The sequence below is a fragment of the Virgibacillus sp. LDC1 genome, from assembly GCF_025792345.1.
Lineage (GTDB): Bacteria > Bacillota > Bacilli > Paenibacillales > Paenibacillaceae > Paenibacillus_AQ > Paenibacillus_AQ lautus.
This window is the reverse complement of record NZ_JAOXLZ010000001.1, coordinates 3,690,974-3,806,316: the sequence shown is the minus strand read 5'-3', so window position 1 is coordinate 3,806,316 and position 115,343 is coordinate 3,690,974. Positions and strand designations below refer to the sequence as shown.

Annotated in this window: 102 protein-coding genes, 2 pseudogenes, 1 riboswitch and 1 other annotated feature (2 of these 106 running past the window's edge); of the genes and pseudogenes, 71 read left to right on the top strand and 33 right to left on the bottom strand. The window is 48.9% G+C overall.

Annotation, left to right across the window (positions count from 1 at the left end):
• A protein-coding gene (locus tag OHJ21_RS17105) for a carbohydrate ABC transporter permease (protein WP_100538770.1) crosses the window boundary here: on the top strand, positions 1-369 show its 3' portion. 522 nt of this gene lie to the left of the window's left edge; 369 of the gene's 891 nt are visible here — the last part of the coding sequence; the start codon falls outside the window, past its left edge; its stop codon occupies positions 367-369.
• Between the two features lie 47 nt (positions 370-416).
• Complete coding sequence (locus OHJ21_RS17100; RefSeq protein WP_207797512.1) at positions 417-1,931, top strand: glycoside hydrolase family 43 protein; 1,515 nt, start codon at positions 417-419, stop codon at positions 1,929-1,931.
• 355 nt (positions 1,932-2,286) lie between these two features.
• Here the strand turns inward: OHJ21_RS17100 and OHJ21_RS17095 are convergent, their stop codons facing one another.
• Both OHJ21_RS17095 and OHJ21_RS17090 read right to left on the bottom strand, forming a co-directional pair.
• Complete coding sequence (locus tag OHJ21_RS17095; protein WP_394054285.1) at positions 2,287-3,366, bottom strand: substrate-binding domain-containing protein; 1,080 nt, start codon at positions 3,364-3,366, stop codon at positions 2,287-2,289.
• Positions 3,367-3,710: 344 nt separating this feature from the next.
• The gene (locus OHJ21_RS17090) at positions 3,711-4,652 is read right to left on the bottom strand and encodes an MTP-1 family protein (RefSeq protein ID WP_486020647.1); all 942 of its coding nucleotides are present in this window, start codon (positions 4,650-4,652) and stop codon (positions 3,711-3,713) included.
• 145 nt (positions 4,653-4,797) lie between these two features.
• Here OHJ21_RS17090 and OHJ21_RS17085 point away from each other — a divergent pair, with 145 nt between their 5' ends.
• The 7 genes from OHJ21_RS17085 to OHJ21_RS17055 all read left to right on the top strand — a co-directional run bounded on the left by OHJ21_RS17085 (position 4,798) and on the right by OHJ21_RS17055 (position 15,570).
• Positions 4,798-5,646 carry a helix-turn-helix domain-containing protein gene (locus tag OHJ21_RS17085; protein ID WP_486020645.1) on the top strand — a complete coding sequence of 283 codons (849 nt, stop codon included), beginning with the start codon at positions 4,798-4,800 and terminating at the stop codon, positions 5,644-5,646.
• Between the two features lie 477 nt (positions 5,647-6,123).
• Positions 6,124-7,038, top strand: coding sequence for an ABC transporter permease (locus OHJ21_RS17080; protein ID WP_326114508.1), 915 nt, complete (start codon positions 6,124-6,126; stop codon positions 7,036-7,038).
• Between the two features lie 11 nt (positions 7,039-7,049).
• Positions 7,050-7,946 carry a carbohydrate ABC transporter permease gene (locus OHJ21_RS17075; protein WP_100539501.1) on the top strand — a complete coding sequence of 299 codons (897 nt, stop codon included), beginning with the start codon at positions 7,050-7,052 and terminating at the stop codon, positions 7,944-7,946.
• A 104-nt stretch (positions 7,947-8,050) separates the two neighbouring features.
• Positions 8,051-9,676: an ABC transporter substrate-binding protein gene (locus OHJ21_RS17070; protein WP_326114510.1), complete on the top strand. Its 1,626-nt coding sequence runs from the start codon at positions 8,051-8,053 to the stop codon at positions 9,674-9,676.
• 95 nt (positions 9,677-9,771) lie between these two features.
• Positions 9,772-12,819 carry an alpha-mannosidase gene (locus OHJ21_RS17065; RefSeq protein ID WP_486020643.1) on the top strand — a complete coding sequence of 1,016 codons (3,048 nt, stop codon included), beginning with the start codon at positions 9,772-9,774 and terminating at the stop codon, positions 12,817-12,819.
• The gene (locus tag OHJ21_RS17060) at positions 12,816-13,484 is read left to right on the top strand and encodes an SGNH/GDSL hydrolase family protein (protein WP_326119293.1); all 669 of its coding nucleotides are present in this window, start codon (positions 12,816-12,818) and stop codon (positions 13,482-13,484) included. The genes OHJ21_RS17065 and OHJ21_RS17060 overlap by 4 nt, the downstream gene beginning before the upstream one ends.
• Before the next feature lie 460 nt (positions 13,485-13,944).
• Positions 13,945-15,570, top strand: a complete 1,626-nt coding sequence (locus OHJ21_RS17055; protein ID WP_326119292.1) for a hypothetical protein — start codon at positions 13,945-13,947, stop codon at positions 15,568-15,570.
• Between the two features lie 109 nt (positions 15,571-15,679).
• Here the strand turns inward: OHJ21_RS17055 and OHJ21_RS17050 are convergent, their stop codons facing one another.
• A complete protein-coding gene (locus tag OHJ21_RS17050; protein ID WP_394054292.1) occupies positions 15,680-17,971 on the bottom strand; it encodes an AraC family transcriptional regulator in 2,292 nt (763 codons plus the stop codon).
• A 306-nt stretch (positions 17,972-18,277) separates the two neighbouring features.
• Here OHJ21_RS17050 and OHJ21_RS17045 point away from each other — a divergent pair, with 306 nt between their 5' ends.
• The 5 genes from OHJ21_RS17045 to OHJ21_RS17025 all read left to right on the top strand — a co-directional run bounded on the left by OHJ21_RS17045 (position 18,278) and on the right by OHJ21_RS17025 (position 22,829).
• A complete protein-coding gene (locus tag OHJ21_RS17045) occupies positions 18,278-19,183 on the top strand; it encodes an ABC transporter permease (RefSeq protein WP_165789682.1) in 906 nt (301 codons plus the stop codon).
• 31 nt (positions 19,184-19,214) lie between these two features.
• Positions 19,215-20,126: a carbohydrate ABC transporter permease gene (locus OHJ21_RS17040; protein WP_100538757.1), complete on the top strand. Its 912-nt coding sequence runs from the start codon at positions 19,215-19,217 to the stop codon at positions 20,124-20,126.
• Positions 20,127-20,217: 91 nt separating this feature from the next.
• Positions 20,218-21,756, top strand: coding sequence for an extracellular solute-binding protein (locus tag OHJ21_RS17035; RefSeq protein WP_326114519.1), 1,539 nt, complete (start codon positions 20,218-20,220; stop codon positions 21,754-21,756).
• A gap of 49 nt (positions 21,757-21,805) precedes the next feature.
• Positions 21,806-22,648 (top strand): GDSL-type esterase/lipase family protein, encoded by an 843-nt coding sequence (locus tag OHJ21_RS17030; protein WP_486020640.1) that lies wholly within the window; start codon positions 21,806-21,808, stop codon positions 22,646-22,648.
• A gap of 13 nt (positions 22,649-22,661) precedes the next feature.
• The gene (locus OHJ21_RS17025) at positions 22,662-22,829 is read left to right on the top strand and encodes a hypothetical protein (RefSeq protein ID WP_486020639.1); all 168 of its coding nucleotides are present in this window, start codon (positions 22,662-22,664) and stop codon (positions 22,827-22,829) included.
• Between the two features lie 165 nt (positions 22,830-22,994).
• Here OHJ21_RS17025 and OHJ21_RS17020 read toward each other — a convergent pair.
• Positions 22,995-23,132, bottom strand: a pseudogene (locus OHJ21_RS17020) (hydroxylamine reductase); the annotation flags it as partial.
• Between the two features lie 294 nt (positions 23,133-23,426).
• Here OHJ21_RS17020 and OHJ21_RS17015 point away from each other — a divergent pair.
• The 3 genes from OHJ21_RS17015 to OHJ21_RS17005 are packed head-to-tail and all read left to right on the top strand — an operon-like array spanning position 23,427 to position 25,990.
• Positions 23,427-24,689 carry a M20/M25/M40 family metallo-hydrolase gene (locus OHJ21_RS17015; RefSeq protein WP_486020637.1) on the top strand — a complete coding sequence of 421 codons (1,263 nt, stop codon included), beginning with the start codon at positions 23,427-23,429 and terminating at the stop codon, positions 24,687-24,689.
• 24 nt (positions 24,690-24,713) lie between these two features.
• Positions 24,714-25,511 (top strand): DUF3100 domain-containing protein, encoded by a 798-nt coding sequence (locus OHJ21_RS17010; protein ID WP_100538754.1) that lies wholly within the window; start codon positions 24,714-24,716, stop codon positions 25,509-25,511.
• Positions 25,508-25,990 (top strand): hypothetical protein, encoded by a 483-nt coding sequence (locus OHJ21_RS17005; protein WP_394054295.1) that lies wholly within the window; start codon positions 25,508-25,510, stop codon positions 25,988-25,990. The genes OHJ21_RS17010 and OHJ21_RS17005 overlap by 4 nt, the downstream gene beginning before the upstream one ends.
• Positions 25,991-26,169: 179 nt before the next feature.
• Here OHJ21_RS17005 and OHJ21_RS17000 read toward each other — a convergent pair whose 3' ends face one another.
• Positions 26,170-26,601 (bottom strand): N-acetyltransferase, encoded by a 432-nt coding sequence (locus OHJ21_RS17000; RefSeq protein ID WP_100538752.1) that lies wholly within the window; start codon positions 26,599-26,601, stop codon positions 26,170-26,172.
• Positions 26,602-26,770: 169 nt separating this feature from the next.
• Between OHJ21_RS17000 and OHJ21_RS16995 the strand changes: the two genes are divergently transcribed.
• The 8 genes from OHJ21_RS16995 (at position 26,771) to OHJ21_RS16960 (ending at position 33,228) form a co-directional block, all read left to right on the top strand.
• On the top strand, positions 26,771-26,929 hold the full coding sequence (locus tag OHJ21_RS16995) for a hypothetical protein (RefSeq protein WP_165789681.1): 159 nt from the start codon (positions 26,771-26,773) through the stop codon (positions 26,927-26,929).
• Positions 26,892-27,641 carry an ATP-binding cassette domain-containing protein gene (locus OHJ21_RS16990; RefSeq protein ID WP_486020636.1) on the top strand — a complete coding sequence of 250 codons (750 nt, stop codon included), beginning with the start codon at positions 26,892-26,894 and terminating at the stop codon, positions 27,639-27,641. Before OHJ21_RS16995 ends, OHJ21_RS16990 begins: the two co-directional genes overlap by 38 nt.
• Positions 27,638-28,861, top strand: coding sequence for a hypothetical protein (locus OHJ21_RS16985; protein ID WP_486020635.1), 1,224 nt, complete (start codon positions 27,638-27,640; stop codon positions 28,859-28,861). The genes OHJ21_RS16990 and OHJ21_RS16985 overlap by 4 nt, the downstream gene beginning before the upstream one ends.
• Positions 28,854-29,234 (top strand): DUF2178 domain-containing protein, encoded by a 381-nt coding sequence (locus tag OHJ21_RS16980; protein ID WP_486020634.1) that lies wholly within the window; start codon positions 28,854-28,856, stop codon positions 29,232-29,234. Before OHJ21_RS16985 ends, OHJ21_RS16980 begins: the two co-directional genes overlap by 8 nt.
• A 10-nt stretch (positions 29,235-29,244) precedes the next feature.
• A complete protein-coding gene (locus OHJ21_RS16975) occupies positions 29,245-29,445 on the top strand; it encodes a helix-turn-helix transcriptional regulator (RefSeq protein WP_326119285.1) in 201 nt (66 codons plus the stop codon).
• 187 nt (positions 29,446-29,632) lie between these two features.
• On the top strand, positions 29,633-30,841 hold the full coding sequence (locus OHJ21_RS16970; protein WP_486020633.1) for an outer membrane protein assembly factor BamB family protein: 1,209 nt from the start codon (positions 29,633-29,635) through the stop codon (positions 30,839-30,841).
• A 348-nt stretch (positions 30,842-31,189) separates the two neighbouring features.
• Positions 31,190-31,864 (top strand): response regulator transcription factor, encoded by a 675-nt coding sequence (locus OHJ21_RS16965; RefSeq protein WP_326119283.1) that lies wholly within the window; start codon positions 31,190-31,192, stop codon positions 31,862-31,864.
• On the top strand, positions 31,861-33,228 hold the full coding sequence (locus OHJ21_RS16960) for a sensor histidine kinase (protein ID WP_100538745.1): 1,368 nt from the start codon (positions 31,861-31,863) through the stop codon (positions 33,226-33,228). The genes OHJ21_RS16965 and OHJ21_RS16960 overlap by 4 nt, the downstream gene beginning before the upstream one ends.
• A 226-nt stretch (positions 33,229-33,454) precedes the next feature.
• On the opposite strand, the gene OHJ21_RS16955 is transcribed toward OHJ21_RS16960, so the two are convergent.
• From OHJ21_RS16955 to OHJ21_RS16945, 3 genes are all read right to left on the bottom strand, one after another.
• On the bottom strand, positions 33,455-34,276 hold the full coding sequence (locus OHJ21_RS16955; RefSeq protein WP_394054299.1) for an NmrA family NAD(P)-binding protein: 822 nt from the start codon (positions 34,274-34,276) through the stop codon (positions 33,455-33,457).
• A gap of 59 nt (positions 34,277-34,335) precedes the next feature.
• The gene (locus OHJ21_RS16950; RefSeq protein WP_326114534.1) at positions 34,336-34,791 is read right to left on the bottom strand and encodes a MarR family winged helix-turn-helix transcriptional regulator; all 456 of its coding nucleotides are present in this window, start codon (positions 34,789-34,791) and stop codon (positions 34,336-34,338) included.
• Between the two features lie 140 nt (positions 34,792-34,931).
• Entirely contained in the window at positions 34,932-35,807 is an 876-nt protein-coding gene (locus tag OHJ21_RS16945) for a helix-turn-helix domain-containing protein (protein WP_486020632.1), read from the bottom strand.
• 139 nt (positions 35,808-35,946) lie between these two features.
• Between OHJ21_RS16945 and OHJ21_RS16940 the strand changes: the two genes are divergently transcribed.
• From OHJ21_RS16940 to OHJ21_RS16880, 13 genes and pseudogenes are all read left to right on the top strand, one after another.
• The gene (locus OHJ21_RS16940) at positions 35,947-36,807 is read left to right on the top strand and encodes an amidohydrolase family protein (protein WP_486020631.1); all 861 of its coding nucleotides are present in this window, start codon (positions 35,947-35,949) and stop codon (positions 36,805-36,807) included.
• Positions 36,794-37,738 (top strand): aldo/keto reductase, encoded by a 945-nt coding sequence (locus OHJ21_RS16935; protein WP_486020630.1) that lies wholly within the window; start codon positions 36,794-36,796, stop codon positions 37,736-37,738. The genes OHJ21_RS16940 and OHJ21_RS16935 overlap by 14 nt, the downstream gene beginning before the upstream one ends.
• Before the next feature lie 16 nt (positions 37,739-37,754).
• Positions 37,755-38,768, top strand: coding sequence for a zinc-binding alcohol dehydrogenase family protein (locus tag OHJ21_RS16930; RefSeq protein ID WP_486020629.1), 1,014 nt, complete (start codon positions 37,755-37,757; stop codon positions 38,766-38,768).
• Between the two features lie 240 nt (positions 38,769-39,008).
• Complete coding sequence (locus OHJ21_RS16925; RefSeq protein WP_486020627.1) at positions 39,009-40,580, top strand: response regulator; 1,572 nt, start codon at positions 39,009-39,011, stop codon at positions 40,578-40,580.
• Positions 40,577-42,367 (top strand): cache domain-containing sensor histidine kinase, encoded by a 1,791-nt coding sequence (locus tag OHJ21_RS16920; protein WP_486020626.1) that lies wholly within the window; start codon positions 40,577-40,579, stop codon positions 42,365-42,367. The genes OHJ21_RS16925 and OHJ21_RS16920 overlap by 4 nt, the downstream gene beginning before the upstream one ends.
• Positions 42,368-42,552: 185 nt before the next feature.
• Positions 42,553-43,863 carry an ABC transporter substrate-binding protein gene (locus tag OHJ21_RS16915; protein ID WP_486020625.1) on the top strand — a complete coding sequence of 437 codons (1,311 nt, stop codon included), beginning with the start codon at positions 42,553-42,555 and terminating at the stop codon, positions 43,861-43,863.
• A gap of 203 nt (positions 43,864-44,066) precedes the next feature.
• On the top strand, positions 44,067-44,924 hold the full coding sequence (locus OHJ21_RS16910) for a carbohydrate ABC transporter permease (protein WP_100538735.1): 858 nt from the start codon (positions 44,067-44,069) through the stop codon (positions 44,922-44,924).
• Positions 44,921-45,742 carry a carbohydrate ABC transporter permease gene (locus OHJ21_RS16905; RefSeq protein ID WP_100538734.1) on the top strand — a complete coding sequence of 274 codons (822 nt, stop codon included), beginning with the start codon at positions 44,921-44,923 and terminating at the stop codon, positions 45,740-45,742. The genes OHJ21_RS16910 and OHJ21_RS16905 overlap by 4 nt, the downstream gene beginning before the upstream one ends.
• A gap of 23 nt (positions 45,743-45,765) precedes the next feature.
• Positions 45,766-48,879 (top strand): beta-galactosidase, LacZ type, encoded by a 3,114-nt coding sequence (gene lacZ / locus OHJ21_RS16900; protein ID WP_486020623.1) that lies wholly within the window; start codon positions 45,766-45,768, stop codon positions 48,877-48,879.
• A 207-nt stretch (positions 48,880-49,086) separates the two neighbouring features.
• Positions 49,087-49,470, top strand: coding sequence for a GntR family transcriptional regulator (locus OHJ21_RS16895; protein ID WP_486021051.1), 384 nt, complete (start codon positions 49,087-49,089; stop codon positions 49,468-49,470).
• The gene (locus OHJ21_RS16890; RefSeq protein ID WP_394054308.1) at positions 49,467-50,333 is read left to right on the top strand and encodes an ABC transporter ATP-binding protein; all 867 of its coding nucleotides are present in this window, start codon (positions 49,467-49,469) and stop codon (positions 50,331-50,333) included. Before OHJ21_RS16895 ends, OHJ21_RS16890 begins: the two co-directional genes overlap by 4 nt.
• Positions 50,326-50,952, top strand: a complete 627-nt coding sequence (locus OHJ21_RS16885) for an ABC-2 transporter permease (RefSeq protein WP_486020622.1) — start codon at positions 50,326-50,328, stop codon at positions 50,950-50,952. Before OHJ21_RS16890 ends, OHJ21_RS16885 begins: the two co-directional genes overlap by 8 nt.
• Positions 50,953-51,031: 79 nt before the next feature.
• Positions 51,032-51,163 (top strand): annotated as a pseudogene (locus OHJ21_RS16880) (YfzA family protein); the annotation flags it as partial.
• Between the two features lie 134 nt (positions 51,164-51,297).
• On the opposite strand, the gene OHJ21_RS16875 reads toward OHJ21_RS16880, so the two are convergent.
• Genes OHJ21_RS16875 through OHJ21_RS16860 form a run of 4 tightly spaced genes read right to left on the bottom strand, consistent with a single transcriptional unit; the run spans position 51,298 to position 55,223 of the window.
• Entirely contained in the window at positions 51,298-52,113 is an 816-nt protein-coding gene (locus tag OHJ21_RS16875) for an ABC transporter ATP-binding protein (protein ID WP_486020620.1), read from the bottom strand.
• Positions 52,113-53,144, bottom strand: a complete 1,032-nt coding sequence (locus tag OHJ21_RS16870; RefSeq protein WP_486020618.1) for a FecCD family ABC transporter permease — start codon at positions 53,142-53,144, stop codon at positions 52,113-52,115. The genes OHJ21_RS16875 and OHJ21_RS16870 overlap by 1 nt, the downstream gene beginning before the upstream one ends.
• Positions 53,141-54,181 (bottom strand): FecCD family ABC transporter permease, encoded by a 1,041-nt coding sequence (locus OHJ21_RS16865; protein WP_100538728.1) that lies wholly within the window; start codon positions 54,179-54,181, stop codon positions 53,141-53,143. Before OHJ21_RS16865 ends, OHJ21_RS16870 begins: the two co-directional genes overlap by 4 nt.
• Positions 54,174-55,223, bottom strand: coding sequence for an iron-siderophore ABC transporter substrate-binding protein (locus OHJ21_RS16860; RefSeq protein ID WP_100539499.1), 1,050 nt, complete (start codon positions 55,221-55,223; stop codon positions 54,174-54,176). Before OHJ21_RS16860 ends, OHJ21_RS16865 begins: the two co-directional genes overlap by 8 nt.
• 265 nt (positions 55,224-55,488) lie before the next feature.
• Between OHJ21_RS16860 and OHJ21_RS16855 the strand changes: the two genes are divergently transcribed.
• Entirely contained in the window at positions 55,489-55,920 is a 432-nt protein-coding gene (locus OHJ21_RS16855) for a DnaJ family domain-containing protein (RefSeq protein WP_486020617.1), read from the top strand.
• A gap of 165 nt (positions 55,921-56,085) precedes the next feature.
• Here the strand turns inward: OHJ21_RS16855 and OHJ21_RS16850 are convergent, their stop codons facing one another.
• From OHJ21_RS16850 to OHJ21_RS16805, 10 genes are all read right to left on the bottom strand, one after another.
• Positions 56,086-57,606 carry an ABC transporter substrate-binding protein gene (locus tag OHJ21_RS16850; protein WP_486020615.1) on the bottom strand — a complete coding sequence of 507 codons (1,521 nt, stop codon included), beginning with the start codon at positions 57,604-57,606 and terminating at the stop codon, positions 56,086-56,088.
• A 32-nt stretch (positions 57,607-57,638) separates the two neighbouring features.
• The gene (locus OHJ21_RS16845) at positions 57,639-58,400 is read right to left on the bottom strand and encodes a response regulator transcription factor (protein ID WP_486020614.1); all 762 of its coding nucleotides are present in this window, start codon (positions 58,398-58,400) and stop codon (positions 57,639-57,641) included.
• Positions 58,375-60,138 (bottom strand): sensor histidine kinase, encoded by a 1,764-nt coding sequence (locus OHJ21_RS16840; RefSeq protein WP_100538724.1) that lies wholly within the window; start codon positions 60,136-60,138, stop codon positions 58,375-58,377. Before OHJ21_RS16840 ends, OHJ21_RS16845 begins: the two co-directional genes overlap by 26 nt.
• A gap of 140 nt (positions 60,139-60,278) precedes the next feature.
• Positions 60,279-61,775 (bottom strand): ABC transporter substrate-binding protein, encoded by a 1,497-nt coding sequence (locus OHJ21_RS16835; RefSeq protein WP_486020613.1) that lies wholly within the window; start codon positions 61,773-61,775, stop codon positions 60,279-60,281.
• 89 nt (positions 61,776-61,864) lie between these two features.
• Positions 61,865-62,794, bottom strand: a complete 930-nt coding sequence (locus tag OHJ21_RS16830; protein WP_100538722.1) for a carbohydrate ABC transporter permease — start codon at positions 62,792-62,794, stop codon at positions 61,865-61,867.
• 12 nt (positions 62,795-62,806) lie between these two features.
• Positions 62,807-63,763: an ABC transporter permease gene (locus OHJ21_RS16825; protein WP_100538721.1), complete on the bottom strand. Its 957-nt coding sequence runs from the start codon at positions 63,761-63,763 to the stop codon at positions 62,807-62,809.
• A 190-nt stretch (positions 63,764-63,953) separates the two neighbouring features.
• Positions 63,954-64,295, bottom strand: coding sequence for a YolD-like family protein (locus OHJ21_RS16820; protein WP_100538720.1), 342 nt, complete (start codon positions 64,293-64,295; stop codon positions 63,954-63,956).
• Entirely contained in the window at positions 64,292-65,560 is a 1,269-nt protein-coding gene (locus tag OHJ21_RS16815; protein WP_243390813.1) for a DNA polymerase IV, read from the bottom strand. The genes OHJ21_RS16820 and OHJ21_RS16815 overlap by 4 nt, the downstream gene beginning before the upstream one ends.
• Positions 65,557-65,940 carry a YhjD family protein gene (locus OHJ21_RS16810; RefSeq protein WP_127593361.1) on the bottom strand — a complete coding sequence of 128 codons (384 nt, stop codon included), beginning with the start codon at positions 65,938-65,940 and terminating at the stop codon, positions 65,557-65,559. Before OHJ21_RS16810 ends, OHJ21_RS16815 begins: the two co-directional genes overlap by 4 nt.
• Before the next feature lie 121 nt (positions 65,941-66,061).
• Positions 66,062-66,772, bottom strand: coding sequence for a 2-phosphosulfolactate phosphatase (locus tag OHJ21_RS16805; RefSeq protein WP_100538718.1), 711 nt, complete (start codon positions 66,770-66,772; stop codon positions 66,062-66,064).
• 199 nt (positions 66,773-66,971) lie between these two features.
• Here OHJ21_RS16805 and OHJ21_RS16800 point away from each other — a divergent pair, with 199 nt between their 5' ends.
• The 5 genes from OHJ21_RS16800 (at position 66,972) to OHJ21_RS16780 (ending at position 71,708) form a co-directional block, all read left to right on the top strand.
• A complete protein-coding gene (locus tag OHJ21_RS16800; protein WP_100538717.1) occupies positions 66,972-68,282 on the top strand; it encodes an MFS transporter in 1,311 nt (436 codons plus the stop codon).
• A gap of 112 nt (positions 68,283-68,394) precedes the next feature.
• On the top strand, positions 68,395-69,261 hold the full coding sequence (gene comA / locus OHJ21_RS16795; RefSeq protein ID WP_100538716.1) for a phosphosulfolactate synthase: 867 nt from the start codon (positions 68,395-68,397) through the stop codon (positions 69,259-69,261).
• 178 nt (positions 69,262-69,439) lie between these two features.
• On the top strand, positions 69,440-70,096 hold the full coding sequence (locus OHJ21_RS16790) for a YitT family protein (protein WP_394054310.1): 657 nt from the start codon (positions 69,440-69,442) through the stop codon (positions 70,094-70,096).
• A 148-nt stretch (positions 70,097-70,244) separates the two neighbouring features.
• Positions 70,245-70,339: riboswitch (cyclic di-GMP riboswitch) on the top strand.
• Positions 70,340-70,493: 154 nt separating this feature from the next.
• The gene (locus tag OHJ21_RS16785) at positions 70,494-71,222 is read left to right on the top strand and encodes a helix-turn-helix transcriptional regulator (protein WP_326114557.1); all 729 of its coding nucleotides are present in this window, start codon (positions 70,494-70,496) and stop codon (positions 71,220-71,222) included.
• Positions 71,223-71,402: 180 nt separating this feature from the next.
• Positions 71,403-71,708 carry a Spo0E family sporulation regulatory protein-aspartic acid phosphatase gene (locus OHJ21_RS16780; protein ID WP_486020609.1) on the top strand — a complete coding sequence of 102 codons (306 nt, stop codon included), beginning with the start codon at positions 71,403-71,405 and terminating at the stop codon, positions 71,706-71,708.
• Positions 71,709-71,790: 82 nt separating this feature from the next.
• Here the strand turns inward: OHJ21_RS16780 and OHJ21_RS16775 are convergent, their stop codons facing one another.
• Genes OHJ21_RS16775 through nikA form a run of 5 tightly spaced genes read right to left on the bottom strand, consistent with a single transcriptional unit; the run spans position 71,791 to position 76,668 of the window.
• On the bottom strand, positions 71,791-72,552 hold the full coding sequence (locus OHJ21_RS16775; protein ID WP_326114559.1) for an ABC transporter ATP-binding protein: 762 nt from the start codon (positions 72,550-72,552) through the stop codon (positions 71,791-71,793).
• Positions 72,549-73,349: an ABC transporter ATP-binding protein gene (locus OHJ21_RS16770; protein ID WP_100538712.1), complete on the bottom strand. Its 801-nt coding sequence runs from the start codon at positions 73,347-73,349 to the stop codon at positions 72,549-72,551. Before OHJ21_RS16770 ends, OHJ21_RS16775 begins: the two co-directional genes overlap by 4 nt.
• Complete coding sequence (gene nikC, locus OHJ21_RS16765) at positions 73,346-74,194, bottom strand: nickel transporter permease (protein WP_486020608.1); 849 nt, start codon at positions 74,192-74,194, stop codon at positions 73,346-73,348. Before nikC ends, OHJ21_RS16770 begins: the two co-directional genes overlap by 4 nt.
• Positions 74,191-75,138: a nickel ABC transporter permease gene (gene nikB / locus OHJ21_RS16760; protein ID WP_486020606.1), complete on the bottom strand. Its 948-nt coding sequence runs from the start codon at positions 75,136-75,138 to the stop codon at positions 74,191-74,193. The genes nikC and nikB overlap by 4 nt, the downstream gene beginning before the upstream one ends.
• Entirely contained in the window at positions 75,139-76,668 is a 1,530-nt protein-coding gene (gene nikA / locus OHJ21_RS16755; protein WP_486020605.1) for a nickel ABC transporter substrate-binding protein, read from the bottom strand. It lies immediately after the preceding gene.
• Between the two features lie 237 nt (positions 76,669-76,905).
• Here nikA and OHJ21_RS16750 point away from each other — a divergent pair, with 237 nt between their 5' ends.
• Positions 76,906-77,352, top strand: a complete 447-nt coding sequence (locus OHJ21_RS16750) for a DUF5946 family protein (RefSeq protein WP_326119257.1) — start codon at positions 76,906-76,908, stop codon at positions 77,350-77,352.
• 76 nt (positions 77,353-77,428) lie between these two features.
• On the opposite strand, the gene OHJ21_RS16745 is transcribed toward OHJ21_RS16750, so the two are convergent.
• The 4 genes from OHJ21_RS16745 to OHJ21_RS16730 all read right to left on the bottom strand — a co-directional run bounded on the left by OHJ21_RS16745 (position 77,429) and on the right by OHJ21_RS16730 (position 82,842).
• Entirely contained in the window at positions 77,429-79,810 is a 2,382-nt protein-coding gene (locus OHJ21_RS16745) for an ABC transporter permease (protein WP_486020604.1), read from the bottom strand.
• A gap of 6 nt (positions 79,811-79,816) precedes the next feature.
• Positions 79,817-80,581 (bottom strand): ABC transporter ATP-binding protein, encoded by a 765-nt coding sequence (locus OHJ21_RS16740; protein WP_486020603.1) that lies wholly within the window; start codon positions 80,579-80,581, stop codon positions 79,817-79,819.
• 96 nt (positions 80,582-80,677) lie between these two features.
• Positions 80,678-82,129, bottom strand: coding sequence for a HAMP domain-containing sensor histidine kinase (locus OHJ21_RS16735; RefSeq protein ID WP_486020602.1), 1,452 nt, complete (start codon positions 82,127-82,129; stop codon positions 80,678-80,680).
• A gap of 5 nt (positions 82,130-82,134) precedes the next feature.
• Positions 82,135-82,842, bottom strand: a complete 708-nt coding sequence (locus tag OHJ21_RS16730; protein WP_486020601.1) for a response regulator transcription factor — start codon at positions 82,840-82,842, stop codon at positions 82,135-82,137.
• 257 nt (positions 82,843-83,099) lie between these two features.
• Between OHJ21_RS16730 and OHJ21_RS16725 the strand changes: the two genes are divergently transcribed.
• Genes OHJ21_RS16725 through rpsN form a run of 4 tightly spaced genes read left to right on the top strand, consistent with a single transcriptional unit; the run spans position 83,100 to position 84,874 of the window.
• The gene (locus tag OHJ21_RS16725) at positions 83,100-83,348 is read left to right on the top strand and encodes a type B 50S ribosomal protein L31 (RefSeq protein WP_100538703.1); all 249 of its coding nucleotides are present in this window, start codon (positions 83,100-83,102) and stop codon (positions 83,346-83,348) included.
• Between the two features lie 35 nt (positions 83,349-83,383).
• The gene (locus tag OHJ21_RS16720) at positions 83,384-83,716 is read left to right on the top strand and encodes a DUF3024 domain-containing protein (RefSeq protein ID WP_486020599.1); all 333 of its coding nucleotides are present in this window, start codon (positions 83,384-83,386) and stop codon (positions 83,714-83,716) included.
• Positions 83,717-83,764: 48 nt separating this feature from the next.
• Positions 83,765-84,577 (top strand): AAA family ATPase, encoded by an 813-nt coding sequence (locus OHJ21_RS16715; RefSeq protein ID WP_486021050.1) that lies wholly within the window; start codon positions 83,765-83,767, stop codon positions 84,575-84,577.
• Between the two features lie 27 nt (positions 84,578-84,604).
• Positions 84,605-84,874 carry a 30S ribosomal protein S14 gene (gene rpsN, locus OHJ21_RS16710; protein ID WP_486020598.1) on the top strand — a complete coding sequence of 90 codons (270 nt, stop codon included), beginning with the start codon at positions 84,605-84,607 and terminating at the stop codon, positions 84,872-84,874.
• Between the two features lie 139 nt (positions 84,875-85,013).
• On the opposite strand, the gene OHJ21_RS16705 is transcribed toward rpsN, so the two are convergent.
• Entirely contained in the window at positions 85,014-86,996 is a 1,983-nt protein-coding gene (locus OHJ21_RS16705) for a DUF4832 domain-containing protein (RefSeq protein WP_486020597.1), read from the bottom strand.
• A 211-nt stretch (positions 86,997-87,207) separates the two neighbouring features.
• The gene (locus tag OHJ21_RS16700) at positions 87,208-88,230 is read right to left on the bottom strand and encodes a LacI family DNA-binding transcriptional regulator (RefSeq protein ID WP_100538699.1); all 1,023 of its coding nucleotides are present in this window, start codon (positions 88,228-88,230) and stop codon (positions 87,208-87,210) included.
• A 356-nt stretch (positions 88,231-88,586) separates the two neighbouring features.
• Here OHJ21_RS16700 and OHJ21_RS16695 point away from each other — a divergent pair, with 356 nt between their 5' ends.
• The 22 genes from OHJ21_RS16695 to tyrS all read left to right on the top strand — a co-directional run.
• Positions 88,587-89,951, top strand: a complete 1,365-nt coding sequence (locus OHJ21_RS16695) for a DUF4832 domain-containing protein (RefSeq protein WP_486020596.1) — start codon at positions 88,587-88,589, stop codon at positions 89,949-89,951.
• On the top strand, positions 89,929-91,272 hold the full coding sequence (locus OHJ21_RS16690) for an acyltransferase domain-containing protein (RefSeq protein WP_486020594.1): 1,344 nt from the start codon (positions 89,929-89,931) through the stop codon (positions 91,270-91,272). The genes OHJ21_RS16695 and OHJ21_RS16690 overlap by 23 nt, the downstream gene beginning before the upstream one ends.
• Positions 91,235-92,326 carry a DUF4832 domain-containing protein gene (locus OHJ21_RS16685; RefSeq protein ID WP_486020593.1) on the top strand — a complete coding sequence of 364 codons (1,092 nt, stop codon included), beginning with the start codon at positions 91,235-91,237 and terminating at the stop codon, positions 92,324-92,326. Before OHJ21_RS16690 ends, OHJ21_RS16685 begins: the two co-directional genes overlap by 38 nt.
• 47 nt (positions 92,327-92,373) lie before the next feature.
• Positions 92,374-93,639, top strand: coding sequence for a Gfo/Idh/MocA family protein (locus OHJ21_RS16680; protein ID WP_326114571.1), 1,266 nt, complete (start codon positions 92,374-92,376; stop codon positions 93,637-93,639).
• A gap of 32 nt (positions 93,640-93,671) precedes the next feature.
• Positions 93,672-94,598 carry an ABC transporter permease gene (locus OHJ21_RS16675; RefSeq protein WP_100538694.1) on the top strand — a complete coding sequence of 309 codons (927 nt, stop codon included), beginning with the start codon at positions 93,672-93,674 and terminating at the stop codon, positions 94,596-94,598.
• Entirely contained in the window at positions 94,598-95,494 is an 897-nt protein-coding gene (locus OHJ21_RS16670) for a carbohydrate ABC transporter permease (protein WP_100538693.1), read from the top strand. The genes OHJ21_RS16675 and OHJ21_RS16670 overlap by 1 nt, the downstream gene beginning before the upstream one ends.
• Positions 95,495-95,564: 70 nt before the next feature.
• Complete coding sequence (locus OHJ21_RS16665; RefSeq protein WP_486020592.1) at positions 95,565-97,022, top strand: ABC transporter substrate-binding protein; 1,458 nt, start codon at positions 95,565-95,567, stop codon at positions 97,020-97,022.
• 285 nt (positions 97,023-97,307) lie between these two features.
• Positions 97,308-97,967, top strand: coding sequence for a TetR/AcrR family transcriptional regulator (locus OHJ21_RS16660; RefSeq protein ID WP_486020591.1), 660 nt, complete (start codon positions 97,308-97,310; stop codon positions 97,965-97,967).
• A gap of 2 nt (positions 97,968-97,969) precedes the next feature.
• On the top strand, positions 97,970-98,338 hold the full coding sequence (locus OHJ21_RS16655; RefSeq protein WP_486020590.1) for a DUF4180 domain-containing protein: 369 nt from the start codon (positions 97,970-97,972) through the stop codon (positions 98,336-98,338).
• A 61-nt stretch (positions 98,339-98,399) separates the two neighbouring features.
• Entirely contained in the window at positions 98,400-99,050 is a 651-nt protein-coding gene (locus OHJ21_RS16650; protein WP_207797511.1) for a formylglycine-generating enzyme family protein, read from the top strand.
• A 310-nt stretch (positions 99,051-99,360) separates the two neighbouring features.
• Positions 99,361-100,314: a glycoside hydrolase family 43 protein gene (locus OHJ21_RS16645; protein WP_486020589.1), complete on the top strand. Its 954-nt coding sequence runs from the start codon at positions 99,361-99,363 to the stop codon at positions 100,312-100,314.
• A gap of 626 nt (positions 100,315-100,940) precedes the next feature.
• Complete coding sequence (locus OHJ21_RS16640; RefSeq protein ID WP_326114574.1) at positions 100,941-102,674, top strand: extracellular solute-binding protein; 1,734 nt, start codon at positions 100,941-100,943, stop codon at positions 102,672-102,674.
• A gap of 29 nt (positions 102,675-102,703) precedes the next feature.
• Positions 102,704-103,675 carry an ABC transporter permease gene (locus tag OHJ21_RS16635; protein WP_326114575.1) on the top strand — a complete coding sequence of 324 codons (972 nt, stop codon included), beginning with the start codon at positions 102,704-102,706 and terminating at the stop codon, positions 103,673-103,675.
• A gap of 15 nt (positions 103,676-103,690) precedes the next feature.
• Positions 103,691-104,626 (top strand): carbohydrate ABC transporter permease, encoded by a 936-nt coding sequence (locus OHJ21_RS16630; protein WP_100538685.1) that lies wholly within the window; start codon positions 103,691-103,693, stop codon positions 104,624-104,626.
• Between the two features lie 51 nt (positions 104,627-104,677).
• Positions 104,678-106,456 (top strand): glycoside hydrolase family 2 protein, encoded by a 1,779-nt coding sequence (locus tag OHJ21_RS16625; protein ID WP_486020588.1) that lies wholly within the window; start codon positions 104,678-104,680, stop codon positions 106,454-106,456.
• A 12-nt stretch (positions 106,457-106,468) separates the two neighbouring features.
• Complete coding sequence (locus OHJ21_RS16620; protein WP_486020587.1) at positions 106,469-107,473, top strand: aldose epimerase family protein; 1,005 nt, start codon at positions 106,469-106,471, stop codon at positions 107,471-107,473.
• 66 nt (positions 107,474-107,539) lie between these two features.
• A complete protein-coding gene (locus OHJ21_RS16615) occupies positions 107,540-109,282 on the top strand; it encodes a glycoside hydrolase family 2 protein (RefSeq protein WP_486020586.1) in 1,743 nt (580 codons plus the stop codon).
• An 89-nt stretch (positions 109,283-109,371) separates the two neighbouring features.
• On the top strand, positions 109,372-110,769 hold the full coding sequence (locus OHJ21_RS16610; RefSeq protein ID WP_486020585.1) for a family 43 glycosylhydrolase: 1,398 nt from the start codon (positions 109,372-109,374) through the stop codon (positions 110,767-110,769).
• Between the two features lie 247 nt (positions 110,770-111,016).
• Positions 111,017-111,964: an ArsR/SmtB family transcription factor gene (locus OHJ21_RS16605; RefSeq protein ID WP_100538681.1), complete on the top strand. Its 948-nt coding sequence runs from the start codon at positions 111,017-111,019 to the stop codon at positions 111,962-111,964.
• A 307-nt stretch (positions 111,965-112,271) separates the two neighbouring features.
• Entirely contained in the window at positions 112,272-113,303 is a 1,032-nt protein-coding gene (gene tetA(58) / locus OHJ21_RS16600; protein ID WP_326114582.1) for a tetracycline efflux ABC transporter Tet(58) subunit A, read from the top strand.
• Positions 113,300-114,115, top strand: a complete 816-nt coding sequence (tetB(58), locus tag OHJ21_RS16595) for a tetracycline efflux ABC transporter Tet(58) subunit B (RefSeq protein WP_100538679.1) — start codon at positions 113,300-113,302, stop codon at positions 114,113-114,115. The genes tetA(58) and tetB(58) overlap by 4 nt, the downstream gene beginning before the upstream one ends.
• Before the next feature lie 118 nt (positions 114,116-114,233).
• Positions 114,234-114,464: a binding site (T-box leader), on the top strand.
• A gap of 90 nt (positions 114,465-114,554) precedes the next feature.
• Positions 114,555-115,343, top strand: the 5' portion of a protein-coding gene (gene tyrS, locus OHJ21_RS16590) for a tyrosine--tRNA ligase (RefSeq protein ID WP_100538678.1). 471 nt of this gene lie beyond the right edge of the window; the window shows 789 of its 1,260 coding nt (coding positions 1-789); it begins with the start codon at positions 114,555-114,557; its stop codon lies off the right edge, out of view.

The window sequence follows — 115,343 nt, the reverse complement described above, 5'->3', positions numbered from 1 at the left end:
ATCGACGGGGCAAGTGAAATTAAAACATTTTACCGGATCGTTCTTCCGCTGTCGCTTCCTATCATGGCAACCATCGGCCTGTTTCAAGCCATCGCATACTGGAACGACTGGTTTAATGGACTGATCTATTTAACGGACACGAGATTGTTTGGCATCCAAACGATTCTGAATAAAATGATGACGGATATCCAGTTTCTGACGAGCAACAGTAACCTTGCCAGCACGGGTGCAGGGCAAGCCATCATGGAATTACCAAGCACGACCGTACGTATGGCGATTGCCGCTATAGGGGTATTGCCGATTCTGATCGCGTATCCGTTCTTTCAGAAGTACTTCGTTAAAGGGATTACGATCGGAGCGGTGAAGTAAACCATTGCGACGATTCAATGAACGAATAAGGAGAAACCATTGTGGAAATGACATACCAAAATCCTGTGATTAGCGGCTTTCACCCCGATCCCAGTATCTGCAGGGTCGGCGGCGATTATTATCTTGTAACGAGTTCCTTTGGATATTTTCCGGGAGTTCCTCTTTTTCACAGCAAGGATCTTGTGCATTGGACACAGATCGGCCATTGCTTGACAAGGAAGGAGCAATTGGATCTTCGAAATGCAGGCACCTCGACGGGGATATACGCTCCAACCATCCGTTTTCATCAAGGCATGTTCTACATGTCCACGACCAATGTTTCTGTGGGAGGGAATTTCTATGTGTCCTCGGAGGATCCTTGCGGGGCTTGGTCCGATCCGGTATTCGTTGACCATCCCGGGATTGACCCCGATTTGTTTTTTGACGAGGATGGAACGGTTTATTATACAACATCGTGGAACCAGGGGATCTATCAAAGCCGGATTGATATAGAAACTGGACAGAAGCTCTCCGAGGTCCGTTTATTATGGAACGGAACAGGCGGGCAATATCCGGAGGCCCCGCACTTGTATCGGGTCGGGGCGTGGTATTACCTGCTTATTTCCGAAGGAGGAACAGAATACGGACACATGGTGACCGTGGCCAGAGGCAAGCGGCCCGACGGTCCGTTCGAGAGCTGTCCGCACAACCCGATCCTGACTCATCGGAGTCTGTTAAAGCCGATTCAAGCTACAGGCCATGCGGATCTGGTTCAAGCCCCCGACGGCAGCTGGTGGGCGGTCTTCCTCGGCATACGGCCCGTCGGTTATCCTCAGCGCCATCATCTTGGCAGAGAAACGTTTCTCGCCCCTGTATCCTGGACAGGGGATGGATGGCCTGTTATTGGAGAGAACGGCGTCGTTCATGAGACGATGCCATCAGGGAACCTCCGATTGAAACCCGTATCGAGCCCTCCTGTAAGAGATGATTTTATAGACTCGGAGCTCGCGCCATATTGGAATTTTCTTCGGTCACCACATCCGGATCATGGGTCCCTGACCGAGAAGGAGAGCTGCCTGACATTGAACGGTTCAGCAGCAACATTAAACGACGACGCACCGGCCTTCCTCGGAAGAAGACAGCAGCATTTTAACATGAAGGCTTCAGCGCATTTGACTTTCGTGCCGCAGCGGGACGGCGAGGAAGCTGGATTAACCGTGTTCATGAACGAGCGGTTCCATTACGAGATGGCTGTGACGCGAATCGATGGTCGCCGAAAGATGATCTTTCGCAGAAGGATCGGAAGCTTATGGAAAGTCGAAAACGAGGCGCCTTGGTCTTCGGATTCGGTTGTGCTCACCATTCAAGCCGACAAAGAGAAGTATGCGTTCGGATTTGCCGACTGTGGCCAGGAGCCTTGTTGGTTCGGTGAAGGCGAATGTGCCATGTTGGCTACGGAAGTTGCCGGCGGGTTTACGGGCGTGCTCATCGCCATGTATGCCACAGGCAACGGCGTTCGTTCCGTTTCGCCGGCACATTTTGATTGGTTTGATTACCAAGTCCTTGAGGATGGGGCATCATAAGAAGACGTATTTAAGGGGCATCAAAACATCATATTGTCGAACAGATCTGCTGGCTTATTCGAAGAGAAAAACCAACCCACATGAAGAAATCCCAGAAGTTGGACATTATATGAAGCTTGTTCATTCAGAATCTTATCTGCTAAATTTTGTTTTATTAAGAGCATCTGGCATATAGGCGGGGCGACATTCTCCCAGTGCTCATCCTCTGTGGCTTCCATATGCGTCAATAAACTTTTATGAGTATCCTGTACGAAATGATACCCGCGTACACACGGACAGATCGAATATCCGGTTAGACATGAAAGGCAATGGACTCCAGCACATCCTGGAATCCATTGCCTTTTTTGGCGTTACCTTAACCTTGGACGGGCTTGATCGTCTCACGTATGACCAAGCTTGTAGGCAGCATGACTTTCTTATTGCCGTAAGACGAGCCTTCGGTAATTTCGAACAGCAGCTTGGCACTCTCATAGCCAAGGACATCGAAATATTGCTTCACGGTGCTCAAGGCGACCTTGGCGAATTTGGAGCTCTCGAAATCGTCAAAGCCCATGAGGGATACTTGTTCGGGGATACGAATGTCAAGTGCGGTGAGCTGTTCGATTACCTCAAGGGCCCGCTTGTCGTTCGCGCAGAACAGCGCGGTCAGTTCTCCGTTATGGATAAGGCTCGCCAGTGCAGCATAGTCCAGTTCCTTATCCAGGAACAAGAGCGAATCGGGAATCGGAATGGACGCATTCGACATGGCGTTGCAATAACCGTTATATCGGTCAACCTCCGGGCTCAGATGATAGTCGTAAGCCGCAAATCCGATTCGTCGATGTCCTTGCTGTATCAAGTATTCTACCGCTTCATAAGCACCGTCATGGTTGTTACAGGTGACAACGTTGACCGGATAGCCGGAAGGGGAACGATCAAGCATAACGAACGGAATCGATTTTTTGCGAATCTCTCCCAGATAGCCCTTCGCAGCTTCGGGATCGGAGGAATAGATGAGTAATCCTCTTAGCTCCGTTTGAATCAGCCCCAGAATGAGCTCACGTTCCTGTTCGAAGTCGTTCTCCACGAATTCGATGATCAGCTTGCAGCCATGCTGTCCTAGAAATGACTGAATGCCTCTCATGATCTGCATATACGAACTGTCGTACAGGTCGACGCCGGAGATGACGAAGGCCACCAGATTGGAGGTCTTCTCTGAGACGGCTGCTTGGCTGGCGACAAAGCTCCCCTTACCTCGGACGCGGTAGATCACGCCCTCGTTCACCAGCTCAGACAACGCTTTACGCACAGTGATGGAGCTGACATCCAGCAGCTTGGAAAATTCCGACTCGCTAGGTATCCGATCGTCCTTCGTAAATTCCTGATTCTCGATCTGAGATAAGACATAGTCTTTTACCATCTGGTACTTTGGCAGAGCCAAGTCCTTCTTGCTCAAGTAGGTTCACCTCGTATCAACATTTCCTCAATTATAGCGCATATTACTTTAAAAAGTATACGTACTTGGAGCGTAACCCGGAAAAAGATTTTGTCGAATAGGCCGGAATTTTCAGGAATTAACCAAGAAAGGAGCGAAATGATATAAAATCTTTGAATTTTATGAAGGTTTGTATTACTATGGGGTCAAATAAGGTATGTGTTTTGATTTACTTATGATAATAACTTTTAACCTTGACACCTGGCAGAAAAAAGAATGGCGCTATACCAAGCCGCAATCGGACATAAAAACGAGCCGCTGGGGAATCCAGCAGCTCGATCTTGGAATTGATCTTGGAATTTCTTCTATAAGGTTACAATGGCGCCTTCCTTCTCGAACGGGTAGTCGATGACGATGCGCGCCGCTTCGGTATCGCCGATGCCGCTGTACAGATTGACTTTGCCGTCGGGACGCATTTCGATGCCGGCGGTGAACGCGCAGTCGGTCAGATGCTGCTTCTTGGCGGGGCCATCCGGATAACAAGGACGGGTGCCGATGATGTTCAAATCCGAAAATTGATTCGTCTGCGGGTCCAAAACGAAGGCCATGTTCATATAAGTCGATGTATCTCCTTGCGCGTAGCAGATATGGCCGATGACGCCGATCTTCCCGCTATCGAGCAAGTAGGCCTGGTTGCAGCCGCCCCACTCATCCTTACTGAATAATCCGCGGATATAAGGGGCGTTCTCGATGACTTCGGGAGACAGGTCGTCCAGGCTGTCAATGACGGTGAATCCTACCAAGGATTCGCTTCCGAATTCCTTGCGAATCCCTTCGCCGCGCGGCCTGGAGAAGACGCCGATCCTCCCGTCCTGGAGCTCTACGAGCCGAATATCCTTCATATAATCCGGACCGGTCGTGAAGTAGAAGAGATCGTGAAGATCGCTGCCTTTGTAGAAATAACCGTAGAACGTATCGAGCCGTCCCTGCTTGTAACGGACATGCGTGCCGCCCAATACGAGCTGTTTGTGGATCACGCTAATATAAGGGTCCTCAAGCTGGTAAATCATCGTATCCGGCACGGCCATCCACTCGTCCGGACCGCTCTGCTCGAACAAGCGAACCCACGACCTCGCCCACTCATGTCGCTTCTCCACGCGTCCGTAAATGTAGCGCTTGCCGTTCCATTGAAATGGAATCGTAGGGTTGTAGACATCGAAGCCTTCGACTCCGTGGAAGACAAGCTTGGCGCTTTCATAAATGCGTTGGTTTGCTTCGAATTGGTGACGCAGTTCCAGTAAGTTCATTCGTGTCAAATCTCCTTTCAGGCTTCAATAACCACTCTATCTTAATCGAAAGAGCTGCTCCCGATCTTGCTCTATTTTGGAACGCTTTATGGTGCTTTGACATCGGAGGAAGTTATCGGTATACAAACAAGGAGGGATATCGCCTATGTTGAAGCTTTATGCGGCGGACGGCATTGATTCTGAAATTCAGGCCCACTATCGGCTGATCGCTTCGGTGCGCGATACGATTGGCATGCATACGCACGACTTCTTTGAATTGTTTCTTATCCTGAAAGGAAGCGTTGTGCATGTCATTAATGGGAAAAGGCAGCTGCTGCAGGAAAATACACTCGTGTTCATACGGGACCGAGACGTTCATTATTATGAGCAGGCGATGGACAGCGATTGCCAGTTCATCAATTTGTCGTTCCATCGCGAGGTCCTGGACGACCTCATGGCTTTCTTGGGAGGAGGGTTCCCGAGCGAAAGACTGCTTGGGCCGGCCATGCCGCCGTCGACCTTGCTGTCCAAAACGGAGAAGGAATATGTGCGGTACCGGCTGGACCAGCTCAGTCTGATCCCGCAGGAGAAGAAGCTGGTCGTCAAAGCGGAGGTAAGAGCCATCTTGACCGACCTGTTCTCCAGGTATATGAAGGCTGACGCGGATCCGATTGAGCTTACCGGACAGCCGGAGTGGTTTAAGTCACTATGCCGAGAGGCGAGGAAGAAAGAGCACTTCACGCGGGGAACGGCTGTGCTTGTCCAGCTGTCGGGCAAATCGCATGCCTATGTATGCAGGATGTTCAGGAAGCATCTGGGAATGTCCCCGACCCAGTACATTAATGAATTGAGAGTGTCTTATGCCGAGAATTTGCTGCTAAATACGGATATGGACATCGTGGACATCAGCCTTGAGATTGGACTTGACAACGTCAGCTACTTTTACGACTTGTTCAAGCGGAGGCATAACCTAACGCCTCATCGATATCGTCAGTTCGGGACAAACCGAAGATAGTATGCTAATTAAAGGTGAATATATAAACATTTTTATGTATTGACGATGAAAATAGTATGTGTTATTTTCTACTTAGCATAACAAGTTATAAGGCATCATGATAATCACATCAATAGGGGACGGTAGCCGGAAGCAAATGCGTTTTCGACGAACGTTAGGATACGGTCTGGGGGTGAAAATGAATGCGCTTACATATAAAACGAACCAAATGGCCGGGCTCATGCGGCCTCGAGCAATAGCACCAGCTGTATCCGATCACAACGTGTTAAGTGAATAGTGCGTGTTCAAAAAGCCAGACTTTCAGCACCGAGAAGGTTGGATGAAGCTAGGGGCTGAGGAGCGGAGCGTACGTTTTGGGTACGTGAGCACCGGAAGGCCCGGCTGAATTCAAGATTCGATGTCGAATAAACTTTCAGTGCTACTTCGTGATCAAAGCGGGACTTTTTGAACAACCTCTAACAGTCAGGAGGTGTTCCTTTGAAGACAACCACTAACAGGCTGGTGGCCAGGATCGTCAAGCACCGCTATCTCTACCTTATGGTGCTTCCCGGCTTTCTGACGCTGTTAATCTTTCACTATTTTCCGATGTACGGAATATTAATCGCTTTCAAAGATTTTAATGCTTCCAAGGGGATTTGGGGGAGCGAGTGGGTGGGGATAAAATACTTCACTTCTTTTTTTAACGATCCAATGGCGTTCAGGGTTTTAAAGAATACTTTGCTTCTCGGTTTGTATACTTTATTTTGGTCATTTCCCGCACCGATCATACTGGCTCTGTTGTTTAATGAACTGAAAAACAAGGGCTTTAAGAAGCTTGTGCAGACGGTTTCTTATTTCCCGCATTTTATTTCGGTCGTCATTGTTGCGGGGATGCTTAAGGAATTTACGGCGAGAGACGGTTTGTTCAACCATATTCTCGGCTTCTTCGGCGGAGACCCGATCATGTTTCTTCTCGAGCCTGACTATTTCCGGACCATCTTCATCTCTTCCGGCATATGGCAGGGCGTCGGGTTCGGCACGATCATCTACCTTGCTGCATTAAGCGGAATTGATCCTACCCTGTATGACGTGGCCGAGGTAGACGGCGCAGGCCGGTGGAAGAAGGTTTTGCACATCACATGGCCGTCGCTTAAGCCGACCACCATTATTTTGCTGATTTTCGCCGTCGGAGGAGTCCTCGGGAGCGATTTCCAGAAGATCATCCTGCTCTATTCGCCTGAGACTTACGAAGTAGCAGATGTCATCGGATCCTATGTTTATCGTCAAGGTATACTAGGCGCTCAATACGAGTACACGACGGCCATCGGATTATTCATGTCGGTTATTTCCTTTACGATCCTTTACTTGACCAATTGGTTAAGCCGGAAAGTATCAGAGACGAGTTTGTTCTAGGTGGTGGGATGTTGAAAAAGGCTAGTTTGGGCTCCAGAGCTTTCGATGTATTCAATATTGTTATCATGCTATTCATCCTGATTGTTGTGCTGTATCCGATTCTGAACATTATCGCCACATCGCTTAGCGGCACGCGTTACATCTCCTCGGGGAGCGTAACGATTTGGCCCAAGGGATTTAATCTGGAGGCGTACACGACGGTATTTCAGGATCCGTACATCTTTAAAGGATATCTGAACTCGATCCTTTATGCGGCCGGCTCTACGGGCATCATGCTGCTGTTTACGGCACTGATGGCGTATCCGCTCACGATCCCGGGATTTGCGGGCAAGAAATTTCTGACCATTTTTCTCATGATTACGATGTTTTTCGGCGGCGGCTTAATACCGACCTATCTGCTTATGCGCGGTTTGAATCTGTTGGATACGGTCTGGGTCATGATTCTCCCCGGTGCGATCAGTGCTTACAATGTGTTTCTGTTTCGGACCTTCTTTCTGAATATTCCTTCTGAACTGAAGGACTCCGCCTATATCGATGGGGCGAGTGACTTGGTGGTTCTCTTCAGGATCATACTGCCGTTGTCGAAAGCGCTGTTTGCAACCTTTGCTCTATTCGGGCTGGTCGGAAGCTGGAACAGTTGGTTCGAGGCTTTGATTTATTTGCGAGATCAGGATAAGTATCCCTTGCAGATGGTGCTCCGAAACTACCTGTTTACCTTGGATACGACAGCGATTCAAGGACGGGTAGGAGGCGGCGCGGTCGCCATCAATGCCCCGGGGGAAACGCTTGATCCCAAGGCGGTACGAATGAGCGTCATCATTATTACCATGTTTCCGATCATGTGTATTTATCCGATCTTCCAGAAGCATTTCACCAAAGGGATATTCGTCGGCTCCATCAAAGGCTAAAAATGCGGATGCGGCGGTGTAAGCAAGCTGCGTGCGCAGTCGTGACCTGTAATGAATAGCAGATTTGAAGAAGCGGTTCATTGTGCAAATTAGGGGGAAATGGAATGAACAAATTGGCAAAAATGCTTGTCCTCGGCTTGGCCCTACTGATGGTTTTTTCCGGATGTTCGAATAATTCCAAAACATCCGATACCCATGAAGAGAATCAAGAAGTCATGCGCTTTTCGGTCACGCTGCCGGCAAACGGCGTGGATAATCCGAATAGTCTGGTGGGCAAGGAATGGCACAAACGCATGGAAGCTTATATGGGCAAGAAGGTAGAAATTGAATATAACTATATTCCTTCTTCCGAATATGACGAGAAGGTCAAGCTTATGATCGCGAGCGACGATCTGACAGACTTCTTCGTGACGCCGTTATTCTATGATACGACCGAAATGGCCGAACAAGGCCAACTGCTCGAGTTGGGCCAGTATCAAGATTTAATGCCGAATTATATGAACTACATTAGCAAGGTAAAGAACGGGATGAAGCGGGTGACGGATGCCGACGGCAACATGTTCACCTTTAAAGAAACCTCCACGCCCAGATTCCCGGAGGATCGCGGCATGCTCATCCAGAATACGTCTGCTTACCGCTATGACGTGTTCGAGGCCAATAACATCAAAATTCCGGAAACGCTCGATGAATTTTATGATGCTGCCAAAAAACTTAAAGAGCTCTACCCCGATAAATATCCCGTTGCGACCAAATGGAATAGCTTGAGATCGCTGTTCTCCGCGAACCATATCCGGGATGAAATTTTCTGGGACGGCGAGAAATACGTATACGGAGTTCTGGATGAAGGATATAAAGATGCGCTCCAATTTGCGAATAAGCTGTATGCGGAGAAGCTGTTAGATCCGGAGTATACCATTGATACAGACGATACGCTGAAAAGAAAAGCGCTGAACGGCGACAACCTCATGTGGCTGACGCAGTGGTTTACGACGCCGGCTGAATACACGAGAACGGCCAACGACGGGAAGATTTTCGCGGTTTCGCTGTATCCCGACAATCCGAAGTACGGAAAAGCCTGGCAGGAGGTTGTGAACGGCAATACCCCTGACCTGGGCTGGGGGGTCTACGGCGTGAGCTCGAAAGTTAAAAACCCTGAAGAATTGATCAAATTCATCGATTATCAATATTCGGATGAAATGATCCGACTGATCACTTGGGGAATCGAGGGCACGACCTATACGATCGGGGAAGACGGCGTTCCGACCTTTGTCGACTCGCTGAAAACGGCCAAGGATCCCTGGTTGGAGGGCGATAAATACGGCATGCGCGCAAGCCGAAACCATAACCCGGGCTTGCAGATGGTGAGCGATGCAAGAGCGTTCGTGGATTTTGCCGCGACCGATTATACGGTATTTAACGGCAAATATGAAGAGGTGCCGATTGAGAAGGCGGAATTCCTGACAAGTCTGCCCATGCCCGAGAACGACTATGTTCCTTCCTGGTTGAGCGAGCCGTCGATTCAACTCACGGGCAGTGAAAGCCAGCGAATCTCGGAAATTATGAACCCGATCAAGACGTTCGTTACGGAAGAACAGGCCAAATTTGTAGCAGGCAAGAACAGCTTCGACAATTGGCAGGCATTCATCGATAAGGTCAATAAAATGGGCAGCATTGATGAAGCGCTGAAAATCTATAATGATGCTGCACAAAGAGCTCTAGGAAACGAATAGAAAACGTCCCTCCGCTGCAAGTCCTCCGCTGTGGAGGGGGGGATGTCGTAAGGCGATAGGAACATAGATAACGAAACCATAGGATGTGAGAAACCTTGAGTGAAAAAAAAGAGATATTATTCCATGTGGAAAAGCTGCTAAACAAAAGAGATCCATTTATGATGACGAAGCTCTCTTCTATCGATTTTTCCGGTTTTACGAGCATGGAACAACTGTTCATTCATGAAATGGAAGGACAACCGTTTGAGAGTTTCGCTCCGGGCCAACGGTGGGGAGAAAATTGGGGATACGGCTGGTTCCGTGGGGCCGTCGTCGTTCCCGAGGAGGCTGAAGGCAAGCGGCTTGTGGCCATGCTTGATTTTGGATCTGAAGCGACCGTATACATAAACGGTATCGTGAGCGGCGCAAAGGACCTTAACCATCATTACGTCACTTTAACCCGTTCGGCGAAAGCCGGCGAGGCATTTGAAATCGTCGCGGAGGCGTACGCCGGCCATGCGGATTCTCAGCCGACGTTCGGAGAGTCGCAGCTCTGCGTTTTGGAAGAGGAAGTCTACCAGTTTTTCATCGATTTGGAATGCTTGTACGATCTTCGCAATCATCTGGATGCCAAATCCCTCCGGGTTGCGGAGATTGATCGTTGTCTGACTCAGGTGTTCGCGACGATTGATCTGACCCTGCGTCAGGAATTGCTCTGTGAGAACGCAAAGCAGTGCCGGAAGTTGATGGAGCCGCTCCTCTCCTGCGTGAACGGTTCAACGGCGCCGACTCTGTACCTGATGGGACAGTCCCACCTGGATGTCGCCTGGCTGTGGCCGATCGCGGAGACGAAGCGGAAGATTGCGCGGACCCTGTCCAATCAGCTGGCGCTCATGGACGAATATCCGGAATATACTTACACCCAGAGCCAGCCGTATTTGTTCCAGCTGGTCAAGACGTTGTATCCGGAGCTGTATGCGCGAATCAAACAGGCGGTGAAGGAAGGAAGGATCATTCCCGAAGGCTCCCTGTGGGTGGAGCCTGATACGAATCTGCCCAGCGGCGAGAGCCTGATCCGCCAGGCGCTGCACGGCAAGCGGTTCTTCAAGGATGAATTCGGCGTGGACAACGAGATGCTGTGGCTGCCTGACGTATTCGGCTATTCCGGAAACCTGCCGCAAATCATGAAGGGCTGCGGGATCCATTATTTCGCGTCTACAAAATTGTTCGGTACTTATGATAATGTAGCGGACCCGTTCCCGCATAATACGTTCATGTGGGAAGGAATCGACGGCTCGCAAATTTTGACGCATCTGATGAACTACGGCGACTACTACCCGATTCGGATCAACCCGTCGTTCTTAATTCATCAGTGGAGCGATCGAGTCCAGCTTGAAGGAATTTCCACGCGCCTCACCCAGTTCGGGCACGGCGACGGGGGTGGCGGCTCCAATCGGGATGATCTCGAATTTATGCGCAGGCTCGGCAATTTGGAGGGCGTTCCCAAGACGAAGCATGGCTCGCCGATCGAATTTTTTGAGGATCAGATCGAAAAAGGCATTCCCGATGCCAAATACGTAGGAGAGCTCTATTATCCCGCTCACCGCGGGACGTATACGACGCAAGCGATCATCAAAAAGCTGAACCGAAAGGCAGAAATCGGTTTCCGCGAGGCTGAGCTTTGGGGGGCTGCCGCGGAGCTGCTGTATAACCGGAATTACCCTTACGAGGATCTGGATCAACTATGGAAGGTGCTGCTGCTGCACCAATTCCACGATATTCTGCCGGGCTCATCCATTCATCGTGTCCATGAGGAAGCCCAACTTGAGCTGAAGGAATTGAATCAGAACGTATATGACATGGCTTCAGACGCAAGAGATGCGCTCACGGACGACGATGTCTCCCGGGTTACCGTCTTTAATTCCCTGTCCTGGCCGAGAAGAGAACTGGTCGCGCTGCCTGCCGGCGTCCACGGAATTGCGGACGGGAATGGAGCGGTTATGCCGGTGCAACTACATGAAGGCGTTCGCTATGCCGAGGTAGAAGCTCCTTCCATGGGCTGGTCGACATACAAGGCGGGACCGGAAACGGCGGATGTTTCTGCCGTGTCTGCAGTCCTTGCAACGGAATCGCATATGGAGAACGAATGGATCGTGCTCGAAATGAACGAACAGGGCGAGTTTACGCGTATTTTTGACAAGGAGACCGGCACGGAATGGGCGGCGGATCGCTGCAACGTCATGCGGATGTACCGGGATCAAAATTCGGATTTCGATGCTTGGGAGATCGATCGGCGCTACCGTTTGGCACCCATCGAGCTGAAAACAAGCGCCAAGGTATCCGTTACCGCGAACGGCCCGCTCTTCGCGATTATTCGGGTTGAGCGCGAACTGAACCAATCGACCCTGATCCAGGATATCCGGCTTTGTGCCGGCAGCCGCCGGGTGGAATTCCATACAACGATTCACTGGCGTGAGAAGAACAAGCTGCTAAAAGTCGATTTCCCTGTTCGCGTTCATGCGAACGAGTCGCTGCAGGAAATTCAGTTCGGCTACGTCAAGAGGCCGAATCATGCTTCGCGTCCGCATGATGCGGATCGTTACGAAGTGGTTCAGCATAAGTGGTCGGCGCTTGCTGAAGCGAATCGCGGCTTCGCGCTGCTGAACGATTGCAAATACGGGATTTCCGTCAACGACAACACGATGAGCCTAACGCTGCTTCGGGCTCCAACGTGGCCGGATGAGACGTCCGATCAAGGGACGCATCATTTTACATATGGATTTACGTTCTGGAACGGCGCGTTCCTGGGCAGTCCTGTCGTGCGGGAAGCCTACGAGCTGAACTATCCTGTCAGCCTCGTGTCTGGAGGAAGCCGGGAGGAGCAATCGCTGCTCTGCATCGATCAAGCCAATGTGATCGCGGAGACGGTCAAGCTTGCCGAAGACGGATCGGGCGATTGGATCGTCCGTCTGTACGAGAGCAAGGGAGCCTCCGTAGCGTGCGAGCTTCACGTTGGGCTGTCCGTTAAGGTCGTTTATGAAGCAAATATGCTGGAGGAAAAGAATGCGGAATTGCCGCATGAGGACGGAAACGTACAACTTCAGTTCCGTCCGTTCGAGGTGAAGACGATTCGACTCCAATTGAATGGGAGGAACAAGGGATGAAGCTGAAAGAAGGACAACGCCTGGTCATGATTGGCGACTCGATCACCGATTGCGAGCGTAAATATCCATACGGGGAAGGGCTGTTCCAGGGCGTCGGTAAAGGGTATGCCGCACTCGTAGACGGGATGCTGCAGGCGGCATATCCCGAGCTCTTTATTCGCGTGACGAATATGGGAATCGGCGGCAATACGGTTCGGGATTTGCAGGCCAGATGGCAGACGGACGTGCTGGATCTGAAGCCGGATTGGTTAACGGTCATGATCGGCATCAACGATGTATGGCGGCAGTTCGACCAACCTGCGATTCCGGAGTCGCATGTGAGCCTTGAAGAATATGAGCAGACCCTGGAAGAATTAGTGCGTTCAGCGCTGCCCGGTCTGCAAGGACTCGTGATCATGACGCCGTTCTATCTGGAGCCGAACGACCAAGATCGTATGCGCTGCCGGATGGATGAATTCGGACGCGCAGCCAAGAGGGTTGCGGAGCGGGTAGGCGCATTGTTTGTGGATACGCAGGCCGCTTTCGCCAGCCATTTCGACTACGTGCATCCTACTGCGCTGGCGTCCGACCGGGTGCATCCGAGCTTGACGGGTCATCTGCTAATTGCGCGCGCACTGCTGGATGCGATCGGCTTCGATTGGTCTCGCATGCGAATCGGCTCCTGACGTCAACTGTCTTAGTTGTTGGAATAATTCCTCATCAGCAGATTTATGGGTTCGAAAGACATTTCTACACAGAGAACAGCCGTGCGAGCTTGAGCGGCTGTTACTCACAAAGAGTAATGTATTCGCTTACATTATAAGCTTCGAGACGGGGCTTCCTCATATCGCAAGAAAAACTTCCGCTAAATGTGGTCTGGCTTCATTGAAAATGCACGTTGATAGACGTTTTTTTATTGCTCGATCTCGAACATTGCCCTCCATGCTGCGAAAGGAGGTGGTTAGTGAGGAGTTCATCCACGGAGAAGCGATGCCGCTTTAGCTTCACTTCGATTGCTTGACCGCGATAGCAAACGCATCCAGAGTTATTTCGTACCCATGGCTGCAGATATGGTTTGAACAGACGGTATCGGTCAATGCAACGATTTCTTTTTATCAAAACGATAAAGGTCGGGAGGTAAGAGAAATGAAAATGAAACAATGGAAACGTGCGGGGATATGGACGTGCATCCTGCTGATGGCCATGACGGCACCGGGGGCCGCGATGGCAGCGCAGGCGGCCGGAAGCAGCGCCGAGCAGGATGTGAGCAGCGAGAAGATAAAGGTCCAGAAGCCATTCATGATCAAGGTCGTGGATGCCGAGACAGGCAGGGGCATTCCTCATGTCCAATTGAAGACGACGAACAGTGTGCTGTATTATACGGACAGTGCCGGTATTGTGGCATTCGACGAGCCAGGTCTGATGGATCAGACGGTCTTCTTCCATATGTCGAGTGACGGCTACGACATCCCCGCCGACATGTTCGGCAACCGGGGGCAGGCCATACAGATCACACCCGGGGGCATGATTACGCTCGAGATGAATCGGGTCAACATTGCAGAGCGGCTGTACCGGCTGACAGGCCAAGGCATTTATCGCGACAGCTTACTCGTTGGCCAGAAGCCACCCATTAAGGAGCCGCTGATCAACGGCTTGGTCATGGGACAGGATTCCGTGCAGACGATCGAGTACAACAATAAACTGTACTGGTTCTGGGGCGATACGGACAGACCGGCCTATCCGCTGGGGAACTTCCGCGTGACGGGTGCGACTTCCGAGCTTCCGAGTAAAGGGGGACTGGACCCGGATGTTGGCGTGAATCTGGACTATTTTACGAATCAAGACGGTTTCGTCAAAAGTTTGGTGCCGCCTCTGCCTGATGGTGCAGGCATAGCCTGGGTATTCGGTCTGATGACCGCCAAGGACAGCGCCGGACAGGAGCGTCTGCTCGCCGGCTACAGCACGCACAATCCTGAACCCACCGCCTTCGGCATTCTCGCCTTTAACGACAAGACGAAGGAATTTGAACAAGTTGTCCAGTTCCCTTCCAAAGACGACTGGCGTCATCCGGGCGGACAGGCGACCTACTACGAGGAGGGTGGTAAGGGATACTGGCTCTTTACCGAACACCGAATTCCGAATTTGCGCGTTGCGGCCAGCTATGACGCCATCATCGACTATACCCAATACGAATCGTTTACTTGCCTGACGCCGGGAACGACATACAACGGGGCTGAAACGTCGCTGGAACGCGATGCGGATGGCAAGCTTGTATGGGGCTGGAAAAAGGACACTCAGCCGCTCAACCAAGAACAAGAGAAAGAGCTGATCCAATTAGGCCTGATAAACGCTGATGACCCGCATTATTATCAATTGAAGGATATCGATACTGGTGAAGACGTTCAAATCGCCCAAAGCTCCATTGAATGGAATGAATATCGGCAGCGTTACGTGATGATCGCGCAGCAGGTACTAGGCAAGACATCGGTACTTGGGGAAGTCTGGTACGCGGAAGCACCATCGCCTCAAGGTCCTTGGACCAATGCCAAGCATATCGTTACGCATAACGACTATACTTTTTATAACGTAGCCCAGCATAAGCACTTCAACAAGGACGGCGGCCGGGTCATCTATTTCGAAGGAACCTATACGAATACATTCACGAATCATGTCCCAACGCCGCGGTATAACTACAATCAAATCATGTATAAGCTCGACTTGGCGAATCCGAAGCTAGGGCTTGAGCCGGTTCAAGGAACAACCGGTCAATAGAGCGCCAGACCACTTAAAATAACCGAATAAGGACCTTTCCATAAAGTGCTGTAGGGCTTTACAGGAGAGGTCCTTTTCGGCTTGAGTCTGCTCATGGGGAACAGCGTCCTTAGCTGCCGCTTCTCCATGATAAGCTGGGAGGAGCGATATTTTTACCAGTGGAGTCCGCGTGGATTTCCCGATACTGCTTCGGAGTGAGATTCGTGAACTTCTTGAATGCGGAGAAAAAATGCCCTTTGGATATGAAGCCGCATTGATCTGCGATCTCGAGCACCGAGAGCTGGCTGGAGATCAGTTTCTCTTTCACTCTCTCGATTCGTTCCTGAAGTATGTATTCCGACAATGACACGTTCATGACCTCTTTGAATAACTGCCGGATATAACTTACGGAGAAGGAAAAATTGTCGGCTACCTGCTCGATCGACAATTGCGCATCCTGCAAATGGTTGTCCACGTATTCTTTAATCTCCAAGACGATCTCTTCCTTGCGGCTTGAAGATTTCGGAACTTCCGTCTCGGACGCAAGCATCGTGACGATGCTCTCCAGCCATGCTTGAAACTCGGACAGCGTGCTGTACCGCTCAAGCAATTGGTGGATGCTGCTGATCTCGTGCAGGACGCTGGATTTGTTAAAGTTTTTGAGCAGATCGTAGGTAAAGTAGGTCAGGTTAAGCTTACAGTCGCGATAAGGCAGCTCATGGACGTGCTTCATCTGCTGATGCAGCAGAACGACGGCGGTCTCCGGGCGGCCGCGACGGATCGACTTGATGATCTCGGTTGTCTCCAGCGCCTCAGACGCAGAAGGATACCCTGCCATAAACTCTTCATAATCACTCTCCAGAAAAATTTGCTTCTCTCCGTTAAGAAATCGCAGCTTCGTCAATTCGTGGATATGGTCATAGATGTTTCGGATATTGGCGCCGAAGTCATAAGCATTGCTAACGGCGGTGGTTGTATCCACGTTCAGGATGCGTGCCACCTGAATCTGCGTCTCCTCCAGAAGACGTTGAAGTTGAAGCCCGCCCGATGCAGGGCCACCAACGACCAGAATGATGTGGTCGCCACCCATATCCAAGCCTTCGGCCGCATAAGAACCTGCGCCAATCACTTCTTCGCTAATATTGCGTATGGCGTACTTCATCAATTTCCGGGAAGGGAAATCGTAACGTTCGCAAAAGACCGTATAGGCTTCGATCCGAAGAACGGCCAAAAACAAAACTTCACAGGAGGCCAGTTTGGTCCGGGTCTGAATATATTCGTAGCTCTTGGTACCCGGCGTCCCGTGCAGCATCCACTGGGCGAGAAACTCCGTTCGAACGAGCTCGGATTGGTTTCTCATGGATGCATGAAGCTGCTCCACATTGTTCAGCAGCATATCGATGCCGTCGTGGATCCATTGAATATCCGGCTTGGCATCAGACGTGGAGTTGGCGAATGCAACCTTTCCCCTCAGCTTTTCCGACAAGAAGGTGATGGAACGCAAGGAACGGCGAGAACTCCAGAAGAACAACGCGGAGAGGATTGCCAATAGCAGCAATGTATACGTTATCAATTTTTGCTGGAATAAGGAGATATGGCGCGTCAAAATATGATACTCGGTCGAGTAGTATACGGACCAATTTTCAGTAGTCAGCTTGGCTGTATTGACGAACCATTTCTGATGCGGCAGCCGAACTTGAAAATGGCTGTTCTGCTGCTCCCGCCCTGCTTGATAAAGCTGTTCGTTCAGTACAGGATTGGACGCGCCTAACAGGACGAACCCATCCTTGTCGAGAATCCGAATGTCTTGCTCCGAGGAGACCGTTTGGCCGAACAGAAGCTTCGACAGCAGCGGTTTATCAATCAGGAGTACGAGATAGAAGTCAGACGGCTTCTCGGGGGTTGCAGGCAGAATAAGGGCCAGGGAGTCAGAGCCATCCAGCGAATGATGAAAGAAGCGCAAATATTGGCGGTGGAATGATTTTACACGCTCCAGCATGCTCTGGTCGGCAAAGGATTCAGTGCGGACGATTCCGACTTTGGAATCGACGATAAGATCGTTCTTCAAATTAATCAGATAGGATCGCTGGATGAGCGGTTCGGTGGACATGAAGTTGGATTGGGCGACGAGCGCAGCATGGTCGATGAGCGGATCTTTGCTTGCATCGAAGAACCAGTTCTGAATATTCTGATCGGCGTACATGCTGAGCCCGTAAGCTTTCAAATTGCCGAGAATCATTTCGGCCTTCGAAGCCAGGTTGTCGACTTCGTTCTGCGAATTGCTGCGCACCTCCAGCATGGTGTATTTTGCGAATTCCGCAGACAGTAAATAGACGAAAGGAATAATGGAACAGATCAGAACAGTGGTTAGTAATAGAAAGGTCCGAAAATAGGTCTTCTGTAATATAGGTTTGATCTTCATATAATGCCAGCACCCCTTGCTGATGGATTGACGGTTTAAGGGTAGATCTATACTGCCTCGATAGAAGATACGAACCGGGACCTCCTTACTCAATCATATCCTGTCCTTTGTGTGAAGTCCTCATTTTGACAAAGTAGAAATTAAGATGATCCCGGAAGCCGGATTATCGCCCAATCCTAAAGTTCAGTACCCCTTGTGACACAATGAGGACTATTCCGAAGTCCTCCTTCCGCACATAATAAACATGGTCAGGGTATGGCCACATCAGACAGACCAGATCGAATGGAGTGATACTATAAATTGAGAATGCTGAAGGATTTAGTAAAGAATCGGAACTTGTATTCGATGGCGATACCGGGAATCATCTTTCTCGTTGTCTTCTCCTACATTCCTCTGGCCGGACACCTGCTGGCGTTCAAGGACTTTCAGATCAGCAAGGGCATATGGGGCAGCGATTGGGTGGGGCTGGACAACTTTCGCTTCTTTTTCTCCAATCGGGATTGGATTCAAGTTACGGTCAATACCGTTTATTTAAATGCGATGTTCATTCTTTTCGAGTTGGCCTTTGCCCTTATCATTGCACTCTTCTTGAATGAGATCCGCCTGAAATGGTTTAAGCGTACGATCCAATCCGTCGTCTTCCTGCCTTATTTTATTTCATGGGTTGTCGTAGGGTATATGACGTTCATTCTTTTCAACAATACGGACGGCCTGATTAACCGTGTCCTGAATATGAGCGGACTTCACACCGTGGATTGGTACCAGACCCCATGGGTATGGCCGATTATTCTAACTTTGACACGAATCTGGAAGAGTGCCGGGTACTACTCTATCATTCTGCTTGCTGCCATTACCGGTTTCTCCGCCGATTATTATGAGAGCGCCCGCCTGGACGGAGCCACGAGGTTGCAGCAGATGAAATTCATTACGCTGCCATTGCTAAAGCCGCAAATGATTATCCTCGTGCTCTTGGGAGTCGGACGGATCTTCTACGGGGATTTCGGCATGATCTACGGAATTATCGGGGATAACGGGATTCTATTCCCGACGACCGATGTCATCGATACGTATTCGTACCGGGCGTTAAGGCAGCTTGGCAATTTTAGCATGTCATCGGCTATCGTGTTCTATCAGTCTATCATGGGGCTTATCGCCGTCGTTTCGTTTAATGCACTGGTTCGGAAAATCGATAAGGACTCCAGGTTATTTTAATTTCGTGAAATGAAAGGGAGGTGAATTTCATATGAATCGTCCGGTTGCTATGATTCCGTCTGCACGAATCCGACGGACAAGCGGTTTCTCCGATAAAATGGCGATATGGTTGTTCGGGCTGTTATTGATTCTATTTGCGCTGGTTTGTTTGTTCCCGTTCTGGCTCATGGTCATCAATTCGTTTGCCAGCACCCGAAGCCTGGCGCTCCACGGATACTCCGTCTGGCCAGATGAGTTCACGTTGGAGTCATATCGGTTCCTCCTTCAAGGCAAGCAAATGTTCACCAGCTATGGCGTCACCATTGCAGTAACAGCCATCGGAACCGTGATCGGCCTCGTTGTCACTGCGTTGTTTGCTTATGTGCTGGCCCATCCGAAGAACCGATACAGCGGCTTCCTCTCGTTCATGACCTATGTGCCGATGGTCTTCGGCTCGGGGCTCGTCGGCTTCTATCTTCTGGTCGTTCAGTGGCTGCATCTGAAAGACACGCTATGGGCGCTTGTGCTCCCTTACGTCATGAATCCGTTCTTTGCGTTTATCTTCGTCTCGTTCTATCGCTCGTTGCCTTATGAGCTGAACGAATCGGCTAACATGGACGGCGCCGGAGAGTGGACGATCTTCTTCAAAATTATTAGGCCGATCTCAACGCCGGTTATAGCAACGATCAGCTTGTTCTACGCACTGCAATATTGGAACGATTGGTGGCTGTCGCTTTTGTTTATTGATAACAGCGATATGTACCCGCTCCAGCTGCTTCTTCGGCAGCTCATGTCGCAGATGCAGCTCACGTCGCTCAATCATGGAAACGTACTGACGCTGCCGCCGGCGGAAGGGGTCAAGCTGGCTACAGTATGCCTGACGATCGGTCCGATTATATTTTTCTATCCGATGGTTCAGAAATATTTCGTCAAAGGTCTGACGCTCGGCTCGGTGAAAGGCTGAGGCTGGGGCTTTACGCGGATTGCCGAGCGTATCGATATAGACTGGCCCAGCCGCGGATATATAAGTTGATTATTTGAAGGGAGTCATGTACATGGCCAAATCAAAACGCAAGTTCATGGTGACGGCGCTGCTCGGACTGGCAATCGCTTTGTCCGGGTGCTCCGGATCCGGCGGGGACGCCTCCGCGCCCAAAGATTCCGGGGAAACCAGCGATCCGTCCCTCGAGCCGGTCACTTTGGAGGTTGTCATTCCGGGGGCGAAGGAGGCGAACTTCGAGCAGGTGCTGGAAGAGGTCAACAAGAGGTTAAAAGCCGAAATCAATACACAGGTTAAATTTACATTCATCGACTTTGCCGATCTTAATCAGAAGACCAACGTTATGCTGGCTTCGGGAGAGAGTGTGGATTTGATTTTCGACGCCCCATGGCTGCATCTGGAAACAATGGCTGCGCAGGGGTATTACGAGGAATTAAGCGGGCTTCTGGACCAATACGGCTCCAACGTGAAAAAGACGAGACCGCAACAAATGTGGGACGCGAACAAAATCAACGGCAGCATCTATGGCGTTCCCTTGGGAAGCGCCTATACCCAGGAAAGGTCGGTCTTCATCCGGAAGGACTTGAGAGAGCAGCTGAATCTGCCGCCCGTGAAGACGTATGAGGATCTAAAAGCTTATCTCTATGCCGTTCGCGACAGTAACTCTGGGATCACCCCGCTCCTTGCTGGCGCGGACGACGTCACCTACAGCTGGGTCAACTGGCTGATCCGGGACGATACCAGCGTCAACATTCGCCCGACAAATTTTGCGGGAGCCAGCTTGATGCTGTATTACAAGGGCAACGATGGGAAGGTCTACAATTTCTTTGAAACCAAGGAACCTAAGATCTGGTCCAATATCCAGGATGTCCGCCAGCTGTTTGTTGATAAAATCATGTCGCAGGACGTCTTGACGAATAAAAGCGGTCCGGGAGAAATGCAGCTCCAAAACAAAGTAGCGGCCACGCCCCAAATGACCTTTGGCATTCCCAAAGCGTACAATGACCAGTTAAAGCAGGTCGTGCCGGGCGGAGAACTGGAAGCGGTTCGTCTGTTTGATCTAACCCCCGGAAAGAACTTTTCCAATTTCAAGATGGATAATTTCATCTGCATTGTAAAGACGAGCAAGCATAAAGAACGTGCGATGATGTTCCTCGATTGGGCGAACCGGCAGGAAAATTACGATCTGTTGGAGCACGGCATTGAAGATGTGAACTGGAAAACAGTCGGCGAGCACCAATATGACACGCTGAACAACGATGGCGGCATCGTCTCGTTCCAGCTTATGCTGAATCCCACGTTAGAGCGGGAGTGGGTCGGTACTGACGAAGAGACTCAAGAGTACAGACAATTCATTACGCAAGCTGACAACTTCACGAAGGACATCATGACCGGCTTCACCTTCGATCCGACGCCAGTAAAGAACGAAGTGGCCCAGTTCGCGACCATCCAAGCCAAATATTATAGTGGATTATTTAACGGGGCACTTGATCCGGATGAATACTTCGCCAAGTTCAAAACGGAAGGCGAAGCGGTGCTCACGAAAATCCAGAATGAGCTGCAGCGTCAGGTCGACGCCTTCTTGGCAAAATAAAAGTGTTGAAATTCGACTTTTTGACTTCGAGTCTGAGGGGGGAATGATGTTGGAGTTTAGCTTTACCAAATTTGCCAGGCTCATGGGGAGATTCCATCTGACCGAGAAAGAGAATCCGAAATGCGGATGGGTCAACAGCGCTGTGTTTCTTGCCTTCCGAGGTACGGCCATCTCGATGACGGCTGAGGATTCCGACGGCCAGGATTACGTTGAAATCGTAGTGGACGGTGTCGCACGTAATTGGATCAATCTGAAGAAGGGGGTTCATGAATACATAATCGAACAGGGGCTGCCGGACGGTGAACACACTTTAGAGATCCACAAGCGAACGGGGATTCTGACCGGAAGTATTGCCTTTCATCATTTTTCGCTGCCTGACGGCGGAAGCTTCCTTGCCCCGCCCGCGGCAAAACCACTCCGGCTTGAATACTTTGGGGATTCCATTACGGATGGAGCAGGGATCGGCCATCCGCATGTGCTTGCTGAAGCTCCGCATCTTGACGACGGATACATGTCCTATGTCGGGATCAGCGCCAGAATGCTGAATGCGGAATATCATACGATGGCCATTTGCGGGATTGGCGTTTGGCAGGATGCGGTAGGGTTCAAACAAGGATTGCCGGAACATTTTTTCGGGACGCTCGGCAAAGGGACGGCGCCATGGGACTTTTCCCGGTATATTCCTGATGGAATTGTCATTAATTTGGGCCAAAACGATTATTCTACGCCAATTGATGATGAGGCATATATTGCCGCTTATATTGAATTCATCCGGGTTATCCTGGAAAAGTATAACGATCCCTATATCTTTTGCTGTGTTGGAACCATGAATAACAACTATCTTGCGAGTGTGAATAAGGTGGTGACCTTATTTCAATCAAAGTGGAAATAGCAAGGTGTTTGTAGTGGATTTAGGACTGATTCATCCAGAGGTGGAAGGATGGGGCGGCCGATATCATCCCGGTTATCAGACGCATTACCGAATGGGCTGGGAGCTTGCCTCTTTTATATCCGCCAATACCGGATGGGAATTGCTTAAGCGTCCGTTAATCGCCACGGAATGCGTGTTCTAAATCGTTCATTTATCGGGAAATGCTAGAGATCCGGCTACAACAAAACTACGCACGGACACGAATGCAAAATCTCGAATATCCTCCAAACTCAAAAAGGACCGTCAGGGCAAACTCCCCTGACGGTCTTTCTTGCACGAAAGCCCTTTTACGCGAACAGGAATCTCTTATATCCTCTTCCACATTTGTAATGCCGCCGATTCCGAACTTGTGGACGAGAATTTCGGCCACGTTCGGCGAGAGGAAGGCAGGGAGCGTCGGCCCTAGGTGAATGTCTTTTACGCCGAGATACAGCAGGGCCAGCAGCTTGTGCTAGAGTCATAACTCAGTTGAAAATTTTTAACGTGTTTTGTTCACTTTTCTTACATAGAAAATAAAGTCAGAGGTTTTTAACGCTTTACAGAAAAAAAGGTGTAATTTTTTTATAATGGTAGAAAATAGGCGTTAAGCTGTTGGCTGTTTTAATCATGGCTGTGGAAAGATCGAGTTATATCAAATTCTGATTACCTTTATAGAAAAATAATATAACGTGATTTTTATTGACATATTTAAGAGAATTAAAATAACATAAGAATTATTTTCATCAAGAAGGAGGCAGCTATGAGCTTTAAAGAACAGTACGAAGAAATTGCAGGCGTTGGACGGACCATATTCGATAACCCCGAACTTGGCTACAAGGAATTTAAGACCCATCAAACCGTGACCGATTTTTTGAAGAAGGTGAATCCGGGCATCGAGCTGCAATCATTCAGTACAACCGGGCTTCGGACAACCCTCGGCAGCGGCAAGCCGCTGAATATCGCTTTTATTGCGGAATTGGACGCCGTTTACGCTCCAACGCATTGGCAATCGGATAAGGAGACGGGAGCGGCACACAATTGCGGTCATTATACGCAGGTGGCGATCGCACTGGCTTTGTACAAACATTATGTTGAATCAAAGGCGTACGAAGCCCTTGATTATAGTCTAACGTTTATTTTCATTCCTGCTGAGGAGTATTTGGATCTCGCCTATAGGGACGAGCTGCTTGCCAGCGGTAAGATCTCCTATTACGGAGGGAAACCCGAAGCGATGAAACTCGGCGTGTTCGACGATATCGACATCGGACTATGCGTACACGCCATGGGTGGTGAGTTTGCAGAGCGCACGATCGAAATCAACTGCGACCTGGCTGGATTCCTATACAAGCATTATACGTTTACCGGAAAAGCAACCCATGCGGGTTTCGATCCTTTCTCCGCCAAAAATGCCTACAGCATGTCAACCCTGTTCAATGTGGCGTTAGGGCTCAGCAGGCAGCAAATGAAGGACAGTGAGAAGGTTCGCATGAATCCGATCGTCCTGGAATCCGACATGTCGACAAACGTCATTCCCAACCGGATTACGGTGGGCAGCGATTTGCGCACCCAGTCGGTCGACTACATGAAGGAAGCGGCCTGCAAAATGGACGATGCGGCCAAGGGCAGCGCGCTGGCACTTCAAGGCGAGGTCGAGATTAAGACGCAGATGGGATATTTGCCGTTCGTTCAGGACCGGTATTTGTCCGAATTCGTGCTAGAGGCGTTCCAGGATAACGAGGAGATCTCCCGTATTTGGAACAATAACGCCATCAGCGCGGCAGGAGACATTGGCGATCTGGCCTTCATGATGCCTTGCATTCAGATCGGCTACAGTGGTTTTACGGGAACGATCCACGGCGACGATTTCAAGGATATCGATCCCGAGTTTATCTATGAAGTGTTCCCGAGATTTTTAACCCAGGTGCTGGAGCGAATGAGCGGACGTATCGATCGATCGAAGCTCTACCGTCGTACATTTGCCGAATACGAGCAGCTCCTTGCGTCGATAGTTAGCTCCAACTAAGAACAGAAAAGAGGACATCATGGCATGAAGTTAAAACTACAGTATCTCTATTTGCTTGCATTCGTGCTCATTGTAATCGCGGTTGCCGAATTTATCGGCATTCAGTCGATCCAGGTGGGCTCCGTAAAAATCAGCCTGCTCCCACTCGTATTCGCCATTTTGATCACCATGGTGCTCGGCTTGTCGATATTCCGGAAAGGCTTTATGCGGAAAATTTACAGCAAGGAGAACGTCGGTTTCTCCAGCAAGTATCTAATCTTCATTATGCTGCCGCTTATGGCGAGATACGGCGCCGACGTTGCTCCCAGAATTGAAGATATATTAAAAGTTGGCTGGGTGTTCATCATTCAGGAAATCGGCAACCTGGGTACGATTCTGCTCGGACTTCCGATCGCCATTCTGCTCGGCCTGAGAAGGGAAGCCATCGGCGCTACGCTTGGACTTGGGAGGGAAGGGGAACTTGCCTACATATCCGAGAAATATACGCTCGACTCCGACGAAGGCCGCGGGGTGCTGTCCCTCTATATTATAGGCACCCTCTTCGGCACGTTGTTCTTCAGCATTCTTGCGCCGGTCATGCTTGCTGCCGGCTTCTCGATCGAAGCGTTAGCCATGTCCTCCGGCGTCGGCTCCGCCAGTATGATGACAGGCTCTTCTTCCGCGCTAGTCGCGCATTCTCCTGAGATGACGGAGACCATTAACGGATACGCTGCTGCGAGCCAGCTGCTTACCAGCTTCCTCGGAACGTATACGATGGTATTTCTCGCGGTGCCGCTGCAGCGGTTTATGTACAAATTAATGGTCAGAGGTGAGAAGAAATGAGCACCGGTTTGAATAAATACGCAAAATACGCCCTCGTCCTGCTGCTTAGCGTTGGTCTTATCTTATTTACGGAGCAAATGAAATTCATCAAAAACGGCGAAGGTCATATTACGTTAGGGACGATAGCGGGCTTGGCCGTGCTGTGGCTTTTTTCCTTCATCGGCGTTCTGATCTCGACGCTCATGAAAAAAGCTCCGCTGAAATTCTTGCAGGACTTCCCGGTTCTCGGCTGGGTATCGATCGTTTCGCTAATCTGCTGCCTGATCTCCGATGTGTTCGTGGATGCCATTGCCAACGTCAACTTCTTGTCCATTACGACCCCGATCTTGGCGTTTGCCGGCATTTCCGTTGCCGACAGGCTGGTTGATCTTCGCAAAACATCGTGGCGCGTCGCCATCGTTGCGGTTTTCGTGTTCACGGGCACGTACGTGGGAAGTGCATTGTTATCAGAATTCGGCCTCTATTTGTCCGGTAAGTAATTGAATCTATTTACAAGCATTAAGTCTGAACCTTGCAAGCTTGCTCCTCCTTTAATGTGACCTCACCTTTATATTCGCTCTGAGACACCAAAAGGTTCAGTAAAAAAATACAGGCAGAAGGTGACCGAACCATTCCGGTCACCTTCTGCCTGTTTGAATATGTAGGCGCATGTTGCCATTTATCGTTCTTCCCAGGCCATGACGAATTCCGTCTGACCGGTATCCTCGTCGATGGTTTCTTCAACGACGGCAAAGCCGTTCCGGGAATAAAAACGAAATGCGTTCCCGTTCTCTTTATATACCTTGAGCTCGAGTTTAGGGCTGCGTTCCTTCACGAATTGAAGAAGAGCCCGGCCATATCCCTTGCCCTGATCGCCAGGGTGAACAAACAAAGCGGCCAAGGCATGCTGAACGGTCGATATAAAGCCTACCGTGGCGCCCGCTTCCTCCAGCACATAGGTATCGGCCATTGGCAAATACACGTCGCGCATGTCCTTTTGCTTGGATTCCCAGTATTCGGGGGTGATGAAATGGTGGGCCTCCTTCGAGGCGGCCAGCCAAATGTCAATGACGCTGTCCATATCCTTATCGGTCATCAATCGAATCTGCATCGTATTATTCACTCCAGTTTATTTAACTTTTGTTACGGATATACGCCACGTATTGTAAAAGCTTTCCTGCTGCATGTCAATTCACGATCCCATTTGACCCTCAAATTATAAGGTGATATATTTATCACGTAAAGTTACAAATACATCACTTTTGGAAAGGGCGTTTGCGATGAAAATCATTCTTCGATTCGCGATGGGACTGCTCTGGATCGGTATTGGCATTCAGAGACTTACTCAACAGTCGTACCCGCTGGCTTTATTATTTTTGGCAGGAGGCGTTCTATTTGTTTATGCAGGCTGGAAAGGTTGGAAAGTCGGCAAGCAATGAGGGGGAGGAGCGGCGGCATTTATTAAGCATGAAGGGATTAGCTGCTTGGTACCGTGCGGAAACAGACGCCGTCATCTCGAATCTTAATTTGGAGATTGGCCCCCATCAGATCATAGGTTTGGTGGGATTGAACGGGGCGGGTAAAAGCACGCTGCTCCATGTCCTGAGCGGCATTCACCGGCATTATTCGCTGGAGCGGCTGTTGTGGAAGAACGAGGAAACTTCGCTGACAAGCCCTGCATTTAAACGAAGCCGGTATACCGTGTTCTCGGAGGACGAGTCGTTCGAGTATTTTACATTCGAGGAATATGTAAGGCATGTGTTTCAATCCTACGGACAAGAGGTTCGTAACGAAATCTTGGACGAGCTCGTTGCAGGATTCAAATTTCAGAATTACAGGAACTCATTCTTGGGCCAATTATCGATGGGCAGCAGGAGAAAGGCCTATCTGATCACAGGATTTGCGCTGCGTCCCGAGCTGCTGCTGCTGGATGAGCCGGTCAACGGACTGGATTTCGAAAGCACGGAATTTCTGTATCGAATAATGAACGAGTACAGGAGACATGGGGCGATCTTGTTTTCTTCCCACGTTCTGGAGAGTTTATGCCTTACGTCGGACAGCATCATCATTTTGGAAGCCGGATCGATCCGTCATACCTTTTTGCAGGGCGACATGGATCCCGAGTTTATTAGAGGGGTACTGAACAAGTGATCTCGGCATTTCATGGATTCGCCAAAAAGTTCCTGGGGTCAAGCTACGACCGTTTGTGGAAGCATGCCGCAGCCCTGCTTGTTTTATATGCGGCGATGAGCAGCCTCGATATCGATTACCATGTAGCCTTGAATGTATTCATGACGGCCATCTCCGTATTTACGTTCGGCATGGTGGTGAGAACCTTATCGTCGGACGATAACCGGAGGAAGCTGAAGGGGGCGTTCATGCTTCCATTTAGGCCAAGCATGTTCAACGCAGCTTATTTTTTTGCGGTAGCATTATATACTTTGGTCACCAAGACTTCGTACATCCTCGTTTTTTACATGTCGGTATCTCAATTTACGGGTATGCATGCGCTGGCATTTCTGCTTAGCTTCCTGAATGCGGGGTTGACCGCCTTCGTGGTATTCGCTCTGCTGAACAGGGGAAAAAGGATGCCGGCCTGTTTCTGGATGCTGCTGCAAGCGGCGCTTTGCCTGCTCCATGACCCGTCCCAGCGTTTGTTGGGAATGCTGATCAGCACGACCCTTCAATGGCTCATCCTGTATCGAACGGATCCGTACCGATATTACAAGGATTTGAAGATGACGGAGCTCCATGCAGCGCCGATTCGAAACGCTTCGTTCCTCCGGTATTTAGGGCGCTACCTATTCTCCCATAAAAGCTATCTATACAATACGATCGCATTATGTTTATTTGCAGGCTTCATGGCGTTTATGCTGGAGCAGATGCAACTTGCCTCGTTCCTGCCGCTCGGATTCGCGGTCCTATCTTTCAACACGCCGATCGGCATCCTGTTGTCCAGCAATCGCGGGCTTCACCGGAAAATCCAAATGCTGCCCGGCCAATTTCAACGTATCGGAGTTGCATACGGATTGTTTATACTGGCAGTAAACTTATTCATATACACGATCTACTTAGCATGCTGGCATATGTTTCATGGATCGGTAGAAATCATGTATTATGTACTTAGCGTATTATTTGCCGCCCAATGCGCCATTTCGACCGTTTGGCTCGAATGGAAATATCCCGTACGCCATTGGCGGGTAGAGAGCGACTTATGGCACCATCCCCGTAAATATGCCGTTCCGCTCATGATGAGCCTATTGGCGGTCACGGCTATAAGCATAGAGAGCGCCGTTTATATGGTCGCTCTGTTGGTGGGGATCGAGATGGCTCTGATTTTTAACCGCAGGAGAGGAATCAGGAATGTATAAGGGACAGCGAAAGCGTTACGTACGAATTGGTAAGCACGGATGGCTGCTTGGTTTGTTGGGGTTTAACGGACTGCAGTATTTTAAGACCCATGATCCTTCGTTTTTGTTCTACTTTAGTTTTTTTAGCTTTTTCAGTTTCTATTTCCATGGGAAGCTGGCAGAAGAGATGCCGGATGAACGGTACTACATGAATGCCCAGAAAGCGAGGTCCATCACCATGTGGGTGCCGGCCGCATGTCTGTTTATGATCGGAATCGGCAGCATGTTCTCCTACGGAACAAGAGAATTCATGATCATTGTGAGCGCAGCGGGTTGGGCAGCTACGTTTCTGACGTATTCCATAACTTTTTATTATCTGGATAAATATTGTTAGGTGGATGCCCATGGAACCATTCAAATGCAATTTAAAAAAGTACAGGCAGTTAGCGGGAATGACCCAAGATGAGTTGGCGGGCAAGGTTGGGGTTCGCAGGGAAACCATCATTCGTCTCGAGGCGGGCAAATATAATCCCTCCCTAAAGCTGGCGATCGATATTTCACGGGCGGTGGGAACAGCTATTGAGGAATTGTTCATATTCGATTAAACCACGGTGATGCATTTAATGGGTTCGAGTATCCCACGAATGCGTCATTTCTTATGTCCGCTTAAAAACCAATTAGTTCTTGAAAAAACTTATTAGTCATACTACAATCATACTAACGAATAGATTCGATACTCAATTCTTATCTCAACGTCAGATCTGTATATTTAGTCATAGGAGGAATACATCCATGTATACTATTCGAAATAAAACGGTCTCTCGTCTTGTTGTAACCAGTATGGCCGTGGCGCTCCTTGCATCGCCAATCTCTTCCATTCTGTCCGGGCCCGAGCATGTCGCAGCTGCTGCGTCCGCTGTGGACAAGTCTTCCCATAACCTAAAACCGATTTGGACGAAGACGTTGGGAGATCCCAGCCGGATCGACACCCAAGCTACATTAATTAAGAATAACTTATTCTATACCGTTGGTAAGAAATATATTGCTTTTGACGCTTTGGCAGGCAAAACCCGCTGGACGTATCCCGCCGCAGCCGTCTCACAGACCGTAACGGATGGCAAATCGGTATGGTTTACGGATGCGACAGGCCGACTGATTAAGCTCAATGCTGGAACCGGTAAGCTGCAATGGAAAGTTAAAACACAATCCCAGCCAGAAAAGAAGGAAAGCTACGTGAACCACAGCTTGCATGCAGCCGGCGGTGTGATCTATGTCGGGGATGCGTATGGGTTGACGGCTTACTACGCGTCAAGCGGTAAGGTGAAGTGGAAATTGAAGGGCAGCGACCAGGGGTATAAAGTACTCCAGACGGGAAAAATCCTTGTTGTCTCCAGCATCATCCATGGCGCTTTGACCACTAGCGGGTTACAGGGGATCGATGCCCAGAACGGCAAAGTAAAATGGACACAGACCGACGGAGACCATCAAGACATTCTCTTTTCGAATGACAAATCGCTCTATACGCGTGACGTAACCGAAGGCATCGATGCCGGATTTGCGGCCAATATCGATGAAATGAATCTGAACAGCGGAAAAATAATGGCTACCCGGTCCTACATACCCGTGGATTTCGTGGAAGATCAAAGTGCATCCGATGTCGTATCCGATGGGGAATATTTCTATGTCATTGAAAAGTATGATGAAACTCAAAAGAAAGCTGTAGTCTCCCGATTCCCGACGGATAGTCGTTCCAAAGCCGAGCCGGATAAAACCTATGCATTTGAAGCGGGAGTGGCCGAATGGTCCCTCGGAGATAAAGACATCGCCTATGTAAGACTGGAAAACGGCAAGCTGTTAACGATCGATACGAATAGCGGACGTACGCTGGCTTCCGCTCAATACAAAGGCACACCATTGCCGACGCTCATCGGACAAGACGTGCTAGTCGTTCAGCATGGTGGGCAGATCAGCGGCGTCAAGAAAGCTGCTGCCTCCCAGTAACGCATGTCGAATATTAAAAATGATTCACAATTCGCTAAACTTACAACATACTTAAAGTTACTTTAAGACTAAAAGTCGACCTAAATAGGTCGACTTTTTGGTCATTCACCATTTTGGTTCGTTCATATTCCGTTCATATTGACGTCACGAGCAGTTCATCTTCCTTGATTAAACTTACTTAAGCACCACGCGGAGAGAATGAAGTTACATTGCCTGAGAACGGCAGCTAGGTATTCGCTGGTGAGGCCGGTTCGAGGTTCAATTTGAAACCAAACTCCATACCCTTGTATATATAATAGTACAATAGTTATTACATTATAGGATTGAAATTAAGGAAAGAGGGAAGCAATGCCTACTATACTGGTTGCTGACGACGATGCGAACATTCGCGAACTCGTCTGTTTATTTCTTCGCAACGACGGATTCACAACAGTCGAAGCCGCTGACGGCAAGGAAGCGCTTAGCGTCTATGGCTCAACACCCGTTGATCTTGTCGTGCTTGATATTATGATGCCGATGATGGATGGTTGGACGTTATGCAAGGAGCTTCGAAAAGCCAATCCGGATTTGCCGCTGCTTATGCTAACGGCAAGAGGCGAAACATGGGAGAAAGTAAAGGGTTTCGAACTTGGGACGGACGATTATTTAACGAAACCGTTCGATCCGTTGGAGTTGACGGTTCGCGTTAAGGCATTGCTGAAACGATACCGGATGGGCTCCACGCAGACGATCCAGTTCGGTAACGTCATTCTTGACAGGCAGACCTATAAGGTGATTAGAGGGACGGAGTCGCTCACGCTGCCGCTCAAAGAGTTCGAATTGCTGTATAAGCTGGCTGGAACACCCGGACAAGTCTATACGCGCGAGCAGCTGATCGATCAGATTTGGGGAATCGATTACGCAGGAGATGATCGAACGGTTGATGTACATATTAAACGTCTTCGCGAAAGGTTTGCGACGACACCTGATTTTCGGATCGAAACGGTGCGCGGGCTAGGGTACAGGCTTGAGGTCTACGAATGATCAGATCCTTATATATTCGAGTAGTCCTGACATTTCTAGTGTCCGTTATTGGGGGCACGATCCTATCATTTTTTATGTCTACTTGGATGTTCAAAGAAGAGTTGAACGAGAACGCGCAAATCAACTTACGCAACTTCGGTCAAGACGTCGTCCGGATTTACAAAACTCTTCCGTTACGCGAAGCGGACCTGTTCGTCAGTGAAATGAAGCAGCTCGATTCCTATTATATTCGCATTTACGAAGCAACGGGTCAGTTCCAGTCTTACGGTAAACTTAACGGACATCAACCTGCTGCAGTAACGATGGAAAAACTAAAGAAAGTAATAGAAGGAGGCGTTGTGCAAGACACGCCGAATGGTATTGCTACGGTTCTTTTAGGGTTGCCGTTGAAAACGGAAATGGGAACGAAAGCGATGTTTTTGGAAATGCTCGCCCCCCCATCTACCTCTTTTGTTGTCAAGTGGGGATTGATCTTTGCAACCAGTTCATTGATTACAGGAAGCTTATTGATTCTCGTTGCCTCCATATACTTGGTAAGGCCAATCAAAAAGCTGACCCAAGCGACCAGGCGTATTGCAGCTGGAGATTTCAGCGTCAAGCTGAATATTAAGCAAACAAGTGAACTGGGTACGCTGGCTCGCAGCTTTGAAGACATGATGCACGATCTGCAGCAGCTGGAGCAGCTGCGCAGGGAATTCGTAACGAACGTGTCGCACGAGGTACAATCACCGCTCACCTCGATATCCGGTTATGCTCAAGCACTGAAGCAAGTAGACCTCTCAGAACACGAGCGAAGTCGTTATCTGGATATTATCATCGCTGAAGCGAAACGGATGTCCAAAATGAGCGATAGCCTGCTTAAGCTGAGTTTGCTTGAATCCCAGTCACAGCAGCTGGGGCTCATCACGCTCAGCCTGGATGAACAGATCAGGCGGGTCATTGTGGCGCTCCAGCCGCAATGGACCGCCCGCAGCATTCATTTTGAGCTTGATTTACAGACCGTTAAAGTAACGGCTGATCATGATCAATTAAACCAGGTATGGACGAACATCATTGGCAACAGCATCAAATTTTCTGAGGATGGCGGCGTGATCAACGTCAGCATCAAACAAGATACTAAAAACGTGACAGTCCGAATATCCGACACGGGCATAGGTATTTCTCTTGAGGATCAGAAGCGTATATTCGAGCGTTTCTTTAAAACTGATCGTTCTCACAGTCGTAAATATGAGGGCAGCGGCATGGGGCTTGCCATTGTGAAACAGATCGTGTCGCTTCATCAAGGCGATATCCGAGTGGAAAGCGAACTTGGTCAAGGAACGACGTTCATTGTCACCTTGCCAATCATGACGCCAATGGATTAGTCAGATTCATGGGGCAGCGATCCGCAAAAAAATACGATGATGACGGTAAGTGAACACAGATCGTACCGAATCAAAGGATGCGATTTTTTCAAAGGTACGATGAACAGGGGAATCGCGAAGTGAACCATATTTTGCACAGACCATAGAGCCTGTGCTTTTTTTGTCCCATGTACTAGAGTACATTTTGCACAAATCGGGCTCCATGAATTGAACATGTAAACGTTAGTTAGATCTGACTTGCCCCGATATAAGATCGGAGGCTTTCTATCAGGGGTGTTACCGGGCGGCCCAATAAATGCTCCAGATCGCCAGAAGTGGAAGCCGTATCGATTTTTCTTAAAAAGCTAAATATCCAATGCTGCACCTCGTTGGTGGGACATAGGGATATCGGTTTGCCCGTTAGCTCTGAAAGAGTGGAGACCACATTGTCGAAACTCCAAACGGCTGGCGCAACAAGCTCATAAGTCTTATTCGAATGGCCCTCAACGGATAGTACCCCCGCTATGGCGACCGCCAGATCGGAACGTGTAACCGCGTTGAACTGCCACGATCCGGGATGTACGCGAAGATTGCCTGTCGATATGGCCGCATGTAAATCCAGCGCTTCAATAAAGTCCATATACAAACCACTGCGAAGAAAAGTATAAGGAATTCCGGTTGTGCGAATGGCATGCTCGGTAGCCAAGTGCAAATGGGTCATTGAAATGTCGCTATGTTCAGGAAAGGCGAAGCCGGTGTATAAAATATGGCCGACGTTCGCTTTTTTTGCGGCTTCAATCACATGGGCATGCTGCCGCAAACGAACGGTGTCATCGGGGTGGGGGCTGGAAATGAACAACAGGCGCGAAGCGCCGGCGAATGCCTCCTTCAGGGAGGCGGGTTCATCGTAGTTGCAGAATCGGACCGCAATTCCCTGCTCCTCCAATGATGCCGCAGACTCCATCTGGCGAACGCAAGCAACAATTTGATCGGGCTGAACATGGTGAAGAAGCTCTTTGATAATGAAACGGCCGAGCCGTCCACTGGCTCCTGTAATGACGATAGACATCGAATGTCATCCTTTCCTTATCGGATTAAGTGCTTAACTAAATCGGCGTAAAAATATCGTTACGCTTCCTTTAATTTTTGGAGAAGGCCCAGGAGCTGATTTAATTCAGGTTCAGTGAGCACGTTCATTTTTTCGGATATCCGCTGCCTGTTCGCGGGCAGGTTGTGGATCAATAGACGCTGACCTTCGCTTGTAATGGTGATGACCGACTTTCGACCGTCCCGGGGATGGGGTTCCCGGCGAATCAAGCCTTCATGTTCCAAGGGGGTAAGCAGCAGACTGATATTGGGCTTGGTTACACCGATTTTTTGGGCCAACTTGGAAGGAAGCATCGTTCCTCCCTCTTTCATAAGCTCAACCAAAATCCGTATTCTGGCTCCGTTCAGCCCTTGCGATTTCCAATAGCTTTCGGATACGTCGACCAGCTTTGCCGTTGTCTCCACCAGGGTGAAAAAAGCAAGGGTGGGCAGCGGCAAATCCAGCACGTATTGCTGCAGGTCGTCCAAAGTGATCATGCCTCCCATATAGTTAAGTCCTTAACTATATTTAATGTAATTCTAGAGGAAGCTATTGTCAACGGACGAAATTCTTGAATCCGTTCGTTCCAGGTAAAGCAATAAGCACTTGCATGATCGCAAGTGCTTGTTGGCGTGCTTTAACGATGCGAGACAGCCTGCTTCCTGTACGCTCCGGGGGTCAAGCCCGTCAATTTTTTGAAATTGCGATGAAAGTGCGTTAGCGTGGCGTATCCGCAGATTTCAGCGATATGCCCGACAGACTCCTCATGATTTCGCAGGAGCTCTTTGGCCCGGGCGATCCGTTTTGCCTGGATGTAACCCGTCAGATGCAAACCGGTGTACTTCTTGAACATGCGGGAAAAATGGGCGGGGTCTACCGCTGCATTGGCCGACAGAGCAGCTAGTCCAATAGGCTGGTCCAGATGTTCGTGAATCCATTGGATGGAATCCATCAGCCAGGCGGGGCCAATCTGGGAGTGGGCCGTTTGTTCTGCGGACAGGGTACTGATATAGCGATTGATATGCAGCAGTAAGGAGCGCAGCTGAAGTACAAGCGCCTCACGGAATCCCAGCTGGGCAAGTCGGATCTCTTCCGAGATCCCTTTCAGGATGTCCTCGATATAGGTTTGGTTCGACTTGGGCAATTCATAACGATAGGACCCTGTTTTTTGAGCATATTCAAAGCAGCTGAGGATAGAGTATTGCAAATCGCTTCCATTCGCACCGAGGACAAGCGAAGGCGCAAAGAATAAAGCACTCGAAACAATCGGCTGGTCCGGGTCAGGGAAAGAGCTGTGAATCGTGTTTCCAGGTATGATGAAAAGGTCGCCTTCTTTCTTCTCCATCAGCTTGTTTTCAATAAGGAAAGTACCTTTTCCCTGGTACACATAAACCAATTCGTAAAGATCATGCAAATGATGGGGCAGCTCCAATTGGGGGCTTTTCTTAGTCCGATGAACCAATTCCATCGGAAACAGGGGATCCCCTTGAAATGGTTTACGCAGGGGAGTCATGACCACCACTCCTTATCCTCTAATAAGAACAACCATATCAAAATAAGTTATAAAAATGCAATCCTGAGCTATTTTTGTACACAGATTTTGAACGTACAATAAAGATAGCGAACATGACACCTGAAAGGCAGGGATGTTTATGAGATTGGATGCCCACCAGCATTATTGGCTGATTGAGCGAGGGGATTATGAATGGATCACGCCGGAGGTTCCGGAGCTTTATCGAAACTTCCTGCCCTCCGATCTTAAGCCGCATTTGGATTCGCACCAATTGGACGGCAGTATAACGGTTCAGGCGGCACCGACTGTGGAAGAGACGGACTATCTGTTATCGTTGGCGGATCGCGATTCTTCCATTGTCGGAGTGGTAGGATGGATCGATCTGTTCGATCCGGAGCACCGCCGGCATTATGAGCGATTTCGGCAACACCCGAAATTTATCGGCTTTCGCATCATGATTCAGGATATGCCGGATGCCAATGTGATCCTGGAGCCTTCATTCGTCCAAGCATTGAACGAATATGTCAAGGATGATGTTCCGATCGATCTTCTTGTTCGGAGTCATCAGCTTGAGCCGCTGCTGAAGTTAATCCAACAGGTCCCCGGCATCCGCGGAGTCATCGATCATCTGGGCAAGCCGCCGATCCGAAGCGGACAGATCGAACCCTGGGAGAGCTTCATGAAACAAATCGCCCGTTTTCCGCGCATCTACTGCAAGCTCTCCGGTATGGTGACCGAGGCGGAGCATCGCCGGTGGAGCCAGGAAGATTTTAATGCGTATGTACATAAAGTGACGGCGATGTTCGGTCCTGATCGGGTCATGTTCGGCAGCGATTGGCCTGTGTGCCTGCTATCGGCTGAATATGACCAAGTGGTTGACGTACTGGCAGAAGCGCTGCCGAAGCCATGGGGGGAACGGGAACATGCGCGATTGTTCGGTCTGAATGCCAAGGCGTTCTATAAGTTGGAAAAGGATGGTGTTCATCATGAAATACCGTAAGTTAGGCCGAACCGGTCTGGATGTTTCCGTATTAGGCTTCGGAGCTTCTTCGCTAGGCTCCGTCTTTCGGGAAACCGACGACAACGAGGGAATCCGTACCGTGCACGCAGCCATGGAGGCGGGCATCAATTTGATCGATGTATCCCCTTATTACGGATTGACGAAGGCGGAAACCGTGCTTGGCAAAGCTATTCAGCAGGTACCGAGGGATAAGTTCATCCTATCAACGAAAGCAGGCCGTTATGGCGAGAATGATTTTGATTTCACGTCCAGGCGGATTATCGACAGCATGGATGAGAGCTTGAAGCGACTCCAAACCGATTACGTGGACATTCTCTTTTTGCATGATATTGAGTTCGCTCCAGCATCCGTTGTGATGGAGGAGGCCCTTCCTGCACTCCAGCTCTTAAAAGAAAAAGGGAAAATCCGGTTTGGAGGGATTTGCGGTTTGCCTCTGCAGCTGTTTGAAAAACTGCTGCCCCAAGTCGAAGTGGATGCCATCATTTCTTACTGCCATTATTCTTTGAACGATCAGACGCTTACCGGTTTGCTGCCGCTGCTTGACGAAGAGGGAATTGGGCTCATCAATGCATCTCCCTTATCTATGGGCCTTCTCGGTCCCAGAGGAGCGCCGTCCTGGCATCCGGCTTCAACGGAAATCAAGGAAGCCTGCAGACGTGCGGCTGAGTATTGTGCTAAAGCTGGAACGGATATTGCGAAGCTAGCCGTGCAATTCTCAACCTCGAATGAACAGATCCCGACGACGCTGGTCAGTACGGCCAATCCCGACAATATAAAACGTAATGCTGCTTGGACGGAGGAGCCGCTGGATCAAACCCTCTTAGCCGAAGTATTGAAGATATTGGAGCCCGTACAAGGGCGGACCTGGACAAGTGGACGTCCGGAATACAATGAAGGCATCGGATTATGAAGAGGAGGCTGCTGGGATGAAGGGAATCGTATGTCAAGGGATCGGGGAATTTCAATACCGCGAGGATTTGCCCGAGCCTCCATTGCTCGAAGGAGAAGCCATCGTCCGCATCAAGCGGATCGGGATTTGCGGCACGGATCTGCATGCCTATCGTGGTAATCAGCCTTTTTTTACGTACCCGCGTATTCTCGGCCACGAGCTATCCGGTATCATTGAAAAAGTCGGAGCTAACGAAGAGGGATTGAAGCCTGGAGACACCGTCTGCGTCATTCCTTACATTCACTGTGGGGAATGTTTGCCTTGCCTTAGAGGCAAGACAAACTGTTGTAGATCGTTGAAGGTGATGGGTGTGCATATCGATGGCGGCATGCGCGAGCGCATCTCCGTTCCGATTCGCCATTTGATGCGGACGGAAGGGCTCACCTTGGATCAGGCTGCCTTGATAGAACCGCTTGCTATCGGGGCTCATGGCGTTAAACGGGCGAACGTGACCCGCAAGGATACGGTTTTAGTCATCGGAGCCGGTCCGATCGGACTCGGGATCATGGTTTTTGCCAAAGCGTTGGGGGCTACCGTTATGGCCATGGATATGAACGCTGATCGGTTAGCCTTCTGCAAAGCCTGGGCAAAGGTAGATCATACCATCCAGGCGGGAGAAGAACCGTCCGTTCTTTCGGCTTTAACGAATGGTGAATTTCCCTCCATCGTTTTGGACGCAACGGGAAACCAACAATCCATGAACAATGCTTTTCATAGGGTCGCACACGGGGGGACCCTGGTGTATGTCGGTTTGATCCAAGGAGACATTACATTTCAGGATCCCGAATTCCATAAACGGGAATTGACGCTGATGGGCAGCCGTAACGCGACCAGGGATGATTTCCATGATGTGATGAAGCGGATCTCGGAAGGCGGCATTGATGTAAATCCGTACATAACCCATCGATGCCGTTTTGACGATTTAATCCAAGAATTTCAGGGCTGGCTCCGTCCTTCCGCCAAGGTGATTAAGGCGATGGTGGAACTTTGAACCATCTATTTCTTAATTGTATCTTGCAGTGTATGATAACAGTATGTCTTCATTCTTTCCGCGCAGGTTCTCTTCCATTAACGGATGAGGATTTTGCCATATTCAGCAAATCGTAAACGGTTACATTAGAAATCACGGCGGGTATGAAAGGGATATGCCCTGGTAATCTCAGGGCTTTTTTTTAATGGTATTCATACGAGTATGAATGCGAAAGGTAACAAAGCTGCAAGGGGGACAGGTATGAAACCCATATTCAAGATCATGATCGTGGATGACGAAATGCTTGTCAGGCAGGGAATTAAGCATCTGCTCAATTGGGAACAGGAGGGGTACCAAATCGTCGGTGAGGCTTCTAACGGTTCTGAAGCACTGAGTTTGATGGATGAGGTGAATCCTCACGTCATTCTTACCGATATCGTAATGCCTGTCATGGGCGGGGAGAAACTGGTCAAGCTCGTTAAGGAAAGGTATCCTCACATTGAAATCATCGTGCTCAGCAGTTTCAGTGAGTACGATTACGTCCGGTCTACTTTTCAGAGTGGTGTAGCGGACTATATCCTGAAGCCGAAGTTGGAAGCCAATTATCTGTTATCCATCCTCAATAAGACGACGGCCAAAATGGTCGCCATGAAGCCGGAGGATGATCCAAGCGCGGATCGAGAGGAAGGGCAGGTCTTGCAAGCCATTGAGAAACTTATGACCGGATATGAGACTGCGCTGGAGCCTGTGGTGTTGGATTCGAAATTCCCTTATGGACAGTATTTGTTCTTTGGGGCGGATATGAAACATATGAAAGATTCCGGTGACAAATGGAGTTTCGGAAACGAACTGGAACGAGGACTCCAGAAGCTTGCTTTGTCCGAGATCGTGTATATGCGGTTGAAGTTTATCAACGATACGGCGCTTTTTCTGCTCAATGTAAGTCCTGAACGCTGGGACGAGCTTGTTATTGAACTCCGGCATCTCATCTCCCAAATGGCACATTTTTCGAAAGAGACGCATTTCGTGATCAGCCGAAGCTTCACAGAATTTAAGAGTCTTGGTGAGATTTATCATGACAATTATTTAAAACTCATGCGATATGGCTTTTTCCTGGAGGATCGGACTTTGATTGAACATGAACATTTGCCGGCCCTTCCGGATGCGTATCTCGAATATGACATGGGTGAATTCATGGAGCAGTTGAAACGTAGGCAGTACCAGAAGGCCTTCACCGGTTTTTTGGAATACGTTCACCTGCGTTCGATGGATTATCGTACGGATATTTTCGAATTTAAATCATTTCTGGGGAATTTCATATTTAACGTAACAACCACGTTTGGAAAAATGAAGGTGGAGACTGGGAGCCTGGAGAATGCCAAATACGATTATTTCCGAAAAATAGACGAAGCCAGGTATGCCGGAGAAGCCATCGCCGTTGTTGAAACTTTTATTCAGGAAGCTGAACGCGCGATAGGCGAGACGAATACATCGGTGAATCCCAATATGACCCGGCTGCTCGAATATATACAGGACCATTACGCAGATCCCATCACGCTCACGGGGGTGGCCAGGCAATTTCACTTCAACGCTTCTTATCTGTCGAGTTATTTCGCTGCGTATAACGGAGAAGGTTTCAGTGAGTACCTCAATAAAATTCGGTTGGAAAAAGCCATGGAGCTGCTCATGACAACGGAACACACGATTTCCGATATCAGCGCAAGCGTGGGATATTCGGATCAGAGTTATTTCACCAAGGTGTTCAAGAAGCAGACCGGCATCTCCCCGAGCCAGTTTCGGAGACAAGACATGCGGGAGATACGGGAATCATGATCGCAAATGCTATAAACAAGCTTAGAAAACAGGGCCTATTCCTTAAGCTGTTTCTTGTGACCCTCATCAGCATCGTTACCGTATCACTCCTGACGCTGTCCATTACCATCAGCATGTCGGAAAAATTATTTCTGCAGACCTTCAGCATCACGAACGGCAAGCTGTTAAACCAGATGAAGTCAAACCTGGAGTCCTATAATAACGCTATAGCAACCGGTGCCACCATGATCGCCCAGAATGCGGCAATCCGCAGCTATTTATCAGGCGGAGAGACGGAGGCTGTGGCGCTTGCGATGAAAACGTACCAGATGACAGAGGGCATGAAGTCGATTCAGTCCAACTTTAGCGCCTATGACGTTGGCATCATGATCGTTGGAGCGAATGGCAGAAGTTATTCTACCGATCCTTGGTATTGGTCTGTCTCAGCCGAGGAATTGAAGGATCACCCGATTACAAAATCAACCATGGCTCATCCTGCGCAAATCTTATATCAGCTCTATCGCGGCGAGGATCATAGCGCAGACGCACAGGAGCCCATGCTCGTTGCTTCCAAAGCTCTCTTTGATCAGTCGACCGGCAAAATTTACGGCACTCTGTACGTGATCATTCGCGACCGGAATTTTAAACCCTTCTATGCGAATTTTACAAGCGAAGGCAATGACGTCGTGCTGTTGAACGAGGAAGGGGTCATTGTATCCAGCAACAGGACCGAATTGATCGGGATGTCGGATGAGGGACTGCTTCAAGAGGTCGTAACGGATCAGGGCGAGGGAGAGGACAATCAATCTGCCTATGTGATGGGGAACGAACGAATTGTGTTCTCGGAATACCTGCCGGAATTTGAATTTTATTTGGTCAATATGATCGACAAGAAAGCCGTGACCGGACAGATGGTGAATGCCAAAGCCGTCACCTTGACCATCATGGCCATCGTTGCGATATCACTTATCATTGTTTTTCTGATCACCCGGCGGATGACGCAGTCACTCCGTGTCCTCGTTGGACAAATGTCGAGCATTCCGACGAGCGGATTCGATCATCATGTCGATGTTGCAAACAGCAGTTATGAAGTCAAGGAACTGGGAACGGCGTATAATTATATGCTCGATGCGCTGCATGATTATGTGGATCGATTGATGGAAACCCAGAAGCAGCAGCGAAATGCGGAGCTGGCGGCGCTTCAAATGCAGATCAATCCGCATTTTTTGTACAATACGCTGGCTTCGATCAAATTTCTGGTGCAGCAGGGCAATAAGGAAAAAGCTGCGGGTACGATTAACGCGCTCATATCGCTCCTGCAAAATACGGTCAGCGATATTCATTCCACCATACCTGTCCGGCAGGAGCTGGAGACGCTGAAGCATTATGTATACATCAATCATGTGCGTTACGGAGAGAAAATCCGCGTTCATTACTTTGTGGAGCCGGATAGCCTGGATTATCATATGCCGAAGCTCATTCTTCAGCCTTTTATTGAGAACGCATTCTTCCATGGGTTCAACATCAAGGGAGAGGGAAGGATTCTAATCATGATTGCCGTCCAGGAGGATCAGCTTGTATGTGAAGTTGCAGATGACGGGGACGGAATGAATCTGGAACACAACCCGTCGGAAGAAGACCCGCTGCCTGCGCCGATGAGTAAACGCCAACTGTTCTCCGGCATCGGGATACGCAATGTGGATGACCGAATTAAATTGATGTACGGCGAGAAATACGGGGTCAGCATTATAAGCAAACGCAGTGAAGGAACAAAAATCATCATTACGCTTCCATTGACCCAAAGCTAAAGATATTACAAGAACCTAAAAATAGTACCAGAGCCGGTATGAAAGCGAAAACAGGATCCAATAATAGCACCAAAGCTGACAAAGATAGTGCCAATGAAAACGAATACAAAATGATAAGATGGAGGCGTAGTAGAGAAAACGCTTCCATCTTTTATTGTTTTCAGACTAAAAAGGGGGTTTACGCATTGAAAAAATTTATGAGTTTACTGCTGGCCAGTGTTGTTCTTTTGTCGGCATGTTCCTCGGGTGGTACGGAAGGCGGTTCTAGCAGCAACGGCAGCTCTAGCGGTGAAGGCAGTGCTGCTCCAAAAGAGATTACGGTTTGGGCTTGGGACCCGGCATTTAATATTGCCGCCATGAATGTTGCTAAAGAAGCTTATGCCCAAGTGAATCCGGACGTCACGATTAATGTTGTAGAGAATGCGCAGGCCGATATCGTTCAAAAGCTGAACACCGGGTTGAATTCCGGTTCCACCAAAGGCTTGCCTAACATCGTGCTCATTGAGGATTATCGTGCGCAGAGCTTCTTGCAAGCGTATCCGGACTCCTTCTACGAATTGACGGACATCGTGAAAGTGGATGACTTCGCGGATTACAAGATCGGCCCGACCAGCGTTGACGGTAAGCAGTACGGCGTTCCGTTTGACTCCGGCGTGACGGGAATGTACGTGCGAACGGATTATCTCGAGCAGGCAGGCTACAGTCTGGATGACCTGCAGGACATCGACTGGAAGCAGTACATCGAGATGGGCAAGGCCGTTAAAGAGAAAACCGGCAAAAGCATGATTACGCTCGATCCTAACGATCTGGGACTTATCCGCATGATGATCCAATCCGCGGGGGCATGGTACACGGCGGAAGATGGCCAAACGCCGACGATTGCAGGCAATGCTCCATTGAAGGAAGCCTTTGAATTGTACAAAGAAATGATGGATTCCGGCATCGTGAAGGTGAACTCGGACTGGAGCCAATTCGTTGGAGCGTTCAACAGCGGTGAAGTGGCTACCGTGCCGACCGGCAACTGGATCACTCCTTCGATCAAAGCCGAAGCTTCCCAATCCGGTAAATGGGCGGTAGCCCCGCTGCCTAAGCTTGCGGCAACAGAAGGCTCTGTCCATGCTTCCAACCTGGGCGGCAGCTCCTGGTATGTGATGAATGTAGACGGCAAAGAAGCAGCAGCGGAGTTCCTCGCGAAGACGTTTGCTTCCGACGCTGAGCTGTATCAGACATTGAATACACAAGTCGGGGTGATCGGCACCCTGAAAGCCGCCGCAAGCGGAGAAGCTTACGCGGCAGCGGATGAGTATTTCCAAGGGCAAAAAGTCGTATCGGACTTTGCGACTTGGACTGAACAAATTCCTAACGTGAACTACGGCATGAACACGTACGCCATCGAGGATATTATGGTCGTTGCCATGCAGGCGTATCTCGGCGGTAAAGATGTGGATACCGTTCTGAAAGATGCGCAGACGCAAGCCGATACGCAAATTCGTTAAACACACTCAGGCAGTACCATATTATATATGCCCTTGCTCCTTCTTCTCCTGTAAAGTGGACATCTGCTGAAGGAAGGGGAGCGAGGGCTTTATGTTCTCTATCCGTAAGAAATGTGATCAACAGAAGGGTGTGGAGTGGTGTGAATACAGAACAAGCCAGGCTAAGCCCGCAAATTCACAAGGGCCTTAACAGTCAAAGGCGGATGCGTTTGACAGGTTGGTTCTTTGTCCTTGTACCGGTTGTCATGATTAGTATTTTTTATTTTTATCCGATGGTTCAAGCGTTAATCCTATCCTTCAAATCAGGCAGAGGCAGCAATCTTCAGTTTGTCGGTATAGACAACTATATTCGCCTGTTCAGCGATACCACCTTCCTTACGGCCGTCAAGAACACATTTATTTACTTACTCGTTCAGGTCCCGGTCATGCTGGTGCTGGCGCTCTTTATCGCTGTGCTGCTCAATGACGATCGATTGAAGTTCAAAGGTTTTTTCAGAACGGCGATTTTCCTGCCTACGGTAACCTCGCTTGTCGCGTACTCCGTCGTTTTCAAGTACATGTTCGGAGCCGACGGCATCGTCAATAAATTTCTGGTGAATCTTCATCTCATCCAGGAGCCGATTCAATGGATTACCGACCCTTTCTGGGCCAAAGTGACGATTATCATCGCGATCACCTGGCGTTTTACGGGCTATAATATGATTTTCTATTTATCCTCACTGCAAAATATTGATAAATCCGTATATGAAGCTGCCCGCATCGATGGTGCGAATGCCTTCACGCAGTTTTTCAAAATTACGATTCCGCTGTTGAAGCCGATCATTTTGTTTACGACGATCACATCGACCATTGGAACGCTCCAGTTGTTTGACGAGGTGGTTAACATCACCAAGGGCGGTCCCGGAAACGCAACCATGTCGATATCGCAATATATTTACAACCTTTCCTTCGAATACACGCCTGACTTCGGATACGCGGCTACCGTTTCCTATTCGATTGTACTCATGGTGGTCATATTGACGATGATCCAGAACAAAGTTGGAGGTGATAAGAGATCATGAGAACCAAACGCGTGTTTACTTACCTGTTTTTAATTATCGCTGCTCTGGTCTCCATCTTCCCGTTTATCTGGATGGTTGTCAGCGCCACCAATCCGTCCGTGGACGTAACGAAAGGGACGCTGCTGCCGGGTTCGCACCTGGTCAAGAATATCAACAATCTGTTCAGCTCCGTGGACATGTGGCAGGCTCTCTGGAATTCCGCGAAAATCTCGGTGGTGACTACCGTGCTTTCCCTGCTGGTAGCATCAGCGGCGGGGTATGGATTTGAGATGTACCGCAGCCGCGGCAAAGATATTGTATTTAATATCCTGCTGGCCTCGATGATGATTCCGTTCGCGGCGATCATGGTGCCTTTATTTCAAATGTTTGCCAAAGTATCGGGGGTTGTGCCCTTTCTAGGCATTGATACGGCAGGGGCTGTCATCCTGCCGACATTCACGACGGCGTTCCTCATCTTCTTCTTCCGTCAAAGCACAAAAATGTTTCCGAAGGATATGATGGAAGCCGGTCGCATCGATGGGCTTTCGGAGATCGGCTTATTCTTCCGCATCTATATGCCGACGATGAAATCGACCTATGCCGCCGCAGCGATTATTACCTTCCTGAACAGCTGGAACAACTATTTGTGGCCGCTGATCGTGCTGCAATCGCCGGAGAATATGACCGTGCCGCTGCTGATATCGAATCTGGGATCAGGCTATGCTCCCGACTATGGTTTGATCATGTCCGCGATTGTCATTACGACGCTGCCGACGGCGCTGGTGTTCTTCATGATGCAGAAGCAATTTGTTGCCGGAATGACAGGTTCTGTTAAATAAAGTTGGAAAATGGAGGGAAACAGATGAAACAGCAGGTTGAACGAGGAGTCGCGCCAAGCCTTGCATGGTTGTCCGACCCCGGCATATTTGCGGTAAGCAGGATGCCCGCGCACTCCGATCATCGGTATTACGAAACGATACTTGAAGCCGAACAGCTTGGAGAGATGCCTTGGCGCCGGAGCCTGAATGGAAGCTGGAAGTTTAGTTATGCTCATAATGCCAAGGAACGTCAAGCGGATTTTTATAGAATGGACGTTTCCTGCAGAGGATGGGATGATATTGAGGTTCCCGGACATATCCAGCTTCAGGGGTATGGGCAGCCGCAGTATGTGAATACGATGTACCCCTGGGATGGTCAGGAGTTTCTTAGACCCCCGTTGATCTCAGAGGACCACAATCCGGTGGGCAGTTATGTGAAGTTTTTCAACGTTCCTCCAAGCTGGTCGCAGCGTCCGCTGTATATCTCTTTTCAGGGAGTTGAAACGGCTTTCTATGTATGGCTCAACGGGGAGTTTGTTGGTTACAGCGAAGACAGCTTTACGCCGAGCGAATTTGACCTCACGCCGTACTTAACCGAGGGTGAGAATAAGCTGGCTGTCGAGGTTTACCAACGCAGCACCGGAAGCTGGCTGGAGGATCAGGACTTTTGGCGCTTTTCCGGTATTTTTCGAGACGTGTATCTGTATACGGTACCGGACGTTCATGTGCAGGATCTGCATGTTCAAACCGATTTGGATGAAACGTATGAACTTGGAACGCTGAAGGCTGCCATGCAGCTCAGGGGCAAGTCCGCTTCGAAAGTAGTCCTTGAGCTCAAGGATCCAGCAGGAAATCCAGTGGTCCGGGGCGAGACCGGAGCTTCCGGGGGGACGGCGTCGATTGCGTTAGCTGCCGGGAAGGTCCAGCGGTGGAGCGCAGAAGAACCTAATTTATATACGCTGTACGTATCCGTCTATGACGCATCCGGAAACCTTGTGGAAGTTGTGCCGCAAAAGGTAGGCTTCCGCAAATTCGAGATGATCGACAAAGTGATGCACTTAAACGGCAAGCGCATTGTATTCAAAGGTGTCAACCGGCACGAATTTAATTCCCGCCGCGGACGCTGCATTACGAAAGAGGATATGCTGTGGGATATCAAGACATTGAAGCAGGCGAATATTAACGCCGTACGGACGTCGCATTATCCGAATCAGACGCTGTGGTATGAGCTGTGTGATGAGTACGGCGTGTATGTCATCGACGAGATGAATTTGGAGACACATGGATCATGGCAGAAAATGGGGGCCGTTGAGCCATCCTGGAACATACCGGGCAGCAGGCCGGAATGGCAGGATATCGTGTTGGACCGTGCGATTTCCATGATGGAGAGGGATAAGAACCACCCATCGATATTGATCTGGTCTTGCGGCAACGAATCTTATGCCGGAGAAGTCATTCGGAACGTTGCGAATGTTTTTCGGGAGAAGGACCCTACCCGGCTCGTGCATTACGAAGGGGTGTTCCATAACCGGGAATATGACGATGCGAGCGATATGGAGAGCCGCATGTATGCCAAACCGGCGGATATTGAACAGTATCTGTTAAACGATCCTTCCAAGCCCTACATCAGCTGCGAGTACATGCATGCCATGGGCAATTCCGTTGGCGGTTTGCATAAATACACGGAGCTGGAGCAGAAGTTTCCGATGTATCAAGGCGGCTTCATCTGGGATTTCATGGATCAGGTTATCATGAAACGTGATCGTTATGGCAAGCCTTTTATGGCTTATGGAGGGGATTTTAATGATCGTTCAACTGATTACAATTTCTCCGGCAACGGCATCGTATATGCGAATCGGACATGGTCCCCCAAAATGCAGGAAGTGAAATTCCTGTATCAGAACGTCAAGCTGATTCCGGATCGTTGTGGCGTCGCGATCCGAAACGAGAACCTGTTTGTGGGCTTGGATGCTTATGAAGTTAAATATTGCCTGAGTTTAGAGGGAAGGAAAATCTACAGCGGAGCGGTATGCACCCAGGTTGGTCCCGGTGAAGAGCGATATGTAAAGCTGGAATTGCCTGAGGCTGGGTATCCAACCGGTGAGTATACGCTGGACGTTTCACTCGTGCTCAAGAAGGAATCGTTATGGGCGGAAGCCGGCTACGAAATTGCTTTTGGACAGCATGTATTCTCAGTGGAGAACCCGTTGGCTGTTGACGCTCCTGACCATACGCAAGCGTCGGAGGCGGAACGCCTGAAATCAGATTCAGGAATTTCGCACGATACGGCTGCGAATGATTTCCGTGTAGTTGAAGGGGACGTAAATATCGGCGTTCATGGACGTGATTTCTCCGTTTTGTTCTCGAAGCAGGCAGGGACCCTCATATCCATCAAGTATGCGGGACGGGAGATGATCTCTTCGCCGCCGGTGCCGCTCTTCTGGAGAGCGATGACGGATAACGATAAAGGAGCGGGACTGCCTTTCGATTCCGCGCTGTGGTATGCTGCAAGCCTGACCCGAAGAACGTTAAGCTGCGAACTTATGGAGGACTCGGACCGCGCGACCGTGACCTACGTGTATAAACTGAGCGTGTCCGAGGAAATACGGGTGCGTGTATCGTACACGGTATTCACCGATGGCAGCATTCAGGTAAAGGCGGGGTACCAAGGAGAACCGGGCTTGCCGAAGCTGCCGATCTTTGCCCTTACGTTCAAAGTACCAGCGGACTACGACAACCTGGATTGGTATGCAAACGGACCGGAAGAGAATTATATCGACCGTGCGTTCGGAGCTAGATTGTGTCGCTTCCGCAATCGTGCGGCGGATAATGTATCAGCCTACTTGGTACCGCAGGAATCGGGCAATCGTACGGGGGTGCGTGAAGTATCCATAACTAGCGATCAAGGCCATGGCATTACGATTGAGGCACCATCGGCAGCACCGGTAGAAGCCAATATATCGCCGTATACCGCATTCGAGCTGGAGAATGCGACGCATCATTATGAGCTGCCGAACGTTCACCATACCGTTGTTACCATTGCCGGGCGGCAAATGGGGGTTGGGGGTGACGACAGCTGGGGGGCTCCGGTTCATGAAGAGTATCAAATCGATCCTTCGACGGACATGTTATTTGAATTTACGATTCGCAGAGCTTAATGTAAGCTTCGATAACCGTTGCCCTAATATTAGGGTTGGGGGAATAGAAAACGCCGAAATCCTTATTTAAGGGCTTCGGCTTTTTTATTTTAGCTACCGAAATGGACAAGAATCACTGCCCAGATGGATGAATTGACACAAGAGGGAATAGTGTATATATTATATATATACGGTATGCACTTAATTAACAGCAGTGGGGTGAACGGCATAAAAATCATATTATCCAACGCATCGAGCGATCCGATTTACATACAGATTATGAACCAGATTAGACAGAGCATCCTGAGCGGGGAATTGCGCGCAGGCGACAGCCTGCCTTCCATTAGGCAGCTTGCTAAGGATTTGCAGGTTAGTGTTATTACCACTAAGCGTGCCTATGAAGAATTGGAGAACGAAAAACTAATCGACTCGGTCGTAGGTAAGGGATGTTTCGTATCAGGGGCAAATAAAGATTTCATCAGGGAGCAGCGCATGAAGCGATTGGAAGAGAAAATGATGAATATCATTCGAGAAAGCAAGGAATTAAATATGAGTCAACAAGATGTAATCGATCATCTGACTTTACTGTTCGAGGAGGAGCAAACACCATGAATGCAATCGAATTACGTAATTTAACGAAAACATACCCTCTTTTCAAAGTCGATCATGTCTCTCTGGATGTGAAACAAGGCTACATTACCGGACTCATTGGTCCGAATGGTGTTGGTAAAAGCACCTTAATCAAGATGATGCTCGGCATGATCCGTCCCGATTCCGGCAGCGTAAAAATACTCGGCCTGGATATGCCTAATCATGAAGTCGACATTAAACAGCGCATCGGCATTGTCTCGGATGATTGCTTCTATTATGAGCATCTTACGATTCGTGATACGAAGCGAATGATCGCACCTTTTTACAGCCATTGGAATGAAAAGAAATTTAACCGCTGCCTCGAACAATTCGAATTGTCTCCTAAGAAGAAGGTTGAAGATTTATCCAAGGGAATGAAGATCAAACTCTCCCTTGCCATTGCTTTATCCCATGAGGCTGAACTCCTGGTCATGGATGAGCCGACTTCCGGACTCGATCCTGTGTTCAGAAGGGAAATGCTCGATCTGCTTGCGGATATGATGCAGGACGAAAAAAATACGATTATCTTCTCGACCCATATTACGACGGATTTGGACCGCATAGCTGACTACATTACTTTCGTCAATGACGGAAAACTCGTATTCAATGAAGCGAAAGATGATGTGCTTGAGAGATACGCGATCGTGAAGGGCGACTTGCAACTGATTGATTCGGATATTCGTAAGGAGTTTATCGGAATTCGTGAAACGGCGCTTGGTTTTGAGGGCTTAGTAGATAATAGACAAAAGGCCGCGAAGCTGTTTAGCAATAATGCTATTTTAGAAAAACCATCCTTAGAAGACATCATGTACTTCACGGCCAAGGGAGGACGAGTTCATGCTTAATTTGCTTCGCAAAGACCTCATCGCTTTAAAAAGCTCACTGTGGACGATTCTTCTTTATCTCGCTGTATTCAGTGTCGCTTTTATACCAAAAAGTAAAATGTCTATTTATTTTGTAGGAATCTATACCGCTTTCGGCTCCATTATTCTCGCTACGATGATCGATATCAAAAACCATAACCATAAATTTCTGGTCACGCTGCCGATTAGTCGCAAACATATTGTTCTAGCCAAATACATAACAGCCGTCATATATACCCTTTTTGGGGTCATTGCTTCTTACGGGATTCACCGGTTCATTAATCTTTCATTCCCGCAGCTTGAAAAGCCGGATTACACGGTATGGTCCATATTGGTTTCAGTAGGAATGCTGCTTGTTCTCATTTCTATCTATATGCCTCTTTTTTACGCGCTTAGTAAAAAAGGAGCCGGAATTATCAATGCCGTATTCATGATCTCCTTAATCATCCTGGCACAACCTGCAGCGGTGCTAATGAATATGGTGAGCGAGAAAGGCGTCATTAGCGACCAAACCTTACTTCTTATTCTAATGGGTATCGTAGCCGTATTCATCGCTTCCTATTTCTTAACGGTAAGCCTATTTACTAGAAAAGACTTATAAGAGTCCCGCGGATGAATATTAAAATTAGGTGATAAATGTAAAAAAGGAGAGCACATCCATTGAAAGAGACACAACATAAAGCTCGTTCTTTCCGGAATGGTTCACACCTTATAAAGCCCAAGAACACAACTTATTCTCTGCCATTTTTGCCGTTACATTACTCCCGGCAGCTTTAATAGGTGCAGTAAAGGACCTTGTTTCTAGAAAATGAATTCACGACACCAGGGAAGAAAAAGACGAAATACCAAAATGCACAAAAGGCCCGACTTTAAACGATGTCGGGCCTTTCATTGTTAAGGCATAAACGGAGGATTGAATTACCTGCTCCGTCGATGCATCAGAATGTTAAGGAGAACCTTCATGCTGAACATGATATCGTCCTTTGGGTATCACATGGGGAGAGCCTGACACGGGGTCTTGGATTACCGAGCAATCCAGCCCGAATATGTCTTGGATCATCGTGCTCGTAATGACTTGGGATGGCGTACCTTCAGCCACAAGCAACCCATTATGGAGCGCAAAGATATGGTCGGCATAACGGGCGGACAGGTTGATATCATGCAGAACCATGACAATCGTCGTTCCATATTTTCGGTTTAGGTCTGTGAGCAAGTCAAGAATTTCGATCTGATAAGTAATATCTAAAAAGGTTGTAGGTTCATCGAGCAGTAAAATATCGGTTTGCTGCGCCAGCGCCATAGCGATCCAGACGCGCTGTCTTTGACCGCCGGACAGCTCGTCGATGTGATGATTGGCAAGCTCCGTGATATTCATGATTTCCATCGCTTCGGAAACGGCCTCTTCATCCTTTTTTGTCCACCCGCTAAACCACGACTGGTGTGGAAACCTTCCGCGTCCCACCAAGTCCGCGACGGAGATCCCTTCAGGAACAATGGGAGACTGCGGCAGCAGACCCAATACACGAGCCAGCTCTTTGGGCGGTATATGGCCGATAGGCTTTCCGTCCAGCGTAACTTGACCAGATGTAGGTTTTATCAGCCTTGCCATGGTTTTCAGAAGCGTAGATTTTCCGCACCCGTTGGCTCCAATAATCACGCTGATCTTATGACTGGGGATGGCAAGACTAATGTCGTGAATGATGGTTTTATGATCGTATCCCGCTACCGTTTGCTCAGCTTTAAAAATATGCGTAGGTTTCATTATAAATTTCCCTTTCGATTCATTCGGATCAGCAAGAAAATCAAATAAGGCGCTCCGAGGATTCCGGTTATGATGCCCACAGGAAATCGGACCTCAAAAGCAAACTGTCCGACCAGGTCGGCAGCCAAAACCAGATTCACGCCAACAAGTCCCGCCGGGATTGCGTTCGAAAACCCGACGCCAACCAATCTCTTGGCGATCGGTCCCGAGAGGAAAGCGACAAAAGCGATGGGACCCGTGGTAGCGGTAGCGATTGCGATCATGCAGACGGAGCTTAAGATAAGGACCATTCGGGTCAGGTCCGTATTCACGCCGAGAGACGCGGCGGATTGTTCTCCCAGTTCCAGTACACTTAGATGTTTCCCCAGCATGACAACGATAGGCGTACCAATCAGAACCGATATCACCAGAGCCGGAAGCTCATGCATTTGGGAGCCATTAAGGCTGCCGCTAAGCCATCTGAACGCTGTCGGAATGTCTTGCTCCGCGCCAACCAAGAGAAGATACGATATGGCTGCGTTTAGCATGGCCTGCATGCCGATACCGACCAAAATTAATCGCCCGACGGAAAAAGGTTTTGCCCTAGACAACAGATAAATGAGGGTTACGGTAGCCAGACCTGCGACCACCGAAGCAATGGAAACAACAGCATTGCTTGTATGAAGAATGATAATGCAAAAAACGGCCGCCGCGCTCGAGCCGGAAGTAATCCCGATGACATTCGGGTTCGCAAGAGGGTTACGCAGCATCGTCTGGAAGGTGTTACCGGCCAGGCCAAAAGCAAATCCGGCAAAAAGGCCGGCCAGCATTCTCGGCAGGCGTATAGTATTCAAAGCAAAAGATACCCCTTTGATGTTCTCTCCCGAAAGTGCCCGGACGACATCCTGTACGGGATAAATGGTACTCCCGAGTAAAAGCATGGCACAGCAGAGCACGCAGGCAAGTAACGCAAGGAAGCTGGTAACAAGAATCCATCGACGGCGTCTTTGACGCCTGCCTGCCATAATGAACGCAACAGTTTTATTTTTCATAATGAACGCACTTTCGCTTTCATAGCTAATATGATTAGGATCGGTGCCCCGATAAAGGCTGTGACTACCCCGACTTCAAGTTCTCCGGGGCTGCCGACCAGCCTGCCGATAACATCGGATATCGTTAATATGACAGCTCCCGAAATGGCAGACATCGGTATAATATAACGCAAGTCGGAGCCAAGAAGAAGGCGTATGACATGCGTTGACAAAAGCCCGATAAAACCTATGGGCCCTGCCAGCGCCGTAGTCGCCCCGCATAAAAGAACTCCGGCAAAAGCCGCACCAAGCCGCAGTACTCCTGTACGAACGCCCAGTCCGGTCGCGACGTCGTCTCCAAGCGCCAACGCATTCAATGCCGAGGACGAAATGATGCCTAACAGCATGCCGACTCCGAGAAACGGTGCGAACGTAGCCATATCGCTCCAGTTCGCTGAACCCACGCTGCCCACTTGCCAGAATCTGAATTGATCCATGACATAGGAGCGTGGAATCATGATTGCGCTAACTAACGAAGAGAGGGCGGCGCTTGTGGCGGCTCCCGCCAACACAAGCTTAAGGGGCGTAGCACCGCCACGCCCCATGGAACCGATTCCGAATACAAACACTGCGGTAATGGTTGCTCCGGCTAAAGCTAGCCAAATATATTGATTTGCGGTGCTAATATTCAAGAACGCAATTCCGCAAACCACAAACAATGCTGCGCCGGTGTTGACGCCCAGGATGCTCGGGTCTGCAATCGGGTTGCGAGTGACGGCTTGCATAAGTGCCCCGGAAACGCCGAGTGCCGCACCGCAAAACAAACTGAAAATCGTTCGAGGAATCCTTTTGCGGACCACGTTTGCTCCGTAGGAATCGATGTCCGGATGAAATAATCCGTCCATCAATTCATGAAATCGGATCGGCCGGGAGCCTAAGGTGAAAGATGCGAGCACGCTTATACCGAGCAAAACCAAACATATCACCAGAACCCATGTGAAATTTCTCGGAATGCGGGAGTTTAGCACTTTGTTTTCTGAAACGGATGAACTATTCATTTACTTTGCTAATAGCTCCTGCGAGTAATTCCAGGTAGTCATCGATGGTGTAAGAGATGGAAAGGGGGTTCGGATTTCCGGAAGCCGCCAGTGGTGTACCGTTGCCAATAAATACGACGGAGCCTCTTTGAATAGCCGGAATCTTGCCAAGCAGAGAGTCTGCTTTAACGGCTTCATATAAACTCTCATCACCATATCCGACCAAAATGTCCGCATCGTTCAGGACATCAGCGTTCTCAGCGCTTAAATTCAGCGAGTAGTTGGTAGCATCGGTAATCTGACTCGTAACACTTTCAGGATATTCCATTCCAAGCTCCATCAGGAAAGAGCCGCGAGGGTCAGCAGGGGTATAGATATGCAATTTGGACATGTCTTTCGCCGAGAAATTGACCCAAACTACTTTCTTACCTTGCATCTCAGGATGCTCGCTTGCTTTTTCCTTGACCAGGTTCTCCGTATCCTTAATGAGCTGTTCGCCTTCCGCTTTCATGCCCATGCCGGTTGCATTTAACATCACTTGTTCCCGCCAAGTCGTGAGCCAAGGAGTCGTCGGGTACGCCACGACCGGAGCGATCTTGGTTAGAATATCGTAGTCTTCCTGCGTGATTCCGGAGTAGGCTGCCAGAATGACATCCGGGTCGGCATCGGAAATGGCCTCGAAATCAAGGCCGTCCGTATCCTGAAAAACATTAGGCTCACTCACGCCAAGTTCCTTAAGCTTTTCAGCGGTCCAAGGCAAAAGTCCGCTGTCGTCCTGAACGCCGTAATTCGCGGCAGAAAAGCCTACAGGAACAACGCCAAGAGCAAGAGCCACATCATGATTAGCCCATTGAATCGTAGCTACACGTTCAGGCTTGCTTTTAATGACGGTTTCGCCAAAAGCGTGCTTGATTACGATCGGATATTCAACATCTGTATCTTGGGAAGCAGGTGTTTCCGTCTTAGGCGTTTCTGTGCTTGACGAAGCCTTTTCCGTCGCAGCCGGTGCAGGTGTTGAGCTTGATGGCTGGCTCGAACAGCCGACCAGCAGAATCAGGATCATTGCCGAAATAAATAATGCCCTTAATGAAACTTCACGTTTTTTAATCACGTACAAACCCTTCCTTCTAATAAAATGGTACAAATTAGCACATGAAAATGATAATCATTATCATATATTGGTGTGGATGGCTTGTCAATGAAAAATTCTCGATCATACTTTGCGATTCAGAAGGAGGAACAGCCTTTCTTTTATCGAAAGAAATGACTACGAGCTGCATATTAATCAAAGAATTTATTTCCCTGATATGTAAGACGGAGGTGACCGAATGGAACGGAATGATGATCCAAAAAATTCAGCTCTTGCTCCTGAAGAAAATCAAAGTGAAGAAAAGGAACGACGCCCCATGTCGACCAGCAGCGGACTGCTGGAATCGGCCATCGACAAATTTGCCAGAGAAGGCGGCTTTGACGATTTGCCGTTGAAGGGAAAGCCGATTAAGATCGAAGACGGAGATGTTCTAACCGGGATCATGAAGAACGCGAATTACCAGCCAGCATGGGTTGAGCTGAGAAAAGAAATCGCCGCCGACATCAAGCGGCTCTTGGACCGCCAAGAGTCGAATGCGATTCCAGAGACAGCGTTCGAGGCCATTAATCAAAAGATTATAAAGTACAATCGAATGGTTCCGAATCCACAGCTGCAAAAGGGACTCCTGTCCGAAGTGAATTTGCACGCAGCCTATGATAAATGGGAATAGCTCATGAACTCAAATGTGCTTCTCCCCGTTACCGTTCAGGGGACCAGGTGAAGAAAACGGCGAAAAGGACCTTGAAGCTATCGCTTCAGGGTCCTTTTTTGAATATGATCCATGTCTCGATGTGGGGGTCAGGTCGACCCGATCGGAGAGCCGAGCTGCCAGCACTCACCTCATTTCATTCCGCCAAGCATCCAGCTGCTTCTGCACTTCCTGCCGTACGTCGTCCATGCCTGCTTGCTTCAGCTCCTCGTTAAATTTGGGAAGGATCGTATCCACATCGACGGAGCCTGTCATGAGGCTCGGATAATATTTATGCCAGACCATCTCGATGTTATCGGTTTGAACGGTCAGCTTGGATAGATCGGGCGTAAAGCCGAGCACGGTGGACTTGACGACGCCAGCGTTGTATTTGCGGAATTGATCCCATTTGTCGAGGGGGTCCGGGTTATCGCCGCCCATGGTTTTCAGGATAAACCAATTCCCCTGCGTGTATTGCACTCCTGCATAGCGGCTTGCAGGGGCATCCGGAATCGGGTCGCCATGGCTGTCCTTGTCCGTAGTTAGAACGACTTGCCCTTGTTCATCTAGTGTATAGTGCACGCCTTCAATCCCATAATTAAACAAGTTTCGTATTTCCGGGTCGGTATTGAGCAAATTCAGGAATTTAATGCATTCCACCGGATGCTTGGTATTGGCATTCACCGTCATGATGCCTCCCCGGACGGATTCCGTCGTGACGGTGCTTGGGGTTACGGGATTCGCTACAATCTTGTAGCCGCGATCCTTGCTCCAAGTTGTCTCCGAGAGCGGACCGCCGCCTGAAGACTTCCAGAACACTTTGGCCCCTCGTTTAAGTCCTCCCGGCTCTCGCAAGGCGGCATCCTCATTAATGAAGCCCTCCTTGTAATAACGCCGTAACGTCTCCAGCACCTGCCGCGCTTCCGTGGTTTCGAAGATATTCACGACCTGAGCATTCGGGTCCAGTGATTTGATCATCAAGGGCAATTTATGGTTCATAATATATTCGTATCCATATAGAGCGAAGAAATTGTGGGAATCCCGATCCAATTCCATGGGGATGTAGGCCGGCTCTTCCTGATGAATCATCCGAAGCAGCGGTTCAAGCGATTCCAGCGTATTGTACTTGGTAATGTCGATATTATATTTACTCACGATGGAAGCGGGGTACATCCACTGATCCAGCACGGCTAACTCTTTATTGGTCGGCACACCGTAAATGCTGCCATCATTCATACGTACCCCTTGCCAAAAGATAGGGTCAATGGCGTCGTACATTTCCTTGCCCAGGCCGGCAAGGTAGTCATCCAGCTTCAACCAGGCGCCGCGCATCGCGGTGGTTGCATAATCGGGTGCAAAAGCAATATCAAACGGACTTCCGGCGGATATCAGCGTGTTCAGCCGATCTTCATACTCCTGCCAGCTTACCTTGACATAGGTGATGGTCACGCCGATTTTACGAGCCATGATTTCATTGATTTTATCATTGACGAGCTGCAGATCCTTGTCAGGCTCACCGATCGTGTAATAGATCAGGTTTACCGTGTCCCCATCATATGTTTCGTCGTTAGATCCAGGCTGCTGGAAGCAGCCGGTTGTATATGATGTGAGCAGCAATAGGAGACTGATGATCATGAAGACGCGTCGGGGTCTTGGGTGCCTTAACATCGATTATCCTCCTTTTTTCGCCGCGTTTGTTGTTAACCTTTTCCCCGCAGTTCAGAAGGAGATTTTCGGAAAAAGCTGTGAAAGTGCGTATAGAAATAGTTGAGATTGTTGTAGCCGACGGAAAATGCGATGTAGGAAATCTTCTCATCTGTCGATTGAATTCGTTCTTGTGCAAGAAGCATGCGGTAAGCCATAAGGTATTCGGAAAACTTCATGGCGGTTTCTTTAAGAAACAATTGTCCAAGGTAGGTGCTGTTCATCTGGAAACGCTCCGCCACGGATTTCAAGGTGATATTCTGAGCATACTCTGTCCTGATCATCAGCAGGATGCGGTTGACCAGCTTGGATAAGCTGTCATAGCTTACACCTAATACCGGATCCTTGTTCAGGCTTTCGCCGTTCCTGCTACCGATTGAACCGCCCAGATCTTCGACGATGATCTTCTCAATCACTTGCTGCAGCTTGGTGCGTTCGACAGGCTTGAGCAGATAGTCTTTGACGCCACAGCGAATGGCTTCCTGGGCATATGTAAATTCACTATAGCCGCTCATAATGATATATTTCGTAGGGATTTGAAATTCGTTCAGCCTGCGGATCGCTTCATATCCAAGCTCCTTGCCAATGCAAACATCGAATATGGCGACATCCGGCAGCAGGTCGACCCCTTTGGACATGGCTTCCTCCGTGGATTCGCAGGTTTCGATCCGACCAAATCCGTATTGTTTCCAATCCAGGATTCGCTTCATTCCCTCCAAAATCTGAGGTTCGTCATCCACAATCATCAGTTTGTACATGTTCAATCACCTCTTTTGAAATCCGCACGGAAATGTTGACTCCAGCTTCCTCATTATTCGCAATCTCGATCGAAAAGCCGTCACCATAGAAAAAGTGAAGGCGCGTATATACGTTGCGCAGCCCGATACTATGGGAAGAAGGCTCATCATGGTTAGACAGTGTGCTTCGAACGGTATGTAAACGATCCGGAGGAATCCCGCGTCCGTTGTCCACGAACTCCAGAACATAACCGTCTTCAGCTTCAAAGCCATTAACGACATACAAATTAAACTCATGATTCGCGTTAAAGCCATGGATGAAAAAATTCTCAGCCAAAGGCTGCATCCAGAATTTCACGGTAGGGATGAAGAGCAGCGCCGGCTCTACATTGACTTGATAATAAAAGCGCTCGGGATACTTAAACTCCATAATCTCCAAGTACTTCTGCAGCAATTCCAGCTCGCTTGCAATCGAAATGATATTTTCCTTTTTGACGATGTCGCGATAGAGCGTCCCCAGCGTTGCAATGGCGTCGGCGGTGTCCCTGTCCTGATTGACAAGAGCCGTGGAGCGGATAACCTCTAACGTGTTGTATAAAAAATGAGGGTTGATTTGGTGTTGAAGCGCTTTCATTTCAGTTTCCTGCTGTTTGATCTTTAACAGATATTCATTACGGATATGCTTATCCAGCTGCTGAATCATATCGTCCAATTCCCGGGCGATCATGCCGTATTCATTCCGACGGTAACGGGCAGGGCGGTTAGGCGTAAAATTGGCCATCTTCACGCGTCCAATCGATTGAATGATACGGCGCAGGAAGAGGGCATCATCCCGCATATTGTATGCAATGAGCAGAAGCACACTAATCATGGCCGCCAATATGATCAGAAAGATGGTGATCAGCATCCCGGCATGCTGACGAATGAGCATGGATAAATCGATGATGCTGACGAATTTGAAGTTAAACTTGGCGGATGGGAAGGAGACAAAAAAGATATGTTTCAAAACACCTTTAGAAATAATACCGTGACTGCGTCCACTCGCCGCGGCTAGTCGGGATAATTCCTCCAGATCCCGGTCCTGTTCGTTACCGATCAAATATATTTCACCGGAAGGGCTGACGGCAGCTGCATTCCCCAATCGAAAGCTTTGAACGGATTTAAAGACTTGCTCACTGCTGACCAAGAAGCGCAGCTCTCCGAATTCCTGGGAACCTGACGTTGGATCCGACAGTTTCTTGCGATATACGAATCCCTTCATCAGGGTGTCGCGAAAAGCTTCATCCGTATTCGGAAGCCCGAAGGTAAAGCTTGCAATTCCGTTATCATTAAAACGGACGACATTGCCATACTTGTCGGTATGTGTGCTTATCTGCGTAATTTCACCTTGCGCCCAGCTGTACAGATAGGTCTTAACATCCTCCGGAAAAGAAACCAGCGGTTGTGAGAATTGGCTGTTCTGCAGCCTGCTGGTTAAGTATCCCTCAGCACTGCTGCTTAAAAAGCTGCGAGCATCATCCATCAGACCGGGATTGGAATAGATTCGCTGCATGTAAGCCTCGATGCGGTCGGCATCATACTGCAGCTCATTCTCTACACGCGAGAAGGCATTAGCCGCCTCGATACGGGCATTGCCAACCCATTGATTCAGCAGCATGGCACAGGTCAGCGTACCCAGCGTGAGTCCGATGGCCACGACGAAGATGACATAGGCAATAAACTTGTGACGATATATTTTGATTTGTAAAAAAGAGCCCATACGACACCTCGATTGCAGCAGGTCGTTGAAACAAGTGTTGCTAATCTCAATTTAACACGATTAATGCCTGGCTTCATAGATCGTAAGGGAAAAAGCACCCCTTAAGAGAGACTCATTAAGGGATGCGCTTGATTGTAATCTTACTTGAAGTAAGTGTTGATTTGCTCTTGGGCAGCCTGCATAATCGTGTCCATGCCGGCTGACTTTAATTCAGCCGTAATCTTCGGCACCATTTTCTCCGGATCGGATGCGCCTGTGATCAGTTCATATTTGTATTTATCCCATACGGCCTGGCAGTTCGCCACTTCGGTCTGAAGATCGGTGATGTCCAGCGCAAAGCCGAGGACGGTGGAGGAGGTCGCTGCATCGTTCAGCTTTTTAACCTGTTCCCATTGATCTTCAGGAGCGCCTTTGGTCACCGCCAAATTGAAGAATGTGCCTTGGGTGTAGGCTGCCAGCGGCCAAGTATCGGATGTACGCTCAATCACCTTTTCGCCATCCACATTGTTGTAATCGACGCCCAACTCGCCGAATGCCAGCATATTGCGAAGTTTAGGATCCGTATTCACCAATTCGAGGTATTTCAAGGCTTCCTTCTTATATTTGGAATTCGCGGAAATTGCATTCAGCGAGCCTTGAATCGTACTGGTGGTATAGATCGGCCCGTAATGCTGAACCATATCGTACTTCTCGATGGCGTCATTGATCTGCCAGCTGATCTCGGCTCCCGGGAATGCTTGGGCTGCAAAGAATGGTCTGCCTTTGTCGTTCTCCGTTTTTGTCGGAGCATCCGGATTGATGATGCCATCCTGGTACCATTGATGCAGCAGCTTCAGATTTGCCATAACATCAGGCTGCTCGAGTACAGAGACCACCGTGCGTGATGCATCGTCCGCTTTTACGCCGATGGGAGGGAAGCCCAGGGTTAAATCGTCATAGTCGTTAAAGAAGCCGTTCAAGCCTTCGCCTTGCGTCATCGGCAGCGGATAGAAGCTTTTGCCTTCGCCAGCCTTCATGTCATGGAGCGGCTTATCCAGATCCTGCAGCGTTTTGATATTGTTGATATCAATATTGTACTTTTGCACATACTTATCATCGAATACCCAGTACTGCGTCAGCGCGGAATCCTTGTAAGTCGGAACGGAATAATATTTGCCGCCGATTTTTGTACCTTCCCATACCTTCTCGGGAATCAGTTTATACAAGTCGGGCGTTTCGCTCTGAACCAGATCCGTAATATCGGCAAACGCGCCCATAGTGACTTGCTTACTGTATTTACCGCTGTTCGTGAACATGATGTCAAATGGTTCGCCGGTATTCACGATGGTGTTCATTTTGGTGTCCCATTCGCCCCAGCTTGCTACCTTGATGTCGACCTTCACGCCAATTTTCTCGGCTGTGTAGGCATTCATGGCATCAACCGCTTTGTTGAAATTGTTCGGCACCTGGCCGCCGATGGTCCACCAGGTCAACGTCGGGATATCTTTGCTTGTTTCGGTGTTCTCCTTCGGTGTGTCCGTTGTCTCCGCAGATCCATCCGTCGCTGCTGGAGACTTTGAGCCGCCGCAGGCTGCTAAAGCGGTCAACATGAGTGCCATTACGCACAGAGTAGAGATGAACTTAAAAGCTCTCTTCATTTCCAATTCCCCCTTATTGAAGTTAAATCGCTTAAGTGTTGTACAGCGTGATTTATCATAAACCAAGTTTTGCTTGGCTTATTTCCCATTTAGCCCTTCACAGCGCCGACCGTTAGCCCGGAAATAAAATATTTCTGGAAGAAAGGGTAAGCGAATGCTACGGGCAGCACGATGAGAATGGCGACCGCCATGCGGGCGGATTCCTTCGGCATCGTCGCAACGAGCATGGCGTAGCTTACGCCCATGCTGGCGGCATTCTTGGCCAGTGCATCGACATTGCTCATTAAGCTGTTGAGCAGCGCTTGCAGAGAATACAGGTTCTGGTTGTCGATATACAGCATCGATTGGAACCAGTCATTCCAGTAAGCAAAGCAGAGAAACAGTCCGATGGTGGCGATGACCGGCAATGAGATCGGCAGAATGATGGAGAAGAAGATTCGCAGCTGGCTCGCGCCATCGATTTCAGCAGATTCGATCAGCCCATCGGGAATCGTGCTCTTGAAGAAGGTTTTACATATGATCACGTTGAACGATGAAACCGCGAGCGGTAGTATAAGTGCCCAGACGCTATCTTTTAGCCCTAGCAAATTCGTATTAATGAAGTAGCTGGATACCAAGCCTCCGTTGAATACCATGGGGATGAATACCACCCAGGTCAGAAAGCCCCTGAGCTTGTAGTTTGGGCGAGAGAGCACGTAACCCATGGAGGCCGTCAGCAACACGCCGAGCACGGTACCGACCACGGTAACGAGGGCGGATACCCCAAGCGCTCGCAGAATCATCGTTCCCTGCTTGACGATATAGACGTAAGCCTCCGCCGACAAAGCAACCGGGAGCAGGTGATATCCGGTCTCACGGATGGACTCCTCACTGGAAAAGGAAATGGATAGAACAACAACTACGGGTATGACGCAGAGCAGCGCCAAGATGATAAATATCAGGTTGAAGAACAGGTTGACGGCTTTGTTTGTACGGTTGAACTTTTCAAGGCCCGTCTCGTAAGTGGTTTTTGGTGTCATTGTCTTGCCTCCTTACATCATCGCGCTATCCGGATCGATTCTGCGAACAATCCAGTTAGCGATCAGAATCGTTGCGCATCCCAGAACAGACTGTACGAATGCGGCTGCGGATGCCATCCCTACGGTGGCGGTTTTCAGTTGTTTATACACCATGACATCGATGGTGGTCGCCACGTTGAACAGCGAATTGGAATCTCGCGTGACCTGAAAGAACAAGCCGAAATCCGTGTAAAATATGCGTCCGACGGCCAGTATGAACATCATGACGATCACTAGCTTGAGCATGGGTAATGTAATAAATCTTGTCTGCTGCCAAATCGAAGCGCCATCAATAACAGCTGCTTCATAATAGGTGCTGTCAATGCTCGTGATGGTTGCCAAATAAATGACCATACCATAGCCCAGGCCCTTCCAGACATTTAAGAGAATCAAAAACAATGGCCAGTATTTCGGTTCCATATACCAGTTAATAGGATCGCTGCCCATACTGACGAGCATTTGATTGACAATCCCTTTATCGAAGCTTAAGAATGCCCAGCCTACCGCAGATACGACTACCCAGGAGAGGAAATAGGGGAGGAACATCATCGTCTGATAGACTTTGCTTGCTTTGCGGCTATGGAGGAGTCCGATCATAATCGCGAATAGAACGGGCAGAACAATCCCTAGCACGATAAACACCATGTTGTATCCAATCGTGTTTCGAATAATGATCCAAGCGTCATTCGATTTGAACAAGAATTCGAAGTTTTTGAAGCCGACCCATGGACTGTTAAACACATTGCTCAAAAAGCCGCCGCTGATCCTAAAATTTTTGAAGGCGATAATGATTCCGAACATCGGTAAGAAACTAAACAGGATGTACCAAATCGTGGTCGGCAACGCCAAGAGGGTTAGTTCCGTATCCTGCTTGTGCCAGCGTATTCGTAAGCGCTTTCGTTTTTCTTTTGATTCGGCTTTAGAGCTCATGTTTGTCACTCCTTACGGTGTTATCTCGCTTGTCGTGCATTTGTTAGTTTCATTGTATAAGAGGAAGATTCGATGCTTCCAGATAACAAACTTGATACTATAGTCAACAAACGTTAGATTCGAAAGATTTATTGATTGTATAGGCAACAGAAAAATACCTCTGATCGGGATCAGAGGTATTCATTATCCACTATGATACTGCTGAAATGATCTCATCAATTTTAATCCAACGCGATTCCTCTTCGGCCATGGACAGTTTGATCTCCCGTCTAAACGTGTGGATCAGCACGACAATCCCAGTTAATTCCGTGTCCTCATATTCATCGAATAGTCTCACGGTAATCATACGGTGTTCATGAAATGACTCGGCGAGCGCACTCTCGATTAATTCCATTTCTTGCGGATCGAGCGTTGGCCGATCTTTCCGCCCCTCTTCCAGTTGCCTACGAATGATGGTTTCTTTGTGCTCCGGCAGCATCATCCGGCTTGATTCCCACAGCCCATTACCCTCAAGCTTTTTTCGTGTTGTCATTTATAGTGTCCTCCTATCTTGGCTGATCGGTCCAGCGCTTGGCCTGCGTCTGTTTTGGATACCGCTCGAATCACAATCGAATTCCCATATTTATTTTTTAGGGCATCGGTCACCCGTTCAAGTGCCATCGACCGCTCCCGTCCTGTATCAAACAATGATATTTGGTATTCCGTATCCGGGGAAAACTGTGACAAGCTAATACCGACCCTCCGAATCGGCAGGCCGTCCCAATACGTTTCAAGCAGCCGGCATGCCCAGCGGTAAACCTGATTCGTAATATTCGATGGATCCTCCATTTTCATCTGCCGGCTAAATCCCGTGGGGCGGTCAAAGTCGGCTCCCATACAACCGACCGACACCACATGCCCCATAAAACCAAGGCCGCGGCATCGCTGGCAAACCAGCTCTGTCAGCTCAAGCAGCACGACCTTGATTTCTTCCAGCTTGGTATAATCCCGAGGGAGGGTCATCATGTGTCCAACCGATTTAGGGTCAACCTGGTGCGTACCTGGCCTTACCGGGCTATCATCGATTCCGTTGGCAATTCGCCAGTACATCTCGGCTGAAATATCGGAATTTTTACCGAATTTACGGCGCATCATCTGCTTCAATTTAGCAAGAGGAGTCTGAGCCACGCTGCCGATCGTGGGCAGCCCCATGACGTTAAAGTGGCGGGTCATCTTGCTGCCGGCCATAAACATACAGCTAACGGGCAGTTTCCAAAGGGTATCCGCAAGCGAGTCCTTGGACAAAGTGTAGATGCCGGACGGATTTTTCTTGGCGTAGTTATCACAGGCCGTTTTAGCAAGGATTTTGGTTTCACCGATGCCGAAGCGGGCGTAAACACCCGTAGCATCCAGGATATGACGCTGAATGGTTTGGGCTAACTCATCGGGTGTGCCGAACAGATGCAGCGAACCGGTAACGTCTAGAAACTGCTCGTCGATACTGTAAGGCTCAACTAAATCGGTATAACTCTTGTATATCTCCGTGATTTGCATCGAAACGTCAATATACTTCTGCATCCTGGGTTTGATGACGACAAGATCCGGACACTTTGACAGCGCCTCCCCTAATCGCTCTGCCGTCGTTATTCCTTTTTCTTTAGCAAGCGGACAAGCAGCCAGCACAATGCCTGAACGTCTTTCCGGATCCCCTGCAACGACCAAAGGGCGATCTTTATACTCTGGGTGGTCTGCTTTCTCAACAGATGCATAAAAGGACTGGCAATCCCCTAACATGATCACTCGGTTAGATGATTTCACAACGGACTCCCCTTATCTGCGATTTTTAGCCCCAGGTAGGTGTACGATCGCTGCTCGATCTCTGCCTCAATCAGCCCCCACAGTATGGACAGCTTGTGATGATACCCTCTACAGATGAATTCAACCTCAATCCCAAGCTTTGTTTTTCGATCCTCGTAAACCTTAATGGCATATTCACGCATTTTTCTACGAGCTTGAGCTAAATCGGACAATGCGGCTGCCTGCAAATGGTCGATGATCGCATTCGTTAGCTCTAGGGTCTTTAAATCGGCTCTACATAGGATCGAACGGTCATGCTCTAACACATCAAGTAAAAGGGGTAATAAAATATAATCCTTCACCAGTTGGGTTTCATCTGGTTTCAACCCAATACTCAACATCATTAACCACCTCATTGACGGGAACGTTTGTTTGTATTATATGCGAACATTCGTTCTTTTATCAATGTAAATTATACCCTTATGATGACGAACCAGAACTCACAAGCGGTACCAATCATAATCAGTGATTAAAGACCCCGACCTGGAACCTTTCAATCAACGGATGGTTTTTATTCAGATTCACTTTCATTACAAAGTCGGAAGGGATCTCTTTGATACAAAACGAAATATCCTCCTGTAAAAATTCCGGCTTTTCATGATCGTAAAATTTCCCGGCCGCTTCCGACTTTCGAATCCGTTCAATGGTGTCCTCGGCAGATATGCGGTTAGTGTCTTGGAGAATCTCCGCTATATATTGTGCACAGGCCAGATCATCATCGCCAGACGGATGCGAAGCAATTAAATTAATCATCATGTCGTCATCTTCTTTTAATAAGTTTCTCTTTATAAACGCTGCTGTTGTTCTTGCATTGGTGAACCCGGTAACGAATAAGTGCTCGGTGCTCAGCGCGTTTAAGGTTGCTGTAACTCCATTAGTTGTCTTCTGGATCAGAAATTTCTCCCGAAGATCAAAGTTGTGTAAACGTACAGGCGAATTATCCAGCTCAAACCCCGGAATCGGCAGCCCCTGTATCTCTCCCGCTAATAAAAAGTCAGGATCGATTTTCTTTAGGCGTAAGGCGTCGTCCAGAGTTCCTGCCAGAATGATACCCTGAACCCCATTGATAAAGGCATAGTGCGCTACGGTAAAAGCCCTTATGACATCAATTACAACATTGATGTGTGATGCGTCCAACGTATGATGGTGTCCTTGAATAATCTTTATCGGCATGTCGTATCCCCTTTCACCCGGCATAGTGGGGGTATGTTAGTAACAGTATATTGGCCCAAATCCAAGGAGTGCTCAAATCCTCTAAGGCTTCGGCAGCAATGAGGGAATATTAAATCCGGATGTGGTGATAATTAGGAAGCATGTACAAATCAAGAACATGCCCTGTATTACACGAATTTCAAGTCCGAGGAGCGATACCATGGAAAAGACCAAAAAGCGAAAACTGAATATCAGCTTTCATAGCGATATCGACCTGCAGACCGACTCCGCGGAGACAAAAGACAATGAATCTTCCGGAAAATCAAAATCTTCTAAAGGCTCAAAGGGTCAAGTGTGGGAGTTTATCGCACTGGCGACGATCCCGATCGTGCTCGTTTTCGGCAATTCCATGCTCGTCCCGGGGCTTCCTGAAATGCAAAGGGAACTGGGTATCAGTAAATTCCAAAGCAGCTTGATCATTACGATTTTCTCCTTGGCAGCAGGCTTGTTTATTCCGATTATTGGTTATTTGTCCGATCGATTTGGACGCAAAGTTATTATTATCCCTGCCTTGATCATATATGGAGGTGCCGGTATTCTGGCAGGATTCGGCGCCATCTGGAACTCTTTTGCGGTGATTATCTCCGCGAGGGCAATTCAGGGGCTTGCGGCCGCCGGAACAGCACCGATTGCCATGGCCCTCGTCGGCGATTTATACGATGGCGGGACGGAAAGCAAGGCACTGGGCCTAATCGAAGCCTCCAATGGGGCAGGGAAGGTACTCAGCCCGATCATCGGCTCCCTGCTTATGCTGATCGTATGGTATGCATCCTTTTTCGCGTTTCCCGTGTTCTGTGCGTTGTCGTTACTGGCCGTCATTTTTATGATCAAAGAATCGAAACAACATTCAAAGCAAGAACTAAGGAAATACCTTGGAAAAATCAGAGACATCTTTAAAGAAAAAGGCCGCTGGCTCATCACTGCTTTTTTTGCCGGTTCGCTAGGGCTATTCATTTTGTTTGGCGTACTATTTTATCTATCCAACATTCTTGAAGACAAGCCTTACAACATTGACGGGGTCATGAAGGGCTTGATTTTGGCCATTCCATTACTTGGGATGGTTATCACTTCCTATACGACCGGAAGCTTGATCAAGAAAAATGGCCTGCTGATTCGTTGGCTGATGAATATCGGGCTGATTGCCATGACCCTTTCTCTGGCGGCTACACTTTTCTTTTTTAAGAACATTTACATGTTTATCGGGCTGCTGACAGTCAGCTGCATTGGAACCGGAATGCTTCTTCCTTGCTTAAATACGATGATTACCGGCGCTGTTGAGAAAAGTGAGCGAGGAATGATTACGTCCCTCTATAATAGCTTGCGATTTTTGGGGGTTGCCGCAGGGCCACCCTTGTTCGGGTGGATGATGGATAAATCGGATCATGTTGTTTTTATAACAGTATCTTCACTATCCTTGGTTACTTTAGGTTTGGTGTTCTTTTTGATTAAGCCGCCTCGGCAGATCGGATGACCGGACAAACCCCTTATGACAAAAGATGGGCACCTGTCAATGGGTATGAGCATATTATGCCAATGTCATTGGATTAAACGACTAAATCAAAAAGAATTGAGGAGATCCTAGAATGAACAGTTCCCTGCGAACAGTTTGGCCCATGGAAATATGTGATCCGAGCGGGCTGCGCGAAAATCCCGAACACGGCAAAAAAGACCACGACACCTACGGGGTCATGGAACGCGGGATGACGATGGTGATTGATAAAGGCCTGGGTAGAAACATGTTTTCAGATGTGATCGAAACAGCCTCGGATTACATCGATTGCGTCAAATTCGGTTTTGGGACGGCTCCGCTGTATAAAACGGAAATGCTGCTATACAAGATCAATTTAGCCAAACAACATGGAATTACGGTCATGCCCGGCGGGACCTTGCTTGAGACAGCTGTGCAGCAAGAGGCCGTCCCCGCATTTTTTAATACCGTTTGCCGTCTTGGATTTAACGCTATAGAAGTATCTGACGGTACGATTGAGATGTCTCGAAAAAAACGAACGGAACTTATCCGGGAAGGTAAACAACGCGGACTTCGGGTCTTTACGGAATATGGTAAGAAACAATCCGGTTCCTACATCGACGCCGAAATGCTCGCGTATACGATGGAAGCGGATTTAGACGTAGGCGCCGAGTTTATCATCGTTGAAGCTCGCGAGTCCGGACTAGGTATCGGTATTTTCGATAAGCATGGCGAGTGCCAGGAAGAAATGATAAATAATATCATCGACAACGTGTCGGATGCAAGGAAGCTGATTTGGGAGGCACCTCTTAAGCAGCAGCAAGCGATGCTTCTCCAAAAATTTGGATCGAATGTACATTTGGGGAATATCCAACCCACCGAAGTGCTTTCCCTTGAAACGATGCGCCGGGGACTTCGTCAAGATACGTTTGAACTCGGGGTGAGAGAGAAACATACAGATGGATTTTGTTACGTAATTTAAACATAGACCAAACCACAAGAGAATGATGAATACTAGAGGGCTGCCTATGGATATCTCCAGAGTCAGCCTATACATATTTTCGTTAATGAGATCTATCCCGGAATCCCCTTTAGGGAACAAGCATACACTAAAAAAGCAGGACTGGCTTGTTACTCTAATCTATGAAGGATGATTCCGTGTGAATTTACAGATCATACCCGGGCGAAAGAATCCCTTTTTCTTGCGTCATATTTCTAAGAAACTCTTCTTCATTACCGCCGGCTCCATCATTCAAGGTTTTGCCATGGCCATGTTCTTGTTTCCTCACGCCATTCCTTCGGGGGGAGGAGCTGGGATCGCGGTGCTTCTGAACCATGCGTTCGAGATCCCAATGAGTCTCGGACTGTGGCTAGCCAATTTTATTTTCCTCGCCTTTACAGTCCCTTATCTTGACGGTGTCAGTGCCTTCGGGACCATATTTGTTATAACGGTAACGTCCGTTTCCGTTAATTTCTTCGAGGTGTTCTTAGAACCCCCGTTCGGCAACGTATGGATCGATCTTCTATTTGGCTCGGTTATTCTCGGAACAGGTGTCGCCATCCTCATAAAGCAGAGGGTATCGAATGGGGGAATCGGTTATGTTGCCTTAGCCATTTATAAGTATAAAAGAATTAACCCCGGTACCTCATTGTTCTGGATGAATGGAATCATATTCGCCTTCACGGCCTATGTGATCGATTGGAAAATTATTATCCTTGCAGTTGTATGCCAGTGGATATCGACCCGGATCATTAACTGGATTCATCAGTTTCCTCCTCCTAAGTCGATCTATGAACCCGCTTGGCGCAAAAAGTGATTCTGTGTATGGACATAAGAGTGATTGACAAATATAACAAAAATATGGAAATTTGGGTCGTGCGGCCTATATTAAATGAAAAACAATGTAAGTTATAGTTTGAATATGTCATAACATGTTTGAATATTCGACAAATTCACACTTCGTAGTACGATAATAGCAAACCCACTGAAAAGTGGCGACGCAAAGCTACAGGGGCTAATGTGGAGCTACTTAAGACCGCGATGCCAGCCAGTTACCGAATACGACGGAAGCCTCCGTCTGTTTTGTTGTGGTTATCATAATGGATGGGGGTTTTTTATTTTTCGCTAGGAGCTGCCGAATGCAGCCGCGGCGATGAATAGGAGATCGATTCCATTATTAATCGCTTATTCTTACAAGGGAAGAAGGGAAAATAATGGGTCAAAGAACACTGGTAGAAGCAAACAATCATTTTCCTAATATCCTCAGTATGACTGAAATAAAAGAAAGGTTGATTGAACGGAAAGAAATTCTTTATTTGCTCCAAGAGGAAACAAGGAATATGAACGATTTGCTGTCTATACCCTATCTATTTGTTATAACAGATATGGATGGAACCGTCATCGATTATTGCGGAACAGGTTCGTTAAAAAGTTTTCTCGAGAGAAATAATATGAAAAGTGGGACCTCATTGGCAATGGAAGACGCAGGAAATAATGCCATTTCATTATCCATGGAACAACAAACGCTTTCTGTCGTAGTTGGGGCCGAGCATAGTAATCGCTTGTTTTCAGAATTGGCGTGTGTTTGTACTCCCCTTCGAATAAAAAATGTGATCATAGGCTACCTGGGCCTAAGTTTTCATTATTTACACGAGGTTACATTTGCCATACCACTCATTGAACACTTGGCCAAGAATATTGAAGAAAAGTTACCTCAAAAGGATCCCATTCTGCAAAGGGAGCTGATCTATTCTCACTTTCACCAATATGAATTAACGAATCGAGAGAAAGAAATAGCATATGGGTGGCTGGAGAATAAAAATGTACCTGAAATTGCTGATATTTATGGTATTAGTCAAAGCACGGTTCGTACTTTTATTAAAAAGATATATGCAAAAACGAGAGTCAACCATAAAGGAGCATTTCTTAAAAAATTTACATAACCGTCATAAAAATTCTTAAGACAAAGATTACCCAATTCTGGGTATTTTTTTTGTTTGCGTCGAATTTTATAATGATAAGTAGCTGTAGCTGTAGCTGTAGCTGTAGCTGTAGCTGTAGCTGTAGCTGTAGCTGTAGCTGATTCGCGTTATCGATAAGATAAGAGCTTCAAATCTTATGGTTTGAAAAAGTTTGTCCCAGGAACTGTGGCAACGGTCATCAATCACTTGTTACGACGGGGGTGGGTGAACAAGATGATTTCTATCGAGAGCGAGCTCGAACAAGTAGCGAAAAAACTCGAACTTCTCCGAAGAGAGCTTGAGCGAATGGCTAGCAGCTTCGAATTGGTGCATCAAGATGTTGTCGCCATTTCACAGTCGTTGGATAAGCTGATTGTTCGTTACATGCAATTAAAAAACCAAGAGGAATATATCCAAAAGAAAGAGGAAGGGCACAAGGGGGAAGTCAGCGTATTTGAGAGACAATGACAAGAGATAGAGGAGAATGGGCACAGAAGATACCTTCTGTGCCTTATGTATTTCTGCAAGCAGCCGCGTGTGGGTACTCTATCTAAAAGATCGAAATAAGCTCCTGGGTATACGGATGCCGTTCATCCGAGAACAAATGATCGCGGTTGAATTGATCCACAAGCCTGCCGTCTTTCATAACCAAGATTCGTTGGCTCATTTGGGCTACAGCAGCCAAATCATGTGAAATAAATAAGTAAGACAAATTTAAAGAAGAGCGAAGCTTCGTCAATAAAGCCAGAACGGCCCCCTGTGTGATCACATCCAGGCTTGCCGTAGGTTCATCTAACACGACAAGTTCCGGTTCGATGCTTATCGCACGCGCAATCGTTACACGCTGGCGTTGTCCTCCGCTTAATTCGTGCGGATACTGATTCGCTAAACGCTCGGGTAGTTCAACGGCGTCAAGAAGCTGCTTGACGAAGGCCTCCTTAGAGGTATAGGAAAAATGCCGGAGACTGAGCTTCTTCCGGTACTGCTCGTACGGGTCTATCAGTGAATCCTTTATCTTGAGCTTGGGGTTCAAAGCAGCGGATGGATTTTGGAACACGATCTGCATCTTTTGTCGGTAAGGGTGCAATTGCCGCTCATTAAGCTGTTCAATCGCTTCATTCTTGAAATGAATCGCGCCTTCGTCGATCGTCTCGATTCGCAGCAAGCAGCGGGCGAGCGTGCTTTTGCCGCAGCCGCTTTCCCCGACAAGACCAAGACATTCCCCCTGATTCAGTTCGAAGGAGAGGTTGTTAATGGCAGTTTTCTGTCCCTGATATGATTTCGTAAGTTGTTTAACAGATAACAGCTTCATACAATCTCCGCCTCCCGTACACCCGATGAAAGTCGGTGATTTAGCGTTGGGGCCGCATGGATCAATGTTTGGGTATACTCGTGCCGAGGATGCGCAAGAACAAAGTCTTTTTCGCCCGATTCAATGATTTGGCCCTCTTTCATGATAGCCAGACGGTGGGCATAACGTTTGACATGGCGCCAATCATGGGTGATGAATAGAATGGCAAAGCCTGTCTCTTTTTGTTTCATTGCAAGGAGCTCCAAAATCTTATGGCCGGACACACTGTCCAGCGCCGTGGTGATTTCATCGGCAATTAATAAATCCGGCGACAGCAGAAGCGCCATAGCAATGGAGACCCGTTGAAGCTGCCCTCCGCTTAATTGAAACGGATACCGATGATACATGGATTCGTCTAACCCTACGGAATCTAGTGCAGCGAATGCGCTGAGCCGCCGAGTTTTGGAATCGGAGATACCGTGAGCTTTCTGGTATTCTTCAAAATGCTGGCCAATCGTTCTGAAGGGTGTAAATGAACCTTGGTAATCTTGAAAAATATAGGCTAGTTTCGAGCCGCGAACGGTTCTCATTTGTTTAGGTGATAGAGACAAAAGATGGAGTTCTTTATAGTATATGTTCCCTTCGACCCGCAAATTAGGTGGGAGCATTTGACCAATTGCCAGGGAGAGCAGGGATTTTCCACTGCCGCTTTGTCCAACCAGCGCATACCATTCTCCTTCACGGATGGAGAGTGTGACGTTATCGATAATCTTCTTGTCTTTGCTGCTTATGGAAACTTGCTCGACGGACAGCGTCATGATCGCACCTCTTTTCTTACATCAAAATGGTCGCGTAAATAATCCCCCAGCATATTCGTTAGCAGTACAGCGAATACAATGGATAAACCGGGATATATCATTAATTCAGGCTTTGATTGGAAATAGGGCCGAGAGTCGTTAAGCATGGCTCCCCATTCCGGAGTGGGAGGCTGAGCCCCGAGTCCAATGTATGAAAAGGCGGAAATGAGCAGGATAATCTTCCCAAGGTCAAGGCTTGCCAGTACAAGAACATGTCCCACGATATGAGGAAATAAATGCTTGCGCATGATTTTGCCCGAAGATAAACCATTGGTTCGAGCAATCAGAACGTAATCTTTTTGGGACTCCGATAATACTGTGCTGCGAACAAGCCGGGCATAACTGACCCATTTTACCATCACAATGGCAAGCACAAGGTTGCTGATCCCGGCTCCAAGCAATCCGCTCAGAACAATCGCGACAATCGTATCGGGGAAAGACAGAAATCCATCGGCAATACGCATGAAAATACGATCCACGACCCCTCGTTTAAATCCTGAAATAAGACCAAACGGGACTCCAATCACGAGAGAAACCATCAGAGCCAGTAAGCTGAAACCCATCGTTTGTTGTCCTCCCAGCAAGAGTCTGGTAAGAACATCCCGGCCGAGCTGGTCTGTTCCGAGCGGATGCCGAAGACTCGATCCTTGAAGGCGATGATCCAGGTTTGTTAATGTTGGATCATGTCTTAAGAAAATAAATACGTAAACGATAACCAATAAAACAAGGAACAGACTAACCAGTGCGAAGCTCCCTTGCCAGCCCGGCTTTTTTATCTTTGGCAATGGTGAAGACAAGCCTTTCATCCCTGTATCCCCCTTTCTTTGAGCTTCATTTCAGGGTTTAAATATCGGTAAGACAAATCCACGCTTGTGTTTACCATAAAAACAATAATGGCCATCATTAAAATGTAGCCCTGGATAAGGGGATAGTCTCGTTGGCGTATGGCATCCACGACAAGCTTTCCTACCCCTGGGTACGCAAATAGAACTTCAATGACTAACACTCCGCCGATCAAGCTTCCTAAACTGACGCCGAAAAAGGTAATGACAGGAGGGAGGCTGTGCCTGAAGGCATGCACGAAAAAAATTCTCCTCTCCGACAGACCTCGCGCTCTCGCGGCACGGATAAATTCCTGGCTAAGCGAATCAAGCAAGCTGGAGCGGAGTAAACGAACATATACACTGGAAATCGCCAAACCAAGCGTCAATGACGGCAAGACCAGGGTAATCCATCCGTCTCTTCCCATAATGGGCAGCCAGTTCAAGCGCACACCGAATAAGTCGATAAAAATAAGGCCAAGCCAAAAACTTGGAACGGCGGCTCCAAGAATGGATAGGATTCTGCTCAATTGATCTATCCAGCTATTCCGGTAAAGGGCGGACAGCGATCCGAGCGGGATGGATACGACCAGCATAACGATCAACGCACCGACCGCTAGTTCGAGTGTAGCCGGCAGTCCCGTTAAAATGACGTCCATTACGGGTTGACCCGTGATATAAGAGCTGCCGAAATCAAGCTGAACAAATTTAACCAGCCAAAGTCCATATTGGACAAGCAGCGGCTCATTGAATCCCATTTCCTCTCTTAGGGCCTCTACCTGCTCCTGACTTACGGATAATTCATCCACGTTCAAAATGGTTAAGACCGGATCGCCAGGGGCAAGTCGAATGAACAAGAAGCTGATAAACGTAATAAATAACAAAAAAAATAAGACTTCCGCGAATTTACGAGTAAGGATTCGGAGCATTTAATTCACATCCAACCGGTTTGTAATCATGTAATATTCACTGCGGGTAGTCAGCCAGTTTTTCACTTTGTGTTCGTTATAGGCAACAATGGTCGAAGGATGCAGAACAAACGAATTAATCATGTTGTTGTGAACATAATCAGCGGCTTGTTCCGAAAGCGAAGCACGTTCTTCTTGGTTCACGGTTTGATTGAGTTGATCAATAATGGCCGTCAGTTCAGGACTTTGAGCACCGGAAAAGTTGAGAGCGCCCGTTGGGTGATACGTTGCATTTAAGTAATAACCGGCGTCTCCGCGCGGGGCCGTTAGATTACTGTACGTAGCGAGATCCCAATCGCGGTTAGAAGCCATATACTCCTCGGGGATATCGATCTGGCGAATCTCAACGCCGATTCCGATTTGTTTGGCGTCCGACTGAAAAACTTGAGCTATCAAAGGCAAGTCTGCTCTTGCACTATAGGTCAATAAGGTGAAAGTCAATGGTTCACCGTTTTTTTGCATTTTCCCATTCACAAGTGAATATCCCGCTTTCTCCAAGTGCTTCACAGCGATGTCTGCACCCGTTTCGCTCTGTTCGTAAGTGGGGGCAAAGGGCAATGAAGGTAAAAATGGGCCGATAGCGGGTTCAGCGTAGCCTAACAGAATGGTATCTACAATCTTCTGCCGATCAATCAAGGCATCCACCGCGCGGCGAACATGAACGTCCTGTAAACTTTCGCGTTCCATATTCATGGTCATTTGATGCACGCGGAACGTCGCAGTCGACTCCACTTTAATTCCACCCTGGGCTTGCAATGATTCTAAGCTTTCTGTCTCCGGGCGATACACGATATCGACCTGACCGGATTGGAGCGCTAGCGAACGGGCATTGGCATCCTCGTTAAAGGCAAACGTCACGGAATCAAGGTTGGAAGCCCCATCCCAATAGTCGTCATAGCGTTCAAGCTCCAGCTTGCTCCCCGGCGAGAACGACTTTAATACGAAAGGACCGGTTCCTATAGGACGGTTTATAATGTCTTCTTCCGTTACGTCAATAATGGATACATTAGGATTAACAAGCTCAGAGACAAACTCGGGAAACGGTTGCTTTGTTGTGATTTGCAGTGTGTAACCGTCCGCTTCAATCTTTTCGATTTTGAGTGCATTCTGAATAGCTACACTCTCTTTTAATGCCCGTTCAAGGGAAGCCTTCACCGCATCAGCATCCATGATATGGCCGTTATGGAACGTAATATTCTCCCGTAATTTAATCGTCCAGTGCTGACCATCCTCACCTTCCCAGCTTTCCGCCAGCCAAGGCGCGATCGACAGATTCTCTTCATCCAGCCGTACCAGCGTTTCGGTTATCCCCGCCCGTAACGGAACATAACTTGAATCAACATGAGGATCTAAAGACTTCGTTGAGAAATTATAGAGAAAATGAATGTGCTTTTTCTCCTCGGCGCGTTGGGAGGGCCGGGCGCAAGCGCTGATCAAACTGATGCATACCAATAGGATGCCAAGCTTCAGAAAGTGATTTCTTATGTACATATGATGATCGCTCCTTTATTCGTAAACATTACGATCTAAATAATAGCTTAATGATCCTGTTGTGACAAGAAAATTTTCTGTTTGGATTTCAAGGTGTCGGGGGAAAAGGATCAAATCCCCTTGTTTTACTGGCGGTTTTAAGATTCGGCAGGAGATTGAATGCAATAAGTTGACCTTACGTAACGTCAATCTATTAATCTTGGGGAAAGTAGGGTTTTTGATGGGGGGATTGTAAAAGTGGTTGATAATCGAACAGTAATGGAGTCTGGAAGATGTATGGAGTGTGGAGCTAAGGGGATCGATGGGTTTTCATGCTATGAATTATTCGGTTTTCCTCTTGTCTGGGAACATCGTGATCCAGCGTTATATGCTTTACATTTTTGGCTTGTTTCATGTTATATGCTGCAGCATCCTTCCAACTATACAGAGGAAGGTTACCGATTGCTGGTTGATTTATTTACGGATGCTTATGATCATGATTGGGATACCGCCTATATACTCAAGAAAAATCGAGAGTTAGTAACCAAGGTGGGTAAAATAACAAACCCTCTTCCGAATAACGAAAGAAAACGCAAATCTAAATTTTGGTCAATGACCATAGAAGATATCTACTTGGGCGGTGAAACAAACGCCATCGCAAATATCATCAAGTGGAAAGAACAAATACGATATGAATTAAAATAAGAGAAACAACATTAAGATTTACTAAGGCAAGAAGTAAAAAAGATGACCTCCGAAATTCGGAAGTCATCTTTTGTCCTCATGAATCCATTACCAACACCCGAAGGGAGGTGCGGCGGAGGATTCGCGAAGCCAACCAGCAGCCGCTGACGGCGATAACAAGTGCGATTAGAGCCAGGCCAATGGCCAGAGGCCATTCCATGATAAGCGGCAGCTTGACAATCCCATAAGTAGAGAGCAGACCGCGCAGCACGGCCGGCAATGCGTAGACACCGCAAGCGATACCAACAAGCGCACCGAGCGCAGCCAGTCCGGCAATGCCGCTTGTCAGGGCGCGACGGATGTCGGTTGCAGTCAGGCCAAGCGAGGCATAGATGCCGTATGTTTTCGTTTCCTTCCGTATGTGTAAACGGCAAGTCGTATAAACAATAAGACAAGTGACGGCCATGAACAAAAGGGCCAGCATGCTCATCGGAATGAGCAAAACTGCCGCAGCTTCTTTGAATACGGAATCAAGCAGAACTTCCTGCTTCAGCGCTTGGATGGAGGGGCCATAGCGTTCATTCAGTTGCTGCACAACCGCATCGCTGTCCTTATTGTCCTTTAGCTGAATAAACCCCGCGTCCGGATTTAGCTGCTCCACCAGGTCCGAGGTGACTCGAGCGGTGTTCGACATATTCGAGATGGACTGAAACGTGCCGGTGATCAGCAATTGATGCGGTTTTCCTTCAATGTAGATCGTGAGTACGTCGCCGATATCTTTTTGCAATTTACGGGCGATATTGATTCCGATAGAAATTTCATTAGGCAGTGCAGGATTACGTCCTGCCAGCGAGGCATAACCCATCTCGTCCATGTTTCCTTCCACGACCGTCAAAGGGAGGCTGAACGTCTGTTGAGGGTTGCCATCCCTCCCGGTCTCAGCGATGGCGCCGGTGGCTGACCCGGACCAGTTCAGGTTGAGAACCCGAGCGTCGTTTTCGATATAAGATTGCATTTCAGTTCGATCCAAATGCTCCCCATTGATAACCATAATGGCGATATCCGCATCGTCATAACCCCACTGGGCCGACGTTTCACTAATGCGATAGACACTGGTTACCAGCACGGCCCCAAAGACGAGAACAGCAACCGTGATGTTCATTAGCAGAAAGATCAGTGCTGCGCTTTTTTTGTTGCCGCTAACATGCTTCCAGCCGATGACCGTGGGTACGGACCATCGATCCAGCAGTCTTATGCGGCCACCATGCTGATGGGTACGGCTGTGCGAAGACTCCGACATGCCGTAACGGATCGCTTGAATGGGCTCGATATGGCGTGTCTTGGCAGCATACAGAAGGACGCATAGAAGGATGATGAGCAATAGGCCGAAGCCAGTCCAGATGGCAACGTCTGCCGCTTGAACGGGAACAGTTGCTGTCTCGGATTTGAGGAAAGACAGGGAATTCTGGATGATGACATCTGAAAGGAGGCGGCTTGCAATCAGAGCGGGTACCAAGGCGATAACCGCCATGAACCCGTACTGCAGCATATAAGTGCCGATGATTCGTTCGGAGGTCATGCCAATTGATTTGAGAATGCCGATCGTGCGGTAATTGGCAAGGATCGTGTCTGTGATTGTAAAGCCGATCGTAAGCAAGGCGACGACGATCATGACCAGACCGAGGAAACTCATCACAAAGCCGATCACCTTGTTCATGATAAAGTAAAAGGCCGACAGTTCGGCAAACGATACGCGTTCCTCCAAAAACGGCAATCCGAGCGCCTGCTCAAAGCGCTGCCAATATTGCCCGCTTTGTTCGGGATGCGCATAGCGAAGTGACAACATGTAGTGTTCCGGTGTATCCAAGCTGCCCATGGTTGACCGATAGTCGGCTTCGTTCATCCATATGCGGGCCGTGGTCGAGAAAGGACCGCCATGGGATATGTCGATGACAATGGCGCCGATCGTGAAAGGTACGGGTACCGCCCCTGAGGTGAACATCAATTCATCGCCGATGTGCATGTCGTATTTGTAGGCAAGCGAGGTGGGGATCCAGATCTCGCCGGCTTCCGGAACGGTCAGATGCTCAGGGCCTGAACCGGGAAGAGGATTGTTGACCCCGTGCGGCATCGGAGGGGTATTGATCATATACAGATAAAGATTGGGCAACTCTTCCCCGTTAAAGACCAGTCCCGTCCACGGCTTGTAAGGGATTAAGCTGGAGGCGGTTACGCCTTCTTGGCTGGACCACCAGTCGGCTACCATTTGTTCGTCATGCAGCCCGCGGGTCATATTTATGACTTCATGGGCACCCTGAGCAGCCGTATGGCGATCGTTGAATACATTTTCCGTATTCATCAAGACCGTGAATGCGGTGCTGACTAATAGAGCGGATAGGGCAATAAGCAATGCAATCAGCGTGTTTTGCATTTTTCTTTTGCGCAGGTTGCCCCAGCACAGTATCAATATAGATCGCATCTCTGACTACCTCCTCCCGGTGACATAAGCAAAGATCATCGCTTCCCGTTCGGACGCTTGTTCCGGCGTATAGGGCCCCATATCCAGCGTGCCGCCGATCTTGCCGTCGCGAATGTAGATGAGGCGATTGCCGCGGCAGGCTGCCTTCATGTCGTGGGTGACCATGACAATCGATTGACCATCCGCATGCATCCGGCTCAATATATCAAGCACCGTAACGCCTTGTTCATAGTTCAGGCTGCCGGTAGGTTCATCGGCGAAGATGATGTCTGGGTTATTGATGAGCGCCCTTGCGATTGCCGCCCGCTGCTGCTGACCTCCGGATACTTGGGAAGGCAGCCTGCTGCTCTGTTTACCAAGGGACAGATTAACCATCAACTCATGTGCCCTTTGCCGTACTTGTTCCTTGTCCTGATTAGCGATATATCCAGGGAGGGCAATGTTATCGAACAGCGACAGATCCGGTACAAGGTTACTGTTTTGATAGATAAAGCCGATCCGATTTGCCCGAAAACGTGCAAGCTCCTTGGCTGAAAATTGGTCCAGGCGCTGTCCCTGCAAACTGACTTCTCCGGTGGTTACTTCATCAAGTCCGCTGAGCAAGTACAGCAAGGTGGACTTTCCCGACCCGGAATCGCCCATGATGACGGTAAAGTCTCCTTCATATATGGACAGATCGACATTGCGGATGGCATGAAATTGTTCCTTGCCGGTGGTGTAGGTTTTGCATAAATGACCGGCTTGGAGCATAACGGTTTTGCTTGAAAGCATAATATGATCTCCTCTCTTTATCTCCCACTGCCATCAAAGTATAGAGGACGAATCTTGCACATTTGTTATCAAATTATAAATAAAGTATGACAGGAGTCAGCTGAGAGGTAGAGTTAAGCAGAAGGTCGTTCCCTGCTGCTGTTGGCTGTGAAAAGAGATCGCGCCTCCATGCGCCTCCATGATATATTTGCAAATCGACAAACCAAGTCCGACCCCTTGGCGCTCGGTCAATTGGCCGGCAGTTCGTTGTGAAACGTTACCCTGGTAGTACCGTTCAAAAATAAAAGGCATATCCTGCGGGGATATCCCGCTGCCAGTATCGGAGACGATGATGTGTAAGCAGGATGTTTCCGTTTGTTCTTCAACAGCGAGACGAATCGTATCCCCGGGTTCCGTATGCTTCAGTGCGTTTGTGACCAGATTGGCAATGACCTGCTCGATCCGTACAGCATCGAAGCGGACAAGTAAGTTAGGAATTGCAGTAGGCTCTTCGCAGCGTACGCCCATCGTTCGTATGTAATGGCTCAATGCCCTAAAGATAGGCTCCAGCGTTGGAGCGCTGTATTGATCGATCGGATGTACAGCAATCTGTTCCAGATCGCGCAGCGCGTGCAGCAGCAAATCGTCGACGAGCACGGCCATTTTGCTAGTATTTGCGTGCACGACTTCAAGGTAAGTCATCGCACTTGGCAGATCGGGGCACATCCCTTCGCGAATGGCTTCAATATATGCTTTGATTGTCGCCAGCGGAGTTTTCAAGTCATGAGACAGATTGGATATGAGTTCTTTATGCGACTGGTTGTGCGCAGCTTGCTGGATATGTAAATGACGGATCTCTTCACGCATGAGATCAAATACGGCATAAAGCTCCCCGACCTCGTTGCCGCTTGTCCATTCGGCGCGCTGCTCGTAATCGCCCTTCAATATGGCTTCCGCGTAAGGCTTAAGCTCGGCAACAGGCTGGATCAGGTCATGCCGCACCCGGCGTCCGATGGAGAAGAATAAATAAAGCAGCGTCAAAAGCGCCAGTGAGAGCATGATCCATGGCACAAAGCTAAATGAGTCGAAGGAGGGCATTACTGGGGCCAAGGCAGAAGCCGGGACCGCAAATTGGGCGTAACCCACAAAGGTTTTGGTGCTGGCATCCTGCAGCGGAAAAGCGAGATGATAGTAGGGCGGTTTCCTATCGGAAATACGAAGCGTATAGTCCAGTTCGAAGCGTGGATTAATTCGTTGTTTCGATGAATTTTCGCTATCATATGTCACCGTTCCATCAGGAAAAACAACCTTGAGGCCGACCCGCGTCTCCTGAATCCAGTCGGTTAATTGCCGACGGATCGGGGCATCGGATAGCAGCAATTCCGCATGCTCATTTTCCAGGGTATGGACAATCGGATTCGCCAGTACGCGAATGTGCTTCATGATTGTTGACTGAGCTGGCTGCTTTGAGGAGCTAATAAGACTGAGCCAGACGACAGAGAGTATGATCGTGATGATGGATAGTCCGGCTCCCCAGAGTCGTTTTGAATACCAAGTTTTCCAGTCCATAAGGGCTACTCATCTCCATCGGGAGTGAATTTATAACCGACGCCCCACACCGTTTTGATGTAGGAGGATTTGATTTCGGTTCGTTCCAGTTTATCGCGTAGTCTTCTTATGTAGACAGTGATCGTATTATCCTCGACATAAGCGGAATACCCCCATACATGATCCAGCAGCTGCGATTTGGTAAACACCTGATTAGGGTTGGAAGCCAAAAAGTACAGCAAATCAAATTCTTTGGCGGATAAAGAAATTTCCAGTTGTCCGGCCATGACCTTGCGGGCATTTTTATCAATCGAAAGGGTGCCGAATTGCAATCGCTGCGGTGGGGATACCTGAAGCTTCGGATCCGCGATTCTGCGCAAATGTGCCTGAACGCGGGCGACCAGTTCACTGAGCGAGAAGGGCTTGGTCATATAATCATCGGCACCAAAACCCAGGGCAAGGACTTTGTCCGTGTCGCTGCTGCGGGCGCTTAAAATAAGGATGGGCGCAGCCGTCAATGTGCGGAGCTTGCGGCACACCTCAATGCCGTCAGCATCAGGCAATGTCAGATCGAGAATGATAAAATCCGGCTGCCGGTGGCGGACTGCCTGCAATCCGTCGCCGGCATTCTCCGTGATGAACGTGCTGAATCCCTGAACACGTAAATAGTCATTCACAATGCGCGAGATATCCTGTTCATCTTCAATGATCAGTACTGTTTTAGCAGAATTCATTCATAAGTCGCCCCTGTTCCGTATGCTTGAAATGGTGAATCCATTATAGCATGGGCCGGAATGAAGGATAGGGAAAACAAGGGGAATCTTACCAATTGAAGGCTTGGTAAGCAGTGAAGAAGCGTTTCCATGCCTGAATCCAGTCATTAGGTTGACAGCGGAGATCATTTATCTTATATTCATTCATATACTTATTCGTAATGTTTACGATTAAGACAAGAAAGAGTCAAGCGACTCGGAAGGAAAAGAGGATTTCAATGCAAAAAGGAATACATCCAACCTTTCAAAAGGTCATATTTCTGGATGCGAGCGTAGGTTATAAATTTCTTAGCGCTTCTACGAAGACTTCTTCGGAAACGATGGAATGGGAAGACGGTCATACCTATCCGGTTATACGTGTGGATTCGAGTTCTGCATCGCATCCTTTCTTTACGGGGAAACAGAAGAATGCCGAAATCGGCGGGCGTGTCGATAGGTTTAAGCAGCGATTACATTATAAAAAGTAATCCAGTCACGAACTATGGATCGATAGGAGGCGTCGATGGATAGCTTTACGAAGAAGAGAATAAGCGCCATTCTTGAAGCTTATATCGCTCTTAAGGTTCCTGGTGATTTAAGAGCGGAGGTACGCTTAACCTACCGGTTTCATGAGAGTACCGTTATTTTATCGGAAGAAAGACCTGATTGGCTTCAACGAAAATGGGATTCCACCGAATTGGTTCATTTTTGCCTCAAGGAAAATGGATGGCGCGTATACGCCAGACAAAACGGCAATGAGTGGGCTCCCCTATCTTCCATACCGCCCAGCAAGGATTTTGAAGATGTGCTGGAGCAGGTGGAAATGGATACGCAAGAGGTCATCTGGGTCACATAACCCCATTTAAATACCATGATTCATGCAGTGAAGGAGCAGCAGCCGACAATGAGCAAAAGCAATGCTGGCCCGCGTCTTCCCCGGGCCAAGGGAATTGATATGGCAACCTATTATTCGCCTAGGGATTGCGCCAAAAAGGTTAGGCATCTGATCTTGTCCGATTTTAATCAAAAAATCGTGGATGAGTTTATTTCGATTTTGGGAATGAGGGAGGAATTTGAGAAGTTTCACGTTCCCATTCCTAACAAAGTCGTAATGTACGGCCCCCCTGGAACCGGAAAAACCTTAACGGCTTTCTATCTGGCTAACGTTCTCGAACTTCCGCTTGTCCTGGTTCGCCTGGACGCGATCATCCATAGCCACCTGGGTGAAACGGGCAGCAATATCCGCAAAATATTCGATTATGCAGGCATGTTCCCCTGCGTGCTGTTTCTTGATGAGTTCGATGCCATTGCAAGGACGAGGGACAACAACGATGAAGTTAAGGAGATGGCGCGTGCCGTCAATACATTACTGCAATGCCTCGATGACTTTGGGGATAAGAGCATTATGATGGCGGCCACCAATTTGGAGAAGGATCTGGATCAGGCGGTATGGCGCAGATTCGATACCAAGATGACGTATTCGTTGCCGGACAAGGGGGAGAGGCAGCAATATATCCAAATCCTGATTGGAGAATTTCAATGTGATGAGGCAGCTATAACTGAAGTTAGCGAGCAGCTTGAAGGCTGCAGCTTTGCCGACATTGAGCAAATTATTTTGAAAGCCAAACGAAAAGCGATTATAGAGCGGCAACCGCTGCAAAGGAGACATATCCAAGAATCTTGCGATGAATATAAGCCTGCTGCAGCAAGTTCTTAACTTAAATAAAGGGAGGTATGATGACGAATGGCGAAAAAATCCAAAGTCGTGAAGGAACTAAAAAGACAGGAGATAGTTGCTAAATATGCGCAGAAACGCAGGGAATTGAAAGAAAGGGGCGATTATGAGGCCTTGCAGAAACTGCCACGCGACTCTTCCGCAACAAGGCTGCACAATCGATGTGCCGTCAGCGGCAGACCAAGAGGTTACATCAGTAAATTCGGCGTTTCCCGAATCGTGTTTCGTGAACTGGCCCATAAGGGACAAATTCCGGGCGTGAAGAAGTCCAGCTGGTAGCATTGACAGGTTCACGGTTACCTAATCTGTGCAGAACTGGGTAAAGGGACGGTTTTATTTGAATTCTTAGGTGAACAACAGCTATCGGGTTATTCCCGATAGCTGTTGTTCATCGTTTCGGATCAGCCCGCGGCTTTCCTTATTTTGTCCATGTGCCGATCTTATAGGCTCCGTCTGAAAGGCGTTCCGTATTAGCAAAATCAACCCCGGGTTGGTTCGTGGACGGATTAAGAATCGCGATGGCCAGCTCATAGGTTCCGTGTGGCAGCGCGTTGGTGGAGATAGAGCCTGAGGCCGTATGCAAACCAGTCCTCCAGGTTCTTAAGTCCGCAGAAGTGGACTGGCGTGCTACGATATGGCCCCCGCTGCGCAGCTGAACTTCAACAGGCCAGTGGAACGGGAAGTGTTGAACCCCCTTATTTTCCACGACGATGGATACATCGAGCGTGTCTCCGGTATTCACTTGCGGATATGCAGCCTTGTTCACAACAAAGTGATAGCCCATTCGTTTCTTCAGCGTATCCATATTGCCCTGCAAAGGATTGCCCAGCGCCAAGGAAGCTGGAGAATTTGGTCCAAGCCAGCTTGGTTTGCTAAGCTCGGTTTGCCGCAGCGTCTCATTAAAGCCGCTCCCTGTCGTGAGCGAAGCATTCAGACCATAGGCGCCCCCGTAAAATTCGCCGCCAGAGACGCGAGTGTCCCAGAAGTTGGCATGGTTTGGCTGCTGCTGGCCGATATCATCCCAATAACCGTTCTGTGTGCCGGTATACCATCCCCATTCGGAATCAAAGCTCGGCTGATCTCCGAACACGTCATTATACATGCCGAGAATCAGACCCTTGTTATTATTTTTGGCCAATTCGACGCTTCGTCTGATCAATAGCTGCGTATGCTCCTCCTGATCGGCAAACGCATCGATATAGTGCTGAATGTACTGGTTGGAAATGGGGTTCGGAGGAAACGCGCCCGTATAGTTGCTTTCCCCATTAGGTCCGATATAAGGCCAGGTGTGGAATTCCGCCCAATGGCCGAGTGAACCGATTTGCACAAAAGCGATCGGGCTGTCAGCCGTGTCGTAATGCTCCGCAATCGCTTCGATCGCAAGTTTGTGGCGGGCGATCAGATAATCGGAGCTGTAATTAGGGGAGAACCCCGTGTTGTTGCCGGCTCCCATACCACCGGTTTCATCTTGGTAGGCCTTACCTGGAGATTGTCCCAAACTCACCATGTCATTGTACAGCCAGTCAGGAATATCCCGGTGAGGCGCGCCCGAAGGACTGTCCAGAATAAAGCGCAGCACCACCTTGACGCCGCGGCTTTGCCAATAGTCGAAATGATTGGACGCTTCAATCGCACTGAAATCATAGTTGCCTTTTGTTGGCTCTAGCTCCTTCCAGGTGACACCGGCATACACGAGACGGTGGTCCTGAGGGTAATGGGTTGATTTGGCTGAAGGAGCCCAACCCTTAAACGGGTTATTGAGCGGATCATTCAGCTCGCTTGGGTGAAATTCAATCATTTCTTCTCCGGGATTACCTTCATTAAGCGTATAAACGGGAAGCGGCTGGTTCTGCGCTGGCAGGCGATTGACATCCGAATGGTTGTCCAGATAACCCATGTTCACGCTGCTGCCTGCAGCAAGTCCAAGTGTGGCGAGAGGGAGTGCGGCTTCAATAATAGATGAGGTGCGCACGTATTGAGAAGAAGGGAGGGTGGAAGACCAATCCCAATTCCAGCTGCTGCCATTCCCGGAGTAGCGGTAAAGCGATTGATTTTCGAGGAGCCATTCAATGCCGGTCGTCCCCCATCCGAAGGCTTGATATCCGGTCGTAGCATTCTGGTCCGTATTCAGCCAGAAGCTCCCCGTTGTCGTGCTAAGTCCTGAGCCTTCCACAAGCAGATAAAGATTCTTGTCATCGTGGGAAGCCTTTAAGACGCTAGCGGTTCCCGAATTCGTGGAAATCACCGGAAGCCCTTCCCAGTCACTCGGATCACCATCGACAACGATCGAAGCGGCTTCTGCAGTCGAAATAAAGAGGGAAAAAGGGGACAAGGTAAGGAGAATGGCCGTCATCGTAAAAATAGCGAACGTCATTTTCATGTGAATACCCCATGCTTTCATGTCAAACCTCCTCACAGAATGATTGGTGTCATAAAGCTGCAAGTCCAAACGTCTTGTTAACATTGGATTCATTCTACCGAATCCGAAGCTCTCACCTCCTTTCCAATGCAGCTTCCTAACTTCTTACACCCCAGAAAAAAAGAGCACCGTGTCCGGTGCTTCATGTGCAATGCGTTGATGAATGTATTCATTTCGACTTCCTAATCTCCCTTTAAGTGGAACTGCGTACGACCAAGCGGGTAGGCAAAATGACCTTCTTGGGGAGCAGATGATTTCCGTTCATTCTGTCGATCAGGTTGTCGACGGCAACCATGCCAATTTCTTTTGTCGGTACATCGATCGTTGACAGAGGAGGATTGGAATACTTGGATACCTCGATATTGGATAAACCTATGACAGCCACTTCATTAGGAACGGAAATGCCGTTGTTATACAAGCCGTTGAGGGCGGCCATGGCCATTAGATCGCTGCCTGCAAAGAAGGCGGTTGGGCCATTTTTGGTTTTACATAAATGATTTATTTTTTCAATGCAGACCGCTTCATCCCACATGCAATCAATAACCCAATCGGGATTCACCGACATTCCGGCAGCATGCATGGTGGCGTAGTAGCCTCGGTAACGGCGGCTGTCTTTCAGGTTATTCGTTAATCCGCTTCCCCCGATATAACCAATCTGGGTGTGGCCTTTGTCAATGAGATGATTGACGGCCATCGAAGCAACATTGTAATGATCATAGCCCACATTATCGATATCCCCGCGCTCGGTATCAATCCCCACGATATAAGGAACCTGCTTGCGTATATACTCATAGGTTTCGCTGTTCAACGATTCCATAAGAATCAGACCGGTAATCGGTTCGCTGAAGGTATTGAAAAGGATCTTGCTGTCATTCAGTTCGATTCCAGTCCGAATAAAGGAAATGTTATATCCCGCACTCAGCAATCGCTCTTCCACACCAGATAAGATCGACATGAAATAAGGATCGTTGTATTTATCTTTTGTAACGCTTAGTACACAACCGATTTTGATATGCGATTTGCTTTCGGAATGATCCTTGGTTGAAACTTTTCGCTTGGGACTTGAAGTGATTTTATAGTTCAACTGCGTAACCGCCTGCCAAACTCGTTCCCGGGTTTCGTCCGTGATTTTATATTTTGTATCGTTGTTTAAAACTCTGGATACGGTGGCAGTAGATACATTTGCTAATTTAGCAACATCCCGAATGGTACTCATAAATAAACACATTCTCCTTTTAAGTTACGAATAGTCACCATTTAGAGTTTATAGGAATGTTACACGGTAAACAATGATGGACTCGTTGATCGTTATGTTGCGTTTCGTGTTACGTGAGTTTGTTACGTTCTCTAAGTTTATATGTATTCATGATTAAAATCAATCATAACATGTTTCTGTCGTGCTATGTTACCTGAAATTTTAAAAAATTAAAAATTGTTATTGCAAGGATATATAGGGATGATATAACATGAAATCACGAAACGATTGCAAGAATTTACGTTGTTTTGTTACGTAAGATTAACGTAACAAAACAACGGCGTATGGTAAGCAGGCGGCGGGGGGCTGATCAGAACATGGACAAAGCAGTAACGGTTTACCCCATTAGGTTAGAAGACATCCTAAACAACCCGGGCATTGGTTTTACAGCAGCACCGGGGTTAATGGGGAACCTGGATCGGATCTGCGACAATCGAGGGGAAGAGCACAAGAAATATAAGTTCACGGAAGACAGCAGAACGTATAATCATCCCGACAGCAAAGTGTATTTCTGCAGCGTGCGCTGGCGGGACGTGGAAGTTCGCCAAGGGGAATACAGGTGGGAAGTCCTTGAGGAAAAGCTGGACTACGCAAAATCGATGGGCTGTACGGCCGTGGTTCGCTGTTCCCCATACGCGTTAAGCGAAGAAGATGATATACCGGCTTGGTATCGTGCGGAATATCCGGAGGAGCCCGACTTTCCGTTCTGGAGAGTAGACCCAGAGACCACACCATATGTGCTGTATTGGTCTAGCTTTATCCAGGCGTTTGCCGCACGGTTTGACGGACACCCGGTCATAAGCTCAATTGATTTGACGATTGTAGGGGCCTGGGGAGAAGGCGGCGGGACCGAGTTTTTAAAGCCGGAGGCCATTAAACGCATTACAGATGCCTACTTGGACGGATTTAAAATAACGCCTCTCCAAGCTCTGCTGCATGATCCCCTGTCGATCAGCATTGTAAAAGAGCGCAAAGCCAAAGTGGGCTTTCGCGTCGATTGCTTGGGTGATATGGGCGGCTTTCATGGAAATCAGTGGTCTCATATGACGGATTTCTATCCCCAGAATATTCAGAATTTCAAGATGGGAGATGCCTGGGAGAAGGCTCCGATTCTATTTGAAGCATGCTGGCACATGAATGATTGGTATCTTCAGGGCTGGGATATGGATTATATCATTCAAGAAACGCTGAAGTGGCATATTTCATCCTTTAATAATAAAGGAACGGTAGTCCCCGAAGCGTGGAAAGAGAAGGTCAAGGCTTGGCTGAACAAGATGGGATACCGCTTTGAATTGAGGAAATTCACGTACGATTCGAGGGTGAATGCGGGTGGTCAGCTAAAAATCAGTGCATTGTGGGCTAATGTAGGAGTAGCCCCGATCTATAATCATTATCCGCTGGTCGTGAGGCTTACTGGCCAGGATCAAACCTATACGCTGCACAGCGGGGAGGATATCAGGGAGTGGCTGCCGGACGAAGATATTGTTTGGGAAGAAAGTTTGGGTTTACCTGGTAATATGTCCGAAGGTGAATATCGTTTGGAGATTGGCATCGAAACCGGTGTGAAGGAAATCGGGAATATCCAGCTGGCCATCGAGGGAAACAACGACGGCTATTACCCGATGGGCAAGCTATTCGTTGAACAAGGGAGGAAGGCATATGGAGAGTCGGATGAATTTTAAAGAGTGTACAACCATTTGTGATTTTGATTACCTGCCGGAAGGCTTGGAAGCGAAATACGATCGCTACCAACCGGATGGCAAGCCCCATCTCATTCCCAGGGATTTCCTGTCTGGAATCTTTGAGCAGCATCAAATTCCTGAACATACCCGGCAGTGGCTCATTCATGGGGTTGAGGCGATAGAAAAGGACGCCGTACTATTTCACTTCACCCAATTTTTAGTGGAGGATATGTGCACTTTGCGCAATCGCTGTGATGAGACCCATTATACGAATATGACACCAGGATGCATGAAGCAATACGGAGAATTATACTCCTTTCTTTTGCTGCTGGCCTGCGTTGTTCCTTCCATGAACAAGCTGGAGGCGCGTTCCGTACCTAAAGCCTACTACGAGCAGATCCCTCAACAGCCCCTGAAGCCTCAATTGGAAAAGTTGGTGCTGCACGGCGATGCCAAGGTTCATGATTTTCCATGGGTGATGAATTTTTATACCTGCTCCATCTTTCTGTTAGACCGGTTTTATTTTATCCCCTACCGATTTGAGGATCCCTTCACCATGTTCCGTCATGTGAACACGCAGGAGGTCATGGCCCTTCGGCACGCAGGCGAAGAATTTCGCAGTGATGGACAACGGAACGGAATCAATGATGTATATGATCTTCAAGGAAACTTCACCTCGGAATGGCACGAGAACGCCGAGTTCGTTATTGCTAATCGGATAAATCCCATGGGATTCGTTGAGAGAGAAACGACGCCGATCCTAAAGAAGGAATGGGAACCGGTACTTCAAAAAGGGGATACGCTGTTAGCGCTTCACATCCCATCCGGACCCGGGTACACACCGGACAGGCTGAAGAGTTCCATGGAGATGGCTGCTGCATTCTATGACCAGTACTTTCCGGAGTTACCCGTCAAAGGCTTCTGGAGCTCAAGCTGGCTTTATGATACAAGGCTGTCGCTTATCCTGGACCATGAAAAAAGCAATATCGTCCTCGTTCAACAACAATTCTATAACTATCCGACCATGGAAGGGGACGGCATGCTGCGTTATGAAGCGTTTGGCGACAGGAGGGCAGATCCGGTCCGAAGCCCCGGCGAATATACAACCTCACTGCAAAAGGCAGCAGCGGCGTATATGGAAACGGGAGCCCGTTTTAACACATTAAGCATGATTGTATTAAGGGAAGATATTGAAAGGATTGGCAGCCGGCCGTATATAACCGATGCAGATATCGAGCAATTTCACAGAACCGTTGACAGCCATTTGCAAAGGAGAGAAGAGGATGGGGAAATACTCGCTCGAAAACTACGAGAAGTATAAAACCGTAAAAATCCGACCGCAACCCCTATTGAACAGGGAGTTTGATACAAACCTGGGGCAATTCGAATACGTCTCCTTTTCCTGGAGAACGCTTGAGCCGGTTCGAGGAGAATACAGGCTTGAAGCGATCCATGAAGCACTGCATACGGCCCAAAATCCCATTCTTGTCCTGGTACCGGAATTGCCGATCTGGGCTCCGGATTACGCGCCTGATTGTTTTGCGGCTTTGATCCGAAAAGTCGGGAGCTATATTGACTCCGACAGACGCTTAACAGCCGTTCTGATATCAACCTTAGCTGACAGTAAGGAAGAATGGAACGCTTATATGGAGTCGTTTGAGGTGCAGACGCTGCTAGCCGAACTGCAGAATGACAGACTGATTCAGCATCTAAGAGAACGCAGTCGCGGGTTTGGCCTGCTGGTGAAGTGCAGTGAGGAGAATTGGATCGAATGCTGTGAGGCCTTTGCCATACATAAGCTGCAGAAGGCATGGAAGCGCTACCAGGTGGTCCTTCATGTGACCGATGACATTTGCGGCCCTCATACCAGACGCGAGGCATATCGCTGGCACGCCGGCCTCTCCAATCTGAATATAGGGCTTGGATATCATCTGGCTTTACGTAGACTGACTTATCCGGAAACCGTATATAGCCGTGGGAGTTTGCCGCTGCGATTCTGGTTTGTCAACGGGGGCAGTTCGAGAATTTATCGGGAATTTCAGTTATGGGTGCAGTTAAAGCAGGGGGAGGTTTCCTACGAATATCCCTTGCACGCAGCCACGCATTCCTGGTTAACCGGGGACCTTGTCCATAACGAGATGGTCCCCTTGAAGGATATGTTACCGGGAAGATATACGCTGAGTATAGCACTCTATTTCGAAGACCGGTCGTATATCCCCCTACATATACAGAACCCGCAGCAGGATGGGTATTATGAGGCAGGCACAATACAAGTCGAACTATCCGATGAGGATCCGCTCATGAATATTTGGGATACTTATTATCCGGAAGGATATTATCCCTTGGAAGATCCTGTGGTTCCAGAACAGGAATAGATGTTTCGAACAAGATGGTTAGGACAAATACGAGTTTGCTGGAGGTTATGGATTTGAAGTTAGCATTAATCGGCGCAGGACAAAGAGGCATGATCTACGCAAGGCATGCATACCCAAGCGAGGACATTGTTGCGGTCGTTGAACCGGATGACAGCAGAAGAAAGGCGGCAGCGGACGAGTTTCAGATTCCCTTGGAGAAACAATTTGAATCCGTAGATGAATTTTATCGGCTCGGCAAAATATGCGATGCCGTCATTGTTTCTTCCATGGACCGTGATCATTACGCGCAAACGATGAGAGCGCTTGATCTTGGCTATGATATTTTGCTGGAAAAGCCCATTTCGCCAAGTCCGGAAGAAAGCTTGAGAATACAACGAAAAGCCAATGAAACAGGTCGGAAAGTGATTGTATGCCATGTACTCAGATATACGAACTTCTTTGCGGAAATCAAGAAAATCATCGATAGCCAAGAGCTCGGCAAGATCGTGACCATTCAGCATAACGAGAATATCGGCAATTTCCATATGGCGCACTCCTTTGTACGAGGCAACTGGAGGAGAAGCGACCTGGCCAGTCCGATTATCATGCAGAAGTCCTGCCATGACATGGATATTCTGGCCTGGCTGGTGGACAGTCAAGCGAAACGGATCTCTTCCTATGGCAGCCTGACTTATTTTAAGGCGGAGAATGCACCGGCAGGCAGTGCGGAACGATGCCTTGACTGTAAGGTAGCAGCAAACTGCCGATTCGATGCAAGAAAAGCCTATTTGCCTATAAGGGGCCAATGGCCCGCTACCGTCATTTCGGCGGATCAGAGCGAAGAGGGACTGCTCCAAGCGCTCGCAACGAGTCCTTACGGACGCTGTGTTTATCGGCTTGACAATGATGTGTGCGACCATCAAGTCACCGTGATCGAGTTCAAAAACGGAGTAACGGCAACGTTTAATTTAAGCGGATTCACCAACAAAATGTACCGTACGCTCAAAATCATGTGCGAGCATGGGGAAATTCGAGGCGACGATAACTTGAACATTATCGAAGTCACCCGCTTTAACTCCAATATGGCAGAACCCGTTCAGCAAACCGTCATTCGGCCGGCAACGGTGAGCGGTGGACATAACGGCGGCGATACCGGTCTGATGAACGACTTTTTGGAGAATCTGGGGAATGCCGACTTCAGCAGCAGATCCTCCATCGACATGTCCGTCGAAAGCCATATCATGGCCTATGCCGCGGAAGAGGCGAGAATTACGGGTACCGTGGTCGATCTGGATCAACTTAAGGAGAGGCTGCAGCAGAGCATTTTGGCATAATCGTTTAATCACATTGCAAAGGAAGTGATGAAATGGGTTCCGTGGTTAAGGGGTTTCTATATGAAATAACGAAAAACAGAATACTGTATCTGATGTGCGTGCCTGCCCTGATCGTGCTGATCATGTTCTCCTATATTCCTTTTGCGGGAATATGGATGGCCTTTACCGATTTTAATGTAGTCGATGGCATCTTCGGCAGTGAATTTGTAGGTCTGGACAATTTCAAATACTTTTTCTCGGAAAACAGCATGGGATGGAAGGTTACCTATAACACGCTGTATATCAACTTTTTTGGTCTCATATTAGGCATTATCATTCCCGTCAGCATTGCCATTCTGATCCATGAAATCCGGCATAAAACCTACAAAAAAGTCGCTCAAAGCATGATGTTTTTTCCTTATTTCATATCGTGGGTCGTCGTTGGGGCGATTCTGTACGGCATCTTCTCCACGGATGTGGGCGTTGCCAACAATATATTGGAGTTCTTTGGAGCCGAGCCGATAAGGTGGTACTCCGAGCCTAAATATTGGAAATGGATCATCATTCTGTCGAGCGTTTGGAAATGGAGCGGCTACAGTTCCATTGTCTATATGGCAGCGATGTCCAATTTTGATGGAAGCTTGTACGAAGCGGCTAAGGTGGATGGCGCCAACAAATTGCAGCGGATTTTTTACTTGACCGTGCCCATGCTGAAACCAACGATCATCGTCTTGAGCTTGCTGAGCGTCGGCAGAATCTTCTACGGGGACTTTGGGATGATTTACGGCATCGTCGGCAACAATCCGGTCCTGGCTGAAGAAGTAACGGTCATCGATACATACGTTTATCAGTCGATGCGCACGCTGGGCTTTTCTTACTCTACGGCAATCGGGCTCTTCCAGTCCTTGATGGGACTGATCCTGATTACGGCTGCAAACCAATCGGCTAAGAAAATAAATGACGGAGAGGGTCTATTTTGATGAAACAAAAGAATAGATTGCTTGGCGATCAATTGGTAATAGCCTTTGCCTATGTTTTCATCGGTTTATTCGCGCTCGTGTGTCTGTATCCCCTTGTTTTAACCTTAAGCGTATCCTTTTCTTCGGAACAGGCCGTTGCGAGAAACGGCTATTCGATGATCCCCTTAAGTCCCAGCTTGGATACCTATAAATATATCTTTGTTAATAGTGGGATGAAACTGCTCAAATCCTACGGGGTAACCCTGTTTGTAACCACTGTGGGTACGGTAGGGGCTCTGCTGATTACCAGCATGATTGCATTTTCCCTATCGATCAAAAAGCTGAGATACCGCAACGTGCTCGCATTTATTAGCAACTTTACGATTATCTTCTCGGCCGGCTTAATTCCGTGGTACATGGTCAGCGTCAATTATTATGGATTGAAGAACAGCATTCTGGCCTTGATCCTGCCTTCCATCTTCAGCGTATGGAACATGTTCCTGATGCGCACGTACTTTGCAAGCATCTCTCCATCTTTATATGAAGCTGCCGAGATGGACGGCGCCAATTATTTTACGATCTATGTAAAAATAGCCCTCCCATTAAGCAAGACCGCATTGCTGACGGTTGGATTAATGTATGCGCTTCAATATTGGAATGATTGGTGGCACGCTCTGATCTTTATTAACGAACGCGATTTATTTCCGCTGCAATATTTCCTCTACAACATTCTGTCGAACGTCAATGCGATAAGCTCGGGACGTATTCCATCAGGGGCGTCAGGTAACATCACATTGCCAGCGGAGACCGTGAAGATGGCCATTACGGTCATTACGATCGGTCCGATCATATTCCTGTACCCTTTCATTCAAAAATACTTCGTGCACGGGATTATGGCCGGTGCGGTCAAAGAATAGACGCCTGCGTGGTTACTGGCCGATACCGGCTTTTAACATAGATTAACCATTTTATTAGGGAGGGTCTTTCATGAAAGCAAGGAACATGCTGATCTTGTTGGTCTTATTGATTGCGTCCGTTTCGGTCATGGCGGGATGCAGCGGCAGAAAAGAGGGGGCAGCCGAGCTTGAAACCGTCACGATTCTGTATCCGGGGGAGCGAAGCGATCGGATGAGCGAATTTCTGGATAACGAATTCGCGGAGAAGATGGCAGCCGATCTTGGTTTGAAGGTTGAAGTCACATTTGTGCCGTGGGCTCAGTATTGGGAACAAAAAGATATCATGCTGGCCGCAAATGAACCGATCGATTTATATTGGGATGGCCTCCCGGACCTTTCTACGATCGTCAACAAGAAACAAGCCATGGTATTGGATGATTTAATCGAGGAATATGGCCAGGATATGCTAAAAGTCCTGCCGATGGAGCAGCTTCAGGGCGCAACGATCGATGGGAAGATTCATGGCATTCCATCCGCATATGCACCATCCTCCGCCATGTACCAGCTGGTGGCCGTTCGTCAGGATATCCTCGAAGCGGTGGGGATGACGGACTTGAAGACGGCTGACGATTTAAAGGAATTCGCAACCAGGGCGAAAGGGAAATTCCCTGAAATGAAGGGGCCCGCCGATATTATCTTTAAACCGTTGACCCGATATTTTACCGATGAACAATATAACTGGATCGCCGTCGAAGATCTGGTTGTATTCGGGGAAGAAAGCAAAAAAGCATACAGCTACTATGAAACGGAAGCGTTCCAGGAAGTCGCGAAGTTTAACCGCGGCATGTATGATGCGGGGTTATATACAGAGGATTTGACCATCAAATACAACGAGAGAGACTCCCGCATGCAGACGGGCTTATACTTATGGGTTGAAGGATCTTTGGGCAAGGAAATGGAAATTGTCGATGCCATCAAAGCCAATGCGCCGGAGGCCGAGGTTAAAACGTACCTGTTAGCCGAGGATAAACCGCGTTATGTGACGGCTGCAGGCGGAGAGGTGCTGGGCATACCTATGAATGCTCCTAATCCGGAAGGAGCCATGAAGTTCGTGAACTGGATTTATAAATCCCAAGAGAATTATCTGTTTGCTCTCTATGGCGTTGAAGGCAAGGATTACGAGATTGTGGATGGAAGAATCAATAAACTCACCGCTAGCGAATTTTTCTATGAATGGATGTTTAGAAACCAAAATTACCAATTGTTCGGGCCGAATGTAGCACAAGAGTCCATCGATAAGTATAAGAGCTGGGATGATCAGGCTGTTCGATCCGAATCCTTGGGATTCCGATTCAATAACGAAAACGTCAAGTTAATCGAGACGGCCCTGAAAGAAGTCGCGGGCAAGGATTTAGCCGCTATCCGTTCCGGTTTCGTCGATTTTGAGACGGAATATCCCAAAGCCATCGAGAAGCTGAAAGCGGCGGGGATTGATGACTATGTCGCTGAGATCCAGCGTCAGTTGGATGAGTTTTTGGCGGGGAAATAAAAGCGTAATGTCTACTTTTGTTGTACTTCTAACAGGCTAAACTGCAAGCTAGGAGGCTGAATTGAGATAGCAGATGTTTAAACTTAAAGAGGTATTTTCTGAATAAGGAAATACCTCTTTATTTATATATGAGGATTTCATTCATAGGAGTTTTATAACAAAAAAGACTGCGCACTGGGTCTGATCCAAAGCCTCCATTGACAATATGTACCATTCTTGTGTACACTCTTTTTATTCCGACTGTTCAGTATAAATAAAATCAACAAAGATACAGGTGAAGAAATCATGCCCAAATTAGGAATGGGACCGAAGCGCAGGGCAGAGGTCGTTAATGCCACGTTAACCTGCATCAGCATGTATGGAATTGACGGCATGACACTGGATAAGGTGGCCGATCATGCAAACTGTTCCAAAGGAGTTGTCACATATTATTTCAAGAATAAGGATCATCTGACGATCGAAGCTTTCAAGTCGTTCTTGGCATACTATGGGCTGAAGATCGAATCCGGCATTGAGCATACGATGACACCGGGAGAAATGATGGATCTTGTCCTGAAGTTTATGCTTCCCCCGCTCAGCGATGACGCGGATCGAATGATTAATGTGTCGCAGCTGGAGGGGGTCGACAAGATGTATATCCCTTATGCTGATCAAGCTAAGCTCTTTGTACAGTTTTTCTCAAAAGCCATGCTGGATCGCAATTTGCAGGAAGTTGTATCGAAGAGTTACGAGGCTGATCTCCAAGGCATCGCCAAGATCATGGAGTACGGCAACCGGACGGGGCAGATGTCCGTTGAAGATTCCCGCGATGCCGCCTATGGGCTGATGGCGATGGTTATTGGTCTGAGCTTTTTTAGAGTAGCGAACGTTCCGCCCGTCAAGGACGAGGATAACCGGTACATATGTGAGGATTATGTAAGAAGACTTACCCAAACAGGAGGGTGACTATGAATATAGAGAAGATTGATACAGATGGAGGAACGATAGCGGTCGTACGCAGCAATGAGATATTAATAGAGGATGTGCAATCCGCATTGGATCTTATGGCAACCGTGCAATATGAAACGGGCAGCCGTCGTATGGTGATGAACCAATCGGTATTCAGCGAAGCCTTCTTCGATTTGAAGACGCGCCTTGCAGGCGAAATCCTTCAGAAGTATATCAATTATCATGTGAAGGTTGCGATTATCGGAGATTTTTCTGTTTATCCAAGCCAAAGCTTGCAAGACTTCATTTATGAATGCAATAAGGGGAACGATTTCTTTTTCTTGCCGAGTGAACAACAAGGAATTGAACGGTTAAGCAGGTTGAACTAATTAGACGAAAACGGGAGGAAGACGGTTGTCAGTACCTGGGTTTTATCTAAAAGAATATCCGATGCAGAACATTCCAGCAGGCGCAATTCAATTAAGGGACGACCGTATAAAGTCTTCGTGGACGGTCGAGGTGAACGCTTTTCAGCTTGCACCGGTTCCTGTTACGAAGGCGCTGTATTTCTCGCTTATGCCACCGTGGGCAGGTTTTGCTGACGTCACGCGGGTTCCGATCGTCGATGTATCATGGAACGATGCAATTCACTTCTGTAACGTGCTATCTCGGCGTTCAGGTCTAAACGAATGTTATTCGGTCACGGAAGATGGTGCGTGTGTGGAGTGTAACTGGGAGACGGATGGATACCGTCTTCCGACGGAAGCAGAATGGCAATATGCGTGCAGAGCCGGGAGTGATGGCTATCGTTACGGAGAGCTTGATGACATCGCTTGGTATGAAGGGAATTCCGGGGGCGCCCTGCATGAGGTAGGCAAAAAGAGGCCCAATGCGTGGGGGCTTTACGATATGCTCGGAAATGTGTGGGAGTGGTGCTGGGATGTATACGATCCGGACGTATACGGCTCATACAGAGTATTCCGCGGCGGAAGCTGGGCGGAAGAGGCCAGGGGCTGCGGGGCGACATGCCGCCGGCGAAGCCACCCGACGTTTCGGATTGAGGATCTCGGGTTTCGTCTGGCGAGATCGATTTCACGATAAAGCTGATCCTTCGGGACCAGCTTTTTTTGATCGTGCAGCACCTAATGAATTTCCAATAAACGTATCGAGACGTCGTCAATTTTCTCCAGATGGTAATAGATGCTAGGCCAATCCTTCACTATAACTAGATATGTTACATAATCTAACGCGATAAATCTTCGTATAATTGCGTATAGACAAGGCTGGAAGACATCAGTAAGATTGGGTTTAACTTTTCGTGGGGGGTGTGGGGAGTTAAGGGGTGTCAGGGGTGAATTGCCGTAGTGTTGATCAAAAACCAGGAAATTCAAGGGATAAGGAGGATAAGAAAATGGTATATGGACCAACATTCAACAATCCGATCGTAGAGCAAGCAGCCGATCCTTGGGTATGGAAGCATACGGACGGCTATTACTATTTTATGGCAACGAGACGCGGATATCTGGAGCTGACACAATCCGCAACCTTGACCGGACTTGCAGAGGGACGGAAGAAAACGATCTGGTCTCCGGAAGCCGGCGGACGCCATAGTTATAACCTGTGGGCGCCGGAAATCCACCATCTGGACAGCAAGTGGTACATTTATTTTACAGCGAATGACGGGGGAGGCGACGAGTCGCGCCAAATATGCGTGCTGGAGAACGGGGAGCCTGATCCAATGGAAGGCGAATGGACATGGAAGGGCGCGCTGCCGACCCCCGTACCCGGCCTGGACGGTACGGTCATGACCGTAGGCAATCAGCTTTATTTCCTGTATGCGGGGTACGGTCATTTCCCGGATTATGGCTCCGCTCTATACATCATGCGCATGACAAACCCTTGGACATTGACGGGAGATCATGTATTACTTACCGCCCCGACCCTGTCCTGGGAAAAACAAGGCGGAATGGCCATTAACGAAGGACCCGTCGTCCTTCAGCGGAACGGCCGTATCTTCCTGGTGTACTCGGCCAGCACCACCTGGTCCGAGGATTATGCGCTGGGAATGCTCACGATGGATGAAACTGCGGATCCGATGGACCCGCTATCCTGGTCTAAATCCATGGAGCCTGTATTTTGCAAAAGCGTGGAGAACAGGGTGTACGCTACCGGTCACAACAGCTTCACGCAATCACCGGACGGCAAGGAGGACTGGATTGTTTACCATGCGCTTCCAGAGCCTGGAGCAGATACGGCCTTACGCTCGACCCGTATCCAGAAATTCGGTTGGAAGCAAGATGGAACCCCGGACTTCGGTGTCCCGGCCAGTGATTCGCAGGCCATAGCGATACCGTCCGGAGAATAATGTATGCGGCTTCATAACGTAACGAACAGGTATCCCGAGAGGATCGATGATGACGGCAAAGGTGCGTCAGATGCCGCAAGGGTGTAAGTGAATATTCACAGGATTCGATAAACCCCCATTCATTACAGATTATCTGTAATGAATGGGGGTTTATTACGAATGAGAGTGAATCGTGAGGGGAACGTGATTTCATAACAAAAACGGCATTTTTAATCGGATATTCCTTTTGGGATAAGGGTTATCAGTTTATGGATTGTTTCCGATATCTCGATAAACAAAACAAAGAATAAAGAAAATGACTAATTTTAATTACTGAAATTATGTATGAAAGCGTTGACAGAATGAAGTAGTATGCTTATACTTCGGTTAAAGATACAGGATAATTGTATTAAATGAAAGTGTAGGGACTGGTAATGCCGTCAATTTACATGTGAAAGGGGATCCATTGGAATGGCCAAGAGGAGGAGTTGCATTTCAGACCGGGGGGGGCTTAGACACTACGAAGATTGAAGAACGAAAGATAGCAAGCCTTAAACTGGCACCCCTGAAAAAACCACGGAATATTGATCCTCTCAGGCGCTAATGCTGGGGGTGCTCGCAATTATTCATATCATGGGAGGTTAAGCATGAACAGAACGATGAAGCGTTTTTTCACTCTGTTATTCATATCCATTTTGATCATTTCGACGGTAACCGCTTGCAGCGGCAAGGCAAATAACGAGCCCGATAATACCGTAACCCAAGAGGAAGGCGTAGAGAAGAATGAGGTGACGTTTGAAGATATCAGCGGGGACATACGCGGCAATAAAGCACCGACGCAGGAGCAAATCGATGAGGTCAACAGCACACTGAACGATACATATCTGGGCGACGTTTTCGAAGAAGTCATTCCTAGCGATTATTCTGCTTATCCCGTTAAAGGCGATGTGGTGCTGGATGTATGGATGCCTGCCAACTCCAACATCCCGGATATGAATAATCACTTGGTTCAGAAGCAGGTAGAGAAGCTCACCGGCATTAAGGTGAACTTCATTACGCCGCCCGTCGGGCAGGAAGCGGATGCCTTTACCTTGATGATCTCCTCCGGCGAGCTGCCGGATATCATCATTGACCCGGGCCGTTATCCGGGAGGCTTGGAAGCGGGGGTAAACGACGGCGCTTACCTCGACTTGACCGACCTGATGGAAAAGCATGCCCCGAATTATTCGGCATGGCGCAACTCGGACGAAACGAGAAGAAAAACGACCGTAACCGATGATGGCAGGCTGCTGGGCTTCTACGGGATCGCTCCATATTCCGAATGGATCTGGTTCGGCACGTTAATCAAGCAGGAAGCGCTGGATAAGACAGGACTTCCAGTCCCGACGACGATAGATGAATGGTATGAATTTCTGAAGAAATCCAAGGAAGTTGGATATAAAGCACCGCTGAATTACGGATCGACGTACGGCCAAATCTTTACCGGCATCATTAATGGCGCATATGGCGTCTGGGACTGGACCTTCCTGGATGAGAACGGCAAAGTCGCATGGGGTCCTGCACAACCGAAAGCCAAGGAATATCTCGCGACGATGCAGCAGTGGAATAAGGAAGGCTTGCTGAATCGGGATTGGGCTACCGCCGATTTCAATCAACGGATGGCCAGCGCGATATCCGACGATACGGCCGTCATGATGGACTCACCGGATACGATGTGGAGCTACTGGAAAGTGCAGAACGATATTGATTTCGTGGGGGCGCTGAATCCTGTTCTGAATGAAGGGGACAAATCCGCAACCACCTATAAAAACTTCAAAAGAACCGGAACCGGTGCAGCCATCACCACTCAGAGCAAAAATGTCGAAGCTGCAATGGCATGGCTGGATTTCAACTTCAGCAAAAAAGGCTGGGAGCTCATTAACTTTGGCGAGTACGGCACGGTGCATTTGGTGGATGAACAAGGAATGCCTTATTACCCTGAAAACAGTTACATCTACAATGATCCGGACGGTCAGCCGGTCGACGTCACACTTTGGAAATACCGCTGGCACAGTTGGCCGAACATTCGCGATGAGCATAATGCCAACCCGTTGATCTCGGCGAAAGGAAGCTATTCCGGAGATATCCGAAAGAATTGGACGGAAAACATGGATACCAGCATGGCGATGCCGCCGATCACCTTCACGAAAGAAGAAGCATCGCGCGAAGCCGAGCTTGGAAACCAATTGTCCACGCTGCGCGGAGAATACTTTGCGAAGATCATTATGGGCGAATTGCCGGTTGATGCTTACGATAAATTTTTGAAGGAAGCGCAAAGCATGGGGCTGGACGAATTCTTAAGTCTCCATCAGGCAGCCTTGGATCGGTATAACCAACGATAGTTTTCATAATAAGAACAGGTGGTTGATTCATGGAGATATTACGGAAAAACAGGGGAATAGACCATGTCCGGACGCCCTCGGAGCCCAAGAATACCAAACGGTTGATTCAAAAGGATCTGAAAAAGAATTGGTTCGTCTATCTGATGGCCCTTCCCGTCGTGGCGTGGTTCTTGATCTTCTGCTACGGGCCGATGTGGGGCGTCATGATCGCATTCAAGGATTTCAAGCCCTTGCTGGGATTCGCGGATAGCGATTGGGTGGGATTCAAACATTTCATCGATTTTTTCTCCGGACCCTATTTTTGGAGAGTCGTCAAGAATACGCTCCTGCTGAATGTGTGGGGCATCGTGTTTGGATTTACGGCACCGATTATCCTGGCATTGCTGCTGAATGAAGTTCGCTCTTCCAAATTTAAGCGGACCGTACAAACCATTACGTATATGCCGCATTTTATTTCACTGGTGGTTGTGTGCGGGATCATTCACATCTTTACGGCCAATGAAGGGGTCGTCACGCAGTTGCTTTCATTCATAACGGGAAAAGACTACTCATCCCTTCTCGGGTATTCCAATTTGTTCCGTCCGATTTATACCTTCTCCGGAATCTGGCAGAGCATCGGATGGGACAGCATCATTTACCTGGCTGCGATGAGCTCCATCGATCCTTCGTTATATGAAGCGGCCGATATCGACGGGGTCGGCAGGGTGAAAAAAATGTGGTACATTACGCTGCCTCAGATCAGTCCGGTCATCATCATCCTGTTTATCTTTGCGATCGGTGGATTGATGGCTTCCGGTTACGAGAAAATTATCCTGCTCTATAATCCTTTAATCTACGATACGGCGGATGTCATCGCTTCCTATGTTTACCGCAGGGGCTTGAGGGAAGCGAGCCTAAGCTATTCCACTGCCGTCGGATTAATAAGCTCCATCGTGAATTTCGGGCTGTTATGGATGACAAATACCATCGTAAAACGCAGATCTGAATCCAGCTTATGGTAAGAGAGAGGGAAGGTTATGGAGGATATCAAGCAACTCAAAGTGAAACGAAGCAGGAAGCATAAAAGCATAGGAGACCGCATATTCGACTTTACGAACTATACGCTGTTAACCGCGTTAACGTTGGTGTGTTTTTATCCCATATTGCATATCTTGTTTGCTTCCGTCAGCGATCCCAGCGCCTTGATGGCACATAAAGGGGTATTGTTAAAGCCGCTGGGATTCACGCTCGATGGTTACAAGCTGGTGTTTAAAGACAACAGCCTGCTGAAGGGGTACATGAATACGATCATTTATGTGGGACTGGGCACTTTGGTCAATATGGTCATGACGATATTGGGCGCGTACGTCCTCTCCAGGCGGGACTTGTATTTCAAGAATTTCATCATGATTTTGATTACGATCACCATGTTTTTCGGCGGAGGGCTGATTCCCTGGTTCCTGTTAATGAAGGACATCGGCTTGTACAACAATCTGTGGGCGATGATTCTGCCGACTGCTTTAAGCACTTGGAACATCATCATATTAAGGACCGGATTCCAATCGATTCCGAGAGAGCTGGAAGAAGCGGCATTGATTGACGGCGCAAGCCAGGCCAACATCCTCATCACGGTGATCCTGCCGCTGTCGAAAGCCACGCTGGCCGTTATCTTCCTGTACTATCTGGTTGGCAATTGGAACTCATGGTTTAATGCCATGGTCCTGCTGAAGGACAGGGAACTGTTCCCGTTACAGCTGTTAATGAAGGAGATTCTGGTTGCCAATGATTCGACGGCTACCACGATCGGCAGCGCGGGCGGGGTCGTCATCAACAGCGCACAAAGCTCGACCGCGTTCCGGGAGCTGGTTAAATATTGCGCGATCGTGGTTTCGACGGTGCCTATATTAATGGTGTATCCGTTCCTGCAAAAGTATTTCGTGAAGGGCGTTTATGTGGGCTCGATCAAAGGCTAAATGTTCAAACGAGCAGATAGAGAGACTGAATCATTAGGAGTGAGTTGCATCTTGACGACAGAAGTTAGCAAGGCACAAACGGTTCGCAATGAATATCCGAGACCCCAATTTCAGCGCAAAGAGTGGTTAACCCTCAATGGCGAATGGGATTTCCGTTTTGATGATGAAGCCATCGGCGAGGATGCAGGGTGGTATCAGGCGGAAGCGCAGGCTTCCTTTACGAGGAAGATCAACGTTCCCTTTACGTTCCAAAGCAAGCTGAGCGGCATCGAAGATCCTTCCTTTCATGATGTCGTGTGGTACCGCAGAACGTTCGAAATTCCGCAGGACTGGAACGGAAAACGGATCGTGCTTCATTTCGGTGCCGTGGATTATATGGCCAAAGTGTGGGTAAACGGGCACTTAGTAGCCATGCATGAAGGCGGGCATACACCATTCCAGGCGGACATTACGGCTTCGCTCGCGAAAGGAAGCAACACGCTCGTGCTGCGGGCGGAGGATTTCAGCCGCGACGTCACCCTGCCGCGGGGCAAGCAATACTGGCTTGAGCATTCGGCAAGCATCTTCTACACCCGTACGACCGGCATCTGGCAAAGCGTGTGGTTGGAGCCGGTGTCCCCGGTACATCTGAGCAAAACGATGATGACGCCCGATATCGACCGCAACGAAATTCGCATCCGGACCTTCCTTGAGGGCTATAAGGCGACGGAGGACCTCAAACTGCAGATCACCGTATCGTATAAAGGTGAATTGGTTGTCGAAGATCAATATGCAATCCGAAACCCGGAGCAGCTGCGGACTATCGGGCTGAGCGATTTTACGGACCATGGTCTGGGACGCCTGTGGAGCCCCGAGCATCCCAACCTGTACGATATCGAATTCCGCCTTGTTCAAGATGGGAACGTCGTCGATCAAGTATCCAGCTATTTCGGGATGCGGAAGGTATCGATCGAGAACGGCAAACTGTGCCTGAATAATCGCCCATATTTCCAGCGGCTGGTGCTGGATCAAGGTTACTTCCCCGAGGGAATCCTGACGGCGCCGTCGGACGAGGCATTAAAGCGCGACGTGGAGCTGACGAAGGAGATGGGGTTCAACGGCGTAAGAAAGCACCAGAAGACGGAGGACCCCAGGTTCCTGTACTGGTGCGATAAGCTTGGCCTGCTGCTATGGAGCGAGGCGGCCAACGCGTACGAATATTCCGAGTCGTATGTTCGCCGCTTCACGGCGGAATGGCAGGAGATCATCGAGCGGGACTATAACCATCCCTGCATCATAACCTGGGTCCCGCTGAATGAAAGCTGGGGTGTTCCCAATGTCCAGATGGATAAGCGCCAGCAGCAGCATGGGCTCGCCATGTACCATCTAACCAAGTCGTTGGACGATAGCAGACCGGTTGTATACAACGACGGATGGGAGCATATGACCACGGACCTGGTTACCATTCACGACTATGAGAGCCGCCAGGAAGTGTTGGAAGAACGGTATGCAACAGCCGCGTCCGCGGTGGAAGCGATGCCGGCGAACCGAAGAATATTCGTCGGCGGCGCTTCTTATGACGGCCAACCAATTCTCGTATCGGAGTTTGGCGGCATTGCCTTCAAGAAGAGCGAATGGGAGGGCTGGGGGTATTCCGGAGCCGAGAACGAGGAGGACTTCCTGATCCGGCTCAAAGCCGTGGTGGATCCGATGTTCTCTTCCCCGGTGATTCAGGGATACTGCTATACGCAGCTGACGGACGTCGAGCAGGAAATCAACGGCCTGCTTACGTATGACCGTAAGCCGAAGGCGCCGCTCGAAACCATTCGCAAAATCATGACGGGCCAATAGGAGGTGGAGAAAATGGACGCGACGCATGCCTATGAAGGCGTATACCATAACGAGAAAGCCGTATTCCTGCAGGCAGGAGCTTATGAAGCGGTCATGCTCCCGGATATCGGCGGGAATTTGATATCGTTCCGGGACCTCGATAAGGACTACCGGTTTCTCCATGAACCGACGCTGGAGGAAATGCCGGGCTTCAAAGCAAGACCGATGATTCATGGCATTCCGGTGTTGTTTCCCCCGAACCGGTATCAAGATGGCCGGTTCCGGTGGAACGGTAAAGTCCATCAGCTCCCGGTCAATGAAGAGGCAACCGGTCATCATCTGCATGGGTTTCTGTACAACATTCCATGGGAGGTCGATGAATACGGGCATTCCGGGCAGGAGGCTTATGTGACGGTGTCTGTCCGCGTGGATGAACGGCATCCGGTATTCCGAAGCTTCCCGTTCCGCTTCCATATTCAGCTTCGGTACGGCTTAAGCCGGCAGGGGTTATCCCAGCGGGTAACGATTACCAATACAGGCCAAGAAGCCATGCCGTGTCTGCTGGCGTTTCATACGTCCGTTAACGCGCCATTTACCGGGCAAGGCCACGCCCGGGATTACCGCGTAAAGCTGACCGTCGGGAAGCGATGGGAGCTGGATGGGCGCATGCTGCCCACCGGCTCCCACCAGGAGCTGTCCGCGAATGAGCAGGCCATGCAAGGTTCCGGCGTCTATCCGTTCTTTGAAAGCATGGACAATCACTATACCGCCTTGCCTCAAAACGGAAGGAACCGGATGGAGCTTACCGATGGGACGGAGAAGGTAACGCTGGTTTATGACGTAGGGACCTCCTATAAACAATGGATGATCTGGAATAACAAAGCGACCGAGGGTTTCTTCTGCCCTGAGCCGCAGATCAATTTGGTCAATGCACCCAATATGGATATGGAAGCCGAAGAAATCGGGTGTTTCAGCCTGGAGCCGAAAGAAATCTGGGAAGAGACCAGCAGGCTGTATGTCAAGGAAAGCCGAGGCTAAAGCCGCACGTGACAGCCAGCCAAGAGATAAATGCAAACAAATTCAACATAAAAGAAGGAGTTAAACATGTCTGAATTAACACTGCCGCGTCCGGAGTACCCCCGTCCACAATGGGTGAGACCCGACTGGATGAATCTGAACGGTTCCTGGCAATTCGAAATCGATCATGGCAGAAGCGGGAAGGAGCGCGGATTCCATGAGCCGGGACATGATCTGTCCGGAACGATCACCGTTCCTTTCTGTCCCGAAAGCAAGCTGTCCGGCGTTGAATATAAGGATTTCATGGCAGCCGTATGGTATAAACGGGATTTTACCGTGCCTGAAGAATGGAAAGGCAGCATCCTGCTTCACTTCGGGGCTGTGGATTACGAGACGGAAGTATGGTTAAACGGTGTATCCGTAGGATCGCATCGCGGGGGATATACGCCTTTTAGCTTCGATATCACGCCACATGTGGTACCGGGTAAGAACGTGATTACCGTCTGTGCGGAAGACGACGTCCGTTCCGGACGCCAGCCGCGCGGGAAACAGAGCGGACGCTTCCACTCGCATGGCTGTGATTATACCCGTACGACGGGGATTTGGCAGACGGTATGGCTGGAGCAAGTGCCGGAGGCCTATTTGTCCGACATGAAGCTGGTGGGTGACCCGGATAATGGCTGTGCCCACCTCGAGCTTAAGATCAACGGGAACGCAGCGGGCCATAAACTGTCCGCCTCCGCCCTGTACGAGGGGAAAGCGGTAGGGAATGCGAGCGCTGTTGTATCCGGGCCGTCCGTCAAACTTACCCTTCCACTGTCGGAGGTTCACTTGTGGGAAGCGGGGCAGGGCAGGCTGTACGATCTGGAATTAACCCTGCAAGGACGGGATCAGGTGAGCGACACCGTCCAATCCTATTTCGGGCTCCGGACCGTCATGCTGGACGGAATGGCATTCCGCATCAACGGCAAATCCGTATTTCAGCGCCTTGTGCTGGATCAAGGCTTCTATCCGGATGGAGTCTATACGGCTCCAAGCGATGAGGATCTCCGCAAAGACATCGAAATTTCGATGGGACTTGGCTTTAACGGCGCAAGGCTTCACGAGAAGATGTTTGAACCGCGCTTTCTGTACTGGGCGGACCGGTTAGGATATCTGGTGTGGGGAGAGCATGCGAATTGGGGGCTCGACATTACCACGGCGGAGGGAATGTCCCATTTCCTACCGGAATGGCTTGAAGGGATGGAACGCGATTTCAATCATCCGGCCCTCACCGGCTGGTGTCCTTTCAACGAGACATGGGACCGGGACGGTGCCAAGCAAAATAACGACGTACTGCGCATTGTATACGAGGTCACGAAGAAAATGGACCCGACGCGTCCCGTGATTGATACGAGCGGCAACTTCCATGTCGTAACGGATATTTTCGATATCCATGATTACGACCAGAACCCGGAGACCTTTAAGCAGCGATATGAGCCGATGAAGAACGGTGGAGAGGTTTACAATAGCTTCCCGAATCGGCAGCAGTATGAAGGCCAGCCTTATTTCATCAGCGAATATGGCGGCATATGGTGGAATCCGGACCAGAAAGACGAGAAGTCCTGGGGCTACGGCGACAGGCCGACATCCGAAGAAGCGTTTCTAACGCGTTATGCGGGCTTAACGAATGTTCTGCTGGATCATCCGATGATGTTCGGTTTTTGTTATACCCAGCTGTACGACGTGGAGCAGGAAGTGAACGGATTATATACCTATGACAGACGTCCAAAATTCAATCCCGACGTGATCCGCCGCATCAATTCCCGTAAGGCCGCGATTGAAGATTGAGCTATTAACATCACCGTTATCGAAGTAGGCGGTGTTACATTTCTGCGTGGTGTATGATTGCATATTATCCGAAAGGAACGTGACGAAGGATGAAGGTGAATTACCGGAATAAATTATGGCTCACGATATGCGCATTCCTTATTCTTCCTATGGGTCAGGCGACACATGCGGCTACGCTTCAAAATAACTTCTACAACGTGGTCATGCAGGAGGGCGCGGATCCATGGGTATATAAACACACCGACGGCTTTTACTACTTCACAAAAACGACCGGCGGAAATGTAACCATATGGAAGTCCGCACAGCTTGCCACGATTGATGCAGCTCCGACGAGGGTCGTAGAAACGGGCTGCTGCAGCATCTGGGCTCCCGAATTGCACTACATCAATGGCGCCTGGTATATCTACTATGCCAAGGATGACGGGGATAACGTCAACCACCGCATGTATGTCATGGAGAACACGTCGGCGGACCCGACGAAGGGAACCTGGCAGTACAAAGGCCAGATTACGGACCCGACGAACAAATGGGCGATTGACGGCACGGTGCTGCAAACAGGCGGTCAGCTGTATTTTATCTGGTCCGGCTGGGAAGGGGATATTAATGTGCGGCAGAATCTGTACATCGCCCGCATGAGTAATCCTTGGACGATTGATTCGAACCGCGTTGAAATCGCAAGACCTACGCACAGCTGGGAAACGAACCATTCCCCACATGTAAACGAAGGGCCTCAGGTGGTTGTGCGTAACGGTCTCATCAATCTGGTATACTCGGCAAGCGGAAGCTGGACCAACGACTATTGCCTGGGTCTCATAACGGCCAGCACAACCAGCGATCTGCTGAATCCGGTATCATGGAACAAACGCAGTCAGCCTATATTCAAGTCCGGTAACGGTCTATTCGGACCGGGTCATCATTCGTTTACCAAGTCGCCCGACGGTACGGAGGACTGGATACTCTATCATGTCGCTAAATACAATAATGCCGGGTGGAATCGCGAGGTTCGAACGCAGAAATTCACGTGGCATGCCGACCATACGCCAAACCTCGGCGTTCCGGCGAATCCGAATGCTCCGATAACCCTGCCTTCCGGCGAAGCGGCACATACCCGCTACGAGGGTGAGGAGGGAACATTCGGCGGCGTCGCCTATGCATCCCAAAGTCCTAACGGCTCGGGAGGCATGAAGGCCGGGCATATCGATACGCCGGAGAGCTATGTGGAATTCTCGGTGCATGCCCCATCCGCAGGCGAATACGTTCTGCTGGCCCGCACGGCGAACGGAACGGCCGGTGGGAATTGGTCCCATCTTATGCTCAGCGTGAATGCCGGAACGCCAAGCAAGTTCCATATCACGAATAAAGGCTGGGAGAATTGGGGCCTGTCCACGGCAAGGGTTCAGTTAAAGGCCGGCGTGAACAAGATACGTTTCTCAAAAGGCGAAGGATACGGAGAAATCGACTTTTTCGACATCAAGCCGGCGAATTAGGACACAGCGGATGGCTTAGTGGACCGAAAAAACAAAGTGTAACAAGCTTAATCATGGATGGCTTCCGGTTCTCCCGGAGGCCATTTCTGGCTAAGAAAGGAATGATTTTCTTCGACCAGTCTAGACTTATGTCCAATGGCAAAAGGCAGGGGAATGGCGGATGCAAGCCTTTGCAAGCATGATTGTTTTTCATTTCACTAAGAGATAAGATGAATGGTAATGAATATGTTTAAAGGAGAGCGGATTTGTGCTGGAACTTGGTTTTAACGACCCGGAAAGACTGGTCACGGTAGCTCATGCCTTGTCAACGCGTTCTCGGGTTGATATTCTAAGGCTTTTGAATTCCAAGAATTTGAATATCATCGAAATCGCCGAGAAACTCAAACTTCCCGTTTCGACGGTGGCGAGCAACATCAAAGTGCTGGAAGCGGCCGAATTAATCAATACGGAATTGCTTCCGGCCTCGCGTGGGGCAATGAAAGTGTGCAGCCGGAATTATGATGATATCCATATTGCGTTGAATTTGAAGAATTCGGTCCCTAAGGGAGTCACGCATGTCTATGAGGTCGATATGCCGATCGGCCATTACAGCGATTGCGAAGTATCGCCGACATGCGGAATGGCGAATGCCGACGGGTATATCATAAAGGAAGACGAGCCGGCGAGCTTTTACCATCCCAAGCATGTCAATGCCCAGATTATCTGGCTTCGCAAGGGATACCTGGAATATTTGATGCCGATGGATATTCCGGCCGGAGCCCGTATCGAGTCGCTTGAACTGTCCATGGAGATGTGCTCCGAGGCCCCTAATTATGATCATAACTGGCCTTCGAATATTTCGGTGTGGGTCAATGGCGTGGAGATCGGCATGTGGACAAGCCCCGGCGATTTCGGGGATCGGCGCGGCAAGCTGAACCCGAATTGGTGGTACGATTGGGCAACGCAGTACGGGTTTCTCAAAACATGGCGCGTCGATGATGAGAAGACGACGCTGGACATGGAGAAGGTATCAAGCGTTACATTGGATCAGCTGAATATTGCCGCGAGCCCCAAATTGCGGCTGCGCATCGGCATCAAGCCCGATGCCGTGAATCAAGGAGGGCTGAATCTGTTCGGCCGCCAGTTTGGAGATCACGAACAGAATATCATCATGCAGGTAAAATATACGATGGATCAGGATGGGGAAGACCTTTAACCATGCTTTTTGGAAATGGCCGAAGGCTTAGTGTAGAGGTAGAGGCAGAAGAGGCAAGCTTTAGGGCGGCAGCCTTTTTGACGGAGAGGTTTCCCGGTTTTATAAAGGAAAAAGTGGCAGTGCAGAAGGTATTTCTGTGCTGTCGCTTTTTTTGTTTACCGTCAGTAATAGTCGGAGTACACCATGGATCCTTATCGATTGAGGATCATTTCATAAGAAGAGCCCATTCATCTCCCGGTTTACATTCCGTTTAAATAGGGGTGCTACGATTCAAACATCATCCATTAACAAAGAGGAGGAAATCATAATGGAGCATGGATACAGAAAGAAAATAGAGCCTAAACCTGGCGACTTGGCCGTTGAGGCTTACGGGCTGGTCAAAACATTCGGCGATAACCGTGCCGTGGATGGCGTGGATCTGAACGTGCGTACCGGAACGATCTACGGAGTGCTTGGTCCGAATGGGGCAGGCAAGACGACCACCATCCGGATGCTGGCGACCTTGCTAAGACCGGATGCGGGTTCGGCCCGAATCTTCGGACATGACGTGCAGGCGGAATCGCAGGTCGTTCGTCAGTTGATCGGGGTAACCGGCCAATACGCGTCGGTGGACGAATCGCTCAGCGCCACGGAGAATCTAATTATCTTCTCCCGTTTGCTTGGTTTGGGGCGTACGGAGGCACGGCGCAAGGCCGATGAGCTGCTAGAGGAATTCGGTTTGTCGGAAGCCGCGAAACGGCCGCTGAAAAATTTCTCCGGCGGCATGCGGAGAAGACTGGATCTGGCCGCAAGCCTGATTGCCCAGCCGCCGCTCATCTTCCTGGATGAACCAACGACGGGGCTGGATCCCAGGACGCGTTCCCAGATGTGGGATACGATCCGCCGATTGGTGAATACCGGTTCAACGGTATTGCTGACCACGCAGTATCTGGAAGAAGCGGATCAACTGGCAGACCGCATCGCCGTTATCGATTACGGCCGGGTCGTGGCCGAGGGGACGGCGGATGAACTGAAGATGTCGGTAGGCACTTCCTCGCTGCATTTGACCGTCCAGCATTCACAGGACATGGATCGCGCCCGCCATACCGTGGAACAAGTGCTGGGCGTCCATGCCAATGTATCGCCGGAAGCCGGAAAGATTACGGCTCCGATGGCTAATGCGGGTCTTGTTACAGATCTGCTGATCGAGCTGCGCGCGGCAGGAATCGGCTTGTCCGAGATGAGTGTGCAGAAGCCGACCCTGGATGAGGTGTTCCTGACGATCACAGGCCACGGCGTGAAGGAAGACGCTGCCCAAGGGTCATATGAAACCAATGATAGAGAGGTGGCACGGGTATGAGCAGCACCATGATTCAGCCTGGGACGGAACGTCAGCTTAAGAACCGCACGAGTTTGGGGCAGACGATCCGAAATTCGTTGACGATGGCCTACCGCGGGCTGCTGAAGCTCCGGCGCACGCCCGAGCAGTTGTTTGACGTCACGTTTCAGCCCATTCTTTTTACGCTGATGTTCACTTATATTTTTGGAGGCGCCATCTCCGGTGACGTGGCGAGTTATTTGCCCGTCATCATTCCCGGCATCCTCGTCCAGACCGTGATTACGACTTCCGTCGTCACAGGCGTTCAGCTGCGCGAGGATATGGATAAAGGCGTATTCGACCGATTCAAATCGCTGCCGATTGCGCGCATCGCACCGTTGGCTGGTGCCCTGCTGGCAGACACGATTCGGTATACCATTGCAACGGTGCTTACCTTTACGATGGGATATATTATGGGATATCGGCCCGAGGGCGGCTTGGGATATGTTGCTCTTGCGGGGGTGGTCGTCATTTTGTGCTCATGGGCCATTAGCTGGATCTTTGCTTTCTGCGGCGTGATTGCAAGATCCGCCTCCGGCGTGCAGGGGATATCGATGATCGTGCTGTTTCCGCTCACGTTTCTCTCCAACGCGTTCGTGCCGGTGGATACGATGCCGGGCTGGCTGCAGTGGTTCGTCAATATGAATCCGATCTCGCATCTTGTGACAGCCGTTCGGGATCTCACCAACGCCGGCACTGTGGGCTGGGATCTCACGATATCCTTGGTTGGCGCCGCGGTCATCGTGGCCATATTTGCTCCCATTACGGTTCGTGCGTACATGCGCCGCACTTGATACCAAGAGGGCAAAAATACCGGTGTTTACCCATGCTGCCGGGGAAAGCAGGACATCTGTCCGAAACGCAGGTTGACATCGAATTATGAATTCACTATACTGTCTGTAATCTTATAAGCGACATACGTTGAAAGAGCCCAGTAGCAGCTTGGTCCCTGTTCTAGAAAGCCGGGGGGTGATGGAACCCGGTACACACCAAGGCGGCGAATTACACTCTGGAGTATCTCGGGTAATGCCGAGCGGAAACGACGAACGATATCTCGTCTAATGAGCGGCATGAATGACGCGCGGCAGCGTGCAGATCATTCGTGCAATCTGGGTGGTAACACGGTTAATAATCGTCCCTATGTCTATAACAGACAAGGGGCGATTTTTTGTTTTTCAACGAGTTGGGCGTTTCGTTATAAGGAAATTACTGAATTGAAGGAGTGTAAACACTGTGAATATTATCGACGAACTGGAATGGCGCGATGCGATCAACCAACAGACGGATGCCGAAGGCCTCCGGGAGCTTACGAATGAAAAATCAATCTCGCTGTACTGCGGCGTAGATCCAACGGGCGACAGCATGCATATCGGTCACCTGATTCCCTTCATCATGCTCAAACGCTTCCAGCTTGCCGGCCATCGTCCGGTCATTCTGATCGGGGGAGCGACCGGCACCATCGGCGATCCAAGCGGACGTCAAACCGAGCGCTCGCTGCAGACACTGGAGCAGGTTCAGGCTAACGTCGATGCGTTGACCGGACAAATGAAAAAGCTCTTCGTAACCGAGGGCGACAATCAAATCCGCATGGTCAACAACTACGACTGGACGCATAAAATCAACATTATCGAATTCTTGCGCGATTACGGGAAAAACTTCAGCATTAACTCGATGCTGGCGAAGGACGTGGTTGCGAGCCGGCTTGACAGCGGTATTTCGTTCACGGAATTCTCTTACCAAATCCTGCAGTCGGTTGACTACTTGCATCTGTACCAGCATGAAGACGTACAGCTGCAAATCGGGGGATCGGACCAATGGGGCAACATTACAAGCGGCCTGGACCTGATCCGGAAGAAGGAAGGACCTGAGGCAAAAGCATTCGGCCTGACCATTCCGCTCATGCTGAAGGCCGACGGCACAAAATTCGGCAAAACGGCCGGCGGCGCGATCTGGCTCGACCCGAACAAAACAACGCCATTCGAGTTTTACCAGTTCTGGGCGAACACCGACGACCGCGATGTT

What these genes read in the sequence shown, in the direction of transcription:
- OHJ21_RS16655 (WP_486020590.1), top strand. Translation starts at nt 97,970, where the DNA reads ATGAATATAGAGAAGATTGATACAGATGGAGGAACGATAGCGGTCGTA.
- nikC (WP_486020608.1), bottom strand. Translation starts at nt 74,194, where the DNA reads ATGAAAGGCTTGTCTTCACCATTGCCAAAGATAAAAAAGCCGGGCTGG.
- nikA (WP_486020605.1), bottom strand. Translation starts at nt 76,668, where the DNA reads ATGTACATAAGAAATCACTTTCTGAAGCTTGGCATCCTATTGGTATGC.
- OHJ21_RS16650 (WP_207797511.1), top strand. Translation starts at nt 98,400, where the DNA reads ATGCAGAACATTCCAGCAGGCGCAATTCAATTAAGGGACGACCGTATA.
- OHJ21_RS16670 (WP_100538693.1), top strand. Translation starts at nt 94,598, where the DNA reads ATGAAACAAAAGAATAGATTGCTTGGCGATCAATTGGTAATAGCCTTT.
- OHJ21_RS16955 (WP_394054299.1), bottom strand. Translation starts at nt 34,276, where the DNA reads ATGTCTATCGTCATTACAGGAGCCAGTGGACGGCTCGGCCGTTTCATT.
- OHJ21_RS16945 (WP_486020632.1), bottom strand. Translation starts at nt 35,807, where the DNA reads ATGACTCCCCTGCGTAAACCATTTCAAGGGGATCCCCTGTTTCCGATG.
- OHJ21_RS16700 (WP_100538699.1), bottom strand. Translation starts at nt 88,230, where the DNA reads ATGAGTACCATTCGGGATGTTGCTAAATTAGCAAATGTATCTACTGCC.
- OHJ21_RS16660 (WP_486020591.1), top strand. Translation starts at nt 97,308, where the DNA reads ATGCCCAAATTAGGAATGGGACCGAAGCGCAGGGCAGAGGTCGTTAAT.
- OHJ21_RS16995 (WP_165789681.1), top strand. Translation starts at nt 26,771, where the DNA reads ATGAAAATCATTCTTCGATTCGCGATGGGACTGCTCTGGATCGGTATT.
- OHJ21_RS16965 (WP_326119283.1), top strand. Translation starts at nt 31,190, where the DNA reads ATGCCTACTATACTGGTTGCTGACGACGATGCGAACATTCGCGAACTC.
- rpsN (WP_486020598.1), top strand. Translation starts at nt 84,605, where the DNA reads ATGGCGAAAAAATCCAAAGTCGTGAAGGAACTAAAAAGACAGGAGATA.
- OHJ21_RS16640 (WP_326114574.1), top strand. Translation starts at nt 100,941, where the DNA reads ATGAACAGAACGATGAAGCGTTTTTTCACTCTGTTATTCATATCCATT.
- OHJ21_RS16845 (WP_486020614.1), bottom strand. Translation starts at nt 58,400, where the DNA reads ATGTACAAACTGATGATTGTGGATGACGAACCTCAGATTTTGGAGGGA.
- OHJ21_RS16850 (WP_486020615.1), bottom strand. Translation starts at nt 57,606, where the DNA reads ATGTTAAGGCACCCAAGACCCCGACGCGTCTTCATGATCATCAGTCTC.
- OHJ21_RS16610 (WP_486020585.1), top strand. Translation starts at nt 109,372, where the DNA reads ATGAAGGTGAATTACCGGAATAAATTATGGCTCACGATATGCGCATTC.
- OHJ21_RS17055 (WP_326119292.1), top strand. Translation starts at nt 13,945, where the DNA reads ATGAAAATGAAACAATGGAAACGTGCGGGGATATGGACGTGCATCCTG.
- OHJ21_RS16725 (WP_100538703.1), top strand. Translation starts at nt 83,100, where the DNA reads ATGCAAAAAGGAATACATCCAACCTTTCAAAAGGTCATATTTCTGGAT.
- OHJ21_RS16805 (WP_100538718.1), bottom strand. Translation starts at nt 66,772, where the DNA reads ATGCCGATAAAGATTATTCAAGGACACCATCATACGTTGGACGCATCA.
- OHJ21_RS16975 (WP_326119285.1), top strand. Translation starts at nt 29,245, where the DNA reads ATGGAACCATTCAAATGCAATTTAAAAAAGTACAGGCAGTTAGCGGGA.
- OHJ21_RS17060 (WP_326119293.1), top strand. Translation starts at nt 12,816, where the DNA reads ATGAAGCTGAAAGAAGGACAACGCCTGGTCATGATTGGCGACTCGATC.
- OHJ21_RS16960 (WP_100538745.1), top strand. Translation starts at nt 31,861, where the DNA reads ATGATCAGATCCTTATATATTCGAGTAGTCCTGACATTTCTAGTGTCC.
- OHJ21_RS16630 (WP_100538685.1), top strand. Translation starts at nt 103,691, where the DNA reads ATGGAGGATATCAAGCAACTCAAAGTGAAACGAAGCAGGAAGCATAAA.
- lacZ (WP_486020623.1), top strand. Translation starts at nt 45,766, where the DNA reads ATGAAACAGCAGGTTGAACGAGGAGTCGCGCCAAGCCTTGCATGGTTG.
- OHJ21_RS16785 (WP_326114557.1), top strand. Translation starts at nt 70,494, where the DNA reads ATGGGTCAAAGAACACTGGTAGAAGCAAACAATCATTTTCCTAATATC.
- OHJ21_RS16665 (WP_486020592.1), top strand. Translation starts at nt 95,565, where the DNA reads ATGAAAGCAAGGAACATGCTGATCTTGTTGGTCTTATTGATTGCGTCC.
- comA (WP_100538716.1), top strand. Translation starts at nt 68,395, where the DNA reads ATGAACAGTTCCCTGCGAACAGTTTGGCCCATGGAAATATGTGATCCG.
- OHJ21_RS16925 (WP_486020627.1), top strand. Translation starts at nt 39,009, where the DNA reads ATGAAACCCATATTCAAGATCATGATCGTGGATGACGAAATGCTTGTC.
- OHJ21_RS16810 (WP_127593361.1), bottom strand. Translation starts at nt 65,940, where the DNA reads ATGTTGAGTATTGGGTTGAAACCAGATGAAACCCAACTGGTGAAGGAT.
- OHJ21_RS16635 (WP_326114575.1), top strand. Translation starts at nt 102,704, where the DNA reads ATGGAGATATTACGGAAAAACAGGGGAATAGACCATGTCCGGACGCCC.
- OHJ21_RS16940 (WP_486020631.1), top strand. Translation starts at nt 35,947, where the DNA reads ATGAGATTGGATGCCCACCAGCATTATTGGCTGATTGAGCGAGGGGAT.
- OHJ21_RS17005 (WP_394054295.1), top strand. Translation starts at nt 25,508, where the DNA reads ATGAGCACCGGTTTGAATAAATACGCAAAATACGCCCTCGTCCTGCTG.
- OHJ21_RS16920 (WP_486020626.1), top strand. Translation starts at nt 40,577, where the DNA reads ATGATCGCAAATGCTATAAACAAGCTTAGAAAACAGGGCCTATTCCTT.
- OHJ21_RS16615 (WP_486020586.1), top strand. Translation starts at nt 107,540, where the DNA reads ATGTCTGAATTAACACTGCCGCGTCCGGAGTACCCCCGTCCACAATGG.
- OHJ21_RS17000 (WP_100538752.1), bottom strand. Translation starts at nt 26,601, where the DNA reads ATGCAGATTCGATTGATGACCGATAAGGATATGGACAGCGTCATTGAC.
- nikB (WP_486020606.1), bottom strand. Translation starts at nt 75,138, where the DNA reads ATGCTCCGAATCCTTACTCGTAAATTCGCGGAAGTCTTATTTTTTTTG.
- OHJ21_RS17015 (WP_486020637.1), top strand. Translation starts at nt 23,427, where the DNA reads ATGAGCTTTAAAGAACAGTACGAAGAAATTGCAGGCGTTGGACGGACC.
- OHJ21_RS16735 (WP_486020602.1), bottom strand. Translation starts at nt 82,129, where the DNA reads ATGGACTGGAAAACTTGGTATTCAAAACGACTCTGGGGAGCCGGACTA.
- OHJ21_RS16620 (WP_486020587.1), top strand. Translation starts at nt 106,469, where the DNA reads ATGGACGCGACGCATGCCTATGAAGGCGTATACCATAACGAGAAAGCC.
- OHJ21_RS16720 (WP_486020599.1), top strand. Translation starts at nt 83,384, where the DNA reads ATGGATAGCTTTACGAAGAAGAGAATAAGCGCCATTCTTGAAGCTTAT.
- OHJ21_RS17090 (WP_486020647.1), bottom strand. Translation starts at nt 4,652, where the DNA reads ATGAACTTACTGGAACTGCGTCACCAATTCGAAGCAAACCAACGCATT.
- OHJ21_RS16770 (WP_100538712.1), bottom strand. Translation starts at nt 73,349, where the DNA reads ATGACGCTGTCCGTCGAGCAAGTTTCCATAAGCAGCAAAGACAAGAAG.
- OHJ21_RS16870 (WP_486020618.1), bottom strand. Translation starts at nt 53,144, where the DNA reads ATGAAAAATAAAACTGTTGCGTTCATTATGGCAGGCAGGCGTCAAAGA.
- OHJ21_RS16705 (WP_486020597.1), bottom strand. Translation starts at nt 86,996, where the DNA reads ATGAAAGCATGGGGTATTCACATGAAAATGACGTTCGCTATTTTTACG.
- OHJ21_RS16745 (WP_486020604.1), bottom strand. Translation starts at nt 79,810, where the DNA reads ATGCGATCTATATTGATACTGTGCTGGGGCAACCTGCGCAAAAGAAAA.
- OHJ21_RS16715 (WP_486021050.1), top strand. Translation starts at nt 83,765, where the DNA reads ATGAGCAAAAGCAATGCTGGCCCGCGTCTTCCCCGGGCCAAGGGAATT.
- OHJ21_RS16685 (WP_486020593.1), top strand. Translation starts at nt 91,235, where the DNA reads ATGGGGAAATACTCGCTCGAAAACTACGAGAAGTATAAAACCGTAAAA.
- OHJ21_RS16645 (WP_486020589.1), top strand. Translation starts at nt 99,361, where the DNA reads ATGGTATATGGACCAACATTCAACAATCCGATCGTAGAGCAAGCAGCC.
- OHJ21_RS16890 (WP_394054308.1), top strand. Translation starts at nt 49,467, where the DNA reads ATGAATGCAATCGAATTACGTAATTTAACGAAAACATACCCTCTTTTC.
- OHJ21_RS16930 (WP_486020629.1), top strand. Translation starts at nt 37,755, where the DNA reads ATGAAGGGAATCGTATGTCAAGGGATCGGGGAATTTCAATACCGCGAG.
- OHJ21_RS16830 (WP_100538722.1), bottom strand. Translation starts at nt 62,794, where the DNA reads ATGACACCAAAAACCACTTACGAGACGGGCCTTGAAAAGTTCAACCGT.
- OHJ21_RS16740 (WP_486020603.1), bottom strand. Translation starts at nt 80,581, where the DNA reads ATGCTTTCAAGCAAAACCGTTATGCTCCAAGCCGGTCATTTATGCAAA.
- OHJ21_RS16820 (WP_100538720.1), bottom strand. Translation starts at nt 64,295, where the DNA reads ATGACAACACGAAAAAAGCTTGAGGGTAATGGGCTGTGGGAATCAAGC.
- OHJ21_RS16675 (WP_100538694.1), top strand. Translation starts at nt 93,672, where the DNA reads ATGGGTTCCGTGGTTAAGGGGTTTCTATATGAAATAACGAAAAACAGA.
- OHJ21_RS16980 (WP_486020634.1), top strand. Translation starts at nt 28,854, where the DNA reads ATGTATAAGGGACAGCGAAAGCGTTACGTACGAATTGGTAAGCACGGA.
- OHJ21_RS16860 (WP_100539499.1), bottom strand. Translation starts at nt 55,223, where the DNA reads ATGATCCTGATTCTGCTGGTCGGCTGTTCGAGCCAGCCATCAAGCTCA.
- OHJ21_RS16730 (WP_486020601.1), bottom strand. Translation starts at nt 82,842, where the DNA reads ATGAATTCTGCTAAAACAGTACTGATCATTGAAGATGAACAGGATATC.
- OHJ21_RS17070 (WP_326114510.1), top strand. Translation starts at nt 8,051, where the DNA reads ATGAACAAATTGGCAAAAATGCTTGTCCTCGGCTTGGCCCTACTGATG.
- OHJ21_RS16910 (WP_100538735.1), top strand. Translation starts at nt 44,067, where the DNA reads ATGCGTTTGACAGGTTGGTTCTTTGTCCTTGTACCGGTTGTCATGATT.
- OHJ21_RS16800 (WP_100538717.1), top strand. Translation starts at nt 66,972, where the DNA reads ATGGAAAAGACCAAAAAGCGAAAACTGAATATCAGCTTTCATAGCGAT.
- OHJ21_RS17035 (WP_326114519.1), top strand. Translation starts at nt 20,218, where the DNA reads ATGGCCAAATCAAAACGCAAGTTCATGGTGACGGCGCTGCTCGGACTG.
- OHJ21_RS16840 (WP_100538724.1), bottom strand. Translation starts at nt 60,138, where the DNA reads ATGGGCTCTTTTTTACAAATCAAAATATATCGTCACAAGTTTATTGCC.
- OHJ21_RS16825 (WP_100538721.1), bottom strand. Translation starts at nt 63,763, where the DNA reads ATGAGCTCTAAAGCCGAATCAAAAGAAAAACGAAAGCGCTTACGAATA.
- OHJ21_RS17040 (WP_100538757.1), top strand. Translation starts at nt 19,215, where the DNA reads ATGAATCGTCCGGTTGCTATGATTCCGTCTGCACGAATCCGACGGACA.
- OHJ21_RS16875 (WP_486020620.1), bottom strand. Translation starts at nt 52,113, where the DNA reads ATGAAACCTACGCATATTTTTAAAGCTGAGCAAACGGTAGCGGGATAC.
- OHJ21_RS17100 (WP_207797512.1), top strand. Translation starts at nt 417, where the DNA reads ATGACATACCAAAATCCTGTGATTAGCGGCTTTCACCCCGATCCCAGT.
- OHJ21_RS16935 (WP_486020630.1), top strand. Translation starts at nt 36,794, where the DNA reads ATGAAATACCGTAAGTTAGGCCGAACCGGTCTGGATGTTTCCGTATTA.
- OHJ21_RS16690 (WP_486020594.1), top strand. Translation starts at nt 89,929, where the DNA reads ATGGAGAGTCGGATGAATTTTAAAGAGTGTACAACCATTTGTGATTTT.
- OHJ21_RS17010 (WP_100538754.1), top strand. Translation starts at nt 24,714, where the DNA reads ATGAAGTTAAAACTACAGTATCTCTATTTGCTTGCATTCGTGCTCATT.
- OHJ21_RS17050 (WP_394054292.1), bottom strand. Translation starts at nt 17,971, where the DNA reads ATGAAGATCAAACCTATATTACAGAAGACCTATTTTCGGACCTTTCTA.
- OHJ21_RS16695 (WP_486020596.1), top strand. Translation starts at nt 88,587, where the DNA reads ATGGACAAAGCAGTAACGGTTTACCCCATTAGGTTAGAAGACATCCTA.
- OHJ21_RS16950 (WP_326114534.1), bottom strand. Translation starts at nt 34,791, where the DNA reads ATGATCACTTTGGACGACCTGCAGCAATACGTGCTGGATTTGCCGCTG.
- OHJ21_RS17085 (WP_486020645.1), top strand. Translation starts at nt 4,798, where the DNA reads ATGTTGAAGCTTTATGCGGCGGACGGCATTGATTCTGAAATTCAGGCC.
- OHJ21_RS16885 (WP_486020622.1), top strand. Translation starts at nt 50,326, where the DNA reads ATGCTTAATTTGCTTCGCAAAGACCTCATCGCTTTAAAAAGCTCACTG.
- OHJ21_RS17045 (WP_165789682.1), top strand. Translation starts at nt 18,278, where the DNA reads ATGCTGAAGGATTTAGTAAAGAATCGGAACTTGTATTCGATGGCGATA.
- OHJ21_RS16835 (WP_486020613.1), bottom strand. Translation starts at nt 61,775, where the DNA reads ATGAAGAGAGCTTTTAAGTTCATCTCTACTCTGTGCGTAATGGCACTC.
- OHJ21_RS16855 (WP_486020617.1), top strand. Translation starts at nt 55,489, where the DNA reads ATGGAACGGAATGATGATCCAAAAAATTCAGCTCTTGCTCCTGAAGAA.
- OHJ21_RS16865 (WP_100538728.1), bottom strand. Translation starts at nt 54,181, where the DNA reads ATGAATAGTTCATCCGTTTCAGAAAACAAAGTGCTAAACTCCCGCATT.
- OHJ21_RS16680 (WP_326114571.1), top strand. Translation starts at nt 92,374, where the DNA reads ATGGATTTGAAGTTAGCATTAATCGGCGCAGGACAAAGAGGCATGATC.
- OHJ21_RS16970 (WP_486020633.1), top strand. Translation starts at nt 29,633, where the DNA reads ATGTATACTATTCGAAATAAAACGGTCTCTCGTCTTGTTGTAACCAGT.
- OHJ21_RS16990 (WP_486020636.1), top strand. Translation starts at nt 26,892, where the DNA reads ATGCAGGCTGGAAAGGTTGGAAAGTCGGCAAGCAATGAGGGGGAGGAG.
- OHJ21_RS16775 (WP_326114559.1), bottom strand. Translation starts at nt 72,552, where the DNA reads ATGAAGCTGTTATCTGTTAAACAACTTACGAAATCATATCAGGGACAG.
- OHJ21_RS16905 (WP_100538734.1), top strand. Translation starts at nt 44,921, where the DNA reads ATGAGAACCAAACGCGTGTTTACTTACCTGTTTTTAATTATCGCTGCT.